Genomic DNA, 115,343 nt, shown 5'->3' on the forward strand with positions numbered 1-115,343 from the left:
TAGGGATACCGCGGGTGACGCTGGTCCCGGCGTGCAGCGGTGTGCCCAGCCAGTGTGGGGCAAAAGCAATCAGCAGAATAAAGCCGACATAAATGATTAACATGATGATAGATAAAGTGAAGGCAAACCGTTGCCGCTTATCGACGAGCTCCCTGTAGTGCGCACTATTCTCTATCTGCTGACAAATATTGTCATTCATCACAGAGTCTCCAGACGTATTGTAGGGGGAGGGTTATTTTTATTCCCTCTCCCTATAAGGGAGAGGGTTAGGGTGAGGGTATTACGATGGCATGGCGATGGCCTGCTTCTCTTCGAGCAGTTTGTCCACCACGCCAGGATCGGCGAGCGTTGAGGTATCGCCTAAGTTGCTGGTATCCCCCGCGGCAATCTTGCGCAGAATACGGCGCATGATCTTGCCGGAGCGGGTTTTCGGCAGCGAGTCGGTCCAGTGCAGCACATCCGGGGTGGCAAGCGGGCCGATCTCTTTCCGCACCCAGTTGCGCACCTCGGTATACAGCTCCGGCGACGGCTCTTCGCCATGGTTCAGGGTGACGTAGGCGTAGATCGCCTGGCCCTTGATGCTGTGCGGAATACCAACCACCGCCGCTTCGGCGATTTTCGGATGCGACACCAGCGCCGATTCAATCTCGGCGGTCCCCAGTCGATGCCCGGAGACGTTCAGCACGTCGTCCACGCGGCCGGTGATCCAGTAGTAACCATCTTCATCACGACGCGCGCCGTCGCCGCTGAAGTACATGTTTTTGAAGGTGGAGAAGTAGGTCTGCTCGAAGCGGTCGTGATCGCCAAACAGGGTACGCGCCTGACCCGGCCAGGAGTCGACGATTACCAGGTTGCCCTCGGTGGCCCCTTCCAGCGGGTTGCCTTCGTTATCCACCAGCGCAGGCTGGACGCCGAAGAACGGACGGGTGGCGGAGCCGGCTTTCAGCTGGGTAGCGCCCGGCAGCGGGGTGATCATGAACCCGCCGGTTTCGGTCTGCCACCAGGTGTCGACCACCGGGCACTTCTCGTTACCGATCTTCTTCCAGTACCACTCCCAGGCTTCCGGGTTGATCGGCTCGCCCACGGATCCGAGGATGCGCAGGGAGGAGCGGTCGGTCCCTTCAATCGCCTTGTCGCCTTCGGCCATCAGGGCGCGGATGGCGGTAGGGGCGGTGTAGAGAATATTGACCTGATGTTTGTCCACTACCTGGCTCATACGCGCCGGGGTCGGCCAGTTAGGTACGCCTTCGAACATCAGGGTGGTGGCGCCGCAGGCCAGCGGGCCGTACAGCAGGTAGCTGTGACCGGTGACCCAGCCCACGTCGGCGGTGCACCAGTAGATATCGCCCTGATGATAATCAAAGACATATTTGAAGGTTGTGGCCGCATAGACCAGATAGCCGCCGGTGGTGTGCAGCACGCCCTTTGGCTTGCCGGTGGAGCCGGAGGTATAAAGGATAAACAGCGGATCTTCCGCGTTCATCGCTTCCGGCTGATGCTGGTCGCTGGCCTGCTCAATCAGGTCGCTCCACCACAGGTCGCGGCCCTCATGCCATTCAATGGCATTGCCGGTGCGCTTCAGCACAATCACGCTGTTGACGCTGTTCACATTCGGGTTTTTCAGCGCGTCGTCGACGTTCTTTTTCAGCGGAACGGCACGACCAGCACGCACGCCTTCGTCGGCGGTGATCACCAGCTTTGAGCTGGAGTCGATGATGCGTCCGGCCACCGCTTCCGGCGAAAAGCCGCCGAAGATAACGGAGTGCACGGCCCCGATGCGGGCGCAGGCCAGCATTGCCACGGCCGCTTCCGGCACCATCGGCATATAGATAGCCACGACGTCGCCTTTTTTGATGCCCTGGGCCAGCAGCACGTTGGCAAAGCGGCAGACATCGCGGTGCAGTTCGCGGTAGGTGATATTTTTGCTCTGGGTCGCGTCGTCGCCCTCCCAGATGATTGCCGTCTGGTCGCCGCGATCGGCGAGGTGACGATCCAGGCAGTTGGCGGCAAGGTTCAGCGTGCCGTCTTCATACCATTTAATAGAGACGTTGCCGGGGGCAAAAGAGGTGTTCTTGACCGTCTGATACGGGGTCATCCAGTCAAGGATTTTGCCCTGCTCGCCCCAGAAGGCGTCAGGGTCAGTAATAGACAGCTGGTACTTCTCCTGGTACTGCTCCGGGTTAATCAGGCAGCGGTCCGCAATATTTGCGGGAATGTCGTGTTTATGGACCTGGCTCATGGTTTTTGTTCTCCTTGTAGAATGTTAATAATATGTCGCAAAAACGTTAATTGTAGGGGCTTTGCCAGCTTTGTTTACTATTTGGGCGACAGATCACGCAAAAATTAGAGAGTATAAAAAATGAGCAAATGACACTTTGAAAAAAAATAATTGCCTGAAATGATTATTTGCATTGCTGCATAAAAAAGCGTTTTTATAACAAAAGGTTATTTATCATGACTAATACAAATTAGCGTGATAACGCCTTTTGTCAGTCAAATGCCTCGTTCTTAAAGGCTTGCGTAGCATGCCGTGCAAATGGTACTGATACCGCGCGTTAAAAAACCCCATAAATGAACGCAACACAATTCATACCCTTTCAGTATGTGTCGTCCCCATCGTTTTACGAGTACGAACACTTCATTGAGGAAGTTTCTTGTCATGAAAAATTTGAAAGTCAGCCTGGCCTGGCAAATTTTGCTGGCCCTTGTGCTGGGTATCTTGCTGGGTAGTTATCTGCATTATCACAGTGACAGCCGCGAATGGCTGATCGCGAATTTACTGTCGCCTGCCGGTGATATCTTTATCCATCTGATCAAAATGATTGTGGTGCCGATTGTCATCTCGACGCTGGTGGTAGGGATTGCCGGGGTGGGTGACGCGAAGCAGCTGGGCCGCATCGGTGCAAAAACCATCCTTTATTTCGAAGTGATCACTACGGTGGCGATCGTTCTCGGCATCACGCTGGCGAATGTGTTCCAGCCTGGCGCGGGCATTGATATGTCGCAGCTGGCGACGGTGGATATTTCGAAATACCAAAGCACGACCGCGGATGTGCAAAGCCATTCTCATGGCCTGATGGGGACCATCCTCTCGCTGGTGCCGACCAATATCGTGGCGTCGATGGCGAAGGGCGAAATGCTGCCGATCATCTTTTTCTCGGTGCTGTTTGGTCTGGGCCTGGCGTCACTGCCGTCCACTCACCGCCAGCCGCTGGTGACCGTGTTCCGCTCCATCTCTGAAACCATGTTCAAAGTGACCCACATGGTGATGCGCTATGCGCCGGTAGGGGTGTTCGCGCTGATCTCGGTGACGGTAGCGAACTTCGGTTTTGCCTCCCTGTGGCCGCTGGCGAAGCTGGTGCTGCTGGTGCACTTCGCGATCCTGTTCTTCGCCCTGGTGGTGCTGGGGCTGGTGGCGCGGATGTGTGGCCTGAGCATCTGGATCCTGATCCGCATCCTGAAAGACGAGCTGATTCTGGCGTACTCCACCGCCAGCTCCGAGAGCGTGTTGCCGCGTATTATTGAGAAGATGGAAGCCTATGGGGCGCCTGCGTCGATCACCAGCTTCGTGGTGCCGACCGGTTACTCGTTCAACCTCGACGGCTCTACGCTGTACCAGAGCATCGCCGCGATTTTTATTGCCCAGCTCTACGGTATCGACCTCTCCCTGTGGCAGGAGATCGTGCTGGTGCTGACCCTGATGGTGACCTCAAAAGGGATTGCCGGCGTGCCGGGCGTCTCCTTCGTGGTGCTGCTGGCGACCCTGGGAAGCGTGGGTATTCCGCTGGAAGGGCTGGCGTTTATCGCCGGTGTTGACCGTATTCTCGACATGGCGCGTACCGCGCTGAACGTGGTCGGTAATGCGCTGGCGGTGCTGGTGATTGCCAAGTGGGAACATCAGTTCGACCGTAAGAAAGCCCTGGCGTATGAACGCGATGTGCTGGGTCGTTTTGATAAAACCGCTGACCAGTAAAGTACATTGCCCGGCCTACGGTCCTGTAGGCCGGGCAAGCGAAGCGCCCCCGGCACGCAGACCGCTCGGTCCCGTCGGCGGGCGTTTACTCCCCGCTTAACGCATCAAACTCTTCGCAGCCGGTATCAAAACCTTCGCTACAGCTCAGATTAAACCAGTACAGCGCCTTCTGTTTATTCGGGGTGATAAACCCGTCCTCGCCCTGCTGAAATACCTGACCCGCCCAGTACTCCGCATAGCCTGTACGCGAGAGGGTGGAGCTCTGCTTAAACCACTGTGCGGCCTGGACATCATCCTGCGCCACCTCCACGCCGTTGGCGTAGATCAGCCCCAGTAGCTGCCGGGCATCGACCGCGGCATCATCCTCGGTATTCTCTGCGACTTTATGCAGTAAGCTCAGCGCCTGCGGGTAATCAGTTTTTCCGGCCCGGGTATTGACCAGCAAACGTGCCAGCATCACCGCACCCGGCGAGCTGCCCGCCACCGTGGCCTGCTGCGCCAGCCCTTTTGCCTGGGCTAAATCGCCGTGCTTAAACTTGATTTGTGACAGCAGCGCCATAGCATCGATATCGCCGTTTTTCGCCGCTTTTTCGGCCCAGGTTTCGGCCTGCTTATCATCCCCCGAGCTGTAATAGGTTTCGGCAAGATAGTACTGCGCCCGGCTGTCGCCGGCCTCAGCCTGCTTCAGGTACTGGCCGCCAATCTCCTCGGCGCAAACCAGGGAAGAAAAAAGGATCAACAACAGATAAAGAGGTTTCATGCGTTATTTTCGTAGGGGTAGATAACGGGCAGTATAAGCGCGGGATGAGAAGAAAAAAATGGGTGCGTTAAGACCTCCACTCCCCACAAGCCGGGCGGGTTTCCCCGCCCGCTGACGTTAGCCTGCTGCGCAGGCTAATTTAGCCGCCACTTCAAGCTGCTCGCTCTTTATTGTCAGTTCGCATAACGTGCCGCGATTAATAAAGGCGAATATCACTATGGTCAGGCAAATAATTAATATTATGCCTGGCACGGTTTTTAATGGCGTCATGCCCTTTACTCCTTGCTAATAAAAGAATAAGGGGCTATCCTCAACTTGTGAGTGGTTGAGGGATAGCCCCCGGTTAATGGAAACATTTCCGGGGTTTTTCACTTTCTGTCCCTCAATACGGCTTAAGACAGAAAGCCTTAAGCACCCGCCGCTAATCTTATCCCGCTGAACTCAAAAGAAAAGATGTAATTCTTTTTAGGTGAAATTACATTTCTCTGGAATGCTGCTCGCAAAATAATATTCACCATATATTATTTCTATTATGCAAATAAAAGCGGGATGAATATTTCACCCCGTTTTATTAATTGCACCTTTAATTGCATCAACCCATCGCGGTTTCCCGTAACGATTTTTTCAGCTTATTATATTCTTCAACCACATAGTGTTCGGCGGTAGCCTGATCCGCTATCGGCTCGACGCGCACGGCACAATATTTATATTCCGGCGTTTTGGTTATCGGGCTGAGGTTTTCCGTCACCAGTTCGTTGCAGGCCCCGATCCACCATTGGTAAGTCATGTATACCGCCCCGACGTTAGGCCGATCGCTGACCTGAGCCCGGGTGATAACCCGACCTTTGCGGGAGTTAACCCACACCAGCGCCTCATCCTCAATGCCCAGCCTTGCGGCATCCTCGGTGTTGATCTGCACATAGCCGGGCTCATCGGCCAGTGCCGACAGGGCCGCACAGTTGCCGGTCATCGAGCGGCAGGAGTAGTGGCCCACTTCGCGCACGGTGGAGAGCACCATCGGGTAATCGTCATCCAGTTTATCCATCGGCGCCATCCAGTCGCAGGTGAAGAACTGCGCCAGCCCGTTCGGGGTATCGAATTTCTCCTCGAACAGGAACGAGGTGCCCTGGTCCGCCGGCGACTCGTCCCGGCACGGCCACTGGATGTAGCCCAGCTCGCCCATCTTCTCGTAGGTTGCCCCTTTGAATCCCGGACACAGCTGGCGCAGCTCATCCCAGATTTGCTGCGTGTTGTCGTAGTGCATCGGATAACCCATCCGGGTCGCGATCTCGCTGATGATCTGCCAGTCGGTTTTCAAATCCCACTTCGGCTCGACCGCCTTAAAGAAGCGCTGGAAGCCGCGATCGGCCGCGGTGTAAACCCCTTCATGCTCGCCCCACGAGGTAGACGGCAGGACAACATCCGCCACCGCCGCGGTTTTAGTCATAAAGATATCCTGGACAATCACCAGCTCGAGATCGTCAAACGCCTGACGCACCGCCGACAGTTCAGCATCGGTCTGGAGCGGATCTTCGCCCATGATGTACGCCGCGCGCACCTCTTTGTGGGCCACGCGGTGCGGCAGCTCGCTGATACGGTAGCCGGGATGCGCCGGCAGGCTCTTGACGCCCCAGGCTCTGGCGAATTTCTCGCGATTTTCCGGGAACTTAACAAACTGGTATCCCGGGTAGGTGTCCGGTAGCGCCCCCATGTCGCAGGCACCCTGCACGTTATTCTGCCCGCGCACCGGGTTGACCCCGACGTGGGCTTTGCCGAGGTTGCCGGTCAGCATGGCGAGGCTGGTGAGCGCACGCACGGTCTCCACCCCCTGCCAGAACTGGGTGACGCCCATTCCCCACAGCAGGGTGGCCGTTTTCGCTCCGGCATACAGACGCGCCGCCTGGCGGATCTCCCGCGCGCTTACGCCGGTAATGGTTTCGACCGACTCAGGCGTATAGTTTTCAACAATCTTACGGTACTCATCAAAGCCCTCCGTGCGGGTGGCAACGAAGGTCCGATCGTAGAGCTGCTCGGCAATAATCACGTGGCCGATGGCATTGAGCAGGGCGATGTTTGAGCCGTTTCGCAACGCGATATGCATATCGGCAATGCGCGCGGTTTCGATGCGCCGCGGATCGCAGACGATAATTTTTGCCCCGTTCTGCTTTGCGCGCAGAATATGATTTGCGACGATCGGATGCGAATCCGCCGGGTTATAGCCAAAAATAAACACCAGATCGGTGCCATCAATCTCGTTGATGGCATTGCTCATGGCGCCATTACCGACCGACTGGTGCAGACCTGCAACCGAGGGGCCGTGTCAGACGCGTGCGCAGCAGTCGACGTTGTTGGTACCAATCACCGCGCGGGCAAATTTTTGCATGATGTAGTTGGTTTCATTCCCGGTGCCGCGCGAGGAGCCGGTGGTCTGGATCGCATCCGGACCGTGCTGCGCCCTGATGTCGCTGAGGCGGCGGGCAACATAGTCCAGCGCCTCATCCCAGGAGACGGGCTCCAGCCTGCCGCCGCGAACGCGGCGGATCATCGGGGTTTTCAGCCGCGGGGTAAGAATCTGGGTGTCGTTAATAAAGTCCCAGCCGTAATAGCCCTTCAGGCACAGTTTGCCCTGGTTGGTTTTCCCCCCGGCTCCCTCCGCCCGGATGATTTTGCCGTTATCGACCACCAGGTTTATCTTGCAGCCTGATGCGCAATAGGGGCACACCGTGATGACGTTTTTCATCAGTCTTGCTCCAGTTTCAAATGACGCTGAGATATCGGTTTAGTATGCCGTCTCTATGCCACAATTTTGTTGTGGATTTCCCCTGACTTTACGGGCGAATCCTGGTCAAAACCCTGACGAAAAACAGGCCCGCGTCAAAAATTGCGGCCCTGGTGGCGATGGGGATGTGACGGCGGTTGAAGATCCGTGACGGAAAGGGCGTTTTGGCTGGAGCCTTGCACAGAATGGGCCAGACTGATCTCTATCCCCCTAATGGAATCCAGTGATGAAACCAGCAATTCTGGTGGTCGATGACGACACCGCGGTGTGTGAACTGTTGCAGGATGTGCTTAACGAGCACGTCTTCACCGTCCACCTGTGCCATACCGGTCAGGATGCTCTGCGTCTGGCGCAGCAGGCACCGGATATCGCGCTGGTATTGCTGGATATGATGCTGCCGGATATTAACGGCCTGCAGGTGTTACAGCAGCTGCAAAAGCAGCGCCCGGAATTGCCGGTCATCATGCTCACCGGGCTCGGCAGCGAGTCGGACGTGGTGGTGGGCCTTGAGATGGGGGCGGACGACTACATCGGCAAACCCTTCAATCCCCGGGTGGTGGTGGCGCGCGTCAAAGCCGTGCTGCGCCGCACCGGCGCGCTGGCGGCAGAACCGATCGTTACGCGGGCGGCCGGGATCGGCTTTAACGGCTGGACGCTGGATACCACCCGCTGTGAACTGATTGACCCTCAGCGCGGCGTGGTCGCCCTGACCCAGGGCGAGTACGGTTTGCTGCTGGCGTTGACGCAGAACGCCCGGCGGGTGCTGAGCCGCGAACAGCTGCTGGAGCTGACCCACAGCGAAAGCGCGGAGGTTTTTGATCGCACCATCGACGTGTTGATCATGCGCCTGCGCCGCAAAATCGAAATCAATCCCCATCAGCCGCTGCTGATTAAAACCATCCGCGGGCTGGGCTATGTCTTTGCCGCCGACGTGCTGCATGGCGACAGGGCGGCCTAGGCCAACCTGTTCTCCTGAATAAACAGCTGTAACTCCTGCAGGGTTTTCGCCCCGTCGATAGCGTTGGCCGCCAGCAGGCTGGCCCGCGCGCAGGCGTGCGCCATCCGGATGCTCTCCGCCAGCGACAGCGATTCGTGGCAGCCATACAAAAATCCGGCGCAGAAAGCATCTCCCGCCCCGACGCTGCCGACGATCTCCTCCCGGGTCAGCCGCCACGAGGGGATCCAGCACCCCTCCCGATCCGGCTCCTGTCCCCAGGCCCCTTCCGGGCAGTGGATCACCACCCGCGACTTAACGCCCGCTGCCAGCAGCTCTGCCGCCGCCGCGGCAATATTGGCGATCGTCGGCGCATCCTGGTCATCGCGCATTGCCAGGCCGCTGAACTCGCCCGCCTCCAGCTCATTGATCACCAGATAGTCGAGATGGCGCAGGGCAGGGAGCACCAGCGGCTGATAGCGCGGATCGCCCTTGCGCGACACCAGGTCGAGAGAGGTTTGAAACCCCAGCTCGCGCATCTGCGCCAGCAAGCGCGCGCTGCGGGTGCCGTACTCCTCGTCCGGCATATCCAGGCTGTCCAGCAGCAGCAGATAACCCAGATGGAAGATCTTCAGGCTGGAGTCGAGCCGGTCGAAGGCGGGCAGATCCAGCAGCCGGTTGGCCCCCGGGGAGTGGAAAAAGGTGCGCTGGCCGCTGGGGTCGGTCATCACCTGCGACATGGAGGTGGGGGCGAAGGTGGTGCGCTGCACCCGCTGGCGGTTGACGTGATACTGGTCGAGCATGGCGAGAATGTAATCCCCGTCGTGGTCATCCCCCACCAGTCCCACCGCCTGCAGCGGGATCCCGGCGTGCATTTTCGCCACCGTTAACAGCACGTTGAGCGGCGCCCCGCCGGTGGCGCGTTCGCTGTGGACGATCTCCGCCAGCCAGCCGCGCTCCGGCCACTGCACAATCTGGTGGACGTGATCCACCAGCATATTGCCCGCCGCGATAATGCCCCGGCGTTCCATCACGCAAACCCCGCGCTGCCGAAGGTGCGCATCTGCGCGGCGACGGTATCGGTAATGGCCTCTTCGATGCCCAGCAGCAGTTCAGCAAACTCATCGTACAGCGGCTGGCGGTTGGCCATGCGCTGCTCCACCTCCGCCAGCGCCGCCTGGGACATGCCGGTGTAGAAGTTAATCTTGTGGATCCCAAGCTCAATGGCGCGGCGGAAATCGGCGTCGCCGATCCCGGACCCGCCGTGCAGCACCAGCGGCAGGCCGGTTTGCTGGCGGATGGCGTCAAGACGGGCGAAATCGAGCTTCGGCTCGCCCTTGTACTTGCCGTGGGCATTACCGATTGCCACCGCCAGGGCGTCGATGCCGGTCTGGTCGACAAATTCCCGCGCAAGCCCAGGATCGGTGAAAAAGGCTTCGTCGGCATGGCCGTACAGGGCACCGCCCTCATCGCCTCCCACCGCGCCGAGTTCCGCCTCCACCGACACGCCCACCGCGTGGCACATCTTCACCACTTCCCGCGTCTGGCGGATGTTCTCCTCGTAGCTCAGGGTGGAACCGTCGAACATCACCGAGCTGAACCCTAAGCGCAGCGCCCGCACCACCGCCTCGAAATGCAGGCCATGATCGAGATTCAGCACCACCGGAATATCATGCCGGGCGGCTTCGAATTTGACCGCCTCCACCAGTGAGTCGAGGGAGACGTACTTAAAATGCACTTCGGCAATATTGATGATAAAGGGCGAGTTCTCCTGACGGGCGGCGGCAAACAGCGCCCGCAGGAAGTGGGAGTCGAGGACGTTAAACGCCCCCAGCGCATAACGATGTTCGCGGGCATGGGCCAGCCCGTCGGCGAGAGAGATAAGCGGCATGGTTCACTCCTTACAGGCGAAACAGGCTGTATTCATTGCACAACACCAGCACGGCCGGTTCGTCTTCATCAATGTTGTTATAACGGGCGGTGGGTTGCAGGAAGTGGTTGTCCGTCTCGTCGTCATTCACCGAGGAGACTTCACCCACCAGCACGTCACCAAAGCCCACCTCACCCCAGAAACTGTGGTACAGGCCGGGCGGCAGGCAGATGCTCTCCCCCGGCGCGAGGCGGATATGGCTGCCCGCCACGTGGGTCTGCTGGCAACCATCGATGGCGACCCTGATATCTCCCTCCTCTTTCTGTTCATGCTCATCGGCGTTCCACAGCTCGACAATGAGGTTGCCGCCGCCGCGGTTGATGATGTCCTCGCGTTTGCGCCAGTGAAAGTGCAAAGGCGTCACCTGGCCCTCACGCACATGCATGATCTTCTCGGCATAACATTTGTCCCATGGCTTGCCGCCGGGAGAGCCGTTGCGCAGGGCAAAAAGGGTTAAGCCCTGCGCCGCAAAGTTATCGCCGCCGAACGCGGTCACGTCCCAGCCGAGCCGCAGGTCGAATACTTCCTGCCAGGCGTCACCGTCAAGCTGCTGCCAGCGGGCAGGAGGGAAGCTGGCAAAGGGGGGCAGATGCACATCGTGCATGGAGAAAAACTGTCGCGTGTGGCCGAGGATCTCGTTAATTTCGGAGCGTTTCATGAAAACTCCTCATCCTGACCCTCTCCCCGCAGGGGAGAGGGAACGTGAACATCCTCACCCCTGTGGGGAGAGGCGTACAGTCATTACTTAACCGTCCAGCCCTTATAATTGCCGACGTTGCTCTTATCGATCATCGTCACCGGGATCAGCACCGGCTCTTTCGGCGCCGGTTTGCCCTGCAGAATGTCATAGCCGATCTCCACCGCTTTCGCCGCCATCACCTGCGGGTCCTGCGCCGGGGTAGCAACAAACAGGGAGTTTTCCCGCTTCAGCGCCTCTTCCGCATCCGGCGAGCCATCGACGCCCACGATAAAGAACTCGTTACGTTGTGCCTGTTTTGCCGCTAGATCGGCGCCGATCCCCGTCGGATCGTTAATAGCGAACACGCCGTCGATCTTCGGATTGGCCGCCAGCAGGGAGGTCATCACCTCCAGCCCGCCGTCACGGCTGCCTTTGGCGTTCTGGTTATCCGAAAGGACTTTGATATCCGGATGTTTTTTAAATTCAGCCTTACAGCCTTCCACACGGTTTTGTACCGCAGAGACCGGCGGTCCGTTGATGATCACCACGTTGCCTTTGCCTTTCAGGCGGTCGGTGATCAGCTTACAGGCCATCTCACCGGCCTGGGTGTTGTTGGAGGTGATAGTGGCATCGGCACCCTCTGCCGCCACGTCAACCGCCACCACCACGATCCCGGCGTCTTTCGCGCGCTTCACCGCCGGGCCAATCCCTTTCGAATCGGCGGCGTTAAGAATGATCATATCGACTTTGGCGGCGATAAAGTTATCAATCTGAGAAACCTGCTGGCCGAGATCGTAGCCGCTGGACACCAGCGTCACTTTCACGTTGTCTCCTGCCAGTTTGCGCGCTTCCAGCTCCGCCCCTTTGGTGATTTGCACAAAGAACGGGTTCGCCAGATCGCCCACCGTCACGCCGATGGACTTCAGCTCTTTGGCCTGCACAAACGGGCTTGCTGCGAGCAGTGCGCCAGCACAGAGCGCGGTAACAAGAGGTTTTAAACGCATATTTTCGTCCTCGTTATGTAGGGTATTGTTGTTATGCACTTTGATGGTGTCGGGTACGGTATTTGTCGATCAGCACTGCAATGATGATCACCGCCCCTTTGATCACCAGTTGCCAGAAATAGGAGACGCCCATCAGCGTCATGCCGTTGTTAAGGGTGGCGATAATCAGCGCCCCCACCAGCGTGCCGGTGATGGTGCCGATCCCACCGACAAAGCTGGTGCCGCCGAGGATCACCGCCGCGATAGCGTCCAGCTCATAGCCGGTACCGAGGTTGCCGTTGGCGCTGTACAGCCTTGATGCGCTCATTACCCCGCCGAGGCCCGAGAGCAGGCCGCTCATACCGTAGACAAACAGCAGCACCATCCAGACCTTGATGCCCGTTAAGCGCGCGGCCTGCATGTTGCCGCCCACCGCGTAGATATGTACCCCGAGGGTGGTGCGGCGCAGGATGAACCAGCAGACAACGATCACCGCCAGGGCAATCACCACCAGCCACGGCACCGGCCCGAGATAGTTATTGCCGATCCATTCAAAGCTGATGCTGGAGTTGATGACCGTAGTGCCGTCCGCCAGCAGGTAGGCCGCGCCGCGCAGTGCCGTGTAGGTGCCGAGGGTGACAATAAAGGGCGGCAACCCGGCAAAGGCTACCAGCGCGCCGTTGAACAGCCCCAGCACCATGCCGAGCATCAGCGCCGCCGGCACCGAGAGCATCGACAGCTCCGGCATCAGCGAGACCACCATTGCCGCCACCGCGGTGGTGCCCAGAATCGAGCCCACCGACAGGTCGATGCCGCCGGTCAAAATAATGAAGGTCATCCCCGCCGCCAGTACGATGTTGATCGACGCCTGACGGGTGATGTTCAGCAGGTTACTTTCGGTAAAAAAGTTCGGCGCGATAAAGCCAAATACCGCGACGATCAGGATCAATATCGGCAGGATACCGATGGTTTGCATCAGATCGCCCATCAGCATTTTTTTGGCGGAGGCCGCTTTGGCCACCTGTTGCGGAGTGTTAGGTTGCGTCATGGTTATACCGCCCGATGATGAGAGTCGTTAACGCCGGTCGCCAGCGTCATGATGTTTTCTTGTGAGATATCGGCCCGATGGAGTTCCCCGGCGATGCTCCCTTCGCGCATCACATACACGCGATCGCTCATGCCGACCACTTCCGGCAGCTCGCTGGAGATCATCAGGATCGCCACTCCTTTGCGCGCCATCTGGTTCATGATCCGGTAGATCTCGCTTTTCGCTCCGACGTCCACGCCGCGGGTCGGTTCGTCGAGGATCAGAATGCGCGGGCCAATCGCCACCCAGCGGGAGATGAGCAGCTTTTGCTGGTTGCCGCCGGAGAGTCCGCCCGCCCGCACCTGGGAGTGCGGCACGCGAATATTGAGCAGGGCGATGGCGTCATCGGAGATCGACTGGGCTTTTTTGCGGTTCAGCCAGCCGAAGCTGGCATCGCGTTCCAGCGTCGCCATGGTGATGTTCTCCTGCGCCGCCAGCTCGAGGAACAGCCCTTGCTCCTTGCGGTTCTCGGTTAAAAAGCCGATGCCGTGGTCGATGGCGGTGCGCGGGGAGTGGATCACCACCGGCTCGCCATCCACCTCAATCATCCCGCCGGTGGCCTTGCGCACGCCGAAAATCAGCTGCGCCAGCTCGGAACGCCCGGCACCCACCAGCCCGGCGAGGCCGACGATTTCGCCGGAACGCACCTGCAGGCTGCAGGGCTGCACTTTGCCGCCGTCGGTCAGGTGGTGGACGTTCAGGCGCGGGCTGCCGAGAGGAATATCGCGCTCTTTATTGAACAGATCGCTCAGTGGTCGCCCGACCATCATTCGCACCAGTTCCGGGGCGTTGAGCTTGTCGCGGGTCAGGCTACCGACGTACTGGCCGTCGCGCAGCACGCTGACCCGGTCTGATAACTCATACACTTCCGCCATGCGGTGGCTGATATAGATAATCGCCATCCCTTCGTCGCGCAGACGCAAAATCAGCTCGAACAGGCGGTGGGTTTCGCGCGAGGAGAGGGCGGCGGTGGGTTCATCCATCACAAGGATGCGGCTGTTGCGGTGCAGCGCGCGGGCGATTTCCACCTGCTGCTGCTCGGCGATGGTCAGCTTCATCACCAGATCGGTGGCTTTGAAATTGGCGCCGAGGCGATCGATCACCGCCTGGGCCTGGGCGGCCATCTCTTTGCGCTGTACCAGCCCGCCGCGCGACAGCTCGCTGCCGAGGAAGATGTTCTCGGCCACGGTAAGGTTAGGGGCCAGCTGCATCTCCTGATAGATCAAAGTGATGCCTGCCGCCAGCGCATCTTTTGGGCCTTTGATATGAAACGGCTTGCCGTCGATCAGGATCTCGCCGCCGGTGGCGATGTAGGCCCCAGCGAGGATTTTCATCAGGGTGCTTTTTCCGGCGCCGTTTTCGCCCATTAAGGCATGGATCTCGCCGGGGAAGACCGTCAGATCCACACCCTTCAGCGCGTGGAAGTTGCCAAAGGTTTTGGCAATGCTGCGCATCTCTAAAACCGGGGTTCTGCTCATGGCGGATCTCCTGTGAAGGTCGATATCCGCACTTCATCACACCCCGGTAAATGCAAAATGTCAGAAGTCGTTCATATTTGTCATAGTTATGAATAGTTAATGTGGATCACAGTTACGCCGCGGAGCCAATATGCCCTCACGCCGTCCCCCCTTCTTCGCCAGCGCCCGTGGCCGCCTGCTGATCTTCAATCTGCTGGTGGTGGCGGTAACGTTAATGGTCAGCGGCGTGGCGGTGCTGGGCTTTCGTCATGCCAGCCATATTCAGGAGCAGGTGCAGCGCCAGACCCTGGACGACATGACCGGCAGCATGAACCTGGCGCGTGAAACCGCCAACGTGGCGACGGCGGCGGTGCGGCTGTCGCAGGTCGTGGGGGCGCTGGAATATAAAGATGAAGCCAACCGGCTTAAACAGACCCAGACGGCGCTGGGCCGTTCGCTGGAGCAGCTTGCCGATGCGCCGCTGGCGCAGCAGGAGCCGGCGCTGGTGGCGCGGATCATCCAGCGCAGCAATGAGCTCCAGCAAAGCGTGACCGGCATGCTGGAGCGCGGGCAGCGACGCCATCTGGAGCGTAACGCCCTGCTCAGCTCGCTCTACCAGAGCCAGAGCTATCTCCGCCATCTGCAGGACATCAATCGCCGCTACGCCAGTAACCTGCCTGACGCCCGGCTGCTCAGCGAGATGGATCGGCTGATCGTCGCCGCCATTCAAACCCCCTCGCCGCGCGCGACCCTTCAGCAGCTGGATACGGTGACGGCGATGTTGCCCCGCCAGGCCGCGCAGCCGGTGGTGAGCTTCGTCCTGCCTGATTTTAACGCCGAACTCAACAAGCTCGGCCCGCTCTCCGGGCAGCTGGAAGAGAGCGATCTCGCTATCAGCTGGTATATGTTCCACATCAAGGCGCTGGTGGCGATCTTAAACAGCGATATCAATCAGTATGTGGAGCAGGTGGCCGAGGCCTCGCAGCTGCGCACCGCTGAGAGCCATCAGGAGCTGCGCTCCATCAGCGTCTTTATCACGGTGTCCGCCGTGCTGGCGCTGATCATCACCGCCTTTGCCTGCTGGTATATCTACCGCAATCTGGGCACCAACCTGACCGCTATCTCCCGGGCGATGTCGCGGCTGGCCCACGGGGAACAGGATGTCTCGGTGCCTGCGCTGCAGCGCCGGGATGAGCTGGGCGAGCTGGCGAGGGCGTTTAACGTCTTTGCCCGCAATACCGCCTCGCTGGAGCACACCACCCGACTGCTGAAGGAGAAGACCTCGCAGATGGAGGTGGATCGCCTTGAACGCCAGGGGCTGGAGGAGGCGCTGCTGCACAGCCAGAAGATGAAGGCGGTCGGGCAGCTGACGGGCGGGCTGGCCCATGATTTCAATAACCTGCTGGCGGTGATCATCGGCAGCCTGGAGCTGGCCGATCCCCACTCGCCGGATGCCCCACGCATTGGCCGCGCGCTGAAGGCCGCCGAGCGCGGGGCGCTGTTAACCCAGCGCCTGCTGGCCTTCTCCCGTAAGCAGTCCCTGAACCCGCACGCGGTGGAGATGAAGCCCCTGCTGGAAAACCTGGCCGAGCTGATGCGCCACTCTCTGCCCGCCACGGTCGCGCTGGATATCGAAGCGCAAACGCCGGCGTGGCCGGCGTGGATTGACGTGGGCCAGCTGGAAAACGCCATCATCAACCTGGTGATGAACGCCCGCGATGCGATGGAAGGGCACAGCGGCACCATCAAAATCCGCACCTGGAACCAGCGCGTGACCCGCAGCGACGGGCGTAAGCAGGACATGGTGGCGCTGGAGGTGATCGACCACGGCGCCGGGATGTCGCAGGCGATTAAATCTCAGGTCTTTGAACCCTTCTTCACCACCAAACAGACCGGCAGCGGCAGCGGGCTGGGGCTGTCGATGGTGTATGGCTTCGTGCGCCAGTCCGGCGGGCGGGTGGAGATCGAAAGCGCGCCCGGTCAGGGCACCACCGTGCGGCTGCATCTGCCGCGCGCCACCTTACAGGCGCTACCCTCGTCGGAAAACGGGGCAACCCCCGCCTCGCCGCCAGGCGACCGGCTGGTGCTGGTGCTGGACGACCAGACCGACGTCCGGCAGACACTGTGCGAACAGCTCCACCAGCTGGGCTACCTGACCCTGGAGGCCGAAACCGGCGAGCAGGCGATACAGATGCTGAGCGCCTCTGCGGATATCGAGATCTTTATCAGCGACTTAATGCTGCCCGGCAACCTGAGCGGCGCGGAGGTGATCCAGCATGTGCGCCAGCATTTCCCCTATCTCCCGGTGCTGCTGATGAGCGGCCAGGATCTGCGTCCGGCGCACAACCCACAGCTGCCCGAGGTGGAGCTGCTGCGTAAGCCGTTCACCCGCGGGCAGCTGGCGCAGGCGCTGCAAAAAGCGGTCAACATTTGAGATTCCTCCGCTACTCGCTCTACCTGCCGTTTATTACCGTAAGGCCAGCTCACCCTGCGAGACTGGCTTTATGAAACGTACCTTTACCGCTCTGTTATTTGGTCTGATCTCTTTAACCAGCCAGCTGGCGCATGCCGACATCGTTGACGATGCGATCGGCAATATCCAGCAGGCCATTAACGACGCCTACAACCCCAACAGCAATAATCGCAATGCTGACGACGATCGCTACGAAGAGAGCCGTCGCAGCAGCGATAGCCGCCAGTATGACGATCGTCGCAGGCAGCTGGAGGACAGACGCCAGCGTCTAGATGAGCGCCAGCGCCAGCTGGACGAAGATCGACGTCGCCTTGAAGATGACGAGCGGCGGTTAGAGGATGATTACGATCGGCGGTAAGGGCCTACAAAACCGTAGGCCGGGTAAGGCGCAGCCGCCACCCGGCAGTAACGTGCGGCCTGATGCCTCACCCCGCCCCTCTCCCACAGGGAGAGGGAGAAAATCGTTAATCCAGCACCAATACCATTCCGTCATACCCCGCCTCGAACCCTTCCGGCAGCGGGTTGTCCATCATCCACACGTCAAACTGATGGCTGATGTGGGTCAGGATCACCTGCGGACAGCCAATCACCTGATTCAGGGCAATCACCGTATTCAGATCGCAATGGTTGCGCGGGGTCTCCGCGCGCGGCTCGTGGCTACAGTCAATCACCATCGCCTGCGGGTGGTTGTTGAGTAAAAACTTCACCGTTTTGTCCGGCAGCCCGGCGGTGTCCGACAGCCAGGCGACGCGGCTGTGGGCGCTCTCCAGCAGATAGCCAAACGTCAGCTTCGAATGGTTGAGGGGCAGCGGGGTCACGCGTAACCCCTGGAGTTCAAACACCACAAAGGGCTCAAGCGTGTGGCTAAAGTCGAGAATGCCGGGGTGCTTAAACAGATCGTCGCAGCCGGCTTCGTCCGGCGGGCCGTATACCGGGATGGTCGCCCCCACGCCCCAGCGCAGCGGGAACAGCCCCTGGACATGATCCATATGGTAGTGGGTGAGTAAAAACTGCTGAAAGCTGCCTGCGGGCCAGTCGTCCATCAGGTGCGGGATCCCCGCGTCCAGCAGCGTTACCGCGTCGTTGAATTTGACCACCGCGCTACAGGGGCGACGGCGATAGTCGTCCTGCAAACGCGCCCGGCGGCAGGCCGGACAGTCACAGCCAAAAGCGGGCACCAGCTGGGCGCCACCGGTTCCTGTTAACGTAATGGTCAGACTCATAGCGCCCCCTTACAGCGGTTTGGTAAAGCGGAAATGGCTCTGTGTGTACCCTTCACGAAGATAAAAGCGGTGCGCGTCGAGGCGCTTTACGCTGGTGGAAAGCTCGGTCATCTCAGCCCCGGCGTGACGGGCCTCTTCTTCTGCCCAGGCCAGCAGCTGGCTGCCAACCCTGAGCCCGCGCGCCTGCGGCATTACCACCAGCTCCTGGATCTCGCCGATCCAGTTGGCATGATGCAGATGAAACTGCATATGCAGGCCGATCATGCCGATGATGTGTCCATCCTGTTCGGCCAGCTGGTAGCGCATATTGTGATCCTGCAAATTGGCCGCGAACCCGGCATGGAACGCTGACCGGTCAAGCTCCGCCTGTTTTAATTCACAAATAAGGCCATAGACGGCGTCGACGTCCTCCGCGGTGGCGGGACGCAACTCACACTCGGGCATGGTTGTTCTCCTTCTGGTGAATCAGTGAAAGAAAGTGTTCGACGGACTGGAGCAAGCTTCCGTCGTTATTCAGGACAGGACAATCGGACGGGGTATAGCGGGCGGCACGCTCAAGCCGCTGGTCGATCTCTCTGGCGTTCTCCCGACCACGGCTTTGCAGTCGGCTCCGCAGAATATCTGGCGACACCTGCAGGCAGATCGGCAGCAGCGCCCCCGCATAGCGCGCCCGCGCCTGGGGAAGATGGGCGCGCGAGCCGTTCACCACCACGTCGAATCCGGCATGCAGCCAGAGGTCGATCTCCAGACCCACCCCATAATAATAGCCGTTAGCGTGCCAGCTCAGGGCAAACAGTTGCTGCCCGGCGCGGGTAAAAAACTCCGGCTCGCTGAGGGCGATGTGGTTTTCGCTCCCCGCACTGGCGGGGCGGGTGATGTAGCGGTGCGCCACCAGCAGCTGCGGGTGGGTCTGCTGGCGCAACGCCGCCAGCAGGCTGTCCTTTCCGGAGCCCGAAGGCCCCATTAACCAGATCACTCTTCCCATCAGAACACCCTTTTTCCCTGACGCCAGACGTGGTCGATATGAATATGCTCGCCTTTGCGGTGCGCCAGCACCAGGTCCGCGCGTTTGCCTTCGCCAATCACCCCGCGATCGTGCAGATTTAGCGCCTGCGCCGGATTCTTCGTCACCAGACGGATCGCCTGCGGCAGAGTAAAGCCGTTGCCCGCATCGTCGGCCACCCGGAACGCCGCATCCAGCAGGCTGGCGGGGTAATAATCGGAGGAGAGAATATCCAGCAGGCCGAGCGAGGCCAGCGAGCTTGCCGCCACGTTGCCGGAGTGCGATCCGCCGCGCACGATGTTCGGCGCACCCATCAGGACGTTCATCCCGTACTGGCGGGAGGCTTCTGCCGCCTCGAACGTGGTGGGAAATTCGGCAATTGTGCTGCCAAGCTGATGGGATTCAAGTACATGATCCGCGGTGGCGTCGTCGTGGCTCGCCAGTGCGATATTGCGCTCCCGGCACAGGGCGGCAATGGCCTGGCGATTGGGCTGCGACCAGCGGGCGGCCAGGGCCAGCTGCTCCTCTTCGTAGCGCGCCATCTGCTGGTCGTTGAGAGAGTATTTGCCCTGATAATATTCACGGTACTTTTCGATGTTGGCGAACTGGCGCTGGCCCGGGGAGTGATCCATCAGCGACACCAGAGTCACCGGTTCGCGGCCGACCAGCTTCTCGAACAGCGGCAGGGTGGTGTGATGGGGCAGCTCGCAGCGCAGGTGCAGGCGGTGCTCGGCGCGGTTGAGGCCGCGCTTCTGCGTCTCCTCCACGGCGTTGATCATCTTCTCCAGATTCTCCAGCCGGTCGCCGCCGTCGCGCACGTCACCGATCGCCACCGCGTCCAGCACGGTGGTGATGCCGCTGGCGACCATCATTCCGTCGTGGCTGCTCATCGCCGAATGGGCGGGCCAGTCTACCTTTGGCCGCGGGGTGAAGAACTTGTCCATGTTGTCGGTGTGCAGCTCAATCAGCCCCGGCAGCAGCCAGCCGCCTTCGCCGTCCATCGCCTGCGGCGAGCGGCTCGGGGTTTCAGCAAAGGCGCGAATGACGCCGTCCTGAACCTCGATGGAGCCGTCGACAACCTCGTTTTCCAGCACCAGTTTTACGTTGTTTACGATCATGCGGTGATCCCCATCGGGTGCAGACGATCCGCTACGCGATCCCGCACCGCGTCGTCGTGGAAGATCCCGACGATCGCCGCGCCGCGCGCTTTGGCTTCTTCGATCAGTTCCATGACTGCGGCGCTGTTTTTCGCATCCAGCGAGGCGGTCGGTTCATCGAGCAGTAAAATCGGGTAATCGACGATAAAGCCGCGGGCGATATTCACCCGCTGCTGCTCTCCGCCGGAGAAGGTGGAGGGAGCGAGGTGCCACAGGCGCTCCGGCACGTTGAGGCGCGTCAGCAGGCTGGCGGCTTTGGCGGCGCAGGTATCGCGCGGCACGCCGAGATCCAGCAGGGGCTGCATCACCACCTCCAGCGCCGGGACGCGGGGGATGACCCGTAAAAACTGGCTGACCCAGCCGATGGTGGTGCGGCGCACGTCCCGCACCTTGCGCGCCGGGGCCTGCACCAGATCCACCCATTCGTCGCCGTGACGGATATGGATATGGCCTTCGTCCGGCAGGTAGTTGGCGTACAGGGATCGCAGCAGGGTCGATTTGCCGCTGCCGGAGTGACCGTGCAGCACCACGCACTCGCCGCTGCTGACCTCAAGGGAGGCATTTTGCAGCACCGGCAGGCGCACGCCGTTTTGCTGGTGGAGCACGAAGGTTTTACTTACGTTTTGTACGTGGATCATCTTGGCCTCGTGGCGTTTTCTTGCCGGGTGGCGCTTCGCTTACCCGGCCTACAAGGTGCTGGATTCTTGCCGGGTGGCGCTTCGCTTACCCGGCCTACAAGGTGCTGGATTCTTGCCGGGTGGCGCTGCGCTTACCCGGCCTACAAAGAGCGCGGTCCGTAGGCCGGGTAAGGCGAAGCCGCCACCCGGCAACAGCAACCTCAATTCTGCAATACGGACGACACCAGCAGCTGGGTGTACGGATGATGCGGATCGTCGAGCACCCGGTCAGTCAGCCCACTTTCCACCACCTCGCCGCTCTTCATCACCAGCAGACGGTCCGCCAGCAGGCGGGCAACGCCTAAATCGTGGGTGACAATCACCACCGCCAGGTTCAGCTCCACCACCAGGCCGCGGAGCAGATCCAGCAGGCGCGCCTGAACAGACACGTCCAGCCCACCGGTGGGTTCATCCATAAACACCAGCTTCGGATGGGTGACCAGGTTGCGGGCAATCTGTAAACGCTGCTGCATCCCGCCGGAAAACGTTGTTGGCAGGTCGTCGATGCGCGACGCCGGGATCTCTACCTCTTCCAGCCACTTCTGCGCCGTGGCGCGGATGTCGCCGTAATGGCGTGCACCGGTGGCCATCAGCCGCTCACCGATGTTGCCCCCCGCCGACACCTGGCGGCGCAGGCCGTCCATCGGGTGCTGATGCACCACGCCCCACTCGGTGCGCAGCAGGCGGCGGCGTTCGGCCTCGCTCATGCCGTACAGGGAGTGGTCTTCATACAGAATCTCGCCATTTTGCGGGGCCAGACGGGCAGAGATCGCCTTCAGCAGGGTGGTTTTGCCGGAGCCGGACTCGCCGACAATGCCCAGCACTTCACCCGGCCAGAGGTCGAACGACACGTCGCTGAAGCCTTTACCCGGCGCATAGAGGTGGGTCAGGTTATTGACCGAAAGCAGCGGTTTCATTGGCTGTTGGCCTCGCTCTGTTGGCGGCAGTAATCGGTATCGGAGCAGACAAACATCCGGTTGCCCGTGTCATCCAGCACCACTTCATCGAGATAGCTGTGTTTCGATCCGCAGATGGCGCACGGCTCGTCCCACTCCTGCACCGTAAACGGATGGTCGTCGAAATCGAGGCTCTCCACGCGGGTGTACGGCGGCACGGCGTAAATGCGTTTTTCGCGCCCGGCTCCGAACAGCTGCAACGCGGGCATCATGTCCATCTTCGGGTTATCGAATTTCGGGATCGGCGACGGGTCCATCACGTAGCGCCCATTGACCTTCACCGGGTAGGCGTAGGTGGTGGCGATATGGCCGAAGCGGGCGATGTCTTCATAGAGTTTCACCTGCATCACGCCGTACTCTTCCAGCGCGTGCATGGTGCGGGTTTCGGTTTCGCGGGGTTCGATAAAGCGCAGCGGCTCGGGGATCGGTACCTGGAAAATCAAAATCTGGTCTTCAACGAGCGGGGTTTCCGGGATGCGGTGGCGGGTCTGGATCAGCGTGGCGTCTTCGGTGCGCTCGGTGGTATTCACCCCGGTGACGCGCTGGAAGAACTGGCGGATCGACACGGCGTTGGTGGTATCGCCAGCGCCCTGGTCAATCACCTTCAGGACGTCGGCTTCGCCAATCACGCTGGCGGTGATCTGGATCCCCCCGGTGCCCCAGCCGTAAGGCATCGGCATTTCACGACCGCCGAACGGCACCTGATAGCCGGGGATCGCCACCGCTTTTAAAATGGCGCGGCGGATCATGCGTTTAGTTTGCTCATCCAGATAAGCAAAGTTATAGCCGCTGAGGTTAGCCATTCTTGCGCTCCTGTTGCAGACGTTTCAGCAGTTCCAGCTCGGCCTGGAAATCGACGTAGTGCGGCAGCTTGAGGTGCGAGACAAATCCGGCAGCCTCGACGTTATCCGCGTGGGCCAGCACAAACTCCTCGTCCTGCGCCGGGCCGGCGAGGTTCTCGCCGTAGTCCGGGGCCTGTAGCGCCCGGTCGACCAGCGCCATCGCCATCGCCTTGCGTTCACCCATGCCGAACACCAGCCCGTAGCCGCGGGTGAAGTGCGGGGCCTCGTTGTCCGGGGTGACAAAGCCGTTAACCATTTCGCATTCGGTCATCAGTAGTTCACCGACGTTCACCGCGAAACCCAGCTCTTCCGGCACGATTTCAACGTCGATATAGCCGCTGCGAATTTCGCCAGCAAAGGGGTGGTTACGCCCGTAGCCGCGCTGGGTGGAGTAGGCCAGCGCCAGCAGGTAGCCCTCGTCGCCGCGCATCAGCTGCTGCAGGCGCGAGGCGCGGGAGCAGGGGTAGACCGGCGGGGTGCGGGTGATGTCGTCCGGCTCATCGCCGCGATCCTCTTCCGCCTTCGCCAGCCCCTGGTGTGCCAGCAGGCTGAAGACGTGCGGGGCGGCATCCTGCGGGGCGTCTGAGGTGGTCAGGCGAGGGGCCTCGCCGTTCGCCAGCAGGGTAAAATCGAGCAGGCGGTGGGTGTAGTCGTAGGTCGGGCCGAGCAGCTGACCACCCGGGATATCTTTATAAACGGCAGAAATTCGGCGCTCAAGGCGCATCTCTGCGCTGTTAATCGGCTCGCTCACCGCCAGCTTCGCCAGGGTGGTGCGGTAGGCGCGCAGCAGGAAGATGGCCTCGACGTTATCGCCGCTGGCCTGCTTCAGCGCCAGCGCTGCCAGCTCGCGGTCGGCAATGCCGCCTTCGGTCATCACCCGGTCCACGGCCAGGTTGAGCTGCTGTTCGATCTGGGCGACGCTCAGCTCCGGGAGCTGCTCATCGCCCCGGCGTCTGTGCTCCTGCAGGGCATGGGCGGCGGCGATCGCCTTTTCGCCCCCTTTGACGGCAACGTACATCAGCACACCTCCACGTGGGTGGTTCGCGGGATCGCCAGCAGGCGTTCGCCGCAGGTCAGGAGCAGGTCGATCCCCAGCGGGAACGGGTGCGGGCGCTCGGTCAGTTCATGAATAATGCACTCCGGCAGCTGCGGGGCGACCATGCGTTCTTCGGCAATTCCGGCTCCGGTCAGGCGCAGCATGCGCCCGCCGCTCAGGCTCGGCACCTGCAAAATCAGGGTGGCGCTGGTCTCCGGCGCGACGGCGCTGCCTTCGCTCAGAGCGTTGAGCTGCTCGTGGCTAATCTGCTCGTCGGCAACGGCAAACACCGCCAGTTGGGGCTGATCCACCAGCGGGGCGCTGGTATGAAAACGCAGGTTAGAGCTGACGATATCGTTACTCACCGCGCCCGACAGCCAGACCGGAGTGTCATTATCGGCCAGGGTCAGCAGCACGCTGGTGGTGGCGAGGTTCAGCGGCTGCCAGCCGTGTTTAAGCTGATGCAGGGAGACGATCACCCCCGGTTCGCTCATCGCTTTTAGCAGACGGCGAAAACTGTGTTGGGCATCCTGCACGGCAAGGGTAAAAGCGGGTTGAAGGGTCATGCGTTGTCTCCGCGAACGAGCGTAAAGAAGTCGACCCGGCTGGTGTTCACCTCGGCCTGACGCGCGGCAAGGCGTGCGGCGCGGTCGGCTTCCAGCGGGGCAATAAGGGTTTCCATTAAGGACTGAAAATGCGGCGCTTCCTGCAGCAGGGCGTCGATCACCGCGCACTGCTCGGCATGCGCTTTGTTGCGCCCGAGCAGGTAGCTGTAGCCAAGCGTGCCGCTGGCAAGGCGCACCACGGCGCGGGTCAGGGTGGCATCACCGGCAAAGTAGCGTGCCCCGGTGCCGCCCATCCGCGCCTGGATCTGCACCAGCCCGGTTTCCGGGGCGCGGATCGGTTCATAAGCGGGCGTCAGGCTCAGGGCCGACATCCGCTCGGCAAGCGCCGCAGGCTGGCTGTGGGCGAGAACGGCCATCCAGTGCTGGCGGGTGGAGGTATCGAAATGCATTCAGTGCTCCATGGTGAATTCAATCATGTCGGCGCGGGTCAGGCTGACGGAGTACTCCGTCGCGTTGATCTCGCCGTCACGGTGGTTAAGGGTGCGCACGCAGAGCAGGGGCGCCATGTTGGGAATCTCCAGCACCTTGCTCTCTTTGGCCTGCGCGCGGCGGGCGCTGATGCGGGTCTGGGTGCGCCTGAGCGCAATCCCGGTGGCTTCGAACAGGAAGTCGTGCAGCGAGCCGCTGGCGAAGTTCTGCAGCACCGGCCAGAGGGTCAGGTCAGCGAAGTAGTGGTCGATCTGACACACCGCCACGCCGTTGACCCGGCGCAGGGTGCGCAGGTGGACGACGTTATCGCCCTCCGAAATCCCCAGCGCGTCTGCCACGTGGCTGGAGGCCGGACGCAGCACCGAGAGCAGTTTTTCGCTGGTGGGGTGGCTGCCCTGATCCAGCAGGTTCTGGCTGAAGCGCGCCTGAGCGTTGAGGGGGTAGTCGAACGGGCGCATCAGCACCAGCACGCCGACGCCCTGACGACGCTGTACCCATCCGCGTTCAACCAGCTGGTCAATGGCGCGGCGCAGGGTATGGCGGTTCACTTCATAGCGATCCGCAAGCTGCTGTTCAGCAGGCAGATAATCCCCGCAGCGGTAGTGGGTGCGCAGCTCCACTTCAAGCTTCGCGGCAATCTCTTGCCAGCGTGTCGGGTAACTGGTCGGATGTCTGGATAAGTGCATACAAATCAAAGCCTCGCTTCTCAGATGAAGTGCTTACGCAAACGTTGAGAGAGGAAATCCAGCAGGCTGACCGTCACGATGATGAGCACCATCAGGGCGCAGGTTTGCTGGAACTGGAAACCGCGAATCGCTTCCCACAGGGTGACGCCAATCCCGCCCGCGCCGACCATCCCCACCACCGTTGCGGAGCGAACGTTAGATTCAAAGCGGTACAGGGAGTAGGAGATAAGCAGCGGCATCACCTGCGGCAGGACGCCATAGAGGATCTCTTCCAGCTTGTTGGCCCCGGTGGCGCGAATGCCTTCCACCGGGCCGGGCTCGATGGCTTCCACCGCTTCCGAGAGCAGTTTGGAGAGCACCCCGGTGGTATGAATAAATAGCGCCATCACCCCGGCGAACGGCCCGAGACCGACCGCCACCACGAACAGCATCGCAAAGACCATTTCGTTGATGGCGCGGCAGGCGTCCATCAGGCGACGCACCGGCTGGTAAATCCACCAGGGCACGATGTTGTCGGCGCTCATCAGGCCAAACGGAATGGAGAGCACCACCGCCAGCGCGGTACCCCAGACGGCGATTTGCAGGGTGATGGCCATTTCGCTGAGGTAGTCCTGCCACTGGCTGAAGTCCGGCGGGAAGAAGTCGGCGGCGAAGGTCGCCATGTTGCCAGAGTCCTGAATCAGCGTGAGCGGCGCCATTTCCGCCCCCTTCCAGGAGACAACGAGCACCGCCAGCAGAACGGCCCAGCCGATCAGCGAGAACCAGCTGCGCTTTGGCGGTGGGAGAGTGATGGTTTGCATGTAGGTTCCTTGCGGTTTGTGTGCCGGATGGCGCTACGCTTATCCGGCCTACGATCCAGAAAGTAGGCCCGGTAAGCGAAGCGCCACCGGGCAAAAAGCACTACTGAACCGCTTTATTCACGCTGGTCATCGCGCCCAGCGCCGCGGTCAGGCGGTCGAGATCGTCCAGCTGCGCCTGAATTTCAGACATCTTGCTGCTCTTCTCTTCGTCCTTCAGGCCCTTGTTCTCCTTCACGCCCTGGATCTGTTTGAACAGCGCCAGCTGGCGAATCGGCACCAGCTGCAAATCGCTGGAGGCGCGGAACGGCGCCCAGCCCAGGCGTTCCAGCACGGTTTTCTCTTCGGCGGTTTTGCCGTAGTTCATAAAGAAGTCGTACACCTTGTCCTTGGTGCTTTCGGAGAGGTTTTTACGCCACACAATCGGGTCGCCCGGGATCAGCGGCGATTTCCAGATCACCTTCAGTTCTTTCAGCTTGTCCGGTGCGGAGGTCTTCAGCTTGTCGAGGTTTTCGGTGTTGTTGGTGGCAACATCCACCTGCTTGTTGGCGACGGCGAGGGCGTTGGTTTCATGCCCGGCGTTGACCGTGCGTTTGAATTCACTGGTGGAGACGTTGTTCTTGGCAAAGACGTAGTAACCCGGGACCAGGAAGCCGGAGGTGGAGTTCGGGTCGCCGTTGCCAAAGGTCAGCTCTTTACGTTTGGCGAGCATGTCGTTGAGGTTGTTGATCGGGCTGTCTTTGTTGACGATCAGCACGCTCCAGTAACCCGGGGAGCCATCTGCCGCAACGGTCTGGGCAAAGACCTGACCGTTGGCGCGGTCCACCGCTTCCATGGCGGAGAGGTTGCCGTACCAGGCGATGTCCACTTTATTAAAGCGCATCCCCTGGATGATGCCCGCGTAGTCCGGGGCGAAGAAGGCGTTCACTTTGATCCCCAGCTTGCTTTCCATGTCTTTCAGGAAGGGTTCCCACTGTGGCTTCAGGTTCTGCTGTGATTCCGTCGAAATGATGCCAAAGTTCAGTGCTTTTTCCTGCTCTTCCGCATACGCCGGGCTTAACAGGGTGCTGATACTGAACATGCTGGTGAAGGCCAGCGCGGCAACCGTTTTATAGCTCATTTCCATTCCTCATTGTGGAGACGTTAAGCAGCCTGCGCGTTCTCTTCGACGCGGTTAATGCTGCGGTAGAGATGGTCAAAACGTTCGTTATCAAACTGATGGCTGGCGCCATCAAAGAACACGTGCCCCTGACGCAGGGCGACGATGCGCCCGCAGTAGCGCAGGGCGTAATCCACCTGATGCAGCGTCACCACGATGGTGATGCCGTCGTGCTGGTTAATGTCGCGCAGGGTTTCCATCACGATGCGGGCCGACTCCGGATCCAGCGAGGCAATCGGCTCATCGGCAAGAATAATTTTGGCTTTCTGCATCAGCGCCCGGGCAATCGCCACGCGCTGCTGCTGGCCACCGGACAGGGTGGAGACGCGCTGGTGGGCGAAGTGGGCCATGCCGACGCGGGTCAGCGCCTGCAGCGCCTCCTGTTTTTGCGAGGGCGAAAACCAGCGCAGACAGGTGCGCCAGAACGGGGTGCTGCCGAGCGCGCCAATCAGCACGTTTTCAAGCACCGTCAGGCGGTTCACCAGGTTGAACTGCTGGAAGATGTAGCCGGTCTGCGCGCGGCTTTTGCGGATATCGCCCGCCAGACGCCCCGCGCGCTGCACGGTATTGCCCAGCAGCTCAACGTGGCTTTCCGGGGTTTTATCGCAGGTGATAAGGCCGCTCAGGTGGCGCAGAAGGGTGGATTTACCTGAACCGGATGGCCCCAGCAGCGCTACCATTTCGCCCTGCTGGACGGTCAGATCAACGGCATGCAGAGCCTTATTGTGATGGAAGGTCTTGCTCAGTTTCTCGACGCGGATGACAGTTTGCATGGGGGAGGCCTCGATTCAAATGTGGCCTCATGCTGGCGGATCAATATGACATTTAGGTTAAGTGTTGGTTGCGGGAGTTTGAAGAGTTGACGTGAAAGCGATGACAATCATTGTAGGCCCGGTAAGTGCAGCGCCACCGGGCGCTGTTGCGGGATGCGCTGCGCTTATCCGGCTTACTGTTTAACGACGTTGATCATCCAGGGAACGCCGTATTTATCGGTCACCTTGCCGAAGCCGTGCGCCCAGAAGGTCTCCTGCCAGGCCATGTCGATGGTACCCCCTGCGGCCAGGTTGTCGAACCAGCGTTTGCCTTCCGCCACGTCCTGGGTGTCGAGCACCAGCGTAAAGCCGGCGTAGGTGGCGTCTTTGCCGGGCGAACCGTCACTCATCATGATAACGCTGCCGGCGATGCGCACGTTGGAGTGGGCGATAGCGGAGTCCGGGAACGCCATGCCTGACGGGCAGCCCTCTTCGCGGTTGTCGTCTTTGGGCATTTCGCCGAAGGTGATTTTATAGAGGAGTTCCGCGCCGACGGCCTGCTGATAGAAGGCCGTGGCCTCTGCGCAGTTACCGGCGAATGAAATGTAGGGACTTAACGGCATAATCATTACCTCAGGTAAAGAGAAGCCCGTTAAGTGTAGTTCGGTATTTGTAGGCCGGATAAGCGTAGCGCATCCGGCAAAAGCGCCCGGCGGCGCTTCGCTTGCCGGGCCTACAAAAAAGCATCAGTTCTTTTTCACGAACTCGGATTTCAGCTTCATCGGGCCGAAACCGTCAATTTTGCAGTCGATGTTGTGGTCGCCTTCAACCAGGCGGATGCCTTTGACTTTGGTGCCGATCTTCAGCATCGACGAGCTGCCTTTGACTTTCAGATCTTTAATCACGGTGACGTTGTCGCCGTCGGCCAGCAGGTTACCGTTGGCATCTTTAACAATCAGCTCATCGCTCTCTTGCGCGGGTTCTGCGTTGTTCCATTCGTAAGCGCATTCCGGGCAAATGAACATACCGTTATCTTCATAGGTATATTCAGAACTGCATTTTGGACACTGTGGTAGTTGCATGGTGTTCTCCTCAAAATAGTGCGAAGCGGCGGCAATCAGGCCCGCCAAAAATCGACAGGTTGTCGAAAAAGGCGGCAAGTATAACGCATGTCCTTACTGTTGTCGGTGATATTGTTTTTCGCTTTTAGCGAAAAGGGTCTTTTCGATGACAGAATTTGTCAGCGATTGGGGCAATGTTAAGAGTCACACACAGGGGATAAACGCGCCTGATTAAAAGCGATAATATTTTATTGCGGCAAATTGATACGCCGTGTCATTTCAGATAAGGTTAAGACGCTAATGATATTTTACTGACTTGCTTTAATAACCCTCCCTGGTCTGCAAGGGATGATTTACCCCTCATTTTTGGTGGGTAACTAACGATGATTTTTCCTGAAGTTTTTAAAAATTGAGCTACGCTCTTAATCTTTCGGTTTCCCTGACCGAAGGAGCGCGCTCTGCTGCTTTAAGCGCTGAAAGAATATATTTTTACTGTCATTACACAATTATATGGCTTCGAACATATTTACAACACGTAATCATATAAGCCGATCCTTCATTCTTATAAACAATTCGGTTATATAAAATTTGTGTTAAGGGAAGGCTTTTACTATGCACACACAGACAATATTTGAATTGAGCCAGGAGGCCGAAAGGCTGCTGCAGCTCTCGTTGCAGAATCTTGAGTCGTTGAGCGCCATGCCTGTCGCCATGCTGGACAACGCCACGTCGGCCATTACCGGCGAAACCAGCAATGTCTTACCTCTGCATTTTAGTGCCCGTGGCTTAGAGGCGCAGCAGTCGATGCTGAATAATGAGCTGCGCAAAATTACCCGCCTGGAGATGGTGCTGGCGATCGTGGGCACCATGAAGGCCGGAAAGTCCACTACCATCAACGCCATCGTGGGCACCGAAGTGTTACCCAATCGCAACCGCCCGATGACCGCGTTGCCGACGCTGATCCGTCACACTCCCGGCCAGAAAGAGCCGGTGCTGCATTTTTCTCACGTCGCCCCCATTGATACATTAATAAAACAAATGCAAAAGAAGCTTGCCAATTACGATCGCGGCAAGCTGGCGCAGCAGCTGGAAATTGACAAAGATATGAATGCGCTACTTGGGCGTATCGAAACCGGCGCGGCATTTGAAAAACATTATTTAGGTGCGCAGCCGATATTTAATTGTTTAAAAAACCTGAACGATTTAGTGCGGCTTTCTCAGGCGCTGGGCACGGATTTTCCGTTCCCGGCCTATGCTGCGATCGAGAATATCCCGGTTATCGAAGTGGAGTTTGTCCATCTGGCCGGGCTGGATGTCCATCTGGGGCAATTAACCCTGCTGGATACCCCGGGGCCGAACGAGGCCGGACAGCCGCATCTGCAAAAAATGCTCACCGAGCAGCTCGCCCGGGCATCGGCGGTGCTGGCGGTGATGGACTATACCCAACTGAAGTCGATCTCCGATGCCGAAGTGCGGCTGGCCATCTCCGCCGTCGGCAAAGCGGTGCCGCTGTACGCCCTGGTTAATAAGTTCGATCAGAAAGACCGCAACAGCGATGATGAAGAGCAGGTGCGGGCGATGATTTCCGGCACCCTGATGAAGGGCCATATCTCCCCGGGTCAGATCTTCCCGGTCTCGTCGATGTGGGGATACCTGGCGAACCGGGCGCGTCACGAACTGGCTATGCACGGTAAATTGCCCGATCACCAGGAGCAGCGCTGGGTGCAGGATTTTGCCGAGGCCGCACTGGGCCGCCGCTGGCGAACCGCCGATCTGGATGATATTGAACACCTTCGCCACTCCGCCGATCTGCTGTGGGAGGACTCCCTGTTTGAGCAGCCGATCCGCAAGCTGATTTATGCCGCCTACTCCAACGCCTCGCTGTATGCGTTGCGCTCCGCGTCGCATAAGCTGCTGAACTACGCCCAGAACGCCCGGGAGTACCTGGATTTCCGCTATCAGGGGCTGACGGTAGCCTTTGACGAGTTACAGCACAATATTGCCCGTCTGGAAGATGACATGGCGCTGCTGCACTCCCGCCAGGCGTCGGTAAGCGATGAGGTTCGCCATGAGGTGAGCCAGGCGCTGAGCGCCACGGATCTGTTTCTCACCTCCCAGCAGAACGATATTAAACTCTCCATCGCGCATATCTTTAATCCCGACAATTTGCTCGACCTGGCGGGGTTTGATCCGCATAAACAGCGTGCAGATGCCGCGGCGACGCCCGGTCAGCTGGTACTGGAGGATGAAGGCCAGGCGCAGATCCTGTTGAGCAAAATCCGCTCCTCCTGCGAGATGATCATGCTGGATGCGCAGGCGAAAATCGGCCGTGAGCTGGCGCTGCGTTTCGACCAGCTGGAGTCCACGCTGGCGCGGGCGCTGAACGATGCCATGCGCCCGATTGAAACGCGCATTAAAGAAGAGTTAAGCCACGCCGGTTTTCGCGCGCGGATCAGCTTTCCGGCGTTTCAGGCCAACCAGCTTAACTTTAATACCCGGGGGCTGTTCAGCGATGCTATCGCCCAGGAGAGTCAGCCTGCCAGTCAGTCTCAGGGAGCCGGCAGCGTGCTGCGTGAGACGGTCTCCCGCTGGTTGAACAATCCGGGCTGGGGCTGGGAAGACTATGTGATGACGCGGACGCGGTATGTTATCAACGTGTCACAGCTTCATGAGAAATTTAAACAACATATCGATCAATTTTGTGAACAAATCCGTAAAGCTTTGGCCGCCCAGGTCGATGTCTCTGTTACAGCAGGTATGGCGACATTCTTTGCCGAGTTCTCGTTATGCCTTGCAGGGTTACAGGAAAGCTTGCGTGATAGCCTCGCGGTGCGCCAGCAGAATGAGCATGCCACGCGCGCGCTCAGCCAGCTGCTGCAGCAATGTATTACGACTGCAGCGTGGATTCAGGAAGATACCCGACTGTTACGCGATGATATTCAAACGCTATTCGCGGCAGAGCAACCATGACAAAACAATTACTGGACGGTCCCGGGCGGACGCTGGAATGCATACATCCTAAATTTATGGTCGACCTGGTTCAGGGGGCTGACGCACAGCGTCACACCTCTGTGGGGTCGCAACAGCAGCACTTTCGTGAACGTTTAACCCAGGAGATCATGGCGCAGACTCAGCTTCGCCAGTGGGCGATGGGGGGAATGTTCAGCGAAAATGCTGTGCTGCGGCTCGGGCTGGCAGAGAAACTGGCGGGCATGGTCGATCCCGGCCATCTGGCGCTGACCCGCATGACCCAGACCCTGACCACGCTGCGCCAGCAGGCCAACCTGCGCAATCAACCCCCCATCGGCGTGGTGCAACAGTACGAAATCCTTTCTGCCCATTTTCAGCAACGCGCCCAGTTTAAAGAGAAGGCATTAACCCAGCGTGGGTTAACGGTGCAGGCGGGCGTTCACAGCGAACAGATTTTTACCCGCTGGCGGGCCGGACATTATGACGGCTGGTCGCTGGCCGGGCGCGGCTATGTGGTGCTGGAGGAGCTGCGCTGGGGGGCGTTCGGTGACGCCTGTCGGCTGGCGAATGCGGATGTCAGCGCCATGCTCAAAGATAATCTGCGCAGCATGGTGGCCAACTACCTGGCGCAGGGGATCAATGCGGCGCCCGCGACCCGTCATTTTTACCATCAGTGGCTGACAACACCCAGTACGCCGGGGATTATCGATCATAAAGATATGCTTGGCTGGCTGGGGGACTGGTGCGATGCCGACAGGCATCCGGTGTGCTGGTCGGTGACGCAGAGCTGGCAGAATGTGGCGCTGGGAATGCCGAGGCTCTGTTCGGCGGCAAGGCTGGCAAAGGCGATGGTGGAAGAGGTGTTTGGCGAGTAAGAATTTTCACCCTCTCCCCGGGCGGGGAGAGGGCTACGTATTAGTGGTGCAGTGATTCAACCGGGCTCTGTTCCGCGGTATTTTCTGGGACCTTACCAAAGCGTTTGGCATACAGGGCGGTAATAATCGGCACCAGAATCGCCGTCACGATGACGCTTGCGGCAACCAGCGCGGTAGCGGAAGCGGCAACCGGTTCGAAGGCCGGGTTAATCTGGGCGATAATGACCGGGTTCGCCACGGCAGCACCCGCTGCGGACGAGGCGGCGACACCCGCAGTACCATTCCCTCCACCGATTACACGGTCGGCAATAATCAGCGGGATACCGGTGATGATGATAACCGCCACACCCAGCACGATACCCAGCAGGCCGGTATCCAGAATCACGTTCAGGTTGATGGTGTTACCCAGCGCGAAGCCGAAGAACGGAATCAGAACCGGGGTCGCTTTGCTGAAGAAGTCACGCAGATCGTGGTCGAGGTTGCCGAGGGCAAAACCGATCAGGAACGGCAGGACGGCGCCGACAAAGTGGTGTGGTTCAAAGGAGGCCAGACCGGCGGAGCCGAGGATCAGCATGGTCATCAGCGGGCCAGATTCCAGAGACATCAGAACGAAGGCGCCGGACTCTTCTTTGGTGCCGTACTGGTTCATCAGGCTGGCATACAGGCCGCCGTTGGTCATGTCCATTGCAGAGACGATCGCCAGCACGGAGAGGCCAGCGAAGAAGCCGGTCTGAATACCATTTTCCGGGATAAACATGGCGCAAACCATCGCCACAATCCAGGCTACGGCAATTTTGGTAATCACCAGCGTACCGGATTTACGTAATACTGTGCCCGTTGCCCGTAAATTAATGGAGGCGCCGATACAGAAGAACCATACCGCCAGAATCGGAACTGTCCCGGTAATCATGCCTTTGGTGAAACCACCAAAATAGGCTCCGGTATTAGGTGCTAAGGTATTTAAAATTGCACCCAGTACCAGCGGTACCAGCATCATCCCTCCGGGGATGCGTTCAATCGCGGCTTTAATCTTCATCATTAACCCTCACATCTCATCACGCATCGCCCGCGGACAAGTGATATTTAATAATCTAATGAATTCAACGAATTGTGACAAAGATGCGTCAGGCGATTCGTCGTTCATACAGCAGATATAACCAGTTTGGCTTTTTAAACCTTCGCTTGAAGGTCACCAGACTCGTTTTGACGGGCTTATGATGCGATCGTTGGAATGATGATTCAATGAAAATAAAACAGTGTTTTAGTTATCTCCATCACATATTTTAAGGAAACATGATATTTGCTTCTTGATTATTAAAATGGCTGTGAATGCATTGTAAAAAAATGTCGTTTTTTTTGATTTGGTAGCAAATAATAACGCCTGAAAGAATATTTTCAGCGCCGGGTATAAGAAACAACGCATTACGCTGTATTTACACTTTTGACACTTCTGTTAGAAACCTTAAAAATATATGTGAAGTTGATCACAAATATAAACGCTGGTAGGGTAAAGGCATCATTAACAGCCCAGACAGGCGTCACAGGTTCGGTTGTACCGCTCCGAAAGGTCAGTGTAAGTAAACCTGCTACGCTTGAGAAAGGAGAATGCGCATGAGGCGCTTCCCGGGTTCCACAGAGCGCACTTTTTAGGCGCTGTGGTGAGGACTGGGCTTAGTCAACGAGGATAGCCATGCTAAAAAGGAAAAAAGTTAAACCGATCACCCTGCGCGACGTCACCATTATTGATGACGGGAAACTGCGCAAAGCGATCACCGCCGCCTCGCTCGGTAATGCGATGGAATGGTTCGATTTCGGTGTGTATGGCTTCGTGGCCTACGCGCTGGGTAAAGTCTTCTTCCCTGGTGCCGATCCCAGCGTGCAGATGATTGCCGCGCTCGGGACGTTCTCTGTTCCTTTCCTTATCCGCCCGTTAGGGGGGCTGTTCTTCGGGATGCTGGGGGACAAGTATGGTCGCCAGAAAATCCTCGCTATCACGATAGTGATTATGTCGGTAAGTACGTTCTGTATCGGCCTGATACCGTCGTATGCGAGCATAGGCATCTGGGCGCCGATCCTGCTGCTGCTGTGTAAGATGGCCCAGGGCTTCTCGGTGGGGGGTGAATATACCGGCGCGTCAATTTTTGTTGCCGAATATTCTCCGGACCGTAAGCGCGGCTTTATGGGCAGCTGGCTTGATTTCGGTTCTATTGCCGGGTTCGTGCTGGGTGCGGGCGTGGTGGTGTTGCTCTCCACCGTGGTGGGCGAAGAGAACTTCCTCTCCTGGGGCTGGCGTATTCCGTTCTTCCTGGCGCTGCCGCTGGGGCTGATTGGCCTCTATTTGCGTCACGCGTTAGAAGAGACCCCGGCGTTCCAGCAGCATGTTGAAAAGCTGGAGCAGGGCGATCGCGAAGGTCTGCAGGATGGACCGAAAGTCTCGTTCAAAGAGATCGCGACTCGCCACTGGCGTAGCCTGCTGACCTGTATTGGTCTGGTGATCTCCACCAACGTGACCTATTACATGCTGCTGACCTACATGCCGAGCTACCTGTCGCACAACCTGCACTACTCAGAAGATCACGGTGTGCTGATCATTATCGCCATCATGGTGGGGATGCTGTTTGTGCAGCCGATCATGGGCCTGCTGAGCGACCGCTTCGGACGTCGTCCATTCATTATCTTCGGCAGTATCGCGCTCTTTGTGCTGGCTATCCCGGCCTTCATCATGATTAACAGTGATGTGATCGGCCTGATTTTTGCCGGCCTGCTGATGCTGGCGGTGATCCTCAACTGCTTTATTGGCGTGATGGCCTCGACGCTGCCGGCGATGTTCCCGACGCATATCCGTTACAGCGCGCTGGCGGCGGCCTTTAACATCTCGGTACTGATTGCCGGTCTGACGCCTACGCTGGCAGCCTCGCTGGTGGAGAGCACCCAGAACCTGATGATGCCTGCCTACTATCTGATGGTGATTGCGGTGATTGGCCTGATTACCGGTATTTACATGAAAGAGACGGCGAACCTGCCGCTGAAAGGGGCGACGCCTGCTGCGTCTGACCTTCAGGAAGCCAAAGAGATCCTCCGCGAGCACCACGACAACATTGAGCAGAAGATAGAAGATATCGATGCTGAAATTGCCGAGCTACAGGCGAAGCGTTCCAGACTGGTCGATCAACATCCCCGCATAAATGAGTAAATAAAAAACCCGGCTTCGGCCGGGTTTTTTTTTCATATCCAAATGGAATACAACGAAAGTTTATTGGCGGTTTTATTGAATAGTGCTTACGCTGTATATAAGCGGATGTCTCTATAAAATCGACGCTTTCTTCTCTATTAGGGGTGTGTATGCTGAGTTTTACACCGACATAGTTGTAAACGCAGGCATTACACAGGGTGTTGGCAATCCCTGTCACTCTCCCTTGCATGAAACAGCATTTTATTTTCTAAACTCTTTGCTTATGCAATTAGTACAACAAAAAAATAATACCAAGCTTAATTATAAGTAGGTCTGGACATGCTGAGAAATTCGCAAAAGATTACCCATGGAGGATACTCGGTATTCATTAAATTAATTGATTTTTTCTCAATTAATTTAATTTTAATGCTGAGTGGGTGGGTGTTGAAAATGGAGTCTTTCGATACTGTAATTTTGATCAGCTTATTGTACTCCACCGCTTTTTTACTGTTTGGTGAATACACGCAGTGCTATCTCTATCGTCCTAAAAACAACAAGTTGCGTAACCAAAGACGCCTCTTTCTGACGGCTTTTTTTGCCATTCTTTTTATCGGCCTGGTGCGTCTGCTGTTCGCGAAATTATACGCTCTGGGCTACGTCAGCTTTATCGATGTGCGTAATATACCTGCTATGCCGCTCTGGTATGCCTCGCCGATCCCTTTTCTCTACGTCGTCCGTCTGATTATTTTCAAGCTGTCGGCAAAAAAGAAAATAAGGGTGGCTATTATCGGCATTACGGATAACGGCCTGGCGGCTGAACGGGCGCTGCGCCTGGAGTACTCTGATGTGCAGCTGGACCTGGCCTTCTACGATGAACGCGGTCCTGAGCGGCTCGGCGAACTGGCCACCAGAATTACCAGCCCCTATAACGGGCCGGTGATCAAGCTGGTTGAAGAAGCCAAAGCCAGCAGAGTCGACGAGATCTATATTGCCCTGCCGATGGTGGCCCTGGAGCGCATCCGCCATTTTCTGGCGATGATGTCTGATACCACGGTCAACACCTATATTGTGCCGGACTTTTACGCCTACAGCACTAATACCTCCCAGATCCGTTCCATCCACAACCTGCAGACCATTGGTATTTTTACCTCCCCGCTGGACGGGGGCGGGTCGTTTATAAAACGAGCAGAAGATCTGGTATTGGGCAGCGTGATTATGGTAATGATTGCCACGTTAATGATCGCTATTGCTATAGGTATCAAACTCACTTCACGTGGGCCTGTTTTCTTCAAACAGGATCGCTATGGCCTGAGCGGGCAGAAGATTAAAGTCTGGAAGTTCCGGACGATGAAGGTGATGGAAAATACCGACACGGTGGTACAGGCGACACGGGACGATCCTCGGGTCACCCGCTTTGGCGCATTCTTACGTCGGACATCTCTGGATGAGCTGCCGCAATTCATTAATGTAATACAGGGGAATATGTCTATTGTCGGTCCACGGCCGCACGCTGTGGCGCACAACGAGCTTTACCGTAAGCAGGTCGAAAACTACATGATTCGCCATAAAGTAAAGCCTGGGATCACAGGTTTAGCGCAAATTAATGGCTATCGTGGCGAAATTGATGCGCTATACAAAATGGAAAAGCGAGTCCAGTACGACATTGAATATATTCAGAACTGGTCCTTTTGGTTAGATATAAAAATCATCATTAAAACCATTTTTAAGGGATTTGTCGGTAAGAATGCATACTAAAATTATTATTATCGCTGGGATTATAGCGTCTCCGGTCGCCCTGGCAGAATTAACGCCAAAATCACACATCGGCTTTGCGGGCATCGACTTTCAGAGCAACGTCGCTGCTGATTATGGGCACAACGATAACGTGACTTACCAGCACGATGACAGCGACGCGAAAGGCTCCGACTTCCAGAGCCTCAAGCCCGTTATCAGCCTGAACGGGGAACGTGGGCAGGATAAGTATCTGCTGATGTACTCCGGGGACTATCGTCACTACTCCAGCGATTCTGCGGATGATTACGATGACCACGTTTTCCGCTTCAAAGGCGACTGGCGCTTTGGTTTGATGCATGGCCTGACCCTGAATCTCGAAGATTCACTCGGCCATGAGGCACGCGGGCGCGGCGTGACGGAAGGGTTCCTGCCGGAACAGTTCCGGCAATTTGGCGTCAAGTCACCCTTAACCACCAATCTATTCAACAGCGAGCTACGCTATAGTTATGGTGCGCCGGACGGACGTGGAAGAGCAGACCTGGCGTTGATGCACCGCAAGTGGACCTTTGGCAATACCGGTCAGGTTGAAAGCCAGGATGCGGACTTTGCAGAATATATCGATGAGCAGGAGTGGGACGAAAATACGCTGATTGCAGAAATTTTCGATCAGTACACATCTAAGACGCGTTTTCGCTATAGTTTTATTACCAACCAGTTTCGTTATGGCCATGCGTCAGAAAAAGACAGTAATGAATATTATTTGCGATACGGCGTTCAATCGCAGCTAACGGGCAAAACAAACGTCGATGCGAACGTGTCGTGGCTCTATAAAACCTTTGAAAATAACCCCGGGTCGAAGGATTTCAACGGGATTAACTGGGATATTCTGGGTGAATGGAGACCTTTGCAACAGTCACTTTTTACATTAAGAACATCCCAAAGTATTAAGGACCCTTCCGAAGCGGGAGGATATAATTTAGTAACGGAATACGGTATTTCTTACAAACATCTATGGATGAACAACCGTTTAACGACGTTGCTTGATTATGCATACATTACAGAAGACTACAAAGATCAGGACAAGGATCGTCACGACAAGAATGGCGTGTTTTCATTTATCGTAGGTTATGACCTCACACCATCGATTAACTTTGGTGTGGAATATCATCTTGATACGCTTAAGTCTAATAAAGATACAGATACGTTTACCATCGGCCCCAACGATGACCGCGTAGTGACTGAAACGTTGGGCTATGATCAATCTTTGATTATGCTTACAGCTAAGGTTCAGATTTAAAATGAAAATAATGAAACTGTGCGCGTTTTTACTCCTCAGCGTTGTTTTCGCCGGCTGCAAATCACCACAGCCGACGTTAATGGACAATAGCGTGGTTGATACAGCAAATTATTTACTGGGCTCTGGCGATACCGTCAACATTAACGTTGCCGGTCAACCTGACCTGACCATGAAGGTAGTACTTGATAATAGTGGGGCTATTAATTACCCCTATATTGGCAAGCTGGAATTAAAGGGCAAAACCGCAAGTCAGGTTGATGCAGAGATTACGCAACGCCTGCGCAAAGGGTTTGTGCTCAATCCCATGGTGACCGTGAATATTGCTGAATTCCGCAAATTCTATATCTCTGGTGAGATCGAGAATCCCAATGGTTATGCCTATGAACCAGGGCTGACCGTGGAAAAAGCTATCGCCTTAGGCGGAGGATATACCGACCGTGCAGACCGCAGTGACCTTAGTATTCGACAATCATCCACTGGCGAGTTACTCGAAAATGTTGATGTGACTCACTCCGTGCTCCCCGGTGATCTCGTAATTATTGGCATAGGGTTCTTCTGACCATGAAACTATCAATAGTGGAAAATGGCAAAAAGCGAGAAAGCGCTATCGATATCTCCAGATTTGCCAGTGAAATTAAAAAGAACTCCTGGAAAATCATTCTCTCCGGCGTCATTGCCGGGGCGATTGCCTGGCCACTAATGAGTTTGATGCCGTCAAAATATGTCTCTACGGCAACGGTCCTGCTTAAAGCCCAGCCCGATAATGTGACCCCTTTCCAGAAGGTTGAGGGGTATGACTCCACCCGTAACGGCTACTACGAAACCCAAAACGCGCTGATGCAGTCGCGCGTGGTGCTGGAACAGGCGGTGCGTACCCTGAAGCTGGATCAAAATCCGGCTTTCAACGGGGGCGACGATGGTGCAACGGGGAAAGAGAACGAGCAGCAGCGGGTTGAAAATGCGCTCAAGACGTTAGGTAAAAACCTCACCATTAACAGCGTGCGTACCACCCATCTTGCCACCGTCTCGTATGAGTCCACCTCCCCGCAGCTGTCGGCAGACGTTGCCAACGGGGTGGCCGAGTCGTTTATCAATTACAGCCTGGGGCTCAAGCAGCAGAAAACGCTGCAGGCCAGTGAAGATACCCAGCACAAGCTGGCGCTGCTCAAGGAGCAAATGATCCAGCAAAAAACGGCGCTGGATAACTATCTGGCGAAAGCGGGGTTACTGACCTTCCGCGGCGTTGACGGTTTTGAAACTGAACAGATGGGCATTGTCACCAACCGGCTGGCAAATGCTACCGAACGCCGGGTGGCGGCAGAATCTATCTATAACGAAGTGCGTTCCGGTGGCGGTAAGGCCATCTCGCTGCCGTCGATTTCAAATCATGCCCAGATCCAGGATTTACGCATTGCGTTGATCCAGGCGAACAGCGAGCTTTCGCAACTGGAGAAAACCTACGGACCGCAGCATGACAAAGTGATCCAGGCCCGGGCGCGTATCGGCGCAATCCAGGCGCAAACGGCGATGACGCTCAGAGAGCAGGAGGCCGGATTACGCCAGAACTACGAGGCGGCGGTGGCGGATGAAAAAAATTACCAGAAGCAGCTGGATGAGCAGAGAGAGAACTTCCAGCGGCTGTCGATGAAGCGCGAAGGCTACAACGAGCTGAAGCTGGCGCTGGATAAGACGGAAGAGATGTACAAGGTGATCTACCAGCGTACGCAGGAGCTGACGCTGCCGGGCACCTATACCGATGCTGACGCGGAGCTCTACGATCCTGCCGTGCCCGCCGCGCGTCCTGTTAAGCCAAATAAACCGCTGCTGATGCTGATGATCGTGCTGCTGGTGATGCTCTTCTACGTGATGTACGTCATGGTGAAAGCCGCCACGGATCGCTCAGTGAACACCCTCAGCCAGATGCAAAAGCGCCTTAACCTGGTGCCGCTGGGTGAGATCCGCCGCTTTAAGGGCGTGGGAGGGCGAGGCAAGATCCGCGATCTGATTACCAGCGATCCGCTGAATGCCGACATCATTCACAGCATGCGCACGCAGATCATGCTGAGCAGTCACCCGTTGCAGGTTATTGCCGTTACGTCGGCGGAAGCCGGAGAGGGGCGGACGCTACTGGCGAACCTGCTGGCGAACTCCTTTAGCTTTGACCAGAAAACGCTGCTGATCGACATGGACTTCTTCAACAATGACGGTCTGTCGGGCGAGCTGGGCTCACCGAAGGCGCCGGGCGTGGCGGAAGTCCTGCGCGGCGACAGCGATACCGACAGCGTGCTGGTGAAGGTCAACGATAAGCTCGACTTCCTGCCGCGCGGCAATACGCCGGTCTCTGCGCTGTTGCTGCTGTCGCCCGAACGCTTGAAACCGCTGCTCGGGACGCTGCGCAGCCGTTACCAGCGCATCATCATTGATGTGGCCGCGGTGAATCAGAGCCAGGAAGTGCAGCTGGTGAGCCAGGTGACGGACGGTCTGATCTTCGTCCTGAAAGCGGGCCAGAACAGTGCCGACACCGTTGGACATGCCATTGATAAAGCCGTCAGCAATCGCTGCGTGGTGATTGGTGGGGTGCTGAATCAGGTGGTGGATAAAAACCTGGAGAGCAAAGAGGGGCTGCGTTCACTTAACTACCATACGCATGAACTGATGAATAACACAGGCCGGGCATGAGTCTGCTCAGGAGCGCTTCCACGATCGCGGGGTCATCAGTTATTTCACAACTGATTGGCGCCCTGTCGATCTGGCTCATTTCGCATAAGTACGATCTTGGCGAAGTGGGGCTCTACGCGCTCAATTACAGTATTGCCCTGATCGGGGCACAGGTATGCACCTTTGCCTCGCAGCTGTTAATTCCCCGGCAGCAGGATGACGAACTGGCCCAGAACGTGGTGTTTTGTCTCCTGCAAAGCCTGACGATTGCCATCCCCTATGCCGTGCTGACGGGCTGGCTGTTTCATCAGAATGTGCTGTTCCTTTACCTGCTTACGCTCTCGAATACCTGGGTGCTGGTGGCAGAAAACCTGTCGCTGCGTACGGCGAACTTTCGCTTTCTGGTGGTCCAGCGCATCTCCGTCTCGGTAGTGGTGGTAGTCTCTGTCCTGCTCACCCAACAGGTGATGGCATTTTACTGGATGTGGGCGATCCTGATGATGGTGCTGACCAGCGCCTGCATCCTGCGGACATTTGATATTCGCTCTATCACCCTGCATCACCTGCGGCCCTCCAGTAACCTGGCGTTCCTGAAAAAAAATATTCATCACGTCACGAAGGTGGGCAGTGCAGAGGTGCTGGCGATGGCGAGCAACAACCTGCCGATTATGCTGATCAACTTCTGGTTCTCGGCCTTAACGGCGGGTTACTTTTCGGTGGTCAGCCGCTTCTGCCTGGCCCCGGTGGTGATTATCGGCAATGCGGTGCGCAATACCATTTTCTCGAAGTGGTCGATTGATTTCAGAAACAACATCTTCAACTACGAAGAGTACACGAAGGTCCGTCTGCTGCTGTTGGTGCTGGGCGTGGTCTGCACGCTGGGCGTATTTATCTTCTATCCGATTGTGATGAATCTGGGTTTCAGCGAGGAGTGGATTGCCTCTGTACCCACCTCGCGCTATATGCTGCCGTACCTGTTCCCGGCGCTGGCGGTCTGTCCGCTGACGGTGATAGAGCTGATTTTCGGCTCGCACCGCTATTTCCTGCGGATCCAGCTTGAGCAACTGGCGATCGTGGTCATCGCGTTTGTCGTCGTGCCGTATCTCTACAATGACTATGCGACCTCCATCATCTTATTTTCGATTCTGACGTTCATTCGCTACGCCTTCATCTATCTGAAGGTGAATAAGCGCGCCGACATTCTGAAAAACGGGTCAGTGGCATCATGAATCTTAATACCGGACATTATTTACAGACCTTCGCGCTGTTTACCCTGATCTTCTGCGGGCTGGTGCAGTATTTTACCGGTGAGCTGGCGGTACTGTGGCTGCCCTTTGTCATGACGCTGCTGATGGCCGGTTTCCTGGTATTGCAGACCCGCGATGAACCCCTGCGGCTGGATGCCCAGGAGGCCATCATTCTGACGCTGTATGGCGCCTTTATCGTGCTGTCCGTCATTTCAACGCTCTTCCAGGGCGGGGCGCTGATTACCCTCGTCGGGTTCAAAAACGAAATTGGGCTATCGCTGGTGATGGTCTGCCTGCTGCTCGGGTTCTGCCGGGAATCGCAGATCTATCAGGTGACTCGCGCGCTGTACTGGGTCTTTTATATTCAGTTCCCGGTGGCCATTTACCAGCTGATCTTTGTCCTGCCGGAGCGTGTGGCGCTGTATGGCGAGGGCGAGAAATGGGACTCCGTAGTGGGGACCTTTGGCGGCGATCCTATGGGGGGCGGTAACACGGCCGCTATGGGGCTGTTCTGTCTGCTGATCATGCTGCTGAAAGTCTCGGAATATAAGCATGGGCTGACCAGCTTTAAATCTATGGCGCTGCATATCGTGCTGGGGTTTGTGATGTGCATTATTGGCGAAGTGAAATTCGTGATCCTGCTGTCGCCGCTGCTGCTGGGCTGGGTGTGGCTGACGCCCTCCTGGGTTAAAGAGGCAAGCAAAGTCAACTTAACCGTGCTGCTCTCTATTCTGATCGGCATGGCGCTGCTGATCGTGGTGGCGGTCATCGCCCTGGCCTACTCCTACTCGTCAGCCTATGGCGGCGACACGGCGGATAACCCTTTTGAAGTCTTCCTCGGTTCCATGGACTACATCTTCGATCCCGATTTCATTACGCCGGGCGGGGAAGTGGGACGATTCACCTCCCTGCTGTTCTGGATACAGCATAACGATCTGTCGGGGCTGCCGGGAACGCTGTTCGGCTATGGCCTGAACGCCACCAACAGCGGCAGTTCCGTCTCGCCGGGCTTCCTGCATCAGTATTACAACCTGTATCTCGATAGTACTTCCCTGAGTATGTTGCTATGGGAAGTCGGTGTGGTGGGGACCCTGCTGTTTGTGGGCCTGATTATCTACACCCTGAAGGCGGCCCGGCCCGAACCGGTGCTGTCGGTTGAACAGCTTGATGCGCCTGACGTTCACCTTCTGAGTTTCGCGCCAGCGTTTAACGTCTTCGCCATTGCCTGTCTGCTCAGCCTGCCGTACAGCCAGATAATGATGATCACGCCGATGTTGCAGTTCTTGTTTTACATGTCGTTAGGTTCCAGTTTGATTATTCGCCGGACCGTACGCCGTTATACGGGGCACTATTGATGTACAAACCCTTTATTACCGTAAGTATCAAAACCTTTAACGAAGCCGAGTGTATTGAGAAAACCATCGACAGTATTCGCAGCCAGATCGGTGAGTATCCGCATAAAATTATTGTTGCTGACAGTCTTTCAACGGACAACACCCAGCAGCTGGCCAGCGATAAAGGGGTGATGGTGGTGTCGTTAACCGAACCGGCGGACCGCAGCTGCGGTGTCGGGCATCAGCTGGGCTACCTTCACAGCGAAGGGGAGTTTATCCTGCTGATGGATGGCGACATGGAGCTGGAGCCCGGTTTTATCGATCATGCGGTGGCGTTTCTGCAGAACAACCCGACGTACGCTGGCGTGGCCGGTACGGTGGAGATGGACGACGCCTCAAACTATGAATTTACCTCCCGCAAGCAGCGCATCAATAAAATCTACCCGCTGGGCGATAACGATCATTTGGGCGGCGGCGGCCTTTATCGTCTGTCGGCGATTGCCGATATTGGTTATCTCACCAACCGCAGCCTGCACGCCTATGAAGAGGCGGAGTTAGGCATTCGCCTGCTGACCGCAGGCTATAAACTCCATCGCCTGAACGTACCCTATTTTCGTCATACCTCCTATACGATGCCGACCTTCAGGATGCTGCGCTATCGCTGGAAAAGCGGCTTCCATCAGGCGCCCGGTGAGCTGTTGCGCAGCGCGTGGGGTAAACCCTGGTTCCGCGATGCGCTGATGCTGGTGAAAAACGAAGTGATCTTTGCGAGTTACATCTTCATCGTGCTGATTGCATTTTTCACCTTCGACGTCAGCCTGATTGATATCGCGCTGCTGCCGCTGCTGGCCTTTATCCTGCTAAAAACCATTCAGAACCGCTCATTAAAAAACGGCCTGAATAGCGTAATCAACCTTGCCGTGCTCTCTGCCGGGCTGGTGAAAGGTCTTTTCCACCCGCAGCGCGATCCCCGGGTTCCGCCGGACAATAAAGTTATTCATGAACAGGTAGAGTAATGAAAGTCTTACTGGTGAATAAGTTCTTCTTTATCAAGGGAGGAGCGGAGACGGTCTATTTTCAGGAACGCAATATGCTGAAAGAGGCCGGTGTGGAGGTGATCGATTTCTCCATGCAGCATGAGAAGAACTTTCCGTCTGACTATGCCGACTACTTCGTCAGCAATGTCGATTATCACAAAGAGGGCGGGCTGCTGGCGGGGGTGAAGACCGCCATCAGCTTTATTCACAACCGCGAAGCCTGTAAAAAAATGCAGGCGCTGCTGGAGCAGACGCGCCCGGAGATCGTCCATTTCCACAATATCTATCACCAGCTGACCCCGGCTCTGATCAAGGTTGCCCGGGACTTCGGCTGTAGAACCGTCTTAACCGCCCACGACTATAAGATTATGTGCCCGTCGTACTCGATGCTGCGCGACGGCAAAGTGTGCGATGCGTGCGTGACGGGCAGCGTATTTAATGCGTTTCGCTATCGCTGTCAGGAGGGCTCGGCGGCGAAGAGTCTGCTGCTGTCGTTAGAAGCGACCTGGCAGTACATCGCGCAAAATTATCAGGCGCTGGACGTGATTGTCTCCCCGAGCGAGTTTCTGCGTAACGAGCTGAAACGCTCGCTCCCGGATTCCCGCATCGATGTGATTGTGAACGGTATAGACGACAGCCACACGCCAGAGGCGGGTGCGGATCAGGGTTATCTGCTGTACGTCGGGCGCCTGAGTCCGGAGAAAGGGGTTCCGACCCTGACCCGGGCGCATCAGTTAATGCGCAATAAAATGCCGTTAAAAATCGTCGGCCACGGGCCGCTGTATGACGAGATGGTGGTGGACTATCCCAACGCGGAGTTCCTCGGCTATGTGCAACAGGGTCCGGCGCTGGATGCGCTGATTCAAAACGCCCGGGCCGTGGTGCTGCCATCAGAGTGTTATGAAAACTGCTCCATGGCGGTGCTGGAGGCGATGTCATTCGCCCGGGCGGTGGTAGGGGCCCGCATTGGCGGGATCCCGGAGCAGATACGTCACGGTGTGGAAGGATTGCTGTTTGAACCTGGCAACGCTCAGGATCTGGCCGATGCGCTGGACGTGATGGCGGAAAACCCGGCGCAGGCCCACGAGATGGGGCTGAAAGGCCGGGTCAGGCTTTGCCAGAAATACTCACTGCGCAAGCACATGGAAACGTTGCAGTCGCTCTATCGCGAACTGCTCGACAGGCCATAATATGCCAAAAAAAATCACGGTATTGGGTACACGCGGGATCCCCGATGTATTAGGCGGCGTCGAAACCCATTGTCAGAACCTGTACCCGGCTATCCGGCAGCAATATGACGTGGAGATTTGCGTGATTGCCCGGTCTCCCTACGTGCCCTACCGGCGCTCGAGTTATAAAAACGTCGAGACGCTGGCGCTCTGGGCACCTAAAAAACGCAGTTTCGAAGCCATTGTGCATTCTGTTATTGCGGCGTTGAGGACATTTGTTGACCGATCCGATATTGTGCATGTTCACGCCATCGGACCCGGCCTCGTGGTGCCGCTGTTACGCCTGCTGGGCAAACGCGTGGTCTTTACCCATCATGGGCCGGACTACGAGCGCCAGAAGTGGGGCAGGATGGCGAAAAAAATCCTGATGCTCGGTGAGAAAGTGGCGGTGAAGTATGCCAACGAAGTGATTGTCATTTCTGAGGTGATCAACCAGCTGATCCAGCAGAAATACCATCGCTATGATGCGCATCTGGTTTATAACGGCGCTAATGTGCCGGCGCCGCTGGCTGACGAGACGATCGACAGGATCCTCGGGCGTTATGCGTTGCAGCCCGGGCGTTATATCGTGATGGTCGGGCGGTTCGTTGAAGAGAAGGGGATGCATGATGCCATTGCCGCTTATCAACAGTCGGGCCTGACGCTGCCGCTGGTGTTGGTCGGGGATGCGGATCATGACACGGAGTACAGCATACACCTGAAGCAGCTGGCGTTTCAGACGCCTGGCGTCGTCATGACCGGCTTTTTAAAAGGCGAGGCGCTGCAGGTCATCTTCTCACAGGCCTCGCTGTTTGTGATGCCCTCTTACCATGAGGGATTACCTATTGCGCTGCTGGAGGCGATGTCGTTTTCGCTGCCGGTGGTGGTGAGCGATATTTTGCCGAACCTTGAGGTCGGCTTACCGGCTGAGACCAGTTTTAAGCTGGGTGATGTCGCTGACCTGGCAGACAAAATGACCCGGTGGGCGAACTCTCCACGGATTGATTATGGCGATTTTCTGCAGCGCTACAACTGGGATGAAATCGCCAGGAAAACCGTATCCATTTACCATAGATTAGATAAAACAATAGGTTAAAATTGACCAGTAAGACCAGAAACCCGGTTGTTATCGACCGTTTTTATGAAGTGCTTGATAAGGATGTTAGCGCCCAGCTGACCCCGGAGCAAAAAGAGGAGATCGAGAGCGCCATCATCACGATTACCCTGGCGTCGCGCCACCGCATCGATGTCCGTAAAAGTTTTCCTTTCTTCGGCAAACGCCTCTATATGGTGTTCTTACTGGGGCGGGATCACCGTGCGCGCTCGCGTCCGGAGTCAAAGCTGTCGCGGATCGTGGTGACGTTTCTGATCCTGTTCGCCACCTTGTTCTTGCTGTGTTGCGTGCTGTTGACGCTGTATATGATCAAATCCGCGCTGGGCATAGACGTTTTCCAGAACTATCACGTCGGGATTTGGGACTGGTGGCTCAACCTGAAATATCAGTAATCAGGCGCTGTAGCCCCCGGGATTGTTCTTCTGCCAGTTCCAGGCGTCGCGCATCATCTCCTCGAGGTTGCGCGTGGCCTGCCATCCCAGCTGCTGGCGCGCCAGCGATGAATCCGACCAGCACTCTGCCACGTCGCCGGAACGCCTGCCGACAATCCGGTAGTTGATTTTGGTCTGCGCGGCTTTTTCAAAGGCCCTGATCAGGTCAATCACTGAATAGCCCACCCCGGTGCCGAGATTGATGGCCTTAAACGCCTCGCCGTCATCTTTATGATCCAGCGCGGCAAGGTGGCCATAGGCGAGATCCATCACGTGAATATAGTCACGCACGCCGGTGCCATCCGGCGTTGGATAATCATCACCAAAGACGGTCAGGCACGCCAGCTTGCCGATGGCCACCTGTGAAATATAGGGCACAAGGTTATTCGGGATACCGTTCGGATCCTCCCCCAGACGCCCGGAGGGGTGTGCGCCAACGGGATTGAAATAGCGCAGGCAGGCGATCCTGAAGTACGGCTCGGCAACGGAGAAGTCACGTAAAATATGCTCCACCATCAGCTTAGAGGTACCGTACGGATTCGTGGTACCGCCGGTGCGGGACTGTTCGCTTAAAGGAACGGATTCGGGGTTGCCATATACCGTTGCCGATGAGCTGAAAATAAGACTGTGCACGCCCGCACGTTGCATTTCATCCAAAAGCACCATGGTTCCGACGACATTATTTTCATAATAGGCGAGAGGCCGGACAATAGAGTCTGAAACCGATTTAAGACCGGCGAAATGGATAACGTCAGAAATGGTATGTTGCGCGAAAACTTTTTTTAACGCGTCGCGATCCAGAATATCAGCGATGCAGACCACTGGCTGTTTGCCCGTTAATTCTGCGACCCGGATTAATGACTCCTGCGAGGCATTGGAGAGGTTATCAATGACGACGACATCTTCACCTCTCTCCAGTAAAGCCAGCACCGTGTGTGAACCAATATAGCCTGCGCCACCCGTGACCAGAATTGCCATAATAAATCCCCCAAAAAGCCATCGCCGGCCGGCACAAAAAGGTGCCGGAACAGAGATGCGCTTTCACAGTGTTTTATTTTGCCGCTCTGGTTAGCGTAGTGCGACTTCCCCATATTGTCACTTAGCTAAGCAGCCGCTTACGGTGGTTGACCATAATTTTATACGCCAGTTTTTTAAGCGTAGAGAGCAGGCTGAATGTCAGGTGCTTGGTATCGTAGACAATATAATTGTCGGTGAAGTTTAAGGTGTGAATACCATCACTGTTATTGATCGACGCGCTTATTTTCCCCACCAGTTTTTCTTCATATTTATCCGGGGTTAAGCTGGTCAATTCTTTGATGAAGATGGATTTTCCGTATACATCAGGATTGCACTCCTGGGTAAAGAGGTAGGTTTTGTTGTTGATCGAGTACGGCTTGCCGGCACCTCTGAAATGCACGTTGCAAACATCCAGGTTCGGGGAGATCAGCTTCCAGTCGCCAAGAATGCCATCAGAAGTATGAATAACCAGTTCGTTATCCATGGTCGTCGAGACCAGATAACTGACGCCATTCAACTCGAAGACGACGTTATCCGTGACGGCCATATCGGAGACCAGCACTTTGACCTTTTCCCAGCGCGCGGGGAAATCGACGGACTGGAACAGAATCACCTCTTTGCGTTCTGCCGACTCCGGGATCATGAACAGCTTACCGTCGAGCTGGAACAGGAACGGGAAAGAGAGATGACATTTTAATTCATCAAACCCTTCCAGCTTCACGTCATCAATCTCTTCCAGATCTTTATTCAGGATGCGGCAGCGCAGCACCCCTTTTGAGTTAAGGAAGGAAAACGCTTCATAAAAAACATACAGCAGATCGTCTTTATCAATAATAAAAGGATCGGCCTGGAAGATATATTTTTTATCAAGCTGCTGTGCTTTGGCGTTACTGAGGATATCCAGCGTGTTCTCCGGGAAAACGTGCTGGCCATAGCTGTTAATGACCATGATGTCCCAGGACTCATGGAAGAACAGCTTTTTGATTATCCTGTTATTTTTATTAAACATTTTATCCTGCTTCTCAGAGGAAATATGAATAAATCCAGAATGTGCTGTCATAAACAGCACGAGGAAAAGCGGTACGTCATGTGTATAACAACCATATGACCAATGTTTCTTTAAATAAATAATGTAAAAGGGTGAGTCCGGGATATATCTTATGAAATAAAATGAGGTCATCTTTCGCGCGGGCTTGTCAGCCGCGCCTGTAATACTCGCTCCCGGGAAAAGAGGCATTGATGCATTTACACGATCTGCTATGCAAAAAAAATCGGTATTTGTTGTGGGTCGCCGGGGCGCTTGCGCTCTCGTCGGGGTGGGCGAAGGCGGAGAGTGCGGAACCGCTGCAAACGGTGAATCCTCCAGCCATCGGCGGACTGCTGACCAATCCGGGCAATGGCGTGGCCCGTTTTCACAACCAGGACCTAAGCATCGCGCAGTACCCGGCGACGGGCCTCGAGTATCGTCGCTACTACTGGAGCGAAGTTGAACCGCGGGAAGGGCAGTACAATTTTGCGCTGGTGGATGAGGGGTTTGCCGCTGCGGCAGCGCATCAGCCGGCAATGAACGTTGGTCTGCGTTTTATGATCCTCGACGGGCCTGAGTCAGGCTCTGAGATCCCGGAATGGCTGATCAACAAGGGGATCAAAGGCACATGGACGCCGGATCATAAGACCTTTGTCCCCGATCTGGACGATCCTACCTATATTGCCTACGCCCAGCGTCTTCTTCAGGCCTTTGGCGCGCGTTATAACAATAACCCCGAGCTGGCCTTTATCGATATCGGTATGGTGGGCTCATGGGGGGAGTGGCACAACAGTAATTTCCCGACCCTGAAGCCGTTGCAGGAACGTTACCCTCCCGAATTGCTCAATCGCTATGTCGACATGCACTTCAGTGCCTTCCCTGATACCCCTAAAATCATGCTGCTCAACGGTTATGATTCTGTGGCCTGGGCGTCGAAGAGAGGGGCAGGCTGGCGTGCGGACTGCTGGGGCGACTGGCGTAACTTTAGCCCCAGCTGGAGCCATATGGGCAATGATTACCCGGAGCGCATTGCGGCGGCACAGGCGGCCTGGCCGGGGTTCAACCAGGCGTGGAAAAAAGCGCCCGTCAGCCTGGAGATTTGCGGCCACATGGCGGAATGGCTGAGCGAGCAGAAGTATACCCGGGAAGAGGTACAGGCCACCTTTGACTGGGCCCTGGCACAGCATGCCAGCACCCTGAACCTGAAATCTACCGACGTGCCGCAGGTGTACCGCGATATCCTCGATAAGGCGCTGACGAAGATCGGTTATCGCTTCCGGGTGGTGTCGCTGACCCATCCGGCAAGTGCTGGTGCCGGACAGGCCGTTTCGCTCAGCAGCCAGTGGTCAAACGACGGCGTGGCGCCGATATATTTGCGCTATACCCTCGCCTGGCGTTTACAGGACAAGCGCGGAAGCACGGTCGTGCAGGGCAACGCCGGGGATGATATTCGTCAATGGCTGCCGGGTAGCCACAGCTCGGTGTATCAGCTGGCAACCCCGCCTGGCCTGGCGGCAGGACGCTACCAGCTGGACGTGGCGCTGGTGGATAAAACCGGTAAGGCGCGTATTCAGCTCGCCAACGAGGGAAAGCTGAGCGATGGCTGGTATAGGCTGTCGTCGGTGATGATTAACTGAAGATTAGCTCCAGTAAAAAGCCCCGCAGAAGGGGCTGTGCTCAGTAATAATAGACATAGGGCTTAGTGGAATGAGGGAACAGAACGCCATCGGGATCGGCTCCCTTCCTGATACGTGCGATAGCTGCGGACTCCTTTGCCCGACGTGGCCTGGTCATATACATACGGGGCAGGCTTATTCTTTAATTTTCAGTGGCGTGGAGATCGTTTTATCTGAGTAGCAGACACGTGCAGGCACATCAGAAATCCAGTTACGTTCTCCACGAGTACGAAAATCTGCAATAGCCGTTTCAATCATAGCCCGGTTTAATCTGTCAGCCTCAACGACAATCTGCAAACCAATCCCGGAAGCGTATCCAGGTAAGATGCGGTAACCGCAGTAAATGGCTGGCGGATTATCCCGTGCGATTTCCAGCGCGCGTTTATCGATAAAATCATTAAAGGTTAAGCCGTCAAACTGCGGGTACTTTAGTGCGGGCTTGCGCAGCCATCTCTTGCCATTGCTACTGACGTCAGGTGTGAAATCAAGGTGCATTTCCTGCTGTGTTTCAGCGGCATTCAGCTTCGAAAAAGCCTCGTTGAAAGCAATATCTTCTACTGCATCGGCAAAAGCCACATTCGCTGTGATGATCTCCGCATTCCAGAAAATAGCGGGATCCTGGCTGAGAAAAATAATATCGCTCCAGGTCCAGCGGCCACTGGCGAGAGCTACCGCCTGGTCGCATTCATCATAGAAGATGCCGCCCAGCCTATCGCGTTCACGATAGATAAGATTTTTGAAGTGTAAGGTTTTAGCCCGACGTTTTCGACGCGAAAGAGAGGTGAATGGCGTATGTTTGCGGCCCATGGGCATCTCTGCGAATGTTCGCTGGGAGAAATCCAGCCGTATAGGCTATCTGAAATGTTGTAACTGTGGAAGCATTGGGTGGGTCAGTTGACGGGATTGCGCCGAATCAAAAGCAAAAAACCCGCCATAGGCGGGTTCTTCTAAATAGTGGTGCCCGGACTCGGAATCGAACCAAGGACACGGGGATTTTCAATCCCCTGCTCTACCGACTGAGCTATCCGGGCAACGGGGCGCATTAAACCGCAATCAGGTACGGTCGTCAACCTTATTTCGGGAAAAGCTGTTCAACTGCTTAAGATTGCGGCAATCTGTCGGTTTGCGCGTCGATTCTGCACAAATCTTCCAGACAGAAAGATAAGCCCGGGCAATGCTGACAGCGAAAAAGGGGGACGACAGTGAAGGACTGGCTTGAGCTGCGACAGCATGCGGATACGGGGATTGAAACCATCAAGGCGCACTTTGAAGGGCACGCCTACGATCCGCACTGGCACGACAGCTATCTGGTGGGGATCACCCTCAGCGGCACCCAGCAGTTCCATTGCCGCCGTGAGCGTCACCGTAGCCATCCGGGGGATGCGTTCCTGCTTGAGCCAGGCGAGATCCACGATGGCGACGCCCCCGTCGCGGGCGGCTTCACCTATCTGACGTTCTACCTTGATGAACGCTGGCTCACCAACACCCTGCATGGCCTGTATGATTCCACGCCCGGCAGCTATTCCCTGCATTTCACCCAAACCCTGACCCGCGAGCCGCATCTGGTGCGAACCATTGGTGATACCTTTGCGACCCTGCACAATGATGAAATGAAGATCGTGCAGCAAAGCACGATGGATAATCTGCTGGCGCAGCTCACGTCTCATTGTCACTGGCGCAAAAAATTACCGTCGCAGGTGCAGAGCGCGGCGGTAGCGCACCGGGCCCGGGACTATCTTTATGCTCATCTGGGCGACAATATCGGCCTCTCCGATCTGGCCCGGGAGACCGGCACCGATCGCTTCACGCTCACCCGCTGCTTCAAGCGCGAGTTTCATCTGGCGCCGCATGCCTGGCTCATACAGCTGCGGCTGGCCAAAGCACGGCAGTTTCTGGCGCGCGGGGATCAGCCCGTCGACGTGGCGGCGGCGCTGGGGTTTGCCGATCAAAGCCATTTAGGTCGCTGGTTCCAGCGGGCTTACCGTATTACGCCGGCCCACTACCGTCGGTTATGCACAAACCTTCCAGACGTTTCCAGAAAATAGCGGCAATGTCAGGGCTCTGATAAAAAGGAGTCCCCTGTGAACCTGATGCCGTTTCTGTTATTTGCTTTTGTCGCCTCGATAACGCCGGGGCCAACCAATATTCTTGTTCTGACCAACAGCCAGCACTACGGGATGAAGGCAACCCTGCCCGCGCTGGTGAGCGCTTGCGCGGCGGCCAGCGCCATTGTACTGATTTCGGGAGCCGGGGCGGGGGAGCTGCTGCGTCAGTATCCGCTGGTGCGTCAGGTGATGAGCTGGGCTGGGGTGCTGTGGTTAAGCTGGATGAGCTGGCAGCTGTTTTGTGCCCCCGCGGCAAACGTCTCCCGCCCAGGGCATACCCGCTTTACCGCACGGGCGGCAGCGTTACTGCAGGTGATCAATCCCAAAACCTGGATGATGGCGCTGGCGGTCGTCAGCCTGTTTGCCCCTGCGGGAGAGCATATGTTACGGGATGTCGCGCTGATGGCGCTCTGGTTCCTGCTGATCTCCGTAGCCTGCCTGATGTGCTGGGCATGGCTGGGACAGGCGGTAAACAGGCTGTTTCGGACCGCTGCGGCGATGGTGCGTTTTCAGCGCCTGATGGCGCTGTGTCTCTTCATTTCTGCCTGGGCGGGAATGCTGGCTTAAGTCAGCGCCCCGCCTTTGCGACACTGCGCGAAATGAAGAATATCTTCCGCCAGCCGCTGTGCCGTATCGACATCGGCCTGGCTGCGGTTAACCAGCATCCGGCTGAGGCAGCCTTCCATAATCAGATCCATCTGCTTTGCCACCATCGCCGGATCGTCCACTTCCAGGGTGGTCAGCAGTTCATGCGTAAAATCATGCGAGGCGCGCTTTTGCTGGTCGGCAAGCTGGTGGATCGGGTGCCCCGGATCCGGGAAAAAGGTGCAGGCGGCAATAAACAGGCACCCCGGGTAGCGGTGGTTACGCACGCATTCGGTAAGCGCAGAGTAGCGCGCCAGTAACTTTTGCTCTGCCGAGAGCTCGGTGTTGAGCATCAACTGCCTGCGCCAGGTATCCACCTGCTGGCTGAGATAACGCAGGGAATCGTACAGCAGCGCCTCTTTATCGGGCCAGAAACGGCGTAGTTCATCCAGAGGATAATTAACACGTTCGGCAACCATTTCCAGCGAGGTGCTGGCTATCCCTTGAATTTCAAGCAATTGCAGGGTTGCGCCCAGAACATCTTCACGTTGCACGGTTTTCTCCTCCGTTTACTTTCGTACTTTCCCATCTGAAGTGTCGTTTAAGGTTGGCGATCGCGCAAATGCGCACTGAACGTTGCGGCATCCATAAAACCCGTTACCCGCTGTGCGGGCTGCTCTTCACCTTGTGCGTTGAAAAACAAGATGGTGGGCAGGCCGAGCACATTAAGCTCCTTCAGCAGGGCCTTATCCTGTTCGCTGTTCGCCGTAACGTTGGCCTGCAGCAGGACGGTGTCTTTCAGGGCATTTTGCACCTGTGGGTCGCTGAAGGTGTATTTTTCGAACTCTTTGCAGGCGACGCACCAGTCGGCATAGAGGTCGAGCATCACTGGCTTTCCCTCCGCCTGCGCCAGCGCGCGAGCTAACCCGTCGATATTTTCGATCGGCGTGAAATTGAGGTGCGCCTGGCTTTGCGCGACAGGCGAGCCAAAGGCCCAGTCCTGCAATGGACGAACGCTCACCAGCGCGGCGGCCAGCAGCAGGATCTGCACCAGACGGATCCACGGCTTGCGGGCGTTTAAGCTGGTGATAAAGGCCCAGCTAAAGAACGCCACACCCAGCATGGACCACAGACGCAGACCCCAGACGTCGCCGATCACCCGTTCCAGCAGGAACACCGGCAGCGCCAGGATGACAAAACCAAAGGCAGTTTTTACCGTCTCCATCCACGGACCGCTCTTCGGCAGCAGGCGGTTGCCAAACACCGTCACCAGGATCAGCGGTAGCCCCATCCCGAGGGCGTAGAGATACAGGGTACCGCCGCCGAGCCACATATTGCCGCTCTGGGCGATGTAGAGCAGGATGGCGCTGAGCGGGGCGGTGGTGCAGGGCGAGCAGATCAGCCCGGCAATAGCCCCCATGGTAAAGACGCCGCCTATCGAGCCGCCCTGCTGGCGATTACTCATCAGCGTTAAGCGGGTTTGCAGGGAAGAGGGCAGTTGCAGGCTGAACAGGCCAAACATCGACAGCGCGAGCAGGATAAAGACCGCCGACAGCCCGATCAGTACCCAGGGATGCTGGAGCGCCGCCTGGAACTGCAACCCGGCCGCCGCGACCACCAGACCGAGCGCGGTATAGGTCAGCGCCATCCCCTGCACGTAGATAAACGCCAGCAGCAGCGCGCGGGCCGTGGAGAGACGCTGCTTCCCGCCGAGAACGATGCCCGAGATCAGCGGGTACATGGGCAACACGCACGGCGTGAAGGCGATGCCGATGCCGATTAATAAGGCCCAGAGGGCTGAGAAGGGCAGTTCGCCTCCTGCGCTGGTCTTCTCCTCTAAGGGGAGAGGGGAAACCGCAGGGACGGCGGCCGCTTTCACTTCGCTGAGCGGAATAACTTTGGTTTCGGGTGGGTAGCACAGACCGGCGTCGGCACAGCCTTGATAAGTCACTGTCAGCGTAGCGCCTTTATCCGCCTGCGCGACGGCGACAGGCACCGACAGCTGGCCGCGGTAGATTTCACTTTTGCCGTAAAATTCATCTTCGTGTGCCACCCCGGCGGGCAGCTGGAGGGCACCAACCTGTGCCTGAGCGGGCGTAATACCGATCTGCTTGCGGTAGAGGTAGTACCCCTCTTTCACCTGCCAGTTGAGATTCAGTTCATGTTGATTTTGCTGAAAATCGAAGACAAAAGCCTGGTCGGCAGGCGTGAAATTCGAGCGGCCGGGTGCATCAAACAACCCGGCAAGGACTGACGTGCTGCACAGCAGCAGGATTAGCGTAAGGAAGCGTTGAGCCATGAGAGATAGTCGTTATCGCCGTGGAGCACTGGCAGCACCAGCAGTTCCGGAGTCTGGTAAGGATGATGCGATTTGAGGCAGTTGAGGAGTGCTTGCTGATGGGCCACGCTGGATTTAAGCAGCATCTGCACTTCGTACTCCTGTTCCAGTTTGCCTTCCCAGTAGTAGAGGGAAGTGGCGCCGGGGAGGATGGTCACGCAGGCAGCGAGCTTATCTGCCAGCACTTTGGCGGCAAGATCCTGGGCGGTAGCTTCATCGGGAGCGGTACACAGAACAACAACAGTGTCGGGCGTATTCACAAGTCGACCTCGGTATCGCGAAAAAAAATCACTATATCACGACCGGCCACTGCTCATTAATGAATCGGGCCGCTAAGCGGCCCGACTTTAACTCATTTTACAACCAAAAGAGGTTTACAGCACAATCCCGCCGATGATGAAGCCGAGGACGACACACAGGGTGATAGCAATCACGCCCGGGATCAGGAAGGCGTGGTTAAACACGTACTTACCGATACGGGTGGAGCCGGTATCATCCATCTCGACCGCGGCCAGCAGGGTCGGGTAGGTGGGCAGCACAAACAGTGCGGAAACGGCAGCAAAAGAGGCAATCGCCGTCAGCGGAGAGACGCCCAGCATCAGGGCCGCGGGCATCAGCGCCTTGGTGGTCGCCGCCTGGGAGTAGAGCAGGGTCGCGGCAAAGAACAGCACCACCGCCAGCAGCCATGGGTAGTTATGCAGCAGATCGCCCGCTACGGTCTGGATATCCGTGATATGGGCCTTGACGAAGGTGTCACCCAGCCAGGCCACACCCAGTACGCACACGCAGGCGCTCATACCGGATTTGAAGGTGCTGGCGTTAAGCACTTCGCTGGTGTCGATTTTACAGGTGATGCTAATCAGCGTGGCGATGGTCAGCATAAATACCACAATCGCTTCGTTACGCGGCAGGACCGGGTTCTGAATCAGTCCAACGGTATCGCTGATGGCGGTGGCATAGAACATCACCGCGATAATCCCGATCAGGAACAGCAGCACGGAGCGTTTCGCGTGTGGCTTCAGGACAAAGGCCTGGCTGCCGCGCAGCTTCACTTCACCTTTCGCCAGACGTTCCTGATAGACCGGATCGTCTTTCAGTTCGGCACCAAGGAAGTTACAGAAGACGGCGGTGATCATCACCGCAATCAGCGTCACCGGAATACAGATCGCCAGCAGCGTCAGGTAGCTTACGCCCAGTGGCTCGAGGATCCCGGCAAAGAACACTACCGCCGCAGAGATAGGTGACGCGGTGATGGCAATCTGCGACGCGACAACGGCGATGGAGAGTGGACGGGATGGACGGATGCCCTGCTCTTTCGCCACTTCGGTAATCACCGGCAGGGTGGAGAACGCGGTATGGCCGGTACCCGCGAGAATAGTCATAAACCAGGTGACCAACGGGGCAAGGAAGGTGATGTATTTCGGGTGGCGGCGCAGCATACGCTCCGCCAGGCTCACCAGGTAGTCCATACCGCCCGCGACCTGCATGGCAGCGATAGCGGCGATAACCGCCATGATGATTTCAATAACGTCAAACGGAATAGCGCCGGGCTTAATTTGAAAAAAGAGAGTGAGTACAAGTACGCCAAGACCCCCGGCGAAACCGATGCCGATCCCCCCGAGTCTTGCGCCTAAGTATATCGCCAACAGGACGATGACGAGTTCTGCTCCAAACATGAGTGCCTACCTTGCTTATTAACAAGTTGATATTGAATTGTTGTGGTTTGGTAAAGCCTAAAAACAAAAAAGGCACGTCAAGTGACGTGCCTTCATGAAGTTTAACCTGAACTGTTATTGTTCACTTTCATCCGTGTATCTTTTTGCTTTATAGGCCGGGTGCATTAAGTTCTGTGCCGAGAAGATATCATCCAGCTCGGCTTCTGTCAGCAAGCCACGCTCAAGTACGACCTCTCTCACGCTCTTACCGGTTTCAGCACAGATTTTACCGACGATGTCGCCGTTGTGGTGACCGATGAACGGGTTGAGGTAAGTAACGATACCGATGGAGTTATAGACGTAGCTTTCACATACCGCTTTATTGGCGGTGATGCCGTTGATGCATTTTTCCAGCAGGTTGTAGCAGGCGTTGGTCAGAATATGAATGGACTCGAACATCGCCTGGCCAATCACCGGCTCCATCACGTTCAGCTGCAGCTGACCTGCTTCCGATGCCATGGTGACAGTAATGTCGTTACCGATGACTTTGAAGCACACCTGGTTTACCACTTCTGGCACCACCGGGTTCACTTTGGCTGGCATGATGGACGAGCCCGCCTGCAGTTCCGGCAGGTTGATCTCGTTGAGACCCGCACGCGGGCCCGAAGAGAGCAGGCGCAGGTCGTTACAGATTTTGGACAGCTTCACCGCCAGACGTTTCAGCGCGCTGTGCACCATTACGTAAGCGCCGCAGTCGGAGGTGGCTTCAATCAGATCTTCTGCCGGGACAACCGCCAGGTTGGACACTTCGGCCAGCTTCTGCACCGCCAGCTGTTGATAGCCATCCGGGGTATTCAGACGCGTACCAATCGCCGTTGCGCCGAGGTTCACCTCCAGCAGCAGTTCAGAGGTGCGCATCAGGTTGCGGGTCTCTTCATTCAGCAGCACGTTAAACGCGTGGAATTCCTGGCCGAGGGTCATCGGGACCGCATCCTGCAGCTGGGTGCGGCCCATTTTCAGGATATCCTGGAATTCGACGGCTTTGTTCTGGAAGCCTTCGCCAAGCTGGTTAATGGCATCCACCAGCTTCACTACCGAGGCGTAGACGGCGATACGGAAGCCGGTCGGGTAGGCGTCGTTGGTGGACTGGCATTTATTGACGTGATCGTTCGGGTTCAGGTACTGGTACTCACCCTTCTGGTGGCCCATCAGCTCGAGGCCGATGTTGGCCAGTACCTCGTTGGTATTCATGTTCACCGATGTACCCGCGCCGCCCTGGTAGACGTCGACCGGGAATTGATCCATGCACTTGCCGTTGTTCAGCACTTCATCGCAGGCGGCGATGATGGTATTGGCGATGCTTTTCGGAATGGTTTGCAGCTCTTTGTTTGCCATGGCTGCGGCTTTCTTCACCATCACCATGCCACGCACAAACTCAGGGATGTCGCTGATTTTGCTGTTGCTGATGTAGAAGTTTTCAATCGCTCTCAGAGTGTGAACACCATAGTAGGCATCCGCTGGAACTTCCCTGGTACCCAACAAATCTTCTTCGATACGAATGTTGTTTAACATGTGAACCTTCTTTTAAAGCTGCCGATTGATTGTACTAAACACACAGTACATCTGTGGTTATGTCTATTTTCTGACCGACGATTATCCCCTGAATCGACCAGATACCCGGAATGATATGCTGATGATAGCGAAATGCCGTAACCTGGATCACTTATTATCGACCCGGTGGCATGATAATTATCAATCTGTGAAATGAATCACCGCTTTAATATTTCCAGAAAAAATATCCGTGCAAACCGATTGAATTTTGACTAAACGCCTCCATTTCTGACAGACGCGAATCGCAAATTGATACCGACAGGGGCCACAACGGCGTCTGCCACACAGGAGAAGCCCGTGCGCTGGATACCGTTAGCTGCAATCTTTCTCTATGTTTACATAGAGATTTCTATTTTTATTCAGGTCGCCCACGTGTTTGGCGTCCTGCTGACGCTGATACTGGTGATTTTCACGTCGGTTATTGGCATGTCGCTGGTGCGCAACCAGGGTTTCAAAAATTTCCTGTTAATGCAGCAGAAGATGGCCGCAGGCGAAAGCCCGGCGGCAGAGATGGTCAAAAGTGTGTCGCTGATTATTGGCGGTATCCTGCTGATTATTCCCGGCTTTTTCACCGACTTCCTCGGTCTGTTACTACTGATCCCGCCAGTGCAAAAGCTCCTGACGCTGAAACTGATGCCGCATCTGCGGTTTAACCGGATGCCGGGCGGCGGATTCAGCGCCGGAACAGGCGGTGGGGAGACGTTTGACGGGGAGTATCAGCGCAAGGATGACCAGCGCGATCGTCTGGATCATAAAGACGATCGCTGAGAGAAATTGCCCGGCGGCGCTGCGCTTGCCGGGCCTACGATTGTAGGCCGGATAAGCGAAGCGCCATCCGGCGTTTACACCGCACTCCGCTTCGGCAAGAACAGCCACAATCCCGCCAGCATCACAATGGCGTACAGACTCTTCCATCCCACCATCGCCAGCAGCAGTAAGCAGAGCACCCCACCGATCACGGCCAGCGCTTTATAACGACCTTTCAGCAGGCGGCAGCCCGCCAGCATGCACAGCAGATAGATTATGATGAATATGCCGTTGGCATAGACGATAAGCGCGTCGAGGTTGATGTCCAGCCAGTAGATCGCCAGCGTACTCACTACACAGCAGCCCAGCACCGTATTCAGCGCATTGAGCGGTAGCTGACGTTTGGACAGACGCGCGAGACGGCTTTCCGGCTTATACAGTGCCTGGGACCAGACCAGTCGGGCAAAGCTCTGAATGTAGATATTCAGACTGGCGAAGCAGGCGAGATAGCCAATAACGCAGGCGATCCACAGTGCCTTCACACCAAAGAGTTGCACCACAATGGCAGGCAGCGAGGCCGCAGCTGCCATATCGGCACCATAGGCAGTGAAGTGGAGCACCAGCACCGTACAGGCCCAGTAGACCGTGCCCGCCAGCAGTAGGCCGATCATTAACGCCCGCGGGAAATCGCGTTCCGGCTGTTTAAACTCTGACGCCAGATGGGCGAAAGCTTCAAGGCCGACAAAACACCAGAACATAACGGAAAGCGCGGCAAAAAGCTGAGAATGGTCAACATCGGTTACCACAGGGAAGGGGATCTCCGTTACCTGAATATCGCCCGCCCACCAGATGGCGGCAATTAACGCCACAATCAGCGCCGCAACCAGGGTTTGCAGGTTGGCGCTGGAACTGGCCCCGCGTGAGCCGACCCACCAGACAATCGCCAGCGTACCCAGTTCGGCCAGCAACAGCTGCGCATCATGCCAGCCAAACAGTGCCTGACCAAACCCCGTCGCAATATGCAGGGCAGCAGGCAGCCCCACGGGGATCACGGAGAGGAATAACCAGCCGGTAACGCGCTCCAGACGCGGGCCAAAGGCCATGCCGACAAAATGCGCCACCCCCCCGGCACTCGGGAAATGTCGCCCGAGAATGGCAAAGACAATGGCCACCGGGAAGACCAGCACGATTAATACCGGCCATGCCCAGAGACTGTTATCACCCGCGACCAGTGCAGCCAGCGCCGGCACGGCAAACACCCCCGTGCCTAATAAAGAGGTTGAAAGTAAGCCAACACCCTGCGCGAGTCCCAGCTCCTGTTTGAGTCCACTCATTCCGTTGTCCTGCCACCGTCAAAAGAGAGGCGATGGTAACACTTTCACAAATTTTTTTTCGACTACCCCTTGAAGGGGTAAAACCCCATCCCCATCTCTCAGGGCACTAGCCGGAAAACCGCTTAGGGCCCGGCGTCACCCATAACTGATAATGACTTTCTCAAAGGAGAGCTATCAATGAGTATTCGTCCGTTACATGATCGTGTGATCGTCAAACGTAAAGAAGTTGAAACCAAATCTGCGGGCGGCATCGTTCTGACCGGTTCTGCAGCAGCAAAATCAACTCGTGGCGAAATCATCGCTGTCGGTAAGGGTCGCATTCTGGAAAACGGAAATGTGCAGCCTCTGGACGTTAAAGTTGGTGACATCGTAATTTTCAACGATGGCTACGGTGTGAAGTCCGAGAAGATCGACAATGAAGAAGTGTTGATCATGTCCGAAAGCGACATTCTGGCAATTGTTGAAGCGTAATCCGCGAACGACACTGAACATACGAATTTAAGGGAAAGATTAAAATGGCAGCTAAAGACGTAAAATTCGGTAACGACGCTCGTGTGAAAATGCTGCGCGGCGTAAACGTACTGGCAGACGCAGTTAAAGTGACCCTGGGCCCGAAAGGCCGTAACGTGGTTCTGGACAAATCCTTCGGCGCGCCGACCATCACCAAAGATGGTGTTTCCGTAGCGCGTGAAATCGAGCTGGAAGACAAGTTCGAAAACATGGGTGCCCAGATGGTGAAAGAAGTTGCCTCTAAAGCGAACGACGCTGCGGGCGACGGCACCACCACTGCAACCGTACTGGCACAGGCTATCATCACTGAAGGCCTGAAAGCCGTTGCTGCGGGTATGAACCCGATGGATCTGAAACGTGGTATCGACAAAGCTGTCGTTGCTGCTGTAGAAGAGCTGAAAACGCTGTCCGTACCGTGCTCTGACTCTAAAGCTATTGCCCAGGTTGGTACCATCTCCGCTAACTCCGACGAAACCGTAGGTAAACTGATCGCTGAAGCGATGGATAAAGTCGGTAAAGAAGGCGTGATCACCGTTGAAGACGGTACCGGTCTGGAAGACGAACTGGACGTGGTTGAAGGTATGCAGTTTGACCGCGGATACCTGTCCCCATACTTCATCAACAAGCCAGAAACTGGCGCTGTTGAGCTGGAAAGCCCGTTCATCCTGCTGGCTGACAAAAAAATCTCCAACATCCGTGAAATGCTGCCAGTACTGGAAGCCGTTGCGAAAGCAGGCAAGCCGCTGGTTATCATTGCTGAAGACGTTGAAGGCGAAGCGCTGGCGACCCTGGTGGTTAACACCATGCGTGGCATCGTGAAAGTGGCTGCGGTTAAAGCACCTGGCTTCGGCGACCGTCGTAAAGCCATGCTGCAGGATATCGCAACCCTGACTGGCGGTACCGTAATCTCTGAAGAGATCGGTATGGAGCTGGAAAAAGCGACCCTGGAAGATCTGGGTCAGGCGAAACGCGTTGTGATCAACAAAGACACCACCACCATCATCGATGGCGTGGGTGAAGAAGATGCAATCCAGGGCCGTGTGACTCAGATCCGTAAGCAGATCGAAGAAGCGACCTCTGACTACGACCGTGAAAAACTGCAGGAGCGCGTAGCGAAACTGGCAGGCGGCGTAGCAGTAATCAAAGTCGGTGCAGCCACCGAAGTTGAGATGAAAGAGAAGAAAGCACGCGTTGATGATGCCCTGCACGCGACCCGTGCTGCGGTAGAAGAAGGCGTGGTTGCCGGTGGTGGTGTTGCTCTGGTTCGCGTTGCAGCGAAACTGGCTGGCCTGACCGCTCAGAACGAAGACCAGAACGTGGGTATCAAAGTTGCGCTGCGCGCAATGGAAGCACCACTGCGTCAGATCGTTTCCAACGCCGGTGAAGAGCCGTCTGTTGTGGCGAACATGGTGAAAGCGGGCGAAGGTAACTACGGTTACAACGCTGCTACTGAAGAGTACGGCAACATGATCGACTTCGGTATTCTGGACCCAACTAAAGTGACCCGTTCTGCTCTGCAGTACGCAGCTTCTGTTGCTGGCCTGATGATCACTACCGAGTGCATGGTCACTGACCTGCCAAAAGGTGACGCGCCTGATTTAGGTGCTGCTGGTGGTATGGGCGGCATGGGTGGCATGGGCGGCATGATGTAATCATGTTGTTCTGCTCCTCGCAGAAATGAACAAACCCCCGGTCAGAAATGATCGGGGGTTTTTCTTTTGGTCATCTTTTTAGTATAAGGTTTAAACGCGGGCAGCACCTGCCCAGCTTATTGAAAACGAGGAATAACATGCGCGTTAAGTTTTGTGCAGGGATTGTAGGAGCAGCGTTGCTGCTGGCGGGTTGCAGCTCCGGCAATGAGCTGTCTGCAGGTGGGCAGAGCGTTCGCTTTGTAGAAGATAAGCCGGGTAGCGAATGTCAGCTGGTTGGCACCGCCACGGGCAAGCAAAGCAACTGGCTCTCCGGTCAGCATGGCGAAGAGGGTGGCTCAATGCGCGGCGCGGCGAACGGTTTACGTAACCAGGCGGCTGAGATGGGCGGGAATGTGATTTATGGGGTGAGTAGCCCGACGCAAGGGATGTTATCCAGCTTTGTTCCGACGGCCAGCGAAATGCAGGGCCAGGTTTATAAGTGTCCGAACTAATATGAAATGGTATTCCTCTTTTTAGAGAGGAATACCTGTTACATAAGCTTATTATTGATTCAGTAGATAGCGTTAATGCTCAAGCGTTGCATTAGTTTCAACGCAAAAGGTATGCAGCGCTCTAAGGCATTCATCTTTTGTTAATGCTTTAGTGGATGGAGCGTTAATTACCCTGGTAAATGTATCACAAAGTTTATATTTATCTTTCAATGGCTTGCTTGTCGGGCTCATGGAAGAAACTAATTTCACAATTGCTTCAGTTTCATGCGAATTTGGTTGGCTATTAATTTTGATAACATTACCGGCAAGTATTTTTTTGCCCTCATCCGTGTCAAAGCAATATAGCACAGCAAGATTATGTGAAAAAAATTGCTGTTTCCATGGTTCATGCTTTAATTCGTTATATTTTAGATTATTAATATCTGTTAAGTTCACATCATAAAGCAGCATGAAACTCATAAAAACACCGATCGTATTCAGCGCTTCTTCATCCTTTGCAAATTCGATAGCTTTTTTTACTGCTGTGATTATAAACTCCGCTTGAGAATCGTCAATTTCGATAGTAGTAATATGCTCATTATGCATACACGCAATTAAAGAAAAACAATTTTCCCCTACCTTAGGAGCTATTGATGTCACCAGAAGTCCCTGATCAGGTTGAGTGATTTCAGCCTGAGTGATCACAGGAACATTGCTGGCTAAGTCTTCATTAGCGGCAATTAGTTTTGTTTTAAACTCTTCCCCAAGCATGGCGAGACGCTGGCTAATTCTGAATGTACTGTGACGAAGAACGATAAGAAAATCAATCAGCGTTGGAATTTGCATGAAAAACAGATGCTCTTGATTATTATTATCGCGGATCTTTAAAGCCATCAGAAGAAAACGGTTATTATGTATAAGAGGTGCGGTATTAATTCCTTTAATCGCCATGAAAGCTATTTCCTTAATGAATAAGTTAGTTTCGATAGTTCGTGAGATCTATAACACGGTCAGCAGATGCAATCGTCGAAGGACGATGGGCAACTATAACCCGGGTTATGCTCAAGTTTGAAATCGCCTGATTGATATGCGATTCGTTACTGATATCCAGATGGCTTGTTGCTTCATCCATAAACAGAATGCTGGGTTTACGATAAAGTGCACGCGCTATTAATAAACGTTGTTTTTGACCACCGGAGATACCTAAACCTAATTCTCCCACCAGGGTTTCATAACCCATGGGCATTTTCATGATCTCATCATGGATATTACTGTGCCGGGCACATTGTTCTACAAACTCTTGATCGATGTTTTCTTCAAAGCAGCTAATATTTTCTGCAATTGAACCTGAAAATAAGCGGTCCTCCTGCAGAACACATGCCGTACTGAGTCGATAATTATTGAGGCCAATTTTATTGATATCTAAATTATTGGCATAGACATCACCCGACGTGGGCGCAAGGAGACCACACATGACTTTTAGAAGCGTGGTCTTGCCAATACCCGACGGGCCAACCAGCGCGATTGATTCTCCTGGCGCTATGGTAAGATTTAAATTTGAGAAGATCGGCTGTGAAAAAGGATCGTACTGATAGCTCAGGTTTTTAACCTGAAGCTCTACGGCGCTGTTGTGATCAAAAATCCGGCGCACGGGCATTTCTGTTTCCGGCTCGGTAAAGACAATTTCCGACAAACGTTCATTATGTAATGACAACATTCTGGTTTGCATAAAGAGATCAATAAGGCTCGATGCGCGCTGTGAAAACTGACCGCGATAGGCATTGAAAGCCATGAACATACCAAGTGTCATATTATTATCAATAACCATGATGGCGCCGAGCCAGAGGATCACGACCTGATCTAAAGATGAAATAAAGGTATTAACACCACTGAACATCATATCGAAACGGGTTTGTTTAATACCTGCATTACAGGCTTCAATATTAATGTTTAACCAATGTTTTGAACGAATATTCTTTAAATTCAGAGCCTTAATTGTGGCGATGCCGTATAGCGTCTCCATAAAATGTGAACTTGAACGCGCACCTTTGATCACCTGCTCTTCTGAAACACGGCGATAAAAGCGGTAAGTAGCAAGACGCATAATGGCATAACATGCGGTAAAACCTACTACGACCCAGACCAACCAGCCGCCATAAAGAGTAAGCATCACCAGCAGACCTACGGTCATGATGGAATCAATGACGCCCGTAACGATACTGTTCGTAAATACAGAACGAATAGTATCTAACGAGGTAAAACGCGATTGGATATCACCCAAGTGCCGCTTTTCAAAAAAGGCCAGTGGCAAACCAGCCAGATGATCAAATAACGTCGTTTTCCACTGAATATTGGTTAACGTATTAAGCGTCAATGAGGTCCATGCACGTAACATGCTGATGAAAGTGCGGAATAAGGTAAATGAAACTAATCCAATACAGATAACAGCCAGTAAACTCTGATCGTGTGCCATGATGACATGGTCGGTGACCATTTGCGTGCCGATAGGTAATAATAATCCAATGGCTTCAATAACAACTGAAAATGCGAATATTTTGATTAAAGTACCCTTTAACCCAACGATATTCCGCATAAGATCTATCAGTTTCAGCCGTGTTTTGGCTTTTTCTTGCTTGAAGCTTTTATCAGGCCAGAGTTCAAATGCAACGCCAGTGAAAAAATTGGACATCTCCTGCAGGCCAATGACACGTTTACCCATGGCAGGATCATGAACAACAAAACTCGATTTACGTACTTTGGTTAAAACAACATAATGATTCATACCCCAGTGAATGACACAGGGTAATTTAAGCTGTTTAATTTCATCAAGGTCGAGAGCAAGTGCACGGCTTTTCATACCTGCACGATCGGCAATATGGCTGAGTGATAAAAGTGTTACACCCTGCGCAGAACTGCCGAAGCGCTCGCGAAATGTAAACAGATCGATATTCAGTCCATAATGGCCAGCGACCATAGCCAGGCACGCCACCCCGCATTCCGATGCTTCAGACTGTAAGATAACCGGTGTTTTATTTCGCAGCGAAAAATTCAGCTTGTCAGTAATATATTTAAATAAAATCTTATTCATTGATTGGCCCAATAACACTTTGAGTTATTTTATATATCGGCGTAAACATCCACATATAAAGTGGCCGCTCTTCCAGGAAAACAATTGCCCTGGCCTTCAAGCCGTTAGAGAGTTCAAGTTTTTTTCCATTGTAAAGGAAAGATTTGTCTTTAATTTTTACAATGGCTTTATATAGCGCAAGCTCCTGCTGATTACCCCCTGCTGACACATTAGTGTATTCAGACATTTCCTGACGTGATGCAGGGATAGATGAAATCGACAGGACGTCTCCCGGAAACTGGCCAAACTTGTCGGAAGGAAAAGCGTCATAACGTATATTTACAGTATCACCGGGTTTTACATAAGGGATGCTATTGTTAGGCAGCCATAATATAAGAAAGTATTCAATATTACCTGTTGGTTTGATCTGAACCAGACTGCTTCCTTTGTCAACCATCTGACCTACGGTAACTGATACTGATTCAATCTTTCCTGGCCTTGTTGCTTTAATAACCACGTTACCATTTGCATTCGATTCAACCACCTGGTTTTTGAAATCATTTATTTGGTTTTTTTGATTTGAAATTTGATTATCAAAATCTGATGCTTTTACAACAAGGTCGCTCTTCAGTTGCGTGAGTTGCGATTCAAGCTGCATTTTCTGGCTAACAAGAGATTGGTACGTACCTTGTTGCTGAAAATATAGTGAATGTTGATAATTATATTGATCTTTGGTAATCAACCCTTGTTTAAGATATGAATCGTAACTTGAAAGATTTCCTTTCATTTTGGCTAAACCGGTACTGGCGTTATTCAGCATCACCTGAGTTTCTTTTAAAGATGCAGAGTACTGCTTTACCTGCGCTTCAAGAGCTTCAAGCGTTTCGGTTTTGTTGCTAAGAATTTTGGTGATAATTTCTTCTGCGTTTGCAATTTTTTCGGAAATAACAGCGTTCATTTCATCCGTTACATTGCCTGTTACGGTTGAACGAGATACATCGAGTTCATACAAAGGTGTACCCTTTTCAACAAGGTCGCCAATTTCAACATGTTTTTTGACGACAAAACCTTGCTGGGGTGAAAATACGTTGACAGAATGTGGGAGCGTAATGACTTCTCCGCTGACATCTATGCGCTGGGTATAAGTACAAAATATAAGTGTCAATATGAGGATGAGGAAAAATGCCAGTGACAGCAGACTCACTATCCATGAAGGCATACCGGCCAGGAGAAGCGCCTTACCCTTCCAGTGGTTTTTTTTATAGTCTATCGCTTCCTTGCGAAATAATTTTTTCATCATGATTATTTGGGTACTTAACGAAGTGTGAGTGGTTCTGGTTTGAAAAATGATCGATGATTAGCATCGCCATCAACCACGGCGTGTATTTAATCCTAAGCTAAAGTATGCATAATTACGCGTACAACCTCTGTTTCCTGAAAAAATATATAATGATCCGGGAGTAGATTTATCACTCTATTCACTACCTGCCATATAAAGCGACATGTGGTTAATCTCTCATAAAATATTAATGCCAAAGATAAGACACAGTTCCAGATTGTAATGCTATGTAGCAGGTCGGCTTAAATAGTACAATGAAACAAATTAATTGCAAATGATAAGGCATCTTTAACGGGTCAGAGATATATTTTTCAGAATAATGCCTGCATATTAATTTAGATAAAATCGTAATGAATTATTATTAATTTGATTATAACTTATTTGTGACTTTAGGAGATTTATATGTGAAATACGGTGGTCAGGATAATAATGCCATGGGCATATACCCTGACCAGCCGCATCGAATATATACTTTTAGTTAAACGATATTGTTTAACTAAAATGAATTAGCCTACCCAGCTACCGGAAGTAAAGTCATTAACCACGCGTTCATACATCGCTTGTGCTGCACTCATGCCGTGATAGACGCCCTGCAATGCCCCAAAAGCACCGCCCAGAAGCAAACCTGCCCCCCAGCCAACAATGGTACCAAAGACGCCAACGCCAAACATTCCACCGCCACTTGTACCGGCATAGTAACCACCGATCACGCTTCCCCAGGTTGCAGAAGCCACGGTAGATAAAATTGCGCCCAATGTGCTATCAACAATGCCGTCGAGCAATCCCTGAGAGCCGTTTAAAACATCGATAAGCCCGGCACCGGAAACTTGTTCCATTTCAAATACAGAAATTTCTTTCATTTTAATATCCATTTATATGAAGTGTTTTGAGCAAAATATTAAATGAGTGCAATACTCATATTAATTATGCAATCCAGGAACCGGATGAGAAGGAGTTTAACGCTTTAGTGACGAAGTCATCCACTGCGCTTACGCCACCGTAAGCGCCAACAACAACACCCAAGGCGCCTCCGAGGACCACACCTGCGAAGAAACCAACAACGGTGCCAATCATACCAACACCTAACACGCCGCCACCGCTTGAGCCACCGTAATATCCACCAATTACGCTAGCAAATGCAGCGCCAGAGGCTGCACCATACAGACCACCCAGAACGGCATCAACCTTGGCGGTAATAAAATCCTGGGAACCGTTAAGAAAATCTACGATCCCTGCGCCGGAGATATGTTCCATTTCGATTGTAGAGATAACTTTCATGCATTTTTCCTTTGATATAAATAATAGAAACGTTAGTTATTCCTGAGCCGCGTGCTGTTATAGCTCAACGAGTAACTGAACGCGGCTTATATTACTCGATGAGGTCGTTAAAACAAGTTTCAAATTAGTTTTCTATTGACTGAGTTAGGCGTTTAGGAATTTTGCCTGGATTGAGTTAAGTTGTATTTAATATATGCACATACAAAAATTAAGGGCGTTGAGGTAATGTCAAAATTCATTAAATATTAAATTAATGAGGGAGTGTAATTATAGTGAAAAGTATATGGGTGAGAATGACCCATCACTAATATGAATGTCATGCTCGATAATGGCGATAAATCGCCTTTATCGAGCTGTGAACAATAAAAATTAATATTGACTAACGGTAAAGGTCATCGCTGCATTAGCGGTACCCGAAGTTACTGTAGATGCAATTTTCTTATAGCGCGCCACAAAAGGTATGTTTATAACAGTTTCTTTCTGAGTATGATATTTAATCTCATTTTCAAATATCAGCGGCGACAAATCGGATTTATTCAGGATTTCAATTGCTACTCCCTTAGCTGCATCGGTGACGCTAGTGTCAATATTGAGTATTCCATCTCCCGTACTGCCGGTAGTCGCTTCAAACGAGACAAATACAGGTGAATCATCTGCCTCACATTTAATCGATATAGAAAAATCTTTTGAGGGTCCCGTTGACCCTGTAGCGCCAAACACGGTATAGGATGTCGTAGGCATCAATACAGTTTGGTTTCGTTGCCCAGGTTCAACGATGCAGCTTTTTTTCTGCCATGCAATATTTGTGGCCAGTGATACAGTGGCAACTGTTTTTTTATCAAGAGTATATTCAGCAATCACATCTTTAAACGTTGTCCCGCTGCTGATGGGCCCTGTTTTGATAAAATAGACGGTTGTTCTGCCTATGGTTTCCCATGGCATTAAATCCTGCCATCGTATAGTTGTTGAATAAGGGACCATAAGAACACGTTTTTGTATATCCGATATCTGTACGCCTATCCCTGGAACGCCAGATGCAAATATGTCACCTTTATCGTTGCTGCTGACCACAGTGGTAAAAGAATTCTTCATCGTAGAAGCATATTTACCACTTTTAGTATTCAGAAGGCATGATGCTTTTACGCCTGATGTATTAACTTCAGCCTTGGCTAGCACGGTACCGACATCAACATCCGGATCAATATAGAGTACCGAGTTGGGTATAGTGTATGACTTTGGATATAAGGTACAATTATCCGCTGCCATCGTTTCATAGCTACAGAGAGCGAGTAATAGACCACCGCCCAGGATCGTTTTTTTATTTAACATAAGGTTATATTCCCTTTAACGGCACGTAGTTTCAGCCTGTGTAATCCCATTAATCGCCTGGCTACTGTTTAGCTGATAAGTGGCTTTACATTGTTCATGGTCATTTCTTCCCCATTGCACCTGTAATTCTCCACTCTCATCTAATCCTGACAGATATACTTGACCGTTATCGCTCACTATGCCAGTAATTGATTTGCCTGTTAATTTTGACACGGTCGCGACGGTTGCGCCGAAAGGTAATTTTTTACCCAAAGGATCAATAAGCGTTAATATTGCTCTTAAGCCAACGTTCGCGGCAAACTCTGCACGAGTAATTGAACCTCTTGTTGGTACAACACTTGTCGTGGCGACTTCTATTTCGGCATTTTCAGGCAAAGTTTCTGTATCTAAAGAGATATCGTTACGGCGGTATAATGAAACATTTGGAACAATAGTATATCCCCTGTAATCCGTTATAACCCCAACATCGTTTGTAATTCGTGTGCCTTCCACACCCGGCGCTTTCACTAATATGGCACTGTCGGAGAATGCCTGGCCCAGCGTAAGTCCATCTTCATGAAGAACCATACTGCCTGATGCGCCATAATTTATGTGCTGCCAGCTATTATCATAATCATAGTTGGCATAGATTTCTCCATAGGTCCCACTGTAATCAAGACCAGCACTTCCGCTCGCATAATCTCGATTATCATAGCCCTGTTGAACGTTCCAGCTTAAGTTATTGCCTTCCAGGGCGGTGCCGGCTATACCGACCGTGTTCGCGGTTGAACCAGGAGAGCCAGTAGTCATACCATAATTAAGCCAGGTATTCTGCATAAAGGCAGAAAAGGGTACAGTGACATTTAACGAGAATAATTTTTCACTCTGTTTACTTTTCTGCGAATCGATATATTCAGACGAATAACGATTATAGGCATAGTTGAGGGTATAACTTATTCCCTTCCAGCTGTTACTATAACCAACATTTGCAGATTTTGTCTGGCGTTTTTGATTCCAGTAGTTTTCAATAAAACCACCAATATTGATATAACCCCAATGGTCAGGTAAATTCTGGCTAATGGTTAATTCTGAACGACTTTTCAAACGGTCGATCATAGAATATGAATAGCTATCCCGATATGTATCAAGGGTATCATTCAGTGTCAGGAATCCGCTTGTAGAATAACGGTAGCCTGCAATAGAGACGTTTGTGCCGGTTGAGCTTAAGTTTTTGCTGTAACGAAAACGTACGGATTGGCCGGAGAGATCTTCTCTGTTTTTCGGCGTTGACCATGCTTGCGTGATATCGACAGAAATTGCACCTAGATCGCCTAAGTTATTACCTATACCTGCTGTAATGGCCTGATATTTTGACGCAGCCTGGAAACCACCATACAGGGTTGAGTTCATAGGCAGGCCATAGCTGGCGGTCGCCTGAGTAAAGGGCGTTTCATGGACATCATCATCAGAAGGACGATATAAGCCACTGGTGATACTGTATTTCAGACTTCCTTCTCTACGTAAAACCGGTAATGATGCAAAGGGGACGACAAACTGCTGTTTGCTGCCATCAGCTTCTTCAACTTCAACCTCAAGGTCGCCGCTTCCACCTGTAGAGTACAGGTCGGTGATTTCAAACGCACCGGGTGGTACAAAGGATTGGTAAATGGTGTACCCGTTCTGCTTTATTAATACCTTTGCATTTGTTTTAGCTATACCGCGAACAACAGGTGCATAACCTTGTAAACTCTCTGCATCCATGCTTTCGTCTGTAGCAAGCTGAGCTCCTTTAAAGGGTACGCTATCAAAAATATCAGAAGGTGAGAATTTTTCACCCAAAGTTAAAACGCTTTTTAAGGGTATGATATTGCGTTCTGAGTAGGTGTAAACATTATCCCAGCTATCGTCATTACCTTTTGATGACTTATTCCATGTACTATAGTTGCGTAAGCGCCAGGCACCGATATTCAGACCCGGGAGTAAATTTAAGCTGTATGTTTCATTATCTGGGTTGTTATCTCGTGAATAGCCTTTACTTCCATACGCACGATAGTTTAAGAATAAGCTTGTTATCCCGTTGTCAAATTCTTTTGGGTTCACATATCCGCGAACAGACGCAACGAGTGCAGCCTGGGGGATACTTAATTTGAGCTGTTGTAAATTAAAGTTGAATTTAGAACTAGCCTCAGGGATCTGCTGAAGATCAACGCATCCGTCTTCATCAGCTTTTAAATTTTTAATGGCTTGAGTACGTATGCCATAGCTATTTAATTTTTCAATATTAAAGCAGGGGACGAGTTCATTGTTTTTTTGCTTAGAGGTCGTAAATACTACATCCGCTGTTTCAATAAATTCACTGTTAATGAATACATCAACCTTATAGGTCCCAGGAGCCTGAGCGTTGGCTTGCTCATATGCTGAAAGGTCAACCCGCTTTCCGGAAGCGGTGATGTCGTTAAGAAAAGCCGGATTGAACAGGTCTCGCGCCATCGCCACTGATGGCATTCCAGTCATATTTAAACTTACCAGTATGGTTAAGCAAGATCGTAGCTTGAATTTTATAGCGGCCATCTTAACTATCCCTGTCAAATAAAAATGAATTATTTAAGCGCTGCTATAGAATTATAACGTTGCTTTGTGGATTTTACCTTTGCCCCCGTGATCGTTAATCACGCTCCACTCTAAAACCCCACTTTTGCTATTGTTTGCTGGGAGTTCATATGTTGTAGACGACATGGGCGGTAAATAATTTTTTTCTGCCATGGGGATCACTTTTCCGTTCAATGTGATCTGAGCCAGATTGATATAGTAAGGTGATGTATTTTTACCTGTAATGCTATTACCGTTTACCGTCCATATTAATTTTTCTGAAAACGATTCCGGGATGTTATCCATTAATGCTTTAGGGCGATAAATCAACTTAATTTTTGTTCTTACTGCAATTTGTAACGTGTTTCTGTCATCGTCACCATTTGAGGCTGGGATTGACGTTATATTCAAGAAAAACAAACTTTCTCTGTCAGTCGGAAGCGGATTGTTTGCTTTAAAAATACGGATGACATTTTTTTGTTGTCCATCCATTCTGAACAATGGAGGTGTAACCATGAAATGAGTACCTGATATGTCATAGTTCTCTATCCATGATTTAATAAGGTAAGGCGATGCATCTTTGTTCGTGATACTTACAGATGTTTCTTTTTTTCCTTCGCTGTAAATAACTCGCGTTGCACCTATTTGCGTTCCTGCGTAGGCTGAGCAGGTAGTCAATGCCAATATTAGTGCCGTTTTTGATATGGTTTTCTTGAGCATATTTCACCTGAAATAATAGTAAATATTCGCTCCTGTAGACAGGAGCGAATAGAATTTATAATTTATTAATTAAGAGTAATTAATAAGAAATCAGCATTGTTGCGGTTGCATTAGCAGTACCTTCAACAATGTCTTTTTCTACCTGTACGTAGTTAGCTTTGAAGTCAACATCAGCGCTACCACCGGTCAGAGTAATAGCTGGTGATTTGGTGCCTAACTTCATGTGATTACCGTTGCCATCCATCAGTTTAATCGCAACACCAGCTGCAACACCTTTATCACCATAGCCAGACAGCTTCAGGTAATCGCTGTTGCCGTTGTAATATTCACCGTCAAAAGCAACATAGGCAGCAGTTTGAGTCGCCGGACAGCCAGTCAATTCCACATCAATGGATGCCAGACCGTCTGCACCACCCGCGGTAGAACCTACACCGTTGAACTGGCTTTTCGGTACGTTACCCAGAACAACATTACCTGCGCTTGAGCCGGAGTTCTGAATGTTAACAGTACATGAGCCATCAGAGATGCTGCCCTGGAACTGGACTGTGCCATCGCTTGCCTGTGCGTTAAGGGCAACGAGGCTACCAGCGGTCAGCAATACAGCGAGAATATTTTTTTTCATTACGGGAATCCATATTAATAAGTACATCGTCCTTAAATAGTGCTCAGGTTAATAAGTCAGTAGGCATTTTAGAAAATCTACTCAGATGATTTAGTAAAACTTGAAAATCCAGCATCTGAGAACATGTTACTTGCTTATATTAGGTGTTCGCCTGGGCGCTATCCAGTATCAGTTTACTCGCATCACGATCGTGCATTAAGTAATGCTCCTGTGTGGAGTGGCGAAGAATTTAATATAGTCACTGATTAAGTGCATGTGAATTTTCACTAAATAATGTGTGATGCTCAAGTCCGGTATCTTACTTTTGTTTCTGAAGATAGGTTGAGAAGGGAATTTTAAGATAATGGCCTTCTTTCACAGAATTCATAATGCATGATAGGCTATGTTTCACTTTAGGGATGAAGTACGCATTTAGAATCTGAAGGCAGTCATTATTATGAATCACAATGCTATTCAGTGATTCTAAAAGAGAAATTCTCTAACTTCATGTTTTTTTGGGGCTAATAATAGCAGAAAGGGATTTTTACATTGAATAAATTTATGATTAATAAAGAAGTTATATTTGACGCAAATACAAATGAGCTGCGATCTTTGAAAGATGAATCGGCGACGGTGAGTCTCAATGCCCCAACTGCACGCTGTCTTCAGCTTTTACTTGAAAGCAAGGGTAATGTTATATCACGCGAACAGTTTTTAGCTGAGGTCTGGAATGCAAGAGGGGTTGTTGTATCCCAGAATACTTTTTACCAGAATATCTCGTTACTGCGTAAGTCGTTGGAACAGGCTGGTTTATCGAAGGATATCATTACTACTGTGCGCAAACGCGGGTTTATTCTTGCTTTAGATGTTGAAGTTACATCTTGTTTGAATGTGGCCGAAAGTAACATCAATAACTTTTCAAAAAATCAGATAAATAGCCCCATTGTTGAAAGTGATAACGAAAATGTGGGCAATAACTTGCTGGTTTGTAAAAAACTGCCTTTCAAAAGCAAAACTATTTTGAATATTCCAGTTTGGGTCTTATTACTTCTTATATTTATGACAGGTATTAACATCGTTTTGTTATATTTCAATGTTACTTTATGAACTAACAGGGTTATTTGCCGTAGCTTTAATAAGTGGTCAATTTAAGTTATCACTTAAAATATCGTGTCTTTATGCACTTCTGTCCACAAGCAGACTGCCAGGATATACCTGGCAATCAATACTTATCAGCACTGTTTAAGGCCCAAATCCAGCGGCGTCTTACTCGGTTCCCCGCCGATCTCACGCGCCAGCTTCGGCACCATATACCCGGAGACCCGCGTTAATAACTCGCGCATAATGATGCGAGCCTCATCATCCTGCACCATGAAGTGCGCTGCGCCCTGTACTTTATCCAGCACATGGATGTAGTAGGGCATCACGCCGGCATCAAACAGAGCATTACTCAGATCGGCTAACGTCGCGGCATTATCATTCACACCACGCAACAAGACGCTCTGGTTGAGCAGCGTCACGCCTGCCCGACGCAGTCGGGACATGGCGGCCCGGAAGGTGTCGTCAATTTCGTTAGCGTGGTTGATGTGGTTTACCAACAAAATTTGCAGCGAAGAACGTTCCAGCCGCTGGGTCAGGTCATCGGTAATACGCGCCGGAATCACAATCGGTAAACGACTATGGATGCGTAACCGCTTTATATGCGGGATCGCTTCCAGCTGAGTGATAAGCCAGTCCAGCTCATGATCTTTCGCCATCAGCGGATCGCCACCCGAGAAGATGATCTCATCGAGCTCGGTGTGGGCAGCAATATAGTCGAGTGCCGCCTGCCAGTTACGTTTGTTTCCCTGATTGTCGGCATAAGGGAAGTGACGACGGAAACAGTAACGGCAATTTACCGCACAACCGCCCTTAACCAATAACAATGCGCGATTGCGGTACTTATGCAGTAGACCGGGCACCACGCTGTTTTGCTCTTCAAGAGGATCGGTGCTGAACCCGGGGGCAGCGACAAACTCATCCTGCGACGTAAGAACCTGTTTTAACAGAGGATCGTTAGGGTTTCCTTTCTCCATTCGTGCAACAAAAGCACGTGGAACACGTAGCGCAAACAGGCGTTTCGCTTCACGTCCGGCGAGGAGGTTTTCATCTGCGTTCAGGTTTAAAAGACGCAGCAGTTCATCAGGACTGGTGATTACATCTGCAAGTTGCAATAACCAATCTTCTCTGGATGGGGTGTTTAGGGTTACAATATGCGCCATTTTGTGGCTTAGCTACCAGTTAACAATTTCAGAGGGCCTTATGGCGACTTACTATAGCAACGATTTTCGTGCCGGTCTTAAAATCATGATGGACGGCGAACCGTACGCGGTTGAAGCCAGCGAATTCGTTAAACCAGGTAAAGGTCAGGCATTCGCACGCGTTAAGCTGCGCCGCCTGCTGACCGGTACCCGTGTAGAGAAAACCTTCAAATCCACCGACTCCGCTGAAGGCGCAGACGTTGTTGATATGAACCTGACTTACCTCTACAACGACGGTGAATTCTACCACTTCATGAACAACTCCACTTTCGAGCAGCTGTCTGCTGACGAGAAAGCCGTTGGTGACAGCGCTAAATGGCTGCTGGATCAGGCTGAGTGCATCGTAACCCTGTGGAACGGCCAGCCTATCGCTGTGACCCCGCCAAACTTCGTTGAACTGGAAATCGTTGAAACCGATCCAGGTCTGAAAGGCGACACCGCAGGTACTGGCGGCAAGCCAGCCAAGCTGTCCACCGGTGCAGTGGTTAAAGTTCCACTGTTCGTTCAGACTGGCGAAATCATCAAAGTGGATACCCGCTCTGGTGAGTACGTTTCTCGCGTGAAGTAATTCATCCCGGGATGAAAGGCGCAGCGTTTTGCTGCGCCTTATCGATCGATAAAAGGTCCATGGACGATGCCGCGCACAATCAAAATCTTACTGCTGATGGTTCTTGCTGGCTCTCTTCTCACCGGATGCAACACGGCCCGTGGTGTCGGGGAAGACATTAAAAGCCTGGGTCATGCTATTTCTCACGCCGCCTCCTGATATCTTCTACTTTTCCTAAAAATGCTTCCTTTTCCGTCACTCGCCGGGATCCTGGCTATGCTTATGTGGCTGTACACAATAACTTTGCCTAAAAAAGGAAGACATTATGCTTAAGAAAACATGTGTAGCGATCTTTTCTGTCCTGGTGCTTTCATCAGTATTAACTGCCTGTAATACCACTCGCGGCGTTGGTGAAGATATCTCCTCTGGCGGCAGCGCGATCTCTGGTGCGGCAACTAAAGCACAGCAGTAATTTTGGGCGGTACGGGGCTTAATACGTCGCCGTACCCTCAGTTTACCGCTCAGGGCAGTGACAGAAACGGTGAATACCGTGTATCCATGTGCAGTTTCATTCGAATATTGCGCTTGTAGGTGTATACCGTTTTCCCATGAATGCTCAGTTTGCAGGCAATTTTCTGATTGCTGGCACCCTCCATCCACAGCGTTAACACTTTCTCTTCCTGACGTGTCAGCAATGGCGATGCCGCCGATGCAGGTTCACTGCTTTCCTGGGATGCTAGCGCCTCATTAATTGTCTGCGCCAGTACCTCCAGTGGGGTCGTTTTGGCCAACGATGCCCACAGGGGAAAGGCGTTCATAAATGCAGACATTTCAGGTTGTTCCTCTGAATGCAGCAAAACAAAAGGTGCGGTTTCACTGGCATTCATTACGGATGAGAGCTGATGGATGTGCTGAAGGTCTGACGTAAACCCCTGCAAATCTGCAATCACCAGCGTCGGCTTCCACTGCAGAATATGCTCTCTGGCAAGAAAGAGATTGTTGAGGCCTGTCACCAACACAGGGGAAGGAAATAGCCCTGAATGATTGATCCACATTTCCAGGCCCGTGCGGGTGTAATGACATCGGTCAATCAAAAGAATTTTGAACATTAGTTTTTCGCAATCGGCAAAGTGTAGTCGCTTCCTGCTATCAGGAAGTGTCCCATAATAAAGAAGTCGGATGAGTTATAAATGAGTGAATTTCGCTGCTAATTACGTCTATTTCTCGCTTTCAAACGCTCAACTAATGTCTGAAATAAACACGTTGAAAAATGAATTCATGCTCTTCAAAATATGAGATTCACCCGCCTTGCAGGACGACCTGTAAGCGCTTCTCTCATCGGGGACGGCCCCAGACTGTTATTTAAGTTAAGGAGCCTTTATGTCCTGGATTATTCTTTTTATTGCCGGTTTGCTCGAAGTGGTATGGGCCATTGGTCTGAAATATACCCACGGCTTTACGCGACTCACGCCCAGCATCATTACCGTTTCCGCCATGATCGTCAGTATCGTGCTGCTCTCCTGGGCTATGCGCTCGCTGCCCGTGGGAACGGCGTATGCAGTATGGACGGGGATTGGCGCGGTAGGTGCGGCCATTACCGGGATTTTACTGCTGGGTGAGTCAGCGAGCCTGGCGCGTATTGCCAGCCTCGCATTGATTGTTGCCGGTATTATTGGGCTGAAGCTCAGCACCCACTAATGGGGTTGTTCAATCCAGACCAACTGGCTGATATCAAATCCCTGACGGGTGGCAGAATTCAGTAGCCTCTGTTTCATCTCATCTGAAATCGTCGGTGTGCGGGAGAGGATCCACAGGTAGTCACGATTGGGCCCGCACACCAGCGCATGCTGGTAATCTTTATCCAGCGCAATCACGTTATAGCCACCATAAAAAGGACCGATGAAAGAGACTTTCAGCGCTGCGGTGTCAGACGCGCCGGTAAAGTACGCTTTTCCCGTCACTTTTTGCCACATGTCGCGCTCAGGGTTGTAGCCCCGGTTGATAACCTGAATACCGCCATCGCTCATCAGGCTGTAGTGAGCCGTCACCTTTTGTAGACCACGTTCAAAGCGGTGATCAAAACGGGCAATTTCATACCAGGAGCCCATGAATTGCTGGGCGTTAAAGGGCCGGACGACAGTCACGCCCCGGGGCGGAGTAGGGGCACTACAGGAAACAACCAGAAATGCAGCGGCAACGGCGGCGATGACGGGCAGGATGCGCATAGGCGTTTCCTTACAGGATTTTTGATAAGTGTAGAACCTGTCAGGAATTTTGCTCTCCCACCGGCTGGCGGGAGAGCGGAGAAGGATTACATAAAGACCACGGCAACCAGCGTGACCACGCTCAGGATGGCCGCCAGCCCGTAGAACACCCATTTCCCGTTAGGGACGTGGATCTTCAGGTCGTGCATGGCGTGATGAATACGGTGCAGACCACACCACAGCGGCAGAACAATCATCAGGAAGATAAATATCCGACCAATAATACTGTGGGCAAAGGCCAGCACCCGCTCGTAGCTCAGGGCATCCCCGGGAAAGAGCCCCAGCGGCAGCATAATGCCCACCAGCAGAATAATGACCGGCGCGATGATGGCGCACCACATGCCGCCTGCCCCAAAAAGCCCCCAGAAGACGGGCTCGTCAGAACGTTTTGGAGTTGGATTAATCACAGTGGTCTCCTTACCAGAACAGGGCTACGCCAAGAATCACCACGGTCACGACCGCAGTCACCACCCAGAGTCCTTTGATGATCGGCTCTGGCCCCAGTTTTTCATTTTTGACGATAATATTTGCCGCTTTCGGCGCCAGCTCAAACCAGGTTTTGGTATGCAACAGCGCTGCCGCCAGCACGATGATATTCAGGATCACCACTATCGGGTTCTGCAGGAACCCGACAAAACCGGCCCATGTTTCCGGACCGTGCTTAAGGGCAAACAGGCCGTACATCAGTTCGATGCTGAACCACACCGCCGGCACCGCCGTGCCTTCACGCAGCATATAGAAGCGATAAAACGGCAGATTTTTCCACCAGGTGGACGGCATCGGCCGCACATAGGCTTTGCGTTTAGTCGTCATCATGCACTCCTTAGCGTGGTTTCAGGGTGGCGATAAGAAAGTCTTTCGAGCTTTCTACTTTGCCCTGTTGGATCGCGGCGGCCGGATCGACATGCTTCGGACAGACTTCCGAGCAGTAGCCGACAAAGGTACAGGTCCAGACGCCGTTCTGGCCGTTCAGCTGCGCCATACGTTCTTTCTTCCCGTGATCCCGGCTGTCTTCGTTGTAACGATGCGCCAGGGTAATGGCGGCCGGGCCGATAAACTCGGGATTCAGGCCAAACTGCGGGCAGGCGGCATAGCACAGACCACAGTTGATGCAGCCGGAGAACTGGTGATACTTGGCCATCTGCGCCGGGGTCTGCTTGTTCGGCCCCTGATCCGGCGTACGCGGGTTGCCAATGATGTACGGCTTAATGGCTTCCAGGCTTTCGATAAAGTGGGTCATGTCGACCACCAGATCGCGTTCGATTGGGAAATTAGCCAGGGCTTCGACCTTCATCCCTTTCGGGTATTCACGCAGGAAGGTTTTACAGGCCAGCTTTGGCACTTTGTTGACCATCATCCCGCAGGAGCCGCAAATCGCCATACGGCAGGACCAGCGGTAGCTCAGGTCCGGCGCCAGATTGTCTTTGATGTAGCCCAGCGCATCCAGCAGGGAGGTCTGCTCATCGTAAGGAACTTCATAGAAAGTGCTGTGCGGCGCGCTGTCCACTTCCGGGTTATAGCGCACCACTTCAACTTTCAGAGTTTGCATTTCAGCCATTCGCCGTCTCCTTTTTCTCGGCTGCTTCCGCTTCTGCACCGTAAACGCGTTTCGCCGGTGCCAGCGTGGTGATCTTCACGTCGCTATAGTCCAGACGAGTAGAGCCGTCCGCGTCGCGATAAGCGAGGGTATGCTTGAGGAAGTTGACGTCGTCACGCTCCGTACAGCCTTCGTCCAGACGCTGGTGGGCGCCGCGCGACTCTTTACGCGCCAGGGCGGAGTGCGCCATACATTCAGCAACGTTCAGGCCGTGACCCAGCTCAATGGTGTAGAGCAGATCGGTGTTGAAGACGCTGGAGGTATCCGTCACCCGCACGCGTTTGAAGCGTTCCTGTAGCTCAGCCAGTTTGTCGATGGTTTTCTGCATCAGCTCCGGCGTACGGTAAATACCGCAGCCTTCTTCCATGGAAAGCCCCATCTCATCGCGGATTTTCGCCCAGTTCTCACTCCCTTCCTGATTCACCAGTTTTTTCAGGCGCAGCTCGACATCGGTAGCCTGCGCATCGAGCGCGGCACCGTTAGCGGCTCCGGCTGTTGCTGCGCTGGCCATGGCCTGCTCACCCGCCAGGCGACCAAATACCACCAGCTCGGCCAGCGAGTTGGAGCCCAGGCGGTTAGCGCCATGCAGGCCGACGGAGGAGCATTCACCCACCGCAAACAGGCCTTTAATTCGGGTTTCACACTGCTGATCGGTTTCGATACCGCCCATGGTGTAGTGCGCGGTTGGACGTACCGGGATCGGGTCTTTAACCGGGTCGACGCCGACATAGGCTTTCGACAGTTCACAGATGAACGGCAGACGTTCCAGCAGCTTCTTCTCGCCCAGGTGGCGCAGGTCGAGATAGACTACATCGCCGCGTGGGGTGGGGATAGTGTTGCCTTTGCGCCACTCATGCCAGAAGGCCTGAGAGACTTTATCGCGCGGGCCAAGCTCCATATATTTGTTCTTTGGTTCACCCAGCGGCGTTTCAGGGCCCATGCCGTAATCCTGCAGATAGCGATAGCCATCCTTATTGACCAGAATGCCGCCTTCACCGCGGCAGCCCTCGGTCATCAGGATCCCGGAACCCGGCAGGCCGGTCGGGTGATACTGCACGAACTCCATATCGCGTAGCGGAACGCCGTGCTGCAGCGCCATGCCCATCCCGTCGCCGGTCACGATGCCGCCGTTGGTGTTATAACGGTAAACACGTCCGGCACCGCCGGTCGCCATCACCACGGCATTGGCGCGGATCTGAACCAGCGTACCTTCCATCATGTTCATCGCCACCAGGCCGCGGGCCTGGCCGTCATCGACCAGAATGTCGAGGACAAAATGTTCGTCGAAGCGTTGGATCTGGGGGAACTGCAGCGAGGTCTGGAACAGGGTGTGGAGCATATGGAAGCCGGTTTTGTCGGCGGCAAACCAGGTTCGCTCAATCTTCATGCCACCGAAGCGACGCACGTTGACGCTACCGTCATCACGACGGCTCCACGGGCAACCCCACTGCTCCAGCTGGGTCATTTCCGTCGGGCAATGATGTACGAAATAATCAACGACATCCTGTTCGCAAAGCCAGTCGCCACCAGCTACGGTGTCGTGAAAGTGATAATCAAAGCTGTCATGATCCTGCGCGACGGCAGCGGATCCACCCTCCGCAGCGACCGTATGGCTACGCATCGGGTAGACTTTTGAAATCAGGGCAATTTTAGCGTTTGGGTTAGCCTGGGCAGCTGCAATTGCTGCGCGTAATCCCGCTCCGCCAGCGCCAATAATGGCAAGATCGGCTTGAAAGGTATGCACGACATTCCTCCAGATTTTTGATATTTCGCATCTCACCTACCCTAAGGTAGTGCACGGCCCGGGAGGGCAAATGCGAAAGCGATTCCACTGCTCCTTTATGGGTAACGCAGTATAGCCTTAGGAAAGAGAGGGAAATTTGACGTGTTCGATTTTTTTGCGGTTCTTTCCCTCGATTTATCATTGCAATTGATGAATCACGTCACGAAATTATTGGTAGTTATAAAAAGCCCAAAATTGACTGTGCAAAATTTGTCTCCGCCATGGGTTACGAGTAGACTTCGTCCCCTTGTCTGAAATCGGAGAAATTCTCATGAGCGAAACGGCCACCTGGCAGCCGAGCGCATCCATCCCCAATCTGTTAAAACGCGCAGCAATTATGGCGGAGATTCGTCGCTTCTTTGCGGACCGCGGTGTGCTGGAGGTGGAAACGCCCTGCATGAGTCAGGCGACGGTAACGGATATTCATCTGGTGCCGTTTGAAACCCGTTTTGTTGGCCCTGGTCACTCCCAGGGGATGAATCTCTACCTGATGACCAGCCCGGAATACCACATGAAGCGCCTGCTGGCGGCGGGATGTGGGCCGGTATATCAGCTGTGTCGCAGTTTCCGCAATGAAGAGATGGGGCGTCACCACAACCCGGAATTCACCATGCTGGAGTGGTACCGCCCGCATTACGATATGTATCGCCTGATGAATGAGGTGGACGATTTGCTGCAGCAGGTACTGGAGTGCCCGGAAGCCGAAACTCTCTCTTATCAGCAGGCTTTCCAGCGCCATCTGGAGATCGATCCCCTCTCTGCGGACAAAACCCAGCTGCGTGAAGTGGCGGTAAAACTGGATCTCAGCAATGTTGCGGATACTGAAGAGGATCGCGACACGCTGCTACAGCTGCTCTTTACCTTTGGCGTTGAACCGCAGATTGGTAAAGATCGCCCGACCTTTGTCTATCACTTCCCGGCAAGCCAGGCGTCGCTGGCCCAGATCAGCACTGAAGATCACCGCGTGGCGGAGCGTTTTGAGGTGTACTTTAAAGGTATTGAGCTGGCGAATGGTTTCCATGAACTGACCGACGCCCGTGAACAGCAGCAGCGTTTTGCTCAGGATAACCGCAAGCGCGCCGCGCGTGGCCTGCCGCAGCAACCTATCGACCAAAATTTGCTGGAGGCGTTAAAAGCCGGTTTGCCGGACTGCTCCGGCGTGGCGCTGGGTGTTGATCGTCTGGTGATGCTGGCGCTGGGCGCTGAGCAGCTGGGTGATGTGATAGCGTTCACCGTAGACCGCGCCTGACTGCGCGCCTGGTGGCGCTGCGCTAACCCGGCCTACGAAACATGTAGGCCCGTGCAAGCGCAGCGCCGCCGGGCATTTGCATTACAAACTCCCCGCCGGTCGCGTCTTCGCCGCCGACGTCAAGGTTCTTCCCGTCTTACGCCCGTCCAGACTTTCCAGACGCATCTGGAACGGTGGGAACGGCAAATCAATACCGTGTTCACGGAAGCCCGCCAGAATCAGCTGGTGGATCTCATGGCGCAGCGGCATGCGATGGCCCATCTCGGCCGCGTAAATACGCAGTTCGAAAATCTGGATCCCCTGTTGTAAATCCACCAGGAACACTTCCGGCTCTGGCGTGCTGATCACCAGCGAGCAGCGTTCGGCCGCCGTATAGAGAATTTGCGTGACCTCTTCGCTGTTAGCATCCGACGGGGCCGGCACGGTCAGCACCACACGCGTCACGGAGTCCGACAGCGACCAGTTAATAAACTGCTCGGTGATAAACGCCTTGTTGGGAACAATGATCTCTTTACGGTCCCAGTCGCTGATAGTGGTGGCGCGGGTGTTGATCTTTGTAATACTGCCGGTCAGATCGCGGATCGTCACGGTATCGCCAATACGGATTGGTTTTTCGAACAGAATAATCAGGCCAGAGATAAAGTTGGCGAAGATCTCCTGCAAACCAAACCCGAGCCCGACGCCGAGTGCCGCCACCAGCCACTGCAATTTAGACCACTCAATACCGATCATCGAGAAGCCCACCAGCCCGCCAAACAGCATCAGCAGGTATTTGGTGATGGTGGTGATGGCGTATCCGGTACCTGGCGTTAAATCCAGATGCTGCAACAGGGCCAGCTCCAGCAGCGCCGGGAAGTTACGGATCAGCTGAGTGGTGATGATAAATACCAGAATGGCAATCAGCACCGCCCCGAGGGTAATCGGCTCCAGGCTCTCCACCCCTTGTACCGTCGAGGTCACATCCCAGAGGGTAATATTTTCCAGGAAGCCAAACGCCGAATGAATTTCCGACCACAGCACAATGACGGACAGCAGCGCGACCAGCATCAGAATAGATCGTACCAGGCGCAGGGACTGGGTACTGATGGCATCCAGATCCAGCTCAGTTTCATCGACCTCCACGGTTCCTTCCGTGCTGAGCATATGGGCCGGTTCCTCTTCGCCGCGCGCTCGCTGGGCGAGGATCTCGGCCCGGCGGTTTTTCGCCCGGTCAAACGCCAGACGACGGCGCTGAATCAGCATCCAGCGGCGAATGACGTGATAGACCACCAGCAACAGGAACCAGATCGCTACCGAGGTTTCAAGACGCGCCAGCAGCGCCTGGGCGGTAGCCAGATAGCCGACGGCTGCTGCCAGAATCGCCGCCAGCGGCGCGCTAAGCAGCAGATTCCACAGCATATGGTTGACCATGTTATCGCCGCTGCCCTCTTTATCGAGATAGAGCGGGATGCCGGCTTTCTTCAGGCTCAGCGTCACCACGGCCAGCGCACCGCAAATCAGGATAAAGCACAGACGGCCGAGCGAGCCGGAAAACTCCCGGTCGTTCAGGTTATCAAACATGATCAGCGCCATGATCAGCGGGACAATAAGCCCGATGCTCATCAGGTAGTAGCGCATCGCCCGCGCCACGCGGCTACGCGGCCAGCCGAAGTGCGCGACAAACAGCCCATTCGGGCGGGCGAAGGTGGCGCAGATCATCACCACCCACAGCAACGGCACGGTGGCGGTTACGCCGGCACCGATAGCCACCGCCAGCGGATAAGGCCAGGCTTCGCGCAGGCCATAGCCCAGGGTCATCCACAGGACCGGCAGCGGCGAGGCGACCAGGATTGACCAGAAGACCGTTCGCAGCGTGAGCCAGAAATGGTCCTGGGTTACTTTGCCGACGCGGGCGCTGGAGCGGTCGAGGAAGCGGGTGAAGTGCCGGCGCGAGTAAATGCTGAACCCGACCAGAATCAGCGCTCCCAGCAGCGGGAAAATCGTCTCCTTGTTGGTGAGCATCATGATGCTGGCTTTGCCGAGCTGGCTGACAGTATCCAGCGAAATTAACCGCCGCAGATCCTGAACAATATCAATCGGCCAGGAGAAGGAGATCGGCCGTACGTCCGAGGTCCAGAACAGGTAGCGGTGAGTCGCCTCGTTGACCTCTTTTAACGCATCTTCCAGCTGGCTGTTTGAAACCTTCAGTTTGGTCAGCTCGAGCAGCAGCGTATCGCCGCCCTGCAACAGTGAATTCAGTAATTCCCGTTGCGTACGGAGCTGCGCTTCCAGAATGCGGTTCTGCTCGGCGGTGAGCGGCTTGCCGTCCGGCTGGTGGATCTGACGCAGCTGTGGCTGCTTATTCAGCAGATCTTCAAAGCGCAGACGCTGCACACGCAGCTGCGCCATTTCGGTATCGAGCTGCTGGGGTTTTGGCATCTCGGGCAGGCGGGCGACCTGGGCACGCAGCGCTTCACCGAGCAGGTTCGAGGAGCCCAGCCACTGTGACTGCTCGCGCAGCGTATTCAGCGCCTGACGCACCTGTAGGGTTTGATTAGTGGCCTGGCGTTGCTGGGAGGCCACCAGATCCATACGCTGCGCCTGCTGGTTGAGCGCGGCCGAAAGCTCACGGTTGACCTTGAATTGCTCAACAATGCCGGAGGGCAGGTTTTCGCTGTTTTCAGCCAGTAATTCGGTGCTCTCCAGCGCCCGCTCTGCTTCACGCTGACGCTGGCTGTTGAGCTGATTGCGCAGCGCCTGAAGATAAGCATCCAGCTGCTCGCCCTGTTTTTTCGCCAGCTCAGAGCGCATTCGCGCCAGCTCCTGGCGATTGTTGGCCGAAAGCTGCGCCAGCTCGAGCTCATCTACCAGCGCTTTTAATCTGGCAGATTCCGCCTGTATGCCCAGATTTTGAGCCTGGCTAAGGGCGGTATTGCCGGTTTGCGCCCCGGCCCGGCGTTCAACCTCATTGAGCTGACGGCGGGCATCGGTTTGCTGCTGCGGCAGCTGGTTCAGGGAGTCTGCAATATCACGGGCGCGCTCCTGCTCCTGCTGCGCCTGGCGGGTTTTTTCCAGTAACTGACTGCTGACCTGTAGGATCTCCTGATTCAGGGTGTCAGAAGTCATGCCCGCAGGCACCTGGCGCGGCTCTTCACGCAGATCGCTCAGCTGCGCGCGCAGGGTTTGGGAAAGTTTGGGGAAGTTATCAATGACCTGTTGATACTGCGTGGCACGCTCGAGAGAGCCTTTACGCTCCTCAAGCGCGTTCAGCGCAGCCTCGAGCGCCTCAACGGTTTCCGGCTGGGCGGGCTTTGCCGCCTTCGCCTGCTCCAGTTCCTGTGAGATTTGTTTGCTGTCGGGGGCCGTAGCGGCGTACGCCCCCGTACTGAGGCACCAGGCCATCAGCAAAGTGATAATCAGGCGCACGTCAGTCTACCTTTTGCTTAGCTTTCGTCTTTTTTGTCATCAACCAGCGGGCTGGCTTCGAGTTCGGCAGCGATCTCTTCGTCTGACAGCGGCGCAGGCTCTGCATCCGTTGTCACGAAAGGCTCCGTCGAAACCGCCAGCGGCTGGCCGAGTTTGGTTACCGACAGGCTTTCGAGCTGCTCAACCAGCTTCACTTTACCCGGAGCAAACAGGTTGATCACGGTAGAGCCGAGCTTGAAGCGGCCCATCTCCTGGCCCTTAAGCAGCGCCACGGAGCCTTCATTTTCACCTTCAGGCCAGGTCCAGCGTTTGATCACGCCTTCACGCGGTGGCGTAATGGTGCCTGCCCAGACGGTCTCAATGCTGCCAACGATTGTCGCGCCCACCAGAATCTGCGCCATCGGACCAAACTCGGTGTCAAACAGGCAGATCACGCGCTCGTTACGGGCAAAAAGGTTAGGGACGTTTTGCGCGGTCAGGTGGTTTACCGAGAACAGGTCGCCCGGAACGTAGATCATCTCCCGCAGAATGCCGTTGCACGGCATATGAACGCGGTGATAGTCGCGCGGCGACAGGTAGGTGGTGGCAAAGGAGCCATTGCGGAACAGATCCGCCATCAGGTAGTTGCCTGCCAGCAGGGCTTCCAGGCTGTAGTTGTGGCCCTTGGCCTGCAGGATCTTGTCGTTTTCAATCGCGCCCAGCTGGCTGATCACGCCGTCAGCAGGCATCACCAGCACGTTCGGATCGGTATTCAGGGGGCGCACTTCATCGCGCAGTGAACGCACAAAGAAATCGTTGAAGGTGCGGTAGCTGGCGGTATCCGGCTTCTGCGCTTCCTTCATATCGACCTTGTAGTATTTCACGAACAGATCGATCACCAGCTTCGTCAGCCAGCCCGCTCGTTTGCTCGCGCCCCAGCCCGCCAGGCGAGTGAGCCACAGTTTTGGCAGAATGTATTGAAGCGAAAGTTTAAATGAGTTTAACAAGGTAGCCTCCAGGCCATTGTTTTGTCGTTCCTGATCCGGCTGTCAGACAGCCGGAACCTGAAAAAAGGGGACGATTTTAGCGACGCTTAGCTTAGTTGTCAGTCATCAGATTCAGAAAAGCTTTTACGCGTTTTTACCTGCGCCATGCTTTCGAGAATATGGTGATAGTTTGCAAAACGGGTTTCCGCAATTTCACCGTTTTCGACCGCTGCGCGTATGGCACAGCCAGGATCGTTGTCATGCTTGCAGTCGCGGTATTTACACTCGCCTAAATAGTCGAGGAATTCGACAAAGCCGTTAAAGATTTGATCGGGTTCGAGATGCCACAGGCCAAATTCACGCACTCCCGGGGAGTCGATCACATCGCCGCCGTGCGGGAAGTGATACAGCCGTGAGGCGGTGGTGGTGTGCTGGCCCAGACCGGAGTTGTCAGAGACGTCGTTGGTCAGGATCTCTTGTTGCAAACCGAGCAGGTTGTTCAGCAGGCTGGATTTGCCCACGCCGGACTGACCGGCAAAAATGCTGATGCGATCGGTCAATGCCTTTTCGAGCGGCTTCAGGCCATTCTGCGTCCGGCTTGAGACCATCAGCACGCGATAGCCAATCTTGCGATAAATATCCATCTGCTCATTAACGAAGTCCATGCCTTCACCGTCGAGCAGATCAATCTTGTTCAGGACGATCAGCGGTTCAACCTGCAGAGTTTCACAGGCGACGAGATAACGGTCGATAATATTCAGCGACAGCTCGGGCAGGATCGCAGAGACAATCACGATCTGATCGATATTGGCGGCAATGGGTTTTACGCCGTCGTAAAAGTCGGGGCGCGTCAGGACCGACGTGCGTTCGTGCACGGCTTCAACGATGCCTTTCACCGTCACGCCTTCTGCTGCGGCTTTACCCGGACGCCATACCACGCGGTCACCGGTCACCAGCGAGCGGATGGTGCGGCGAATGTTGCAACGGTGAACGTCGCCATCGGCGGATTCCACATCGGCATGCATACCGAAGCGGCTAATCACCACGCCTTCCGCGGGTTCGCCAAACAGGTTGTCGTCGTAATCGACCTTCTCCGAAGTGGTTTTAAGACGGCGCTGGTGATTGGCTTTCACGCGGCGCTGCTGCCCTTTGGAGAGTTTATTTTTACTCAATCGTGCTGGCTCCTGGTCGCCCATATTGGGCAAAACCTCTATGATACACACTAATTAATACTAGTTAACCTGCCACGGCCGGTTATACGAGAAGGGTGGAAAATAACATGAGTGCAGATGAAAACAATCTGATTTGGATCGATCTGGAGATGACCGGCCTGGATCCCGAGCGCGATCGCATTATTGAGATCGCCACGCTGGTGACCGACGCGAACCTGAATGTGCTGGCGGAAGGGCCCACCATTGCCGTGCATCAGTCCGACGAGCAGCTGGCGCTGATGGACGACTGGAACGTGCGCACCCACACCGGTAGCGGGCTGGTGGATCGCGTTAAGGCCAGTACGCAGGGCGATCGTGAAGCCGAACTGGCCACCATTGAGTTCCTCAAGCAGTGGGTGCCGCAGGGCAAATCGCCTATCTGTGGTAACAGTATTGGCCAGGATCGCCGTTTCCTGTTTAAGTACATGCCGGAGCTGGAAGCGTATTTCCACTACCGTTATCTCGATGTCAGCACCCTGAAAGAGCTGGCCCGTCGCTGGAAGCCCGAGATGCTGGATGGCTTTAAGAAGCAGGGCACCCACCAGGCGATGGACGATATCCGTGAGTCTGTGGCGGAACTGGCTTACTACCGCGAACATTTTATTAAATTATAAGCGACAGGCCCGGCAGGGCAGCACTTGCCGGGCCTAAGCGGCTAAAACGATTTAAAAATGCTCAATGTGACGAATATTGCAGCACTTGAACTAAATTTATAAAAAAACGCTTTTAGGGGGGTTGCAGCAGAAAGGATTTCTCGTATAATGCGCCTCCCGTAACGACAGAGAATTCATCGTTACGACAGCACAGATTTTGCGGGAATAGCTCAGTTGGTAGAGCACGACCTTGCCAAGGTCGGGGTCGCGAGTTCGAGTCTCGTTTCCCGCTCCAAATCTTTCGCTGTGCAGTAAGATCACCAATCGCAGGATTTCAAGTTGCAACAAGGCGGCAACTGAACGAATCCTTAGGAGCTTACTAAAGTAAGTGACTAAGGTGAGTGAAGGCAGCCAACGCAGTGGCGGCTTGAAAGACGAAGATTAAGCGGGAATAGCTCAGTTGGTAGAGCACGACCTTGCCAAGGTCGGGGTCGCGAGTTCGAGTCTCGTTTCCCGCTCCAAAATTTGAAAGGTATCGCAAGATACGCACCACCCAAGCGGGAATAGCTCAGTTGGTAGAGCACGACCTTGCCAAGGTCGGGGTCGCGAGTTCGAGTCTCGTTTCCCGCTCCAAATTTTTTCTCCTCCTCCAGATATCCACCGCGGAAAGCCCCGCCGGGGATGATTTGTTTCATTTCTGACAAACTCTTCTTAACAGACTTATCCACAGCTTTGTCTTTTTTCAGTGAATATGCGAATACTTCGCCTGATGAATAGTAACTTTATAATTCGTTGAAAATAATAAAGAAAATTTCATTTCAAAATGTTAAGCCGATCACTTGACCTGTTGCCGGGCCCAGACTACTTCTGGCTTTTAAATTTTATTCACAGCCTGTGGAAACATCATGCATCCCGTGGGAGCCCTTTTTCTACCACCCGTACCAGCCTGATTTTCTGCGGTAATTGCACCTCTACCACGCAGGCGTTTCGTTTGGCGATCTGCTGCGCAACCGCCCACTCTATATGTTCATCAAGAAGTGGGTGCTCACCTCGGCGACTTTCCAGAGCCTGAAGATTGGCTTCGTCCCAGGGGGCATTTCCCAATGCGACCGCGACATTGCGCAGCCAGCGCAGATGTCCGATGCGGCGAATAGCCGATCCCTCCGTTACCTTCAGAAACCAGGCTTCGCTCCAGGCAAACAGCTCGATGAGCGGTGGCGCGTGCAGGGCCTTACGTGGGCTGAAGTCGTCCTCTTCCGTTAACTGCGAATAACGGTTCCACGGGCAGATGAGCTGACAATCATCGCAGCCATAAATGCGATTGCCGATTAACGGCCGAAACTCTTCCGGGATCGATCCTTCGAGTTCGATGGTCAGATAGGAGATGCAGCGACGGGCATCGACGGTGTAAGGTTCAACGATGGCGCCTGTGGGACAGATGGTCATGCAGGCCACGCACCGCCCACAGCCGTCCTCAACCGGCTTATCCACCGGCAGGGGAAGATCAATCAGCAGTTCACCGAGGAAGAAGAACGAGCCGGCGTCGCGGCTGAGGATAAGTGAGTGCTTACCTGTCCAGCCAAGCCCCGCTTTTTCAGCCAGCGGGCGCTCAAGTACAGGCGCAGAATCGACAAAGGGTCTAAAATTCAGCGTGGCGCACTGCTGCTGGATCATTTCCCCAAGCTTTTTGAGCCGGTTACGCAACAATTTATGATAGTCACGCCCCAGGGCATAACGGCTGACGTATCCCAGAGTAGGATCTTTCAGCGTACTGGCAAAGGCGGCTTTGGCGGGAAGGTAGTTCATCCGCACGCTGATCACGCGCAGGGTCCCCGGCAACAGTTCATGCGGGCGGGCGCGCATCATGCCGTGACGCGCCATCCACTCCATCTCGCCGTGGTATTGATTATCCAGCCATGCCTGGAGCTTTGGTTCACTGGCAGAGAGATCGGTATCGGTGATACCCACGTGTTGAAAACCAAGCTCAGCGCCCCACTGTTTAATGTTTTGCGCTAACTGATTGAGATCGAGGGGCTGTGACATGACGGACCATACTGTGAAGAAAAACCCCGCAAGTATACCACATTCTGTCTGGCCCGCGGAGGCGCTACGTCGCGCCGAAAAAGAGGCTGCGGACAGCATCGGCATGACGCTTTATGAGCTGATGCAGCGCGCGGGCGAGGCGGCTTTTGCCGTTGCCCGCACGACGTATCCGCGGGCCAGGCACTGGCTGATTCTGTGCGGCCATGGCAACAACGGCGGCGATGGCTATGTCGTTGCTCGCCTGGCGATGGCCGCCGGTATGACCGTGACGCTGCTGGCGCTGGAGAGCGAAAAACCGCTTCCCGAAGAGGCGACAAAAGCCCGGGAAAGCTGGCTGGAGGCGGCGGGAGTTATCCACGCCGCGGATAAGGCCTGGCCCGAAGGCGTCGATCTGATCGTCGACGGCCTGCTGGGAACCGGTTTACGCAGCGCGCCGCGCGATAAAGTCGCCCGATTAATCGCCAATGCCAATCATCATCCGGCCCCTGTCGTTGCGCTGGATATCCCGTCCGGGCTGAATGCGCAGACGGGCGCCACGCCCGGCGAAGTCATTCACGCCGACCATACGGTGACCTTTATTGCTCTTAAACCCGGCCTGTTGACCGGGAAAGCGCGGGATGTGGTCGGGGCATTGCACCATAACGCCCTCGGGCTGGAGGGCTGGCTGGCCGGGCAGGAGACGGCGATCGACCGCTTTGACGCCTCGCAACTGGCGCACTGGCTCCCTCCGCGTCGTCCCACCTCCCATAAGGGCGATCACGGCCGGCTGGTGATTATCGGCGGCGACCACGGCACCGCAGGTGCCATCCGCATGACCGGTGAAGCGGCACTGCGGACGGGCGCAGGGCTGGTGCGCGTCCTCACTCGCCGCGAAAATATTGCTCCGATCGTTACCGCCCGGCCTGAGCTGATGGTGCACGAACTCACCACTCAGGCGCTGGACGACAGCCTGCAATGGGCCGATGTGGTGGTGATTGGCCCCGGTCTGGGTCAGGAGCCGTGGGGGAAAGAGGCGCTACGGAAGGTCGAGAATTTTCGCCACGCCATGCTGTGGGATGCTGACGCGCTGAACCTTCTGGCAATCAACCCGGATAAACGTCACAATCGCATCCTGACGCCGCACCCCGGCGAGGCCGCGCGCCTGCTTAACTGCAGCGTTGCAGAAATTGAAAGCGATCGCTTACATTCTGCCCAGCGTCTGGTAAAACGTTACGGTGGTGTGGTGGTGCTGAAAGGCGCTGGCACCGTCGTCGCCAGCGAGGGCGGGATGTCAGGCATCATTGATGCCGGTAATGCCGGAATGGCGAGCGGCGGCATGGGCGATGTGCTCTCCGGTATTATCGGGGCGTTGCTCGGACAGAAACTGGCGCTTTATGATGCCGCCTGCGCAGGCTGCGTCGCCCATGGTACAGCAGCCGATCGGCTGGCCGACCAGCACGGCACGCGCGGCATGCTGGCAACCGATCTTTTTGACACGCTGCGGCGTGTTGTTAACCCGGAAATAATTGACGTAGAAAATGATTAATCGAGTGATCCCTTTACCCGACGAACAGGCAACTTTAGATCTTGGCCAGCGCGTGGCGCAGGCCTGCGAGGGCACAACCGTCATTTATCTGTATGGCGACCTTGGCGCGGGGAAGACCACCTTTAGCCGGGGCTTCTTACAGGCGCTGGGGCATAAGGGAAATGTGAAAAGCCCGACCTATACGCTGGTTGAGCCCTACACCCTGGACAACCTGATGGTGTATCACTTCGATCTCTATCGCCTTGCCGATCCTGAAGAGCTGGAATTTATGGGGATCCGTGACTATTTCGCCAACGATGCCATCTGCCTGGTAGAGTGGCCGCAGCAGGGAACGGGCGTCTTGCCTGATCCGGATGTTGAAATTCACCTGGAGTATCAGGCGCAAGGGCGTGAAGCCCGCGTCACTGCTGTCTCCGCATCAGGAAACGCCATACTGGCCCGGTTAGCCGGTTAAAAGAAGAGATAACGGGATGATTAATCGCGTTAAAAGTTGGTTGATGGCTGCAACGGTACTGTTTTGTGCGCAGGCCGGGGCGGCAACCTTGTCCGATATTCAGGTGTCCAACGGCGACAATCAGGCCAGGATCACCTTCAGCTTTATGGGCGATCCTGAGTATGCGTTTTCGCAGGACGATAAACGCAGCGTCGCGCTGGATATTAAACAGACCGGCGTCATCAAGGGGCTGCCGCTCCAGTTCAGCGGCAACAACCTGGTGCACAGCATTCGTTCCGGTACACCGAAAGACGATCAGTCCCTGCGTCTGGTGGTCGATTTAACCCAGAACGGCAAGACCCGGGCGGTGAAGCAACAGAACGGCGCGAACTATATGGTGATCTTTACCATCAATGCCGATGCACCGCCGCCGCCTCCTCCTCCTCCGCCAGTGGTGGCGAAGCGGGTGGAAGCACCTGTCGTGGCGCCGCGCCCTTCAGAGCCGGCCCGCAATCCGTTTAAATCCGGCAGCGATCGTATTACCAGCGTCACCAGCAGCAACACGGTGACCCGACCGGCAGCGCAGGCGCGCCAGGTAAACGGTGATAAAGTCATTATTGCGATTGATGCCGGACACGGTGGCGAGGATCCTGGCGCCATCGGGCCTGGTGGGACGCGTGAGAAGAACGTGACCATCGCCATTGCCCGTAAGCTGCGGACCTTGCTGAACGACGACCCGATGTTTAAAGGCGTCCTGACCCGCGACGGCGATTATTTTATCTCGGTCATGGGGCGTTCTGACGTCGCGCGTCAGCAGAATGCCAATTTCCTGGTCTCTGTGCATGCCGATGCCGCTCCCAACCGCAACGCGACGGGGGCATCCGTATGGGTGCTTTCCAACCGTCGCGCTAACAGCGAAATGGCAAACTGGCTTGAGGAACATGAAAAACAATCCGAACTGTTAGGCGGGGCAGGTGATGTGCTGGCGAACAGCCAGTCGGATCCCTACCTGAGTCAGGCGGTACTGGATTTACAGTTCGGCCATTCTCAGCGTGTCGGGTATGATGTGGCGACTAACGTCCTGAATCAGCTGCAAAGCGTCGGTTCTCTGCACAAGCGCCGCCCGGAACATGCCAGCCTGGGCGTGCTGCGTTCGCCTGATATCCCGTCCATTCTGGTGGAAACGGGCTTTATCAGTAATAACGGCGAAGAGCGTTTGCTGGGCAGCGACAGCTACCAGCAGCAGATTGCCGAAGCGATTTATAAAGGCCTGCGTAAGTATTTTGATACGCATCCGCTCCAGTCTGCACCGCAGAGTGGCGCGGGGCAGACCGCCAGCGCCGTATTACCGGGCGAGTCGACCTCGACCAACTAAGGAGATTTCATGCCGATTCAGGTTCTGCCGCCGCAGCTTGCGAACCAAATCGCCGCCGGTGAGGTGGTAGAGCGACCTGCGTCGGTAGTGAAAGAGCTGGTGGAAAACAGTCTCGATGCGGGAGCAACCCGTATCGACATTGATATTGAACGCGGCGGTGCGAAACTTATTCGGATCCGCGATAACGGCTGCGGCATTAAAAAAGAGGAGCTGGCGCTGGCGCTGGCTCGTCACGCAACCAGCAAAATCGCCTCTCTCGACGATCTCGAAGCTATTATCAGTCTCGGTTTCCGCGGCGAAGCGCTGGCCAGTATCAGCTCCGTCTCGCGTCTGACACTCACCTCCCGTACCGCCGAACAGCCGGAAGCCTGGCAGGCTTACGCCGAAGGCAGGGATATGGACGTGACGGTGAAACCTGCCGCACACCCGGTGGGAACGACGCTGGAAGTGCTGGATCTGTTCTACAACACTCCGGCGCGGCGCAAGTTTATGCGCACCGAGAAAACCGAATTCGGCCATATCGACGAGATTATTCGTCGCATCGCCCTGGCGCGTTTCGATGTCACCATCAATCTGAGCCATAACGGCAAGATGATGCGCCAGTACCGCGCCGTGGCGCAGGGTGGGCAGAAAGAGCGCCGGCTGGGCGCCATCTGCGGCACGCCGTTTCTTGAACAGGCGCTGGCCATCGAGTGGCAGCATGGGGATCTTACCCTGCGCGGCTGGGTGGCCGATCCGAAAGCGAGCAGTGCGGCTTTTGCTGAGATCCAGTATTGCTACGTAAATGGGCGCATGATGCGTGACCGTTTGATCAACCATGCTATCCGCCAGGCGTGCGAGGATAAACTCGGTGCCGGAGAGCAGCCCGCTTTTGTACTCTATCTTGAAATCGACCCGCATCAGGTGGATGTGAATGTCCATCCGGCGAAGCATGAGGTGCGTTTTCATCAGTCGCGGCTGGTGCATGACTTTATCTACCAGGGCGTGCTGAGCGTCCTGCAGCAGCAGGCTGAGCCAACTCTCCCGTTGAGTGAGGTGGAGCCTGCGCCGCGTCCCATTCCGGAAAACCGCGTTGCGGCGGGAAGAAACCAGTTTGCCGAACCGGCTGTCGCGCGTGAGCCAGCCGCACCGCGCTTTGCATCCGGCGGCGCAGCCCCTCGCGCGTCGGGCGCCAGCTACCCGCATGCGCAGCCGGGTTATCAGAAGCAGGCGGGGGCGGTCTATCGGACGCTGCTTGATACCCCGGCCCCTGCGCAGAAAACAGAGGATGTCGCGCCTGCGGCCTCTACGCTGGTGGGGCATAGCCAGAGCTTTGGCCGGGTGCTGACCATTGTATCGCCAGATGCGGCCCTGCTGGAGCGTGACGGCCAGCTGGCGCTGTTATCCCTGCCGGTAGCCGAACGCTGGTTAAAACAGGCGCAGCTTGCGCCCGGGCCACACCAGGCCTGTGCCCAGCCGCTGCTGATTCCGGTGCGGATAAAAATCTCAGCGCAAGAGACGCAGGTCATCCAGCGCTATCAAAGGCCGCTGGCTGAAATGGGTATCGAAGTCGTAACCGAAGCGCACCATGTCACGCTTCGGGCGGTGCCTTTACCCTTACGCCAACAAAATTTACAAAACTTGATTCCTGAACTGATAGGCTACCTGGCGCAACAAACGACGTTTGATGCCGCCAACACCGCGCAGTGGATCGCCCGCCAGCTGGCCAGCGAGCATTCGTCGTGGAATATGGCGCAGGCGATCACGGTGCTGGCAGAGGTCGAACGCCTCTGCCCGCAGCTGGTGAAAGCGCCGCCGGGTGGTTTGTTGCAACCTGTAGATCTACATTTGGCGATGAACGCCCTGAAAAATGAGTGACTTGAGTAATACCAGCCTGCCAAAGGCGATATTTTTGATGGGGCCAACGGCCTCCGGTAAAACCGCGTTAGCCATTGAGTTACGTAAAGTTTTGCCAGTAGAGTTGATTAGCGTTGATTCCGCCCTTATTTATCAGGGGATGGATATCGGTACGGCAAAGCCTAACGCAGACGAGTTACGCGCGGCACCGCACCGATTACTGGATATTCTCGACCCGGCGCAGGCTTACTCAGCGGCAGATTTTCGTCGCGATGCGCTGGCCCAGATGGCAGAGATCACCGCAGCAGGACGTATTCCCCTGTTAGTGGGTGGAACAATGCTCTATTTCAAGGCCTTACTGGAAGGGTTGTCGCCATTGCCATCGGCAGACCCGGCGGTAAGAGCAAAGATTGAGCAACAGGCGGCAGAGCAGGGATGGGGTGCGCTGCACGAGCAACTGACTGAGATCGACCCGGTTGCCGCAGCACGTATTCATCCAAATGATCCGCAAAGGCTTTCCCGGGCACTGGAAGTTTTTTTCATTTCGGGTAAAACTTTAACGGAACTGACGCAAACGTCAGGAGAGGCTCTGCCGTATCAGGTGCATCAGTTCGCCATCGCCCCGGCGAGCCGTGAACTGCTCCATCAGCGAATTGAGCAGCGTTTTCATCAGATGTTAGCTTCAGATTTTGAAGCAGAAGTGCGGGCGCTATTTGCCCGTGGAGATTTGCATACGGATATGCCTTCCATTCGTTGTGTGGGTTATCGCCAGATGTGGTCATACATTGAAGGTGAGATTTCACATGATGAAATGGTTTATCGAGGTATTTGCGCCACGAGACAGTTGGCGAAACGCCAGATAACCTGGTTGCGCGGTTGGGACGGTGTTCACTGGTTAGACAGTGAAAAGCCACAACAGGCGTTACATGATGTATTACAGGTTGTTGGTGATATCGCAGACTGAATGTGTACAATTAAGCCGTATCGTGCGCAATTTTTCAGAATCGCAAGGTTCTAAGTACAAAACAAGCATATAAGGAAAAGATAGAATGGCTAAGGGGCAATCTTTACAAGATCCGTTCTTGAACGCACTGCGTCGTGAACGTGTTCCAGTTTCTATTTATTTGGTGAATGGTATTAAGCTGCAAGGTCAGATTGAGTCTTTCGATCAGTTCGTGATCCTGTTGAAAAACACGGTCAGCCAGATGGTCTACAAGCACGCGATTTCTACTGTTGTTCCGTCTCGCCCGGTATCTCATCACAGCAATAACGCTGGCGGCGGTTCCAGTAACTACCATCATGGCAGCAACGCGCAGGGTTCTTCTGCGCCTGCGCAGGACAGTGAAGAAACCGAATAAGGTTACTGGCTGTTATTTCCATATCGGGGAGCCAGGTTTTCTGCGTTCCCCGCTGATCTTTTTTGAGAGGTTTACGCTTGTTTGACCGTTACGATGCCGGTGAGCAGGCGGTGCTGGTACACATCTATTTTTCGCAAGACAAAGATATGGAAGATCTCCAGGAGTTTGAATCTCTGGTCTCTTCCGCCGGTGTCGAAGCAATGCAGGTGATTACCGGTAGCCGTAAAGCGCCGCACCCAAAGTATTTTGTTGGTGAAGGTAAAGCAGTAGAGATTGCGGATGCCGTTAAAGCGACTGGCGCATCAGTCGTGCTTTTTGATCACGCCCTGACGCCGGCCCAGGAACGCAACCTGGAACGTCTGTGTGAATGCCGGGTTATCGATCGGACGGGTTTGATTTTAGACATTTTTGCTCAACGTGCACGTACCCATGAGGGGAAATTGCAGGTTGAGCTGGCGCAGTTGCGCCATCTGGCAACGCGCCTGGTGCGCGGCTGGACACACCTTGAAAGACAGAAAGGCGGGATTGGTTTGCGCGGCCCGGGTGAAACCCAGCTCGAAACCGACCGCCGCTTGTTACGTGGCCGTATAACCCAGATCCTCTCACGGCTCGAAAGAGTGGAGAAGCAACGTGAGCAGGGGCGCCGATCGCGACAAAAAGCAGACATTCCGACGGTGTCGCTTGTCGGTTATACCAACGCAGGTAAATCCACCCTGTTTAACCAGATAACTGAGGCCCAGGTGTATGCCGCAGACCAGCTGTTTGCGACCCTGGATCCGACGCTGCGCCGCATTGACGTGGCGGATGTCGGAGAAACCGTGCTGGCGGATACCGTTGGTTTTATCCGTCATCTGCCGCACGATCTGGTGGCCGCATTTAAAGCCACCCTGCAGGAGACCCGTCAGGCGACGTTGCTGTTGCACGTTATTGACGCTGCGGATGTACGCCTGCAGGAAAACATTGATGCAGTGAATATTGTGCTGGAAGAAATTGACGCGCACGAGATCCCGACGCTGCTGGTAATGAACAAAATCGATATGCTGGACGGCTTCGAGCCGCGTATCGACAGGAATGAAGAGAACATACCGATTCGGGTCTGGCTTTCTGCCCAGACCGGTGTTGGTGTACCACTGCTTTTCCAGGCCTTAACAGAACGTCTTTCCGGTGAAGTGGCTCAGCACACGCTGCGTTTACCGCCCGAGGAAGGCCGACTGCGCAGCCGTTTTTATCAGCTTCAGGCGATAGAAAAAGAGTGGATGGAGGATGACGGCAGCGTGGGGTTGCAAGTGCGTATGCCGATCGTTGACTGGCGTCGCCTCTGTAAACAAGAACCTGCGCTGGTCGACTACGTCGTCTGACCGGAAAGGAGATGCCTGAAGGTTTTTGCCCTTTGGGATACCTGCATCGCAGTGGATGCCCCGGCATGCCAGGCGTTTGAAGGTATATCACCGCATAACAAATATGGAGCACATACATGGCGTGGAATCAGCCCGGTAATAACGGACAAGACCGCGACCCGTGGGGGAGCAGCAATAATCAAGGCGGCAACTCCGGGGGAAATGGCAACAAAGGTGGTCGCGAGCAGGGGCCACCCGATCTGGATGATATCTTCCGCAAGCTGAGTAAAAAGCTGGGCGGTCTTGGCGGTGGTAAAGGCACTGGCGGCGGTACTGGCCAGGGGCCGCGTCCTCATATGGGCGGTCGCGTGGTGACTATTGTTGCGGCAGCAGCCGTAATTATCTGGGCTGCCAGCGGGTTCTACACTATCAAAGAAGCCGAACGCGGTGTTGTTACCCGTTTTGGTAAATTCAGCCATCTGGTTGAGCCAGGCCTGAACTGGAAACCAACCTTTATTGATGACGTCACGGCGGTGAACGTTGAATCGGTGCGTGAGCTGGCGGCATCCGGCGTGATGCTGACATCCGACGAAAACGTGGTGCGCGTTGAGATGAACGTGCAGTACCGCGTCACCGATCCGGAACGCTACCTGTTTAGCGTGGCCAGCGCGGACGACAGCCTGCGTCAGGCTACCGACAGCGCCCTGCGCGGCGTGATCGGCAAATACACCATGGACCGCATCCTGACTGAAGGTCGTACCGTTATTCGTAGCGATACCCAACGCGAGCTGGAAGAGACTATTCGTCCGTACAACATGGGTATCACCCTGCTGGACGTTAACTTCCAGGCTGCTCGTCCACCGGAAGAGGTGAAAGCGGCGTTTGACGATGCCATTGCTGCCCGTGAAAACGAACAGCAGTACATCCGTGAAGCAGAAGCCTACACCAACGAAGTACAGCCGCGTGCGAACGGCCAGGCCCAGCGTATTCTCGAAGAGGCGCGTGCTTATAAGACGCAGACCGTGCTGGAAGCACAGGGTGAAGTGGCTCGCTTTGCGCGCATCCTGCCAGAATATAAAGCGGCTCCGGAAATTACCCGTGAGCGTCTCTATATCGAGACCATGGAGAAAGTGCTAAGCCATACTCGTAAGGTACTGGTTAATGACAGCAAAAATGGCAACCTGATGGTTCTGCCGCTGGATCAGATGCTGAAAGGCGGTAACGCTCCGGCGAAAAACGATAACAGCGGTGCCAACAATCTGCTGCGTCTGCCTCCTGCCTCATCAGGCAGCGCCAGCGCGAACACAACGCCTTCTTCTAACGATGGTGACATTATGGACCAACGCCGTGCTAACGCGCAGCGTAACGACTACCAGCGTCAGGGGGAATAAGGATGCGTAAGTCAGTTATTGCGATCATCATTATCGTACTGGTCGTGCTTTACACCTCGATCTTTGTGGTGAAAGAGGGCGAGCGAGGGATTAAATTCCAGTTCAGCAGCGTCGTGCGTGACGGTGACAAGCGTCCGGTGATCTATGAGCCGGGCCTGCACTTTAAGGTTCCTTTTATCCAGTCCGTGAAAACGCTTGATGCGCGTATCCAGACGATGGATAACCAGGCCGACCGTTTCGTGACTAAAGAGAAGAAAGACCTGATCGTTGATTCTTACATCAAATGGCGTATCAGTGATTTCAGCCGCTACTTCCTGGCAACAGGCGGCGGTGACGTCTCTCAGGCGGAAGTTCTGCTGAAACGTAAGTTCTCTGACCGTCTGCGTTCTGAGATTGGTCGTCTGGATGTGAAAGACATCGTGACCGACTCCCGTGGTCGTCTGACCCTGGAAGTGCGCGATGCGCTGAACTCTGGATCCGCAGGCACAGAAGATGAAGTCGAAACACCGGCAGCAGACGATGCGATTGCCAAAGCCGCCGAGCGCGTTCAGGCTGAAACCAACGGCAAAGTGCCGGTGATCAACCCGAACAGTATGGCTGCGCTGGGTATTGAAGTGGTTGACGTGCGTATCAAGCAGATCAACCTCCCGGCCGAGGTGTCTGAAGCGATCTACAACCGTATGCGCGCTGAGCGTGAAGCGGTAGCCCGTCGCCATCGTTCACAGGGTCAGGAAGAGGCTGAGAAGCTTCGCGCAACGGCAGACTATGAAGTCACTAAAACGCTGGCGGAAGCTGAGCGTCAGGGTCGTATAATGCGTGGTGAAGGTGATGCTGAAGCGGCAAAACTGTTCGCCGATGCGTTCAGCCAGGATCCAGACTTCTACGCCTTTATCCGTAGCCTGCGCGCTTACGAAAGTAGCTTCCAGAGCAACCAGGATGTGATGGTGCTGAGCCCGGACAGCGATTTCTTCCGCTATATGAAATCACCGGCAACCAGTCGCTAAAACTAAAATGGCGCCTCACTGAGGCGCCATTTTTTTTACCACAAAAGTAAGGTTTAGTTACCCAGCAGTTTATTCAGCAGGCCGCCGACAATTGGCAGGCTTGCCAGGGTTGATTCAATCATACCACCCACAGTAGAACCAATGGTTGAACCCACTTTTTCTCCCAGGTCCGGGGCGATAGTGGAAAGATTAACGGTGCCAATCAGCGGCAGGTCAACACTCAGCAGATCGGTACCCATTGACCATGCAGCAGTCCCAATTTTGCTACCTAAAGAAGCCAGACCATCCTGCAGCCAGCCAGCACCGCTGACACATTCAATTTCAAACGCTGTTAATTCTTTCATTATAATCATCCTAATTATTTAGTTATTTAGCTCCGCCCTCTGGCGGCGCGAAACGATCCTGACAACCTTTGAAATATTCAGCAATACCAGTGGGTTGTGAATTTTATCTCATCTCTTTGAATCACATTGGCGCATAACAGAAAGCGGTAATATCTGAAGATGAAATAGATATTGTGACTATTTCAACACGGCATTATTTCGTCTCTACCGCACCGCTTGTGATAAGAATCGGTCTGTCACACAAGATATTGAGGTAATCGTTTAACTGCTGATGAACCCGTCAATTTCGACGAAATTTGTATACAAAAAAAGCTGAACATCATCAAAACCGATGGTAGAATCCATTTTTAAGCAATCGGTGATTTTGAAAAATGGGTAACAACGTCGTCGTACTGGGCACCCAATGGGGTGACGAAGGTAAAGGGAAGATCGTCGATCTTCTGACTGAACGTGCTAAATTTGTTGTGCGTTATCAGGGTGGTCACAACGCGGGCCATACTCTCGTAATCAACGGTGAAAAAACCGTCCTCCATCTTATTCCATCAGGCATTCTGCGTGACAATGTGACCAGCATCATCGGTAACGGTGTTGTGCTGTCTCCTGCTGCGCTGATGAAAGAGATGAAAGGCCTGGAAGACCGTGGCATCCCGGTTCGCGAACGTCTGCTGCTCTCCGAAGCCTGTCCGCTGATCCTCGACTACCACGTTGCGCTGGACCTGGCTCGTGAAAAAGCGCGTGGTGCGAAAGCGATCGGTACCACCGGTCGTGGTATCGGCCCGGCTTACGAAGATAAAGTTGCCCGTCGCGGTCTGCGCGTTGGCGACCTGTTCGACAAAGCCACCTTTGCTGAAAAACTGAAAGAAGTGATGGAATATCACAACTTCCAGCTGGTGAATTTCTATAAAGTTGACGCGGTTGACTACCAGAAAGTACTGGACGATGTGATGGCGGTTGCCGACATCCTGACCGGTATGGTTGTTGATGTTTCCGATTTGCTGGACCAGGCGCGTCAGCGTGGCGATTTCGTCATGTTCGAAGGTGCGCAGGGTACGCTGCTGGATATCGACCACGGTACCTATCCGTACGTAACTTCCTCAAACACCACCGCGGGTGGCGTGGCAACCGGCTCTGGCCTGGGCCCACGTTATGTGGATTACGTTCTGGGTATCATCAAAGCTTACTCCACTCGCGTGGGTGCAGGTCCATTCCCGACCGAGCTGTTTGATGACATCGGCGAGTTCCTCTGCAAGCAGGGTAACGAGTTTGGCGCGACCACCGGTCGTCGTCGTCGTACTGGCTGGCTGGATGCGGTTGCTGTGCGCCGTGCGGTGCAGATTAACTCCCTGTCTGGCTTCTGCCTGACCAAACTGGACGTCCTGGACGGCCTGAAAGAAGTGAAAATCTGCGTTGCCTATCGTATGCCGGATGGCCGCGAAGTGACCACCACTCCGCTGGCAGCTGACGACTGGCAGGGCATTGAGCCGATCTACGAAACCATGCCAGGCTGGTCTGAAACCACCTTCGGCGTGAAAGAGCGTAGCGGCCTGCCGCAGGCGGCACTGGATTATATCCAGCGCATTGAAGAACTGACCGGTGTGCCGATTGATATTATCTCTACCGGCCCGGACCGTAGTGAAACGATGATTCTGCGCGATCCGTTCGACGCATAATGATGGTTTTGCCCGGCAGCGTTGCGCTTGCCGGGCTTACAAAACCCCATCGTAGGCCGGATAAGCATCGCGTATCCGGCTTTTTCCTTCTCCTTCCCTCCTTTCAGTTTAAATAAATTCGCCGTTGACTATCTGGCTGGTTTATCATCATTAATGAATATCTCTGCGGATACACCGCGATTTACCCTTTTCCTGAGGTTGATGTGCAGTTAACAAGTTTCACCGATTACGGATTACGCGCGCTGATCTACATGGCGTCGTTACCCGATGGGCAGATGACCAGTATCTCTGAGGTGACAGAGGTGTACGGTGTGTCCCGTAATCATATGGTCAAAATAATCAATCAACTTAGCCGTGCCGGATATGTTGCTGCCGTCCGAGGGAAAAATGGCGGCATCCGCCTCGGTAAACCGGCACAGAGTATTCGTGTTGGCGATGTGGTACGTGAACTGGAGCCGTTGTCTCTGGTGAACTGCAGCAGCGAGTTCTGCCACATTACCCCCGCCTGTCGTCTGAAACAGGCGCTTTCTAAGGCCGTGCAAAGTTTTCTCATGGAGCTGGATAACTACACGCTGGCCGATTTGGTTGAAGAGAATCAACCGCTGTATAAATTATTGCTGGTGGAATGAAGAAAATTTCCACCGGAGATGACAACGGAGGAACCGATATGTCACAAGATCCTTTCCAGGAACGCGAAGCTGAAAAATACGCTAATCCTATCCCAAGCCGCGAGTTCATCATTGAACACTTAACTAAACGCGAAAAACCCGCTAATCGTGAAGAACTTGCCGTTGAATTAAACATTGAAGGCGAAGAGCAAATTGAAGCCCTTCGCCGTCGTCTGCGCGCTATGGAGCGTGACGGACAACTGGTCTTTACCCGTCGTCAGTGCTATGCCCTGCCTGAACGTCTCGACCTGCTGAAAGGCATGGTGATTGGCCACCGTGATGGTTTCGGCTTCCTGCGCGTCGAAGGCCGCAAGGACGACCTGTACCTTTCCTCTGAACAGATGAAGATGTGCATTCACGGTGACCAGATCCTGGCCCAGCCGCTGGGCGCCGATCGTAAAGGTCGTCGTGAGGCGCGCGTGGTGCGCGTGCTGGTGCCGAAAACCAGCCAGATCGTGGGCCGCTACTTCACCGACGCCGGTGTCGGTTTTGTGGTGCCGGACGACAGTCGTCTGAGTTTTGACATCCTGATTCCGCCGGAAGAGGTGATGGGCGCGCGGATGGGCTTTATGGTGGTTGTTGAACTGACCCAGCGTCCAACCCGCCGTACCAAAGCGATCGGTAAGATCGTCGAAGTGCTGGGCGATAACATGGGCACCGGCATGGCCGTGGACATGGCGCTGCGTACCCACGAAATTCCGTACGTCTGGCCAAAAGCGGTTGAAGAGCAGGTTGAAGGCCTGAAAGAGCAGGTACCGGAATCGGCAAAAGCGGGTCGGGTGGATCTGCGCAGCCTGCCGCTGGTCACTATCGATGGCGAAGACGCCCGCGACTTCGATGACGCCGTCTACTGCGAGAAAAAACGCGGCGGGGGCTGGCGCCTGTGGGTGGCGATTGCGGATGTGAGCTATTACGTTCGGACCGGCACCCCGCTGGATGGTGAAGCCCGCAACCGTGGCACCTCGGTTTACTTCCCGTCGCAGGTTGTGCCGATGCTGCCGGAAGTGCTCTCCAACGGTTTATGCTCGCTCAACCCGCAGGTTGACCGTCTGTGCATGGTGTGTGAAATGACCATCTCCACCAAAGGGCGTTTAACCGGCTACAAATTCTATGAAGCGGTGATGAGTTCACATGCTCGCCTGACCTACACCAAAGTGTGGCATATGCTGCAGGGTGACCAGGATCTGCGTGAACAGTATGCGCCGCTGGTGAAGCATATCGAAGAGCTGCATAACCTCTATAAAGTGCTGGATCAGGCGCGTGAAGAGCGCGGCGGTATCTCATTTGAGAGTGAAGAGGCGAAGTTCATCTTCAACGCCGAACGTCGCATCGAGCGGATTGAACAGACCCAGCGTAACGATGCGCACAAGCTGATTGAAGAGTGCATGATCCTGGCGAACATCTCCGCGGCGCGCTTCGTTGAGAAGGCCAAAGAGCCGGCGCTGTTCCGTATTCACGATAAACCGACCACCGAAGCCATCACCTCGTTCCGTACCGTGCTGGCGGAGCTGGGCCTTGAGCTGCCGGGCGGCAACAAACCCGAGCCGCGCGATTACGCCGAGCTGCTGGAGTCCATCAGCGATCGTCCTGACGCAGAAATGCTGCAAACCATGCTGCTGCGCTCCATGAAGCAGGCGATTTACGATCCGGAAAACCGCGGCCACTTCGGCCTGGCATTGCAGTCATACGCCCACTTTACTTCGCCGATCCGCCGTTACCCGGACCTCTCCCTGCACCGCGCCATTAAATATCTGCTGGCGCAGGAGCAGGGTCATAAGGGCAACACCACGGAAACCGGGGGTTACCACTACTCCATGGAAGAGATGCTGCAGCTGGGCCAGCACTGTTCGATGGCGGAACGCCGCGCGGATGAAGCGACCCGTGATGTTGCTGACTGGCTGAAGTGTGACTTCATGCTGGATCAGGTCGGGAACGTGTTTAAGGGAGTGATTGCCAGCGTTACCGGCTTTGGCTTCTTTGTGCGTCTTGATGAACTGTTCATTGATGGTCTGGTGCATGTCTCCAGCCTGGATAATGACTACTACCGTTTTGACCAGGTCGGCCAGCGTCTGATTGGCGAATCGGGCGGTCAAACCTATCGTCTGGGCGATCGCGTGGAAGTGAAGGTTGAAGCCGTCAACATGGACGAGCGCAAGATTGATTTCAGCCTGATCTCCAGCGAGCGTGCGCCGCGCAACCTGGGTAAAACCGAGCGTGAGAAAGCGAAGAAAGGGACTGCCGGTAAAACCAGCGGCAAACGACGTCAGGCCGGTAAAAAGGTAAACTTCGAGCCGGACAGCGCCTTCCGCGGCGAGAAAAAACAGAAGCCGAAGGCCGCGAAGAAAGAAGCCAGAGCAGCGAAAAAGCCCTCGGCTAAATCCCAGAAAATCGCCGCCGCGACCAAAGCGAAGCGCGCAGCGAAGAAAAAAGTAGCAGAATAATTTTCCCTGACCTTGATCCTCTCCCTTTTGGGAGAGGAGAACAGTAATTAATGAGAATCATCAATGAGTGAAATGATTTACGGCATCCATGCGGTGCAGGCCCTGCTGGAGCGCGCACCGGAGCGTTTTCAGGAAGTATTTATTCTGAAAGGGCGTGAAGACAAACGCCTGATGCCGCTGATCCATGCCCTGGAAGCGCAGGGCGTGGTGATCCAGCTGGCGAACCGTCAGTATCTGGATGAGAAAAGCGAAGGCGCGGTACACCAGGGGATCATCGCCCGCGTGAAGCCGGGCCGCCAGTATCAGGAAAACGATCTGCCGGATCTCATCGCAACTCTGGATAATCCGTTCTTCCTGATCCTCGACGGCGTGACCGATCCGCACAACCTCGGTGCCTGCCTGCGCAGCGCCGATGCGGCGGGTGTCCACGCGGTGATCGTGCCTCGGGACCGTTCCGCACAGCTCAACGCGACGGCCAAAAAAGTGGCCTGTGGCGCGGCGGAAAATGTGCCGCTGATCCGCGTGACCAACCTGGCGCGCACCATGCGTCAGCTGCAGGAAGAAAATATCTGGATCGTGGGTACCGCGGGTGAAGCGGACCATACCCTGTTCCAGAGCAAAATGACCGGCCGCATGGCGCTGGTGATGGGTGCCGAAGGCGAAGGTATGCGTCGTCTGACCCGCGAGCACTGCGACGAGCTGATCAGCATTCCGATGGCGGGCAGCGTTTCGTCCCTGAACGTCTCCGTAGCAACCGGCATCTGCCTGTTTGAAGCGGTGCGCCAGCGCGGGTAGCCTGTTGTGCCGGGTGGCGGCTTCGCCTTACCCGGCCTACAAAAGCTCGATTCCGTAGGCCGGGTAAGCGCAGCGCCACCCGGCACATACCTCACTCCTCCAGCGACCGCAAATGGTCATCCTTCCTGAGCGTCATCAGCGCCACAATACTCACCACCGCCGTCGCCATGACGTAATACGCCGGAATATCCAGATTCCCGGTCTCTTTTATCAGTCCGGTAATGATTAAGCCCGCGCACCCCGAAAATATGGCGTTCGACAGTGAATAAGCCAGCCCCAGCCCGGTATAGCGCACTCGCGTCGGGAACATCTCTGACAACATGGCGGGTCCTGGCCCTGCCAGCATCCCCACCAGTCCACCGGCAATCAGCACCACTATCGCTTTCACCGCCAGGGTGCTGGATTCCGCCTGCAAAATTTTCAGCAGCGGCAGGGCAAGGATCAGCAGCAGTGCGGCGGCAATCACCATTACCGTGCGCCGTCCGATGCGGTCACTTAGGATCCCCGACGGAATAATGGTCAGCGCAAAGCCGATATTGGAGATCACCGCAATCAGTAGCGCCTGGTTAAAGCCGGTATGCAGGGCTGATTGCAGATAGGCGGGCATGATCACCAGATAGGTATAGCCCGCGGCAGACCAAACCATCACCCGGCCGATCCCCATCACGATGGCCTTCAGGGTGTCACCGGTCCGCGCCTTCACCGCCACCGGTTTGGTTTGCTGTTTCACGAAGCTCGGCGTCTCTTCCATGCTCACCCGCAGCCACAGGGCCACCGCCCCCAGCGGCAGGGCGATAAAGAACGGGATGCGCCAGCCCCAGTCGTGTAAAGCTTCTGGCGTCAGCAACGCCGAGAGCAGCGCCACGATCCCCGCCCCGGCCAGCAGACCCAGCGCAACGGTAAAGGACTGCCATGCGCCGTACAGTCCGCGTTTGCCGCGTGGAGCGAACTCGGTCATCAGCGACACTGCGCCGCCATACTCGCCGCCGGCGAACAGCCCCTGCAGGATCCGCAGGCCGGTGATGAGCAGCGGCGCGGCAATGCCGATACTGGCATACACCGGCACGACGCCGATCGCCGCCGTGGCCAGGGTCATCATCACCAGCACGACGATCAGCGTGGGCTTGCGCCCGATACGATCGCCGAGCCGCCCGAAGACGATGGCACCCAGCGGACGGAAGAAAAAGGCGATAGCAAAAGAGGCGTAGGTGAGGATCAGGCTGGTCAGCCCGGCCTCACCGCTGAGCTGGAAAAAGTTTTTTGCAATCACGGTGGCCAGAAAACCGTACACCGCAAATTCATACCATTCGATAAAGTTACCAATAGAGCCAGCAACTAAAGCACGCTTATGGGCATCCGGCGCCCGCTGAGTGGATTGCATCGTTATTCTCTCCATGAGGGTAAGAATAAATTATTCACCATAAAAACAGATGGGAAATTTATTATTCGTTCATTGTGTGAGCTAATTCACGCTTGCAAAGGGCGATATTTTGCGACCGCTTTCGTGCAGCGTCTGCCCGCTCTGTCCATAATTACCTCATTGCCATAGAAGGAGGGATACATTATGCACTGGCAGACGCACACTGTTTTTAATCAGCCTGCGCCACTCACCAACAGCAACCTTTTTCTTTCCGACCGAGCCCTGTGTGAAGCGGTCAGCCGTGAAGGTGCCGACTGGGACGCCGAGCTACTCGCCAGTATCGGCCAGCAGCTGGGTACCGCAGAATCACTGGAACTGGGCCGCCTCGCCAACGTCAATCCACCCGAGCTGCTGCGTTTTGACGCCAGCGGAACCCGGCTGGACGATGTGCGCTTTCATCCCGCGTGGCATCTGCTGATGCAGGGCCTCTGCGCCAACCGGGTACATAACCTGGCGTGGGAAGAGCAGGCGCGCAAAGGGGCCTTCGTAGCCCGGGCAGCGCGTTTTATCCTGCATGCGCAGGTAGAAGCCGGCACGCTCTGCCCGATCACCATGACCCATGCCGCCACGCCGCTGTTGCAACAGGCGATACCGCGATCCTTCCGCGACTGGCTGACGCCGCTCCTTAGCGATCGGTATGACTCCCATCTGGCGCCGGGTAACCAGAAGCGCGGTCTGTTAATCGGTATGGGGATGACGGAAAAGCAGGGCGGATCGGATGTCCTCAGCAATACCACCCGGGCAGAGCGCTGCAGCGACGGCAGCTACCGGCTGGTGGGCCATAAGTGGTTTTTCTCGGTGCCGCAAAGCGATGCGCACCTGGTGCTGGCACAGGCGAAAGGCGGCCTGTCGTGCTTTTTCGTTCCCCGTTTTCTGCCTGACGGCCTGCGTAATGCCGTGCATCTGGAGCGTCTGAAAGACAAGCTGGGCAACCGCTCCAACGCCAGCAGTGAAGCCGAGTTTCTCGACGCTACCGGCTGGCTGCTGGGCGAAGAGGGTGAAGGCGTGCGCCAGATCCTGAAGATGGGCGGCCTCACCCGTTTCGACTGCGCGCTGGGCAGCCACGGCCTGATGCGCCGGGCATTCTCGGTGGCGTTATATCATGCCCACCAGCGACAGACCTTTGGCAAAAACCTGATCGATCAGCCGCTGATGCGCGATGTGTTAAGTCGCATGGCGCTCCAGCTGGAGGGGCAGACGGCGCTCCTGTTCCGCCTGGCGCGGGCCTGGGATCGCCGTGACAGCGAGCACGAAGCTCTGTGGGCGCGGCTGTTTACCCCGGCCGCGAAACTGGCGATCTGTAAAGCGGGGATCCCGTTCGTCGCCGAAGCGATGGAGGTCCTTGGCGGCATCGGCTATTGCGAAGAGAGCGAGCTGCCGCGCCTGTACCGGGAGATGCCGGTCAACAGTATCTGGGAGGGCTCGGGCAATATCATGGGGCTGGATGTGCTGCGGGTGCTGGCGAAGCAGCCTGCGGTGATGGATCTGCTGGCCGATGATTTTGCCGACGTGAAGGGGCAGGATCGGCACTTCGATCGAAGCTGGCGTCAGCTACAGCAGAAGCTACGTAAACCACAGGAGGCGCAGGGAAGGGAGATCGCCCGGCAGATCTTCCTGCTGGGCGCGGGGGCACAGATGTTGCGCCATGCATCACCGCCGGTGGCGCAGGCCTGGTGCCGTGAAATGCTCGACGCCCGGGGAGGATCCCTGCTCAGCGAGCAGGTCCAGGACGACCTGCTGCTGCGCGCCACGGGCGGCGTGGCCTGATCCTTACAGGCGGAACAGGCTGACCAGATCGGTCAGGTGTGAACCCTTCCCGCGCAGAACCTGCGCCGTCTGTTCACTGCGCGAGACGCGGTCGGCGTTGATATGCGACGCTTCGCCGATATGCGTCATCGCCAGGTTCACCTGACCAATGCCTGCCGACTGCTCGCGGGAGGCATGGTTTATCTCCGTGACCAGCTGATTGATATTGTCGATGTGCTCGATGATGCTCTCCATCGCATGCCGGGTCTGCTCCGACAGGGCGTGGCCCTCGCTTACCTTGCTGAGCGTATCGCCAATCAGCTGTTCAATCTCCTTCACCGCATTGGCGCTGCGCGCTGCCAGGGCACGGACTTCCTGGGCCACCACGGCGAAGCCTTTACCGTGTTCTCCCGCCCGGGCGGCTTCTACAGCGGCGTTCAGCGCCAGAATATTGGTCTGGAAAGCGATCCCTTCAATTACCCGCGTGATGGCTTCGATGCGTTTCGATGCTTCGCGAATATCGTCCATGGTGGCAACAGCATTGCTGACGGTCTCTCCGCCCTGATGCACCGCCCGGGAGGTTTCGCCCACCAGCTGCTGGGTCTGCTCCATATTGGCCGCATTCTGCTGCACGCTGGCCGCCAGCTGCTCCATGCTGGCGGAGGTCTCTTCCACGCTGCTGGCCTGCTTGTTGATCTGCTCAGAGATCTCGCCGGTATCCGCTGCCAGGGCGTTGGTTCCCAGATGGATATCTCCCGCGGCTTCGCGCACCTGCAGCACGATTTTTTGCAGACCGCCGCCAATGCCGTTGATGGCATTGATCAGCTGGCCCACCTCATCCTGACGAGTGGCAGGCAGGGTAGCGCGTAGATCGCCGGCAGCATATTGTTCTGCCAGGCCAATCACATCGCGCAGCGGGCGTGAAAGCCAGCGGCGGATGATAAACACGAACAGCATGGCGAAGAGTGCGGACAGGGCCACGCCGGCCAGCAGGAAGCGATCCCGCAGGCTGGTCACATCGGCCAGCAGGACGGTTTTATCCACCTCGCCCACGATGGTCCAGTTCCAGCCCGGGAGCGGCGTCCAGGCCATAATCAGCGTGCGACCATCGGCGCTCTGGCGCTCCAGGGTGCCGGATTTATCCCCCAACAGCTGCTGCTGAACGCCGTTCTCCCACGTCGGCAACCGCCCCTCTTCTGCGCTATGGAACAGGTACTGGCCGTGATTTTTGCCGTTACTGCGGTCCAGCACAAAGAAGTGACCGCTCTCGCCCAGACGACGGCTGAGGATCTTCTCGCGCATGACGTTCCACGAGTGAGTAATGTCGACCCCAACGAAGTTAATGGCGATCACCTGCCCGTCCGCGTCTTTTACCGGCTGATACTGGGTGATATAGCGTTTGCCGAACAGCAGGGCGAGGCCGCGATAAACCTCACCTTTGGTGACTACCGCCCAGGCAGGACTGGTATGATCCAGTACCGTCCCGATGGCCCGATCGCCGTTCTCTTTACGCAGCGAGGTTGCCACGCGGACGAAGTCATCGCCGTTGCGGACAAACAGCGTCGAGATAGCACCGGTACGATTCAGGAAATCATCGGGCGTGGTGTTGTTCTCATGGAGTTCCGTATCGCCGCCTTTCAGCAGCGGAACGTTCTGACCGTTGATGGTGCGGGGCTGGCTGACGTCAAGGCTCAGCGGCTGCGGCAAAAAGGTGGTGAACAGACGGGTATAGCTCTCCACCTCTTCGGTGAGGCTGGTATTGAACATCTGCACCATGTCCACCACGCCGGTGGACTGATTATGCAGGTCTTCGATAGCCAGGGATTCGAGTTTTTGACTGGTGTTATAGCTCAGGAGAAAAGTGAAAAGCAGAAAGAG

General features: G+C 54.9%; 105 protein-coding genes and 4 tRNA genes (2 of these 109 cut by a window edge). 48 read left to right on the forward strand and 61 right to left on the reverse strand.

Going from position 1 to position 115,343, the window contains the following annotated elements; genetic code table 11:
• Positions 1-199, reverse strand: the 5' portion of a protein-coding gene (locus ACP4QI_RS01310; RefSeq protein WP_142487870.1) for a DUF485 domain-containing protein. The gene continues 116 nt to the left of window position 1, outside the view; the window shows 199 of its 315 coding nt (coding positions 1-199); its start codon is at positions 197-199; the stop codon falls past the left edge of the window.
• 81 nt (positions 200-280) lie between these two features.
• Entirely contained in the window at positions 281-2,239 is a 1,959-nt protein-coding gene (gene acs / locus ACP4QI_RS01315; protein WP_142487871.1) for an acetate--CoA ligase, read from the reverse strand.
• A 420-nt stretch (positions 2,240-2,659) separates the two neighbouring features.
• On the opposite strand from acs, the gene gltP reads away from it, so the two are divergent.
• Positions 2,660-3,973 carry a glutamate/aspartate:proton symporter GltP gene (gltP, locus tag ACP4QI_RS01320; RefSeq protein WP_142487872.1) on the forward strand — a complete coding sequence of 438 codons (1,314 nt, stop codon included), beginning with the start codon at positions 2,660-2,662 and terminating at the stop codon, positions 3,971-3,973.
• Positions 3,974-4,058: 85 nt separating this feature from the next.
• On the opposite strand, the gene ACP4QI_RS01325 is transcribed toward gltP, so the two are convergent.
• The 3 genes from ACP4QI_RS01325 to fdhF all read right to left on the reverse strand — a co-directional run bounded on the left by ACP4QI_RS01325 (position 4,059) and on the right by fdhF (position 7,473).
• A complete protein-coding gene (locus tag ACP4QI_RS01325; protein WP_142487873.1) occupies positions 4,059-4,733 on the reverse strand; it encodes a tetratricopeptide repeat protein in 675 nt (224 codons plus the stop codon).
• A gap of 117 nt (positions 4,734-4,850) precedes the next feature.
• Positions 4,851-5,003, reverse strand: coding sequence for a Hok/Gef family protein (locus ACP4QI_RS01330; protein WP_142487874.1), 153 nt, complete (start codon positions 5,001-5,003; stop codon positions 4,851-4,853).
• A 322-nt stretch (positions 5,004-5,325) separates the two neighbouring features.
• Positions 5,326-7,473, reverse strand: a complete 2,148-nt coding sequence (gene fdhF, locus ACP4QI_RS01335; RefSeq protein WP_426495406.1) for a formate dehydrogenase subunit alpha — start codon at positions 7,471-7,473, stop codon at positions 5,326-5,328.
• Positions 7,474-7,738: 265 nt separating this feature from the next.
• Here fdhF and ACP4QI_RS01340 point away from each other — a divergent pair, with 265 nt between their 5' ends.
• The gene (locus tag ACP4QI_RS01340) at positions 7,739-8,470 is read left to right on the forward strand and encodes a response regulator (RefSeq protein ID WP_142487876.1); all 732 of its coding nucleotides are present in this window, start codon (positions 7,739-7,741) and stop codon (positions 8,468-8,470) included.
• Here ACP4QI_RS01340 and ACP4QI_RS01345 read toward each other — a convergent pair.
• The 6 genes from ACP4QI_RS01345 to ACP4QI_RS01370 form a co-directional block, all read right to left on the reverse strand.
• Positions 8,467-9,477: a carbohydrate kinase family protein gene (locus tag ACP4QI_RS01345; protein ID WP_142490046.1), complete on the reverse strand. Its 1,011-nt coding sequence runs from the start codon at positions 9,475-9,477 to the stop codon at positions 8,467-8,469. The two genes, ACP4QI_RS01340 and ACP4QI_RS01345, sit on opposite strands and share 4 nt — an antisense overlap.
• Positions 9,477-10,337 (reverse strand): ketose 1,6-bisphosphate aldolase, encoded by an 861-nt coding sequence (locus ACP4QI_RS01350; protein WP_156262704.1) that lies wholly within the window; start codon positions 10,335-10,337, stop codon positions 9,477-9,479. Before ACP4QI_RS01350 ends, ACP4QI_RS01345 begins: the two co-directional genes overlap by 1 nt.
• Positions 10,338-10,347: 10 nt before the next feature.
• Complete coding sequence (locus ACP4QI_RS01355; protein ID WP_285127613.1) at positions 10,348-11,034, reverse strand: D-lyxose/D-mannose isomerase; 687 nt, start codon at positions 11,032-11,034, stop codon at positions 10,348-10,350.
• 83 nt (positions 11,035-11,117) lie between these two features.
• A complete protein-coding gene (locus ACP4QI_RS01360; RefSeq protein ID WP_142487879.1) occupies positions 11,118-12,059 on the reverse strand; it encodes an ABC transporter substrate-binding protein in 942 nt (313 codons plus the stop codon).
• A gap of 31 nt (positions 12,060-12,090) precedes the next feature.
• On the reverse strand, positions 12,091-13,086 hold the full coding sequence (locus ACP4QI_RS01365) for an ABC transporter permease subunit (RefSeq protein ID WP_156262707.1): 996 nt from the start codon (positions 13,084-13,086) through the stop codon (positions 12,091-12,093).
• Between the two features lie 2 nt (positions 13,087-13,088).
• On the reverse strand, positions 13,089-14,603 hold the full coding sequence (locus tag ACP4QI_RS01370) for a sugar ABC transporter ATP-binding protein (protein ID WP_426495407.1): 1,515 nt from the start codon (positions 14,601-14,603) through the stop codon (positions 13,089-13,091).
• A 130-nt stretch (positions 14,604-14,733) separates the two neighbouring features.
• Between ACP4QI_RS01370 and ACP4QI_RS01375 the strand changes: the two genes are divergently transcribed.
• Together ACP4QI_RS01375 and yjdP are read left to right on the forward strand one after the other, a co-directional pair.
• On the forward strand, positions 14,734-17,016 hold the full coding sequence (locus ACP4QI_RS01375; protein ID WP_426495408.1) for an ATP-binding protein: 2,283 nt from the start codon (positions 14,734-14,736) through the stop codon (positions 17,014-17,016).
• A 70-nt stretch (positions 17,017-17,086) separates the two neighbouring features.
• Entirely contained in the window at positions 17,087-17,413 is a 327-nt protein-coding gene (gene yjdP / locus ACP4QI_RS01380; RefSeq protein WP_231313274.1) for a DDRRRQL repeat protein YjdP, read from the forward strand.
• Positions 17,414-17,519: 106 nt separating this feature from the next.
• On the opposite strand, the gene phnP is transcribed toward yjdP, so the two are convergent.
• The 16 genes from phnP to ACP4QI_RS01460 form a co-directional block, all read right to left on the reverse strand.
• A complete protein-coding gene (phnP, locus tag ACP4QI_RS01385) occupies positions 17,520-18,278 on the reverse strand; it encodes a phosphonate metabolism protein PhnP (RefSeq protein WP_156262711.1) in 759 nt (252 codons plus the stop codon).
• Between the two features lie 9 nt (positions 18,279-18,287).
• Complete coding sequence (gene phnO / locus ACP4QI_RS01390) at positions 18,288-18,722, reverse strand: aminoalkylphosphonate N-acetyltransferase (RefSeq protein WP_142487885.1); 435 nt, start codon at positions 18,720-18,722, stop codon at positions 18,288-18,290.
• Complete coding sequence (gene phnN, locus ACP4QI_RS01395) at positions 18,709-19,266, reverse strand: ribose 1,5-bisphosphokinase (RefSeq protein ID WP_142487886.1); 558 nt, start codon at positions 19,264-19,266, stop codon at positions 18,709-18,711. The genes phnO and phnN overlap by 14 nt, the downstream gene beginning before the upstream one ends.
• Positions 19,263-20,399, reverse strand: a complete 1,137-nt coding sequence (gene phnM, locus ACP4QI_RS01400) for an alpha-D-ribose 1-methylphosphonate 5-triphosphate diphosphatase (RefSeq protein WP_142487887.1) — start codon at positions 20,397-20,399, stop codon at positions 19,263-19,265. The genes phnN and phnM overlap by 4 nt, the downstream gene beginning before the upstream one ends.
• The gene (gene phnL / locus ACP4QI_RS01405; protein WP_142487888.1) at positions 20,396-21,076 is read right to left on the reverse strand and encodes a phosphonate C-P lyase system protein PhnL; all 681 of its coding nucleotides are present in this window, start codon (positions 21,074-21,076) and stop codon (positions 20,396-20,398) included. Before phnL ends, phnM begins: the two co-directional genes overlap by 4 nt.
• Before the next feature lie 200 nt (positions 21,077-21,276).
• Entirely contained in the window at positions 21,277-22,032 is a 756-nt protein-coding gene (gene phnK / locus ACP4QI_RS01410) for a phosphonate C-P lyase system protein PhnK (RefSeq protein WP_142487889.1), read from the reverse strand.
• Entirely contained in the window at positions 22,029-22,874 is an 846-nt protein-coding gene (gene phnJ, locus ACP4QI_RS01415; RefSeq protein ID WP_426495409.1) for an alpha-D-ribose 1-methylphosphonate 5-phosphate C-P-lyase PhnJ, read from the reverse strand. Before phnJ ends, phnK begins: the two co-directional genes overlap by 4 nt.
• Positions 22,867-23,931, reverse strand: a complete 1,065-nt coding sequence (locus ACP4QI_RS01420) for a carbon-phosphorus lyase complex subunit PhnI (protein ID WP_426495410.1) — start codon at positions 23,929-23,931, stop codon at positions 22,867-22,869. Before ACP4QI_RS01420 ends, phnJ begins: the two co-directional genes overlap by 8 nt.
• A complete protein-coding gene (phnH, locus tag ACP4QI_RS01425) occupies positions 23,931-24,515 on the reverse strand; it encodes a phosphonate C-P lyase system protein PhnH (protein ID WP_142487892.1) in 585 nt (194 codons plus the stop codon). Before phnH ends, ACP4QI_RS01420 begins: the two co-directional genes overlap by 1 nt.
• On the reverse strand, positions 24,512-24,964 hold the full coding sequence (gene phnG, locus ACP4QI_RS01430) for a phosphonate C-P lyase system protein PhnG (RefSeq protein WP_156262716.1): 453 nt from the start codon (positions 24,962-24,964) through the stop codon (positions 24,512-24,514). Before phnG ends, phnH begins: the two co-directional genes overlap by 4 nt.
• A complete protein-coding gene (phnF, locus tag ACP4QI_RS01435) occupies positions 24,965-25,690 on the reverse strand; it encodes a phosphonate metabolism transcriptional regulator PhnF (protein ID WP_156262717.1) in 726 nt (241 codons plus the stop codon). It lies immediately after the preceding gene.
• A gap of 20 nt (positions 25,691-25,710) precedes the next feature.
• A complete protein-coding gene (gene phnE, locus ACP4QI_RS01440; protein WP_142487895.1) occupies positions 25,711-26,490 on the reverse strand; it encodes a phosphonate ABC transporter, permease protein PhnE in 780 nt (259 codons plus the stop codon).
• 100 nt (positions 26,491-26,590) lie between these two features.
• On the reverse strand, positions 26,591-27,607 hold the full coding sequence (phnD, locus tag ACP4QI_RS01445; RefSeq protein ID WP_142487896.1) for a phosphonate ABC transporter substrate-binding protein: 1,017 nt from the start codon (positions 27,605-27,607) through the stop codon (positions 26,591-26,593).
• A gap of 23 nt (positions 27,608-27,630) precedes the next feature.
• A complete protein-coding gene (phnC, locus tag ACP4QI_RS01450) occupies positions 27,631-28,419 on the reverse strand; it encodes a phosphonate ABC transporter ATP-binding protein (protein ID WP_426495411.1) in 789 nt (262 codons plus the stop codon).
• 173 nt (positions 28,420-28,592) lie between these two features.
• Complete coding sequence (gene yjdN / locus ACP4QI_RS01455; RefSeq protein WP_285127603.1) at positions 28,593-29,021, reverse strand: VOC family metalloprotein YjdN; 429 nt, start codon at positions 29,019-29,021, stop codon at positions 28,593-28,595.
• A 123-nt stretch (positions 29,022-29,144) separates the two neighbouring features.
• Positions 29,145-29,480 (reverse strand): zinc ribbon domain-containing protein YjdM, encoded by a 336-nt coding sequence (locus ACP4QI_RS01460; RefSeq protein WP_142487899.1) that lies wholly within the window; start codon positions 29,478-29,480, stop codon positions 29,145-29,147.
• A gap of 591 nt (positions 29,481-30,071) precedes the next feature.
• On the opposite strand from ACP4QI_RS01460, the gene crfC reads away from it, so the two are divergent.
• Entirely contained in the window at positions 30,072-32,429 is a 2,358-nt protein-coding gene (crfC, locus tag ACP4QI_RS01465; protein ID WP_285127602.1) for a clamp-binding protein CrfC, read from the forward strand.
• Complete coding sequence (locus ACP4QI_RS01470) at positions 32,426-33,304, forward strand: diguanylate cyclase regulator RdcB family protein (protein ID WP_142487901.1); 879 nt, start codon at positions 32,426-32,428, stop codon at positions 33,302-33,304. Before crfC ends, ACP4QI_RS01470 begins: the two co-directional genes overlap by 4 nt.
• Before the next feature lie 40 nt (positions 33,305-33,344).
• Here ACP4QI_RS01470 and kdgT read toward each other — a convergent pair whose 3' ends face one another.
• Positions 33,345-34,340: a 2-keto-3-deoxygluconate transporter gene (gene kdgT, locus ACP4QI_RS01475; protein ID WP_142487902.1), complete on the reverse strand. Its 996-nt coding sequence runs from the start codon at positions 34,338-34,340 to the stop codon at positions 33,345-33,347.
• A 654-nt stretch (positions 34,341-34,994) separates the two neighbouring features.
• Between kdgT and proP the strand changes: the two genes are divergently transcribed.
• The 11 genes from proP to ACP4QI_RS01530 all read left to right on the forward strand — a co-directional run bounded on the left by proP (position 34,995) and on the right by ACP4QI_RS01530 (position 48,497).
• Entirely contained in the window at positions 34,995-36,497 is a 1,503-nt protein-coding gene (gene proP, locus ACP4QI_RS01480; RefSeq protein WP_142487903.1) for a glycine betaine/L-proline transporter ProP, read from the forward strand.
• Positions 36,498-36,815: 318 nt separating this feature from the next.
• A complete protein-coding gene (locus tag ACP4QI_RS01485; protein WP_426495412.1) occupies positions 36,816-38,231 on the forward strand; it encodes an undecaprenyl-phosphate glucose phosphotransferase in 1,416 nt (471 codons plus the stop codon).
• A complete protein-coding gene (locus ACP4QI_RS01490; RefSeq protein WP_285127600.1) occupies positions 38,221-39,507 on the forward strand; it encodes an outer membrane beta-barrel protein in 1,287 nt (428 codons plus the stop codon). Before ACP4QI_RS01485 ends, ACP4QI_RS01490 begins: the two co-directional genes overlap by 11 nt.
• A 1-nt stretch (position 39,508) precedes the next feature.
• Complete coding sequence (locus tag ACP4QI_RS01495; RefSeq protein WP_142487906.1) at positions 39,509-40,066, forward strand: polysaccharide biosynthesis/export family protein; 558 nt, start codon at positions 39,509-39,511, stop codon at positions 40,064-40,066.
• A gap of 2 nt (positions 40,067-40,068) precedes the next feature.
• The gene (locus ACP4QI_RS01500; protein WP_142487907.1) at positions 40,069-42,186 is read left to right on the forward strand and encodes a GumC family protein; all 2,118 of its coding nucleotides are present in this window, start codon (positions 40,069-40,071) and stop codon (positions 42,184-42,186) included.
• Entirely contained in the window at positions 42,183-43,394 is a 1,212-nt protein-coding gene (locus ACP4QI_RS01505; RefSeq protein WP_142487908.1) for an oligosaccharide flippase family protein, read from the forward strand. Before ACP4QI_RS01500 ends, ACP4QI_RS01505 begins: the two co-directional genes overlap by 4 nt.
• Complete coding sequence (locus ACP4QI_RS01510) at positions 43,391-44,767, forward strand: capsular biosynthesis protein (protein WP_142487909.1); 1,377 nt, start codon at positions 43,391-43,393, stop codon at positions 44,765-44,767. The genes ACP4QI_RS01505 and ACP4QI_RS01510 overlap by 4 nt, the downstream gene beginning before the upstream one ends.
• Positions 44,764-45,762 carry a glycosyltransferase gene (locus ACP4QI_RS01515; RefSeq protein ID WP_142487910.1) on the forward strand — a complete coding sequence of 333 codons (999 nt, stop codon included), beginning with the start codon at positions 44,764-44,766 and terminating at the stop codon, positions 45,760-45,762. The genes ACP4QI_RS01510 and ACP4QI_RS01515 overlap by 4 nt, the downstream gene beginning before the upstream one ends.
• Complete coding sequence (locus ACP4QI_RS01520; protein WP_156262724.1) at positions 45,762-46,973, forward strand: glycosyltransferase family 4 protein; 1,212 nt, start codon at positions 45,762-45,764, stop codon at positions 46,971-46,973. The genes ACP4QI_RS01515 and ACP4QI_RS01520 overlap by 1 nt, the downstream gene beginning before the upstream one ends.
• A 1-nt stretch (position 46,974) precedes the next feature.
• Entirely contained in the window at positions 46,975-48,087 is a 1,113-nt protein-coding gene (locus tag ACP4QI_RS01525; RefSeq protein WP_426495413.1) for a glycosyltransferase family 4 protein, read from the forward strand.
• Positions 48,088-48,089: 2 nt separating this feature from the next.
• On the forward strand, positions 48,090-48,497 hold the full coding sequence (locus tag ACP4QI_RS01530; protein WP_142487913.1) for a hypothetical protein: 408 nt from the start codon (positions 48,090-48,092) through the stop codon (positions 48,495-48,497).
• On the opposite strand, the gene galE is transcribed toward ACP4QI_RS01530, so the two are convergent.
• Both galE and ACP4QI_RS01540 read right to left on the reverse strand, forming a co-directional pair.
• The gene (gene galE, locus ACP4QI_RS01535) at positions 48,498-49,514 is read right to left on the reverse strand and encodes a UDP-glucose 4-epimerase GalE (RefSeq protein ID WP_285127593.1); all 1,017 of its coding nucleotides are present in this window, start codon (positions 49,512-49,514) and stop codon (positions 48,498-48,500) included. It lies immediately after the preceding gene.
• 121 nt (positions 49,515-49,635) lie between these two features.
• Positions 49,636-50,562, reverse strand: coding sequence for a glucosamine inositolphosphorylceramide transferase family protein (locus ACP4QI_RS01540; protein WP_142487915.1), 927 nt, complete (start codon positions 50,560-50,562; stop codon positions 49,636-49,638).
• A gap of 230 nt (positions 50,563-50,792) precedes the next feature.
• On the opposite strand from ACP4QI_RS01540, the gene ACP4QI_RS01545 reads away from it, so the two are divergent.
• Complete coding sequence (locus tag ACP4QI_RS01545; RefSeq protein ID WP_426495414.1) at positions 50,793-52,217, forward strand: DUF4832 domain-containing protein; 1,425 nt, start codon at positions 50,793-50,795, stop codon at positions 52,215-52,217.
• A gap of 174 nt (positions 52,218-52,391) precedes the next feature.
• On the opposite strand, the gene ACP4QI_RS01550 is transcribed toward ACP4QI_RS01545, so the two are convergent.
• On the reverse strand, positions 52,392-53,063 hold the full coding sequence (locus ACP4QI_RS01550) for a hypothetical protein (protein WP_426495415.1): 672 nt from the start codon (positions 53,061-53,063) through the stop codon (positions 52,392-52,394).
• Positions 53,064-53,211: 148 nt separating this feature from the next.
• Positions 53,212-53,287, reverse strand: a tRNA-Phe gene (locus tag ACP4QI_RS01555).
• Positions 53,288-53,458: 171 nt separating this feature from the next.
• Between ACP4QI_RS01555 and ACP4QI_RS01560 the strand changes: the two genes are divergently transcribed.
• Together ACP4QI_RS01560 and ACP4QI_RS01565 are read left to right on the forward strand one after the other, a co-directional pair.
• On the forward strand, positions 53,459-54,301 hold the full coding sequence (locus ACP4QI_RS01560; protein WP_285127586.1) for an AraC family transcriptional regulator: 843 nt from the start codon (positions 53,459-53,461) through the stop codon (positions 54,299-54,301).
• Positions 54,302-54,337: 36 nt separating this feature from the next.
• Positions 54,338-54,928: a LysE family translocator gene (locus tag ACP4QI_RS01565; RefSeq protein ID WP_426495416.1), complete on the forward strand. Its 591-nt coding sequence runs from the start codon at positions 54,338-54,340 to the stop codon at positions 54,926-54,928.
• Here ACP4QI_RS01565 and ACP4QI_RS01570 read toward each other — a convergent pair.
• The 5 genes from ACP4QI_RS01570 to aspA all read right to left on the reverse strand — a co-directional run bounded on the left by ACP4QI_RS01570 (position 54,925) and on the right by aspA (position 60,511).
• Positions 54,925-55,500: a transcriptional regulator gene (locus ACP4QI_RS01570; RefSeq protein ID WP_106994014.1), complete on the reverse strand. Its 576-nt coding sequence runs from the start codon at positions 55,498-55,500 to the stop codon at positions 54,925-54,927. The two genes, ACP4QI_RS01565 and ACP4QI_RS01570, sit on opposite strands and share 4 nt — an antisense overlap.
• 47 nt (positions 55,501-55,547) lie before the next feature.
• Positions 55,548-57,245, reverse strand: coding sequence for a protein-disulfide reductase DsbD (locus ACP4QI_RS01575; protein ID WP_426495417.1), 1,698 nt, complete (start codon positions 57,243-57,245; stop codon positions 55,548-55,550).
• A complete protein-coding gene (gene cutA / locus ACP4QI_RS01580) occupies positions 57,221-57,544 on the reverse strand; it encodes a divalent cation tolerance protein CutA (protein WP_426495418.1) in 324 nt (107 codons plus the stop codon). Before cutA ends, ACP4QI_RS01575 begins: the two co-directional genes overlap by 25 nt.
• 114 nt (positions 57,545-57,658) lie before the next feature.
• The gene (locus ACP4QI_RS01585; RefSeq protein ID WP_142487922.1) at positions 57,659-58,960 is read right to left on the reverse strand and encodes an anaerobic C4-dicarboxylate transporter; all 1,302 of its coding nucleotides are present in this window, start codon (positions 58,958-58,960) and stop codon (positions 57,659-57,661) included.
• Between the two features lie 114 nt (positions 58,961-59,074).
• Positions 59,075-60,511 carry an aspartate ammonia-lyase gene (gene aspA / locus ACP4QI_RS01590; protein WP_106994018.1) on the reverse strand — a complete coding sequence of 479 codons (1,437 nt, stop codon included), beginning with the start codon at positions 60,509-60,511 and terminating at the stop codon, positions 59,075-59,077.
• A 336-nt stretch (positions 60,512-60,847) separates the two neighbouring features.
• Here aspA and ACP4QI_RS01595 point away from each other — a divergent pair, with 336 nt between their 5' ends.
• Entirely contained in the window at positions 60,848-61,318 is a 471-nt protein-coding gene (locus tag ACP4QI_RS01595) for an FxsA family protein (protein ID WP_142487923.1), read from the forward strand.
• A gap of 74 nt (positions 61,319-61,392) precedes the next feature.
• Here the strand turns inward: ACP4QI_RS01595 and yjeH are convergent, their stop codons facing one another.
• Positions 61,393-62,631: an L-methionine/branched-chain amino acid transporter gene (gene yjeH, locus ACP4QI_RS01600; protein ID WP_426495419.1), complete on the reverse strand. Its 1,239-nt coding sequence runs from the start codon at positions 62,629-62,631 to the stop codon at positions 61,393-61,395.
• Positions 62,632-62,808: 177 nt separating this feature from the next.
• On the opposite strand from yjeH, the gene ACP4QI_RS01605 reads away from it, so the two are divergent.
• From ACP4QI_RS01605 to ACP4QI_RS01615, 3 genes are all read left to right on the forward strand, one after another.
• Positions 62,809-63,102, forward strand: a complete 294-nt coding sequence (locus tag ACP4QI_RS01605; RefSeq protein WP_032616151.1) for a co-chaperone GroES — start codon at positions 62,809-62,811, stop codon at positions 63,100-63,102.
• 44 nt (positions 63,103-63,146) lie between these two features.
• The gene (gene groL, locus ACP4QI_RS01610; protein ID WP_142487925.1) at positions 63,147-64,793 is read left to right on the forward strand and encodes a chaperonin GroEL; all 1,647 of its coding nucleotides are present in this window, start codon (positions 63,147-63,149) and stop codon (positions 64,791-64,793) included.
• A gap of 137 nt (positions 64,794-64,930) precedes the next feature.
• Complete coding sequence (locus ACP4QI_RS01615) at positions 64,931-65,284, forward strand: DUF4156 domain-containing protein (RefSeq protein ID WP_426495420.1); 354 nt, start codon at positions 64,931-64,933, stop codon at positions 65,282-65,284.
• Between the two features lie 72 nt (positions 65,285-65,356).
• Here the strand turns inward: ACP4QI_RS01615 and yjeJ are convergent, their stop codons facing one another.
• The 9 genes from yjeJ to ACP4QI_RS01660 all read right to left on the reverse strand — a co-directional run bounded on the left by yjeJ (position 65,357) and on the right by ACP4QI_RS01660 (position 76,186).
• Positions 65,357-66,214, reverse strand: a complete 858-nt coding sequence (gene yjeJ, locus ACP4QI_RS01620; protein WP_285127578.1) for a YjeJ family protein — start codon at positions 66,212-66,214, stop codon at positions 65,357-65,359.
• A gap of 25 nt (positions 66,215-66,239) precedes the next feature.
• Positions 66,240-68,351, reverse strand: a complete 2,112-nt coding sequence (locus ACP4QI_RS01625) for a peptidase domain-containing ABC transporter (protein ID WP_426495421.1) — start codon at positions 68,349-68,351, stop codon at positions 66,240-66,242.
• A complete protein-coding gene (locus ACP4QI_RS01630; RefSeq protein WP_285127576.1) occupies positions 68,344-69,630 on the reverse strand; it encodes an HlyD family secretion protein in 1,287 nt (428 codons plus the stop codon). Before ACP4QI_RS01630 ends, ACP4QI_RS01625 begins: the two co-directional genes overlap by 8 nt.
• A 545-nt stretch (positions 69,631-70,175) precedes the next feature.
• Positions 70,176-70,529 carry a hypothetical protein gene (locus ACP4QI_RS01635; RefSeq protein WP_285127574.1) on the reverse strand — a complete coding sequence of 118 codons (354 nt, stop codon included), beginning with the start codon at positions 70,527-70,529 and terminating at the stop codon, positions 70,176-70,178.
• 64 nt (positions 70,530-70,593) lie between these two features.
• Entirely contained in the window at positions 70,594-70,947 is a 354-nt protein-coding gene (locus ACP4QI_RS01640; RefSeq protein ID WP_285127572.1) for a hypothetical protein, read from the reverse strand.
• 369 nt (positions 70,948-71,316) lie between these two features.
• On the reverse strand, positions 71,317-72,276 hold the full coding sequence (locus ACP4QI_RS01645) for a fimbrial protein (protein WP_445730302.1): 960 nt from the start codon (positions 72,274-72,276) through the stop codon (positions 71,317-71,319).
• Between the two features lie 15 nt (positions 72,277-72,291).
• A complete protein-coding gene (locus ACP4QI_RS01650; RefSeq protein WP_426495423.1) occupies positions 72,292-74,769 on the reverse strand; it encodes a fimbria/pilus outer membrane usher protein in 2,478 nt (825 codons plus the stop codon).
• Between the two features lie 108 nt (positions 74,770-74,877).
• Positions 74,878-75,564, reverse strand: coding sequence for a fimbrial biogenesis chaperone (locus ACP4QI_RS01655; protein WP_285127568.1), 687 nt, complete (start codon positions 75,562-75,564; stop codon positions 74,878-74,880).
• A 79-nt stretch (positions 75,565-75,643) separates the two neighbouring features.
• The gene (locus ACP4QI_RS01660) at positions 75,644-76,186 is read right to left on the reverse strand and encodes a fimbrial protein (RefSeq protein WP_285127567.1); all 543 of its coding nucleotides are present in this window, start codon (positions 76,184-76,186) and stop codon (positions 75,644-75,646) included.
• Positions 76,187-76,726: 540 nt separating this feature from the next.
• Here ACP4QI_RS01660 and ACP4QI_RS01665 point away from each other — a divergent pair.
• Positions 76,727-77,272 (forward strand): winged helix-turn-helix domain-containing protein, encoded by a 546-nt coding sequence (locus ACP4QI_RS01665; RefSeq protein WP_426495424.1) that lies wholly within the window; start codon positions 76,727-76,729, stop codon positions 77,270-77,272.
• A gap of 125 nt (positions 77,273-77,397) precedes the next feature.
• On the opposite strand, the gene epmB is transcribed toward ACP4QI_RS01665, so the two are convergent.
• Positions 77,398-78,426: an EF-P beta-lysylation protein EpmB gene (epmB, locus tag ACP4QI_RS01670; RefSeq protein WP_285127565.1), complete on the reverse strand. Its 1,029-nt coding sequence runs from the start codon at positions 78,424-78,426 to the stop codon at positions 77,398-77,400.
• Between the two features lie 40 nt (positions 78,427-78,466).
• Here epmB and efp point away from each other — a divergent pair, with 40 nt between their 5' ends.
• The 3 genes from efp (at position 78,467) to ecnB (ending at position 79,484) form a co-directional block, all read left to right on the forward strand.
• On the forward strand, positions 78,467-79,033 hold the full coding sequence (efp, locus tag ACP4QI_RS01675) for an elongation factor P (protein WP_032616155.1): 567 nt from the start codon (positions 78,467-78,469) through the stop codon (positions 79,031-79,033).
• Between the two features lie 66 nt (positions 79,034-79,099).
• Entirely contained in the window at positions 79,100-79,231 is a 132-nt protein-coding gene (locus tag ACP4QI_RS01680) for an entericidin A/B family lipoprotein (protein WP_142487937.1), read from the forward strand.
• A 106-nt stretch (positions 79,232-79,337) separates the two neighbouring features.
• A complete protein-coding gene (gene ecnB / locus ACP4QI_RS01685; RefSeq protein ID WP_142487938.1) occupies positions 79,338-79,484 on the forward strand; it encodes a lipoprotein toxin entericidin B in 147 nt (48 codons plus the stop codon).
• 49 nt (positions 79,485-79,533) lie between these two features.
• Here the strand turns inward: ecnB and ACP4QI_RS01690 are convergent, their stop codons facing one another.
• On the reverse strand, positions 79,534-80,121 hold the full coding sequence (locus ACP4QI_RS01690; RefSeq protein ID WP_231313249.1) for a response regulator transcription factor: 588 nt from the start codon (positions 80,119-80,121) through the stop codon (positions 79,534-79,536).
• Between the two features lie 271 nt (positions 80,122-80,392).
• On the opposite strand from ACP4QI_RS01690, the gene sugE reads away from it, so the two are divergent.
• Positions 80,393-80,710 carry a quaternary ammonium compound efflux SMR transporter SugE gene (gene sugE / locus ACP4QI_RS01695; RefSeq protein ID WP_032616159.1) on the forward strand — a complete coding sequence of 106 codons (318 nt, stop codon included), beginning with the start codon at positions 80,393-80,395 and terminating at the stop codon, positions 80,708-80,710.
• Here the strand turns inward: sugE and blc are convergent.
• The 5 genes from blc to frdA form a co-directional block, all read right to left on the reverse strand.
• A complete protein-coding gene (blc, locus tag ACP4QI_RS01700; RefSeq protein ID WP_142487940.1) occupies positions 80,707-81,237 on the reverse strand; it encodes an outer membrane lipoprotein Blc in 531 nt (176 codons plus the stop codon). The genes sugE and blc overlap by 4 nt on opposite strands.
• Before the next feature lie 86 nt (positions 81,238-81,323).
• Positions 81,324-81,683 (reverse strand): fumarate reductase subunit FrdD, encoded by a 360-nt coding sequence (frdD, locus tag ACP4QI_RS01705; RefSeq protein ID WP_285127563.1) that lies wholly within the window; start codon positions 81,681-81,683, stop codon positions 81,324-81,326.
• Positions 81,684-81,693: 10 nt separating this feature from the next.
• On the reverse strand, positions 81,694-82,089 hold the full coding sequence (gene frdC / locus ACP4QI_RS01710) for a fumarate reductase subunit FrdC (protein ID WP_039028427.1): 396 nt from the start codon (positions 82,087-82,089) through the stop codon (positions 81,694-81,696).
• A 10-nt stretch (positions 82,090-82,099) separates the two neighbouring features.
• The gene (locus ACP4QI_RS01715; protein ID WP_039028428.1) at positions 82,100-82,834 is read right to left on the reverse strand and encodes a succinate dehydrogenase/fumarate reductase iron-sulfur subunit; all 735 of its coding nucleotides are present in this window, start codon (positions 82,832-82,834) and stop codon (positions 82,100-82,102) included.
• Positions 82,827-84,617, reverse strand: a complete 1,791-nt coding sequence (gene frdA, locus ACP4QI_RS01720) for a fumarate reductase (quinol) flavoprotein subunit (protein WP_426495425.1) — start codon at positions 84,615-84,617, stop codon at positions 82,827-82,829. The genes ACP4QI_RS01715 and frdA overlap by 8 nt, the downstream gene beginning before the upstream one ends.
• Before the next feature lie 310 nt (positions 84,618-84,927).
• On the opposite strand from frdA, the gene epmA reads away from it, so the two are divergent.
• Entirely contained in the window at positions 84,928-85,905 is a 978-nt protein-coding gene (gene epmA, locus ACP4QI_RS01725; protein WP_426495426.1) for an elongation factor P--(R)-beta-lysine ligase, read from the forward strand.
• 81 nt (positions 85,906-85,986) lie between these two features.
• Here the strand turns inward: epmA and mscM are convergent, their stop codons facing one another.
• The 3 genes from mscM to rsgA all read right to left on the reverse strand — a co-directional run bounded on the left by mscM (position 85,987) and on the right by rsgA (position 91,447).
• A complete protein-coding gene (gene mscM / locus ACP4QI_RS01730) occupies positions 85,987-89,310 on the reverse strand; it encodes a miniconductance mechanosensitive channel MscM (protein WP_285111004.1) in 3,324 nt (1,107 codons plus the stop codon).
• Between the two features lie 17 nt (positions 89,311-89,327).
• Positions 89,328-90,296: an archaetidylserine decarboxylase gene (gene asd, locus ACP4QI_RS01735; RefSeq protein ID WP_156262747.1), complete on the reverse strand. Its 969-nt coding sequence runs from the start codon at positions 90,294-90,296 to the stop codon at positions 89,328-89,330.
• A gap of 98 nt (positions 90,297-90,394) precedes the next feature.
• A complete protein-coding gene (gene rsgA, locus ACP4QI_RS01740) occupies positions 90,395-91,447 on the reverse strand; it encodes a small ribosomal subunit biogenesis GTPase RsgA (RefSeq protein ID WP_285127561.1) in 1,053 nt (350 codons plus the stop codon).
• A gap of 107 nt (positions 91,448-91,554) precedes the next feature.
• On the opposite strand from rsgA, the gene orn reads away from it, so the two are divergent.
• The 4 genes from orn to ACP4QI_RS01760 all read left to right on the forward strand — a co-directional run bounded on the left by orn (position 91,555) and on the right by ACP4QI_RS01760 (position 92,712).
• Positions 91,555-92,100, forward strand: a complete 546-nt coding sequence (gene orn / locus ACP4QI_RS01745; protein WP_285127559.1) for an oligoribonuclease — start codon at positions 91,555-91,557, stop codon at positions 92,098-92,100.
• A 198-nt stretch (positions 92,101-92,298) separates the two neighbouring features.
• A tRNA-Gly gene (locus ACP4QI_RS01750) sits at positions 92,299-92,374 on the forward strand.
• 150 nt (positions 92,375-92,524) lie between these two features.
• Positions 92,525-92,600 (forward strand) — tRNA-Gly (locus ACP4QI_RS01755).
• A gap of 36 nt (positions 92,601-92,636) precedes the next feature.
• Positions 92,637-92,712, forward strand: a tRNA-Gly gene (locus ACP4QI_RS01760).
• Positions 92,713-92,982: 270 nt separating this feature from the next.
• On the opposite strand, the gene queG is transcribed toward ACP4QI_RS01760, so the two are convergent.
• The gene (queG, locus tag ACP4QI_RS01765) at positions 92,983-94,122 is read right to left on the reverse strand and encodes a tRNA epoxyqueuosine(34) reductase QueG (RefSeq protein ID WP_285111006.1); all 1,140 of its coding nucleotides are present in this window, start codon (positions 94,120-94,122) and stop codon (positions 92,983-92,985) included.
• Between queG and nnr the strand changes: the two genes are divergently transcribed.
• The 9 genes from nnr to hflC all read left to right on the forward strand — a co-directional run bounded on the left by nnr (position 94,121) and on the right by hflC (position 104,381).
• Positions 94,121-95,647 (forward strand): bifunctional ADP-dependent NAD(P)H-hydrate dehydratase/NAD(P)H-hydrate epimerase, encoded by a 1,527-nt coding sequence (gene nnr, locus ACP4QI_RS01770; RefSeq protein WP_285127557.1) that lies wholly within the window; start codon positions 94,121-94,123, stop codon positions 95,645-95,647. The two genes, queG and nnr, sit on opposite strands and share 2 nt — an antisense overlap.
• Positions 95,640-96,101: a tRNA (adenosine(37)-N6)-threonylcarbamoyltransferase complex ATPase subunit type 1 TsaE gene (gene tsaE / locus ACP4QI_RS01775; protein WP_285111008.1), complete on the forward strand. Its 462-nt coding sequence runs from the start codon at positions 95,640-95,642 to the stop codon at positions 96,099-96,101. The genes nnr and tsaE overlap by 8 nt, the downstream gene beginning before the upstream one ends.
• A gap of 16 nt (positions 96,102-96,117) precedes the next feature.
• The gene (gene amiB, locus ACP4QI_RS01780; RefSeq protein WP_426495427.1) at positions 96,118-97,455 is read left to right on the forward strand and encodes an N-acetylmuramoyl-L-alanine amidase AmiB; all 1,338 of its coding nucleotides are present in this window, start codon (positions 96,118-96,120) and stop codon (positions 97,453-97,455) included.
• Positions 97,456-97,464: 9 nt separating this feature from the next.
• On the forward strand, positions 97,465-99,312 hold the full coding sequence (gene mutL, locus ACP4QI_RS01785) for a DNA mismatch repair endonuclease MutL (protein ID WP_426495428.1): 1,848 nt from the start codon (positions 97,465-97,467) through the stop codon (positions 99,310-99,312).
• Positions 99,305-100,255 (forward strand): tRNA (adenosine(37)-N6)-dimethylallyltransferase MiaA, encoded by a 951-nt coding sequence (gene miaA / locus ACP4QI_RS01790; RefSeq protein WP_142487953.1) that lies wholly within the window; start codon positions 99,305-99,307, stop codon positions 100,253-100,255. The genes mutL and miaA overlap by 8 nt, the downstream gene beginning before the upstream one ends.
• A gap of 85 nt (positions 100,256-100,340) precedes the next feature.
• The gene (hfq, locus tag ACP4QI_RS01795; protein ID WP_032616179.1) at positions 100,341-100,649 is read left to right on the forward strand and encodes an RNA chaperone Hfq; all 309 of its coding nucleotides are present in this window, start codon (positions 100,341-100,343) and stop codon (positions 100,647-100,649) included.
• A gap of 77 nt (positions 100,650-100,726) precedes the next feature.
• Positions 100,727-102,007 (forward strand): ribosome rescue GTPase HflX, encoded by a 1,281-nt coding sequence (hflX, locus tag ACP4QI_RS01800; protein WP_142487954.1) that lies wholly within the window; start codon positions 100,727-100,729, stop codon positions 102,005-102,007.
• Between the two features lie 116 nt (positions 102,008-102,123).
• Positions 102,124-103,377, forward strand: a complete 1,254-nt coding sequence (gene hflK, locus ACP4QI_RS01805; protein WP_142487955.1) for an FtsH protease activity modulator HflK — start codon at positions 102,124-102,126, stop codon at positions 103,375-103,377.
• A 2-nt stretch (positions 103,378-103,379) separates the two neighbouring features.
• On the forward strand, positions 103,380-104,381 hold the full coding sequence (gene hflC, locus ACP4QI_RS01810; RefSeq protein ID WP_285130449.1) for a protease modulator HflC: 1,002 nt from the start codon (positions 103,380-103,382) through the stop codon (positions 104,379-104,381).
• A gap of 53 nt (positions 104,382-104,434) precedes the next feature.
• Here hflC and ACP4QI_RS01815 read toward each other — a convergent pair whose 3' ends face one another.
• The gene (locus ACP4QI_RS01815) at positions 104,435-104,725 is read right to left on the reverse strand and encodes a hypothetical protein (protein ID WP_142487957.1); all 291 of its coding nucleotides are present in this window, start codon (positions 104,723-104,725) and stop codon (positions 104,435-104,437) included.
• Between the two features lie 371 nt (positions 104,726-105,096).
• On the opposite strand from ACP4QI_RS01815, the gene ACP4QI_RS01820 reads away from it, so the two are divergent.
• The 4 genes from ACP4QI_RS01820 (at position 105,097) to rlmB (ending at position 110,299) form a co-directional block, all read left to right on the forward strand.
• A complete protein-coding gene (locus ACP4QI_RS01820; RefSeq protein WP_231313240.1) occupies positions 105,097-106,395 on the forward strand; it encodes an adenylosuccinate synthase in 1,299 nt (432 codons plus the stop codon).
• 203 nt (positions 106,396-106,598) lie between these two features.
• The gene (nsrR, locus tag ACP4QI_RS01825) at positions 106,599-107,024 is read left to right on the forward strand and encodes a nitric oxide-sensing transcriptional repressor NsrR (RefSeq protein WP_142487959.1); all 426 of its coding nucleotides are present in this window, start codon (positions 106,599-106,601) and stop codon (positions 107,022-107,024) included.
• Between the two features lie 38 nt (positions 107,025-107,062).
• Entirely contained in the window at positions 107,063-109,504 is a 2,442-nt protein-coding gene (gene rnr / locus ACP4QI_RS01830) for a ribonuclease R (protein WP_426495429.1), read from the forward strand.
• Between the two features lie 63 nt (positions 109,505-109,567).
• Entirely contained in the window at positions 109,568-110,299 is a 732-nt protein-coding gene (rlmB, locus tag ACP4QI_RS01835; protein ID WP_142487961.1) for a 23S rRNA (guanosine(2251)-2'-O)-methyltransferase RlmB, read from the forward strand.
• Positions 110,300-110,390: 91 nt separating this feature from the next.
• Here the strand turns inward: rlmB and ACP4QI_RS01840 are convergent, their stop codons facing one another.
• Entirely contained in the window at positions 110,391-111,680 is a 1,290-nt protein-coding gene (locus ACP4QI_RS01840) for an MFS transporter (protein WP_231313238.1), read from the reverse strand.
• Positions 111,681-111,863: 183 nt separating this feature from the next.
• Between ACP4QI_RS01840 and ACP4QI_RS01845 the strand changes: the two genes are divergently transcribed.
• Positions 111,864-113,486: an isovaleryl-CoA dehydrogenase gene (locus ACP4QI_RS01845; protein ID WP_426495430.1), complete on the forward strand. Its 1,623-nt coding sequence runs from the start codon at positions 111,864-111,866 to the stop codon at positions 113,484-113,486.
• A gap of 3 nt (positions 113,487-113,489) precedes the next feature.
• Here the strand turns inward: ACP4QI_RS01845 and ACP4QI_RS01850 are convergent, their stop codons facing one another.
• Positions 113,490-115,343 carry the 3' portion of a methyl-accepting chemotaxis protein gene (locus ACP4QI_RS01850; protein ID WP_426495431.1) on the reverse strand. It continues 72 nt past the right edge of the window, so the window shows 1,854 of its 1,926 coding nt (coding positions 73-1,926); its start codon lies beyond the right edge, outside the window — the gene reads right to left on this strand; the stop codon is at positions 113,490-113,492.

Origin of the sequence: Leclercia sp. TB492 (genome assembly GCF_049974505.2) — a bacterium.
Lineage (GTDB): Bacteria > Pseudomonadota > Gammaproteobacteria > Enterobacterales > Enterobacteriaceae > Enterobacter > Enterobacter adecarboxylatus_C.

Excerpts from the sequence above, each read along its gene's own strand:
- ACP4QI_RS01660 (WP_285127567.1), bottom strand. The coding sequence starts at position 76,186 with ATGAAAAAAAATATTCTCGCTGTATTGCTGACCGCTGGTAGCCTCGTT.
- yjdN (WP_285127603.1), bottom strand. The coding sequence starts at position 29,021 with ATGCCGTTAAGTCCCTACATTTCATTCGCCGGTAACTGCGCAGAGGCC.
- rnr (WP_426495429.1), top strand. The coding sequence starts at position 107,063 with ATGTCACAAGATCCTTTCCAGGAACGCGAAGCTGAAAAATACGCTAAT.
- phnK (WP_142487889.1), bottom strand. The coding sequence starts at position 22,032 with ATGAAACCGCTGCTTTCGGTCAATAACCTGACCCACCTCTATGCGCCG.
- ACP4QI_RS01510 (WP_142487909.1), top strand. The coding sequence starts at position 43,391 with ATGAATCTTAATACCGGACATTATTTACAGACCTTCGCGCTGTTTACC.
- ACP4QI_RS01680 (WP_142487937.1), top strand. The coding sequence starts at position 79,100 with ATGCCGCGCACAATCAAAATCTTACTGCTGATGGTTCTTGCTGGCTCT.
- ACP4QI_RS01365 (WP_156262707.1), bottom strand. The coding sequence starts at position 13,086 with ATGACGCAACCTAACACTCCGCAACAGGTGGCCAAAGCGGCCTCCGCC.
- phnH (WP_142487892.1), bottom strand. The coding sequence starts at position 24,515 with ATGACCCTTCAACCCGCTTTTACCCTTGCCGTGCAGGATGCCCAACAC.
- aspA (WP_106994018.1), bottom strand. The coding sequence starts at position 60,511 with ATGTTAAACAACATTCGTATCGAAGAAGATTTGTTGGGTACCAGGGAA.
- hfq (WP_032616179.1), top strand. The coding sequence starts at position 100,341 with ATGGCTAAGGGGCAATCTTTACAAGATCCGTTCTTGAACGCACTGCGT.
- efp (WP_032616155.1), top strand. The coding sequence starts at position 78,467 with ATGGCGACTTACTATAGCAACGATTTTCGTGCCGGTCTTAAAATCATG.
- yjeH (WP_426495419.1), bottom strand. The coding sequence starts at position 62,631 with ATGAGTGGACTCAAACAGGAGCTGGGACTCGCGCAGGGTGTTGGCTTA.
- ACP4QI_RS01375 (WP_426495408.1), top strand. The coding sequence starts at position 14,734 with ATGCCCTCACGCCGTCCCCCCTTCTTCGCCAGCGCCCGTGGCCGCCTG.
- sugE (WP_032616159.1), top strand. The coding sequence starts at position 80,393 with ATGTCCTGGATTATTCTTTTTATTGCCGGTTTGCTCGAAGTGGTATGG.
- ACP4QI_RS01820 (WP_231313240.1), top strand. The coding sequence starts at position 105,097 with ATGGGTAACAACGTCGTCGTACTGGGCACCCAATGGGGTGACGAAGGT.
- kdgT (WP_142487902.1), bottom strand. The coding sequence starts at position 34,340 with ATGAAGATTAAAGCCGCGATTGAACGCATCCCCGGAGGGATGATGCTG.
- hflC (WP_285130449.1), top strand. The coding sequence starts at position 103,380 with ATGCGTAAGTCAGTTATTGCGATCATCATTATCGTACTGGTCGTGCTT.
- ACP4QI_RS01355 (WP_285127613.1), bottom strand. The coding sequence starts at position 11,034 with ATGAAACGCTCCGAAATTAACGAGATCCTCGGCCACACGCGACAGTTT.
- ecnB (WP_142487938.1), top strand. The coding sequence starts at position 79,338 with ATGCTTAAGAAAACATGTGTAGCGATCTTTTCTGTCCTGGTGCTTTCA.
- phnP (WP_156262711.1), bottom strand. The coding sequence starts at position 18,278 with ATGAGTCTGACCATTACGTTAACAGGAACCGGTGGCGCCCAGCTGGTG.
- blc (WP_142487940.1), bottom strand. The coding sequence starts at position 81,237 with ATGCGCATCCTGCCCGTCATCGCCGCCGTTGCCGCTGCATTTCTGGTT.
- ACP4QI_RS01845 (WP_426495430.1), top strand. The coding sequence starts at position 111,864 with ATGCACTGGCAGACGCACACTGTTTTTAATCAGCCTGCGCCACTCACC.
- ACP4QI_RS01625 (WP_426495421.1), bottom strand. The coding sequence starts at position 68,351 with ATGAATAAGATTTTATTTAAATATATTACTGACAAGCTGAATTTTTCG.
- ACP4QI_RS01585 (WP_142487922.1), bottom strand. The coding sequence starts at position 58,960 with ATGTTTGGAGCAGAACTCGTCATCGTCCTGTTGGCGATATACTTAGGC.
- ACP4QI_RS01840 (WP_231313238.1), bottom strand. The coding sequence starts at position 111,680 with ATGCAATCCACTCAGCGGGCGCCGGATGCCCATAAGCGTGCTTTAGTT.
- ACP4QI_RS01615 (WP_426495420.1), top strand. The coding sequence starts at position 64,931 with ATGCGCGTTAAGTTTTGTGCAGGGATTGTAGGAGCAGCGTTGCTGCTG.
- mutL (WP_426495428.1), top strand. The coding sequence starts at position 97,465 with ATGCCGATTCAGGTTCTGCCGCCGCAGCTTGCGAACCAAATCGCCGCC.
- ACP4QI_RS01550 (WP_426495415.1), bottom strand. The coding sequence starts at position 53,063 with ATGGGCCGCAAACATACGCCATTCACCTCTCTTTCGCGTCGAAAACGT.
- phnF (WP_156262717.1), bottom strand. The coding sequence starts at position 25,690 with ATGCACTTATCCAGACATCCGACCAGTTACCCGACACGCTGGCAAGAG.
- amiB (WP_426495427.1), top strand. The coding sequence starts at position 96,118 with ATGATTAATCGCGTTAAAAGTTGGTTGATGGCTGCAACGGTACTGTTT.
- nnr (WP_285127557.1), top strand. The coding sequence starts at position 94,121 with ATGACGGACCATACTGTGAAGAAAAACCCCGCAAGTATACCACATTCT.
- ACP4QI_RS01690 (WP_231313249.1), bottom strand. The coding sequence starts at position 80,121 with ATGTTCAAAATTCTTTTGATTGACCGATGTCATTACACCCGCACGGGC.
- ACP4QI_RS01460 (WP_142487899.1), bottom strand. The coding sequence starts at position 29,480 with ATGCAACTACCACAGTGTCCAAAATGCAGTTCTGAATATACCTATGAA.
- ACP4QI_RS01325 (WP_142487873.1), bottom strand. The coding sequence starts at position 4,733 with ATGAAACCTCTTTATCTGTTGTTGATCCTTTTTTCTTCCCTGGTTTGC.
- ACP4QI_RS01650 (WP_426495423.1), bottom strand. The coding sequence starts at position 74,769 with ATGACTGGAATGCCATCAGTGGCGATGGCGCGAGACCTGTTCAATCCG.
- ACP4QI_RS01630 (WP_285127576.1), bottom strand. The coding sequence starts at position 69,630 with ATGATGAAAAAATTATTTCGCAAGGAAGCGATAGACTATAAAAAAAAC.
- ACP4QI_RS01815 (WP_142487957.1), bottom strand. The coding sequence starts at position 104,725 with ATGAAAGAATTAACAGCGTTTGAAATTGAATGTGTCAGCGGTGCTGGC.
- gltP (WP_142487872.1), top strand. The coding sequence starts at position 2,660 with ATGAAAAATTTGAAAGTCAGCCTGGCCTGGCAAATTTTGCTGGCCCTT.
- tsaE (WP_285111008.1), top strand. The coding sequence starts at position 95,640 with ATGATTAATCGAGTGATCCCTTTACCCGACGAACAGGCAACTTTAGAT.
- miaA (WP_142487953.1), top strand. The coding sequence starts at position 99,305 with ATGAGTGACTTGAGTAATACCAGCCTGCCAAAGGCGATATTTTTGATG.
- galE (WP_285127593.1), bottom strand. The coding sequence starts at position 49,514 with ATGGCAATTCTGGTCACGGGTGGCGCAGGCTATATTGGTTCACACACG.
- ACP4QI_RS01635 (WP_285127574.1), bottom strand. The coding sequence starts at position 70,529 with ATGAAAGAAATTTCTGTATTTGAAATGGAACAAGTTTCCGGTGCCGGG.
- ACP4QI_RS01345 (WP_142490046.1), bottom strand. The coding sequence starts at position 9,477 with ATGGAACGCCGGGGCATTATCGCGGCGGGCAATATGCTGGTGGATCAC.
- orn (WP_285127559.1), top strand. The coding sequence starts at position 91,555 with ATGAGTGCAGATGAAAACAATCTGATTTGGATCGATCTGGAGATGACC.
- acs (WP_142487871.1), bottom strand. The coding sequence starts at position 2,239 with ATGAGCCAGGTCCATAAACACGACATTCCCGCAAATATTGCGGACCGC.
- ACP4QI_RS01540 (WP_142487915.1), bottom strand. The coding sequence starts at position 50,562 with ATGTTTAATAAAAATAACAGGATAATCAAAAAGCTGTTCTTCCATGAG.
- phnG (WP_156262716.1), bottom strand. The coding sequence starts at position 24,964 with ATGCATTTCGATACCTCCACCCGCCAGCACTGGATGGCCGTTCTCGCC.
- ACP4QI_RS01505 (WP_142487908.1), top strand. The coding sequence starts at position 42,183 with ATGAGTCTGCTCAGGAGCGCTTCCACGATCGCGGGGTCATCAGTTATT.
- ACP4QI_RS01605 (WP_032616151.1), top strand. The coding sequence starts at position 62,809 with ATGAGTATTCGTCCGTTACATGATCGTGTGATCGTCAAACGTAAAGAA.
- ACP4QI_RS01340 (WP_142487876.1), top strand. The coding sequence starts at position 7,739 with ATGAAACCAGCAATTCTGGTGGTCGATGACGACACCGCGGTGTGTGAA.
- yjeJ (WP_285127578.1), bottom strand. The coding sequence starts at position 66,214 with ATGGCGATTAAAGGAATTAATACCGCACCTCTTATACATAATAACCGT.
- ACP4QI_RS01495 (WP_142487906.1), top strand. The coding sequence starts at position 39,509 with ATGAAAATAATGAAACTGTGCGCGTTTTTACTCCTCAGCGTTGTTTTC.
- ACP4QI_RS01525 (WP_426495413.1), top strand. The coding sequence starts at position 46,975 with ATGCCAAAAAAAATCACGGTATTGGGTACACGCGGGATCCCCGATGTA.
- groL (WP_142487925.1), top strand. The coding sequence starts at position 63,147 with ATGGCAGCTAAAGACGTAAAATTCGGTAACGACGCTCGTGTGAAAATG.
- ACP4QI_RS01645 (WP_445730302.1), bottom strand. The coding sequence starts at position 72,276 with ATGTTAAATAAAAAAACGATCCTGGGCGGTGGTCTATTACTCGCTCTC.
- ACP4QI_RS01370 (WP_426495407.1), bottom strand. The coding sequence starts at position 14,603 with ATGAGCAGAACCCCGGTTTTAGAGATGCGCAGCATTGCCAAAACCTTT.
- ACP4QI_RS01715 (WP_039028428.1), bottom strand. The coding sequence starts at position 82,834 with ATGGCTGAAATGCAAACTCTGAAAGTTGAAGTGGTGCGCTATAACCCG.
- epmB (WP_285127565.1), bottom strand. The coding sequence starts at position 78,426 with ATGGCGCATATTGTAACCCTAAACACCCCATCCAGAGAAGATTGGTTA.
- ACP4QI_RS01490 (WP_285127600.1), top strand. The coding sequence starts at position 38,221 with ATGCATACTAAAATTATTATTATCGCTGGGATTATAGCGTCTCCGGTC.
- epmA (WP_426495426.1), top strand. The coding sequence starts at position 84,928 with ATGAGCGAAACGGCCACCTGGCAGCCGAGCGCATCCATCCCCAATCTG.
- ACP4QI_RS01420 (WP_426495410.1), bottom strand. The coding sequence starts at position 23,931 with ATGTACGTTGCCGTCAAAGGGGGCGAAAAGGCGATCGCCGCCGCCCAT.
- phnE (WP_142487895.1), bottom strand. The coding sequence starts at position 26,490 with ATGCAAACCATCACTCTCCCACCGCCAAAGCGCAGCTGGTTCTCGCTG.
- ACP4QI_RS01655 (WP_285127568.1), bottom strand. The coding sequence starts at position 75,564 with ATGCTCAAGAAAACCATATCAAAAACGGCACTAATATTGGCATTGACT.
- ACP4QI_RS01470 (WP_142487901.1), top strand. The coding sequence starts at position 32,426 with ATGACAAAACAATTACTGGACGGTCCCGGGCGGACGCTGGAATGCATA.
- queG (WP_285111006.1), bottom strand. The coding sequence starts at position 94,122 with ATGTCACAGCCCCTCGATCTCAATCAGTTAGCGCAAAACATTAAACAG.
- phnM (WP_142487887.1), bottom strand. The coding sequence starts at position 20,399 with ATGATCGTAAACAACGTAAAACTGGTGCTGGAAAACGAGGTTGTCGAC.
- ACP4QI_RS01360 (WP_142487879.1), bottom strand. The coding sequence starts at position 12,059 with ATGCGTTTAAAACCTCTTGTTACCGCGCTCTGTGCTGGCGCACTGCTC.
- phnD (WP_142487896.1), bottom strand. The coding sequence starts at position 27,607 with ATGAGCTATAAAACGGTTGCCGCGCTGGCCTTCACCAGCATGTTCAGT.
- rlmB (WP_142487961.1), top strand. The coding sequence starts at position 109,568 with ATGAGTGAAATGATTTACGGCATCCATGCGGTGCAGGCCCTGCTGGAG.
- phnJ (WP_426495409.1), bottom strand. The coding sequence starts at position 22,874 with ATGGCTAACCTCAGCGGCTATAACTTTGCTTATCTGGATGAGCAAACT.
- ACP4QI_RS01665 (WP_426495424.1), top strand. The coding sequence starts at position 76,727 with ATGATTAATAAAGAAGTTATATTTGACGCAAATACAAATGAGCTGCGA.
- frdC (WP_039028427.1), bottom strand. The coding sequence starts at position 82,089 with ATGACGACTAAACGCAAAGCCTATGTGCGGCCGATGCCGTCCACCTGG.
- crfC (WP_285127602.1), top strand. The coding sequence starts at position 30,072 with ATGCACACACAGACAATATTTGAATTGAGCCAGGAGGCCGAAAGGCTG.
- proP (WP_142487903.1), top strand. The coding sequence starts at position 34,995 with ATGCTAAAAAGGAAAAAAGTTAAACCGATCACCCTGCGCGACGTCACC.
- ACP4QI_RS01485 (WP_426495412.1), top strand. The coding sequence starts at position 36,816 with ATGCTGAGAAATTCGCAAAAGATTACCCATGGAGGATACTCGGTATTC.
- hflK (WP_142487955.1), top strand. The coding sequence starts at position 102,124 with ATGGCGTGGAATCAGCCCGGTAATAACGGACAAGACCGCGACCCGTGG.
- ACP4QI_RS01330 (WP_142487874.1), bottom strand. The coding sequence starts at position 5,003 with ATGACGCCATTAAAAACCGTGCCAGGCATAATATTAATTATTTGCCTG.
- phnC (WP_426495411.1), bottom strand. The coding sequence starts at position 28,419 with ATGCAAACTGTCATCCGCGTCGAGAAACTGAGCAAGACCTTCCATCAC.
- ACP4QI_RS01575 (WP_426495417.1), bottom strand. The coding sequence starts at position 57,245 with ATGGCTCAACGCTTCCTTACGCTAATCCTGCTGCTGTGCAGCACGTCA.
- ACP4QI_RS01520 (WP_156262724.1), top strand. The coding sequence starts at position 45,762 with ATGAAAGTCTTACTGGTGAATAAGTTCTTCTTTATCAAGGGAGGAGCG.
- ACP4QI_RS01350 (WP_156262704.1), bottom strand. The coding sequence starts at position 10,337 with ATGCCGCTTATCTCTCTCGCCGACGGGCTGGCCCATGCCCGCGAACAT.
- ACP4QI_RS01500 (WP_142487907.1), top strand. The coding sequence starts at position 40,069 with ATGAAACTATCAATAGTGGAAAATGGCAAAAAGCGAGAAAGCGCTATC.
- phnO (WP_142487885.1), bottom strand. The coding sequence starts at position 18,722 with ATGCCCGAGTGTGAGTTGCGTCCCGCCACCGCGGAGGACGTCGACGCC.
- ACP4QI_RS01545 (WP_426495414.1), top strand. The coding sequence starts at position 50,793 with ATGCATTTACACGATCTGCTATGCAAAAAAAATCGGTATTTGTTGTGG.
- ACP4QI_RS01640 (WP_285127572.1), bottom strand. The coding sequence starts at position 70,947 with ATGAAAGTTATCTCTACAATCGAAATGGAACATATCTCCGGCGCAGGG.
- yjdP (WP_231313274.1), top strand. The coding sequence starts at position 17,087 with ATGAAACGTACCTTTACCGCTCTGTTATTTGGTCTGATCTCTTTAACC.
- phnL (WP_142487888.1), bottom strand. The coding sequence starts at position 21,076 with ATGATCCACGTACAAAACGTAAGTAAAACCTTCGTGCTCCACCAGCAA.